Below are 105,885 nucleotides of genomic sequence, written 5' to 3' on the forward strand. Positions count from 1 at the left end.
ATTCGACTGACGCAACAACGTTGGGCGTTATCGACTTTCTCTGTATTGCAGTGAAATTTTGTTACTGATGATCCTGTCTTTAACCATAGCCTCTAGTTATTTCTGTTCATCAATATGGATCGAAAAATCATCTCGTAGAGGCCTTGAATGACGAGTGAATAGCAATGGGACAGAGAATATGAGTGAAGTGGCAACGTTAGAAGCTTGGCTGTATCAAGGCAATGTGCCTCTGTCGATGCTATTTCTCGGAGTCGTATTGTTGTCATACTTACTTGAAGATTTGGCTATCGTTACTGCCGCTACTTTAGCGGTAGAGCAAGTGATGCCAACACCTCTTGCGTTATTGGCGATTTTTACAGGTATCGCCACAGGAGACATAGGGCTTTATTGGCTGGGGAAATTGGCACAAAAGGTACGTTTTTTCCGCTATCGCTTGCTTCGATATCAACGTGCTAGGCGCGTGCGACGCACACTTCATCGTAAAGCTTTCATTACGTTATTCATCGTTCGGTTTATTCCCGGATTAAGAACCGTAGGGTTTACGCTTAGCGGATTTTTGGATGTGCCCAAAATGAAGTTTCTCATCGCCGTGTTAAGCGCGACGAGTTTATGGACTGCGTTGATTTTTGGCTCTTTCTTCCAACTAGGCAGCATGCAATGGCTTCAACAACATCAAATAAACACTTTGTTGATTCCGATTGGATTGGTCGTAATGTTGCTGCTCAACAAACTGATTTCAAAAACATTGTTAAGGAACACATATGGTGAAACTCGCCCACGTTGAAATGATCCCAAACGGAATGGTTAATGCCGGTATGCCCATTCTTCAAGAACCAAAGCGAGTAGTCTCTCCGTTTGAGTTTTTACCAGCTTGGTTTTTTTATACACCCGTGGTGATTCAAAGCGCGGTCCTCAGCGCTATCCACCGAGATTGGGCATTACCTTTGATCGCAAACCCTTCAATCAAGTTAAGCGGTATGGTGGGGGAGTCCAAGCATGACATTTTCGCTTCTTCGGGAGACAAAACTAAGCAGTGGATATTGCCTTTTATCACATTAACTAAGACGCATGAACAGCTTGAAACTGCTTTAGAAGACGCAACACAGCAGCTAAAACGATCGAGTTTAGAGTATCCATTGGTGGCGAAACCTGATCTTGGTTGCCGTGGTGCTGGCGTGAAGTTATTGCGTTCAGATGAACAGCTAAGAAGCTACATTAAAACGTTTCCCGTTGATGGACGTTTCCTGTTACAGAAGAAATCAGACTACAGCGCTGAAGCTGGGGTATTTTACGTCAGGCAGCCAGGCGAAACCCGAGGGAAAATCATCTCACTGACATTAAAATATTCCCCTCGAGTGATTGGTGATGGGCAGTCTACGCTTAAGCAGCTTATCGAGAAGTGTCCAAGGGCTGGTAAGTTACAGCACCTTTATTTACCAAGGCACAGTGAGCAATTAGAAGTGATCGTCGCGAAAGGTGAAGAATTTCAACTAGCCTTTGCAGGAAGCCATTCACGTGGTGCCATTTTTCGTGATGGTAACCGATTCATTACGCAAGAGCTGGAAAAGAAGCTCGATCAAGTGCTAGGGGATTTTAATGGATTCCACTACGGGCGATTGGATATCAAGTTTAAAGATATTCATGCTCTAATGAATGGTGAACATTTTGATATCTTAGAGATTAATGGTGCGAGCAGTGAAGCGGCACATATCTGGGATAGCGATACACCACTAACTCATATCTTCGCCACATTGCTAAAGCAGTACCGATTACTTTATCAAATCGGATCAAAGCAGAAGCTGCGAGGGCATCAAACGCCGACACTGGGTGCTCTCATTCAAGCATGGCGAGAAGAGAAAGTCCTGACGCAGCTGTACCCGATGACAGACTAAAAGCATTGATCTATACCCAAGTATCTTGAGGTTATTTGGGTATGGATACCCCAACAACGGGTGATGAATGGGGACATCTGTTATTCAACTTCACGCCGTAAAACAGTTATTCAGTACTTTTCTTATTTAATTTTCAATTCTTTGTAATTTTTATATCATTTGTCCTGTCTTTTTATTAGCACCAAATAAATCACGCAGTGAATATGCCTTCTTAGTGAGGGCAATACCTCGATAGAACGTATTTCCGAATAAGGAATTTAATGATGAGAAAATTATTCGCATTACTGATGGTATTAATCAGCTTCTCTTCTTTTGCGGAAGATGAAATTTATACCGGATTTTTTAGTAATAAGGCATTAAGCGGTTATGACACGGTCTCCTATTTTACAGAAGGTCAGCCTGTGAAAGGAAACAGTAACTGGAAAACTGAATACAAAGGGGCAGACTGGTATTTTTCTTCTCAAGATAATTTAAATAAATTTATAGAAAATCCAGAAGCTTATGCGCCACAGTATGGTGGCTATTGTGCATGGGCGGTATCCGCTAAAAATGATTTTGCCCCTGCGGATCCTAAACAATGGGCAATTGTTGATGGCAAGCTGTATCTAAATTACGACGCAGAAGTGAAGCAGTGGTGGGATGATGACCGCGCAGGACATATTGCTGCAGCCGATAAAAACTGGCCAACATTGATTCAGCAGTAATAAGACTCAGAAATAATAAGGTTCATCTCATGACATTTATTCCAAAGAAACATATACCTTCGATTTTTATTGCTTTCGTTTTTATTCAATCATTATTTTTTAAGTTTACTGGTTCATATGAAACCGATCATATTTTTGGCACGTTAGGAGAATGGTCAGGGATTCATTGGTTTGGCGTTTATGGCGGGTATTTAATTGGGATTGCTGAGTTAATTGCAGCCATTTTACTGTTTACTCGTTTCCATGGTGTTGGTTCAACAATGACCGTTGGGATTATGACCGGAGCCATTTTATTCCACTTGTTTACGCCGCTAGGTGTTGTAATGCCTGAATTTAGCGCTACGGGCGAAGTGATAGGTAATGATGGTGGATTGCTATTCGGTATGGCTTGCCTTGTTTGGCTATCCGCTATTTTCTTAACCATTCGCGATATTAGAGCTCAGGGCTCTTTTACAAACACCTTGCTAATGAAAGGAGCCTAATATGGTTGAAAGTCCTTTCCGGTTATCAAGAAAAACGCCATTTGGAATAGGTGAGTCTGTTGTCGAGTGGGCTACTGGGCTTTCCAAGTTAGATTCCTTGTACAAGCAAGAACCGTTACCTGAAGATAGTCATTCATTTATGCATGAAGCGCTTGCTCGAATTGGTACTCAATATCGAGTTCAACATGGCAGCTTAGAGAATATTCCCAGTGATGGCTCGGTTTTGGTTGTTGCTAACCATCCGTTTGGTGGAATTGAAGGGATCATTTTAGCTTCCTTGATTTCCCAAGTGCGCAAGGATGTCAAAGTGCTTGCTAACGAACTGTTAAAGCGAATTCCTGAGCTGGATGAATTGTTTATTGGTGTTGATGTGTTTGGTGGTGAAAAGGCAAAGCAAACCAATCGACGAGCAATTAAAGCGGCGAACCAACATCTCAAAGAAGGTGGGGTGTTGATTATCTTCCCTGCTGGAGAAGTCTCTTCTTGGCAAGCCAGTGAAAATAAAATCACTGATAAAACATGGAGCCACTCAGTAGCAAAATTTGTTAAGCATGCTCAAGCGACGACTGTGCCTTTGTTTATTAGTGGTATGAACAGCAAATTATTTTATCAAGCTGGGAGAATTCATCCGCTTCTTAGAACGGCACTGCTGGGACGAGAACTTCTCAATAAGTCGGGTGAGATCATTTCTGTTTCAATCGGCAATCCAATCCCTTATCGCGAGATACAAGGGTTTGAAAATGATGAAGATATTACCCAGTACTTCCGTTTGAACACCTATTTAATGGGAAGTATGGACAGTCGCAAGGAGCTCACTCAACAAACTCTTCATGCAGAACCAATAATTGCGCCTATTCTTACAGAGACTTTAGAAAATGAACTTCTGGATCTGTCTGAGTTTAAATTATTAGAGCAGGCTGATTTTGAAGTGTACTGTGCGCCTACACCAAAAATGCCGCAAATGATGCGTGAGATTGGGCGCGTACGAGAAGAAAGCTTTAGAGATGTTGGAGAAGGCAGCGGCTTGAGCTGTGATGTCGACCTCTTTGATCCCAACTACCATCAGCTCTTTGTTTGGCATAAAACCAACCGAGAACTTGTGGGTGCTTATCGTTTAGGTCTGGTTGATGAGCTGATTGAACAAGGCGGAATTCATGCCCTCTATTCAACCAGTTTGTTCAAATATGATAAAGCGTTTATCAAAACTCTAGGTTGCTCGATTGAGCTGGGGCGCTCGGTGGTTGCGAAGCAATACCAACGCAACATGCATTCATTGCTTTTATTGTGGAAGGGCATTGCGTCTTTTGTTCAGCGCAACCCAAAGTACACCCATCTCTTTGGTCCCGTAAGCATCAGCAACGATTATAGCCCAGTGGCAAGGCAGCTCATCGCCTCCGTTATGTCGGTTCATTATTACGATAATGAGAAAGCCAAATTGGTTTCGCCAACAACGCCTTTAGAGAGAAACGATCAAGAATTTTGGCGACCGGATATGTTGAGCTCACTCTCTCAGTTGCCTTTGTTATCCAAAGTGCTCAGTCGTCTTGAACGTGGTATGGGAATTCCGGTGCTTCTCAAACAGTACCTGAGCATGAATGGCAAGTTAGTCTGCTTTAATGTCGACCCAGCGTTTAACTATACGCTAGATGGTTTGATTGTCGTGGATCTGACTTCGGTGCCGGAGAAAAAGCTTGGTAAATACATGGGTTACGACAATGCCGTGAAGTATCAGTTAGCCCATAAGAAAACGGATTTAAGTGAATAGCTATCTATAGGAGTAAGAAATACGATGCCTTTTATCAAATTAGCCAATTATCGTGATGAGCTGACAGCTCAACTCGAAAATATCGCCCATCAGTTTCAACTGCATTCCTTATTGATTATGGAATCTAAGCCGGATCAAATGGTGGTGTTTGCGGCGAATGAGCAACCTATTTACCACGTTGGTGATGCTGGTCCTAAAAGTAATCAACAAGGTTGTCATGAGTTGTACTGCGAACGCGTCGTTGATACTGCACAGCCGTTGCTGGTGGCGGATGCAAGTATGGATGAAGAGTGGAAGGGCAATGAAGACTTAGTGAAATTTGGTCTCGGTGTGTATTACGGTGTGCCAATCACCTTTAAAGGTGAAGTTATTGGGACGGTGTGCGCACTGAATAATGAGCCTTTCGATTTCGCGAAAGGTACGCCTAGTGCGATTGATCAAATCCATCAACTTCAACTCAACGTAGAGCAGCATCTCCAAGCCACTCACTGATTACTGTGAACTAAAAAAACTCTGACAATTCTTGGTCAGAGTTTTTTTGTTTGTCTCCTTCCTTAGCATCTAACACTTCTACTCCGGCACTTTTTCTGGTTGTTGTTGATTCACTGCTTAGACCAAGAATGTGCACTTGTCGTGAAATGGCAATTCTATTTCTCAACCGCTCGATATGATGTACCTGTATTGAGACAACTGACTCGGAGATAGAAACCATGAGTATCGTAATTAAAAATGCAAACGTGTTTAACGGTGTGGATGAGCAACTTCTGAAGAACGTGGACCTTCTGATTGAAAACAACTTAATCACACAAATCGGGAAAGTGGATGACTCGAATGCTGAGCAAATCATCGATGCAGAAGGCAAAACGGTGATGCCAGGCTTGATTGATGCGCACGTACACATCACGCTTTCAGCAGGCTTTAATGAGCTAGATGGTATGACGAGAGAAGAGATTGCGATTCGTTCTGCGAGAATTTCTGAAGAGATGTTGATGCGTGGCTTTACGACCATTCGTGATGTTGCTGGCAACACACTGGGCTTGAAAAACAGCATCGATAAAGGTTACGCCAAAGGTCCTCGAATTTTGCCTTGTATGGCGGCGATTTCGCAAACTTGTGGTCACTCAGACTACCGCCAAAACCAAGCGCAAGAACGTCTAGCGAGCGGTCATGAAGACTCGCCACTGATGAAAACGGGCGCGTTTAAAGTCGCGGATGGTCGTGCAGAAGTATTGAAAGCTGTTCGTGAGCAACTGTTCATGGGTGCTTCCCAAATCAAGGTGATGGCAGGTGGCGGTGCATCCTCTACCTTCGACCCGCTGGATACGTTGCAATACACGTTAGATGAAATGAAAGCAGCGGTGGAAGCAGCAAGCGACTATGGTACCTATGTCGCGGCTCATATTCACACAGCACCAGCGATGAAACGTGCAGCAGAAGCAGGGGTAATGTCCTTTGAGCACGCTACTATTATGGACGATGAAATCGCTCAAATTGTAAAAGAGAAAGGCATTTGGCTTGTTCCGTCATACTTCACGTCATCACTGATTGCGGAGCGTAAGATCCCGCTGCCAAACGAAGAGACTTACCGCAAGACAGAACGCGTTGGTAAGGCAATGTTTAAGTCTGCTGAGCTTATCAAGAAATACGATATTCAAAACCTAGCGTTTGGTACTGACTGTGTCGGTAAAGCAAACGTTCATGAAAGTCAGATGCAAGAGCTTGGTGCGATTGAAAAAACGTTCGACACCATCACTGCACTGCGCATGGCAACTTCAAACTGTGGTCGTTTGTTTGAATTGTCGACTTACAAACACCCTTATCAAGAAGGCAAATTAGGTCAAATTGTGGAAGGTGCGTATGCAGATTTACTTATCGTCGACGGGAATCCACTTGAGGGTGTTGATTGTGTAATGAAAGACGAAACTAAGAAAGTCATCATGAAAGATGGTGTGGTTTATAAGAACACATTATAAACAAGTTATCCTGTTTTCAAAGGCGCTCATCGAGCGCCTTTTTTGCGTCTTGGGATTAGAGTGTATGTCACTTTTCAAAAACCTTCTCGGCTAATCTATTGTTGGCTTCATCCATTTGGTTCTTACTGCCAACATCTACTCGTGTTAAACCATCGTGCCCATTTTAAACTCATCCGTATTGGCTATCGAGAGCGCCTTTGTGTTCTTCTAGCATTGAGTTTAGTAATGTTCTACCACGGGAGTGTCGAAGGGAGAACACCATAAATTAAGCGGTATAGGAGAAGACAGAGGCAGAGATTTCATCTCTTAGAGCGACATCGTTACTGGCTGGTTATTAGCTGGCGTGCGTAAAGAAAAAAGATAGGGGAAGGAGATGTCCCAAGCATCTCAAGGCTACTTGGGTAAAGCATAAAAGGGTTGATGAAATACAAACAAGGCAAACAAAAAAACGCGCCTTAAATAAGGCGCGGTTCGGACTAAAAAGGTTTTGGTGAAAGGACTTGTAGGGCTTACTTCATCACATAACGATAGGTTTTGATTACCAACCAGCCAAAGGCTTTGCTTAGAATTTTTACGGCTTTAAAAGCAACTTTACCAATCGTTACCATCAATTCGCCAGCAACAGTAAGGCACGTGTGTAAATCAGTTTGTTTGAACTCTGCGTAAGTCATGTTGGTCTCTCATTTTTAAGTGGGGGACTCCTGTCGCTCAATGCATACCCTGTAGCGACATAGTAGGAATAAGTGAGATTAGGGACTTACCATTTGGCGCCACCTCGCACGTAAAGATAGAAAATGAGTATTGCTTGGAATGGTTATAAATAACCAAGGTGAATTTATGATGAGTGGATTACAGATACAAAAAAGCCACCACTAAACAGTGATGGCTTTGTCGGACACTTGATCGACTAATATTTTACGAACAACATTTTTCTTAAGCTGTTACAGCGAGATTTATCTAACGGGTCACCAAGGTATTCGCCATCTTCGGCGGCTTTCTTCATTACCAAAGCTCTGGCTCGGTCACCGCTGTCTAGGTCTTGATACTCTTCCAGTGTTTTCAGCTTCAACAAACGGTATTTCGATTTGTCTTTGCCAGAGGCGACGTGGTCGTAGCAATAACTCATTGCTCCTGCATTCGCACCGATCTTGCTGGCGTCTGTAATCGCGTAAGCGTTAAAGCCAATTGTGCTCGTCAATAAGATTAAAAGGGCATTGCGTGCTTTCATTTCTGTTTCCTAATTCAAATAAGTTGACGAATAAGGTAGGGAGAAATGGATAACAAAAATTGCCATTAAGCGACATTTGCGAACAATCAATCACTTTGTCTGTTTTGTCAGAGCGAGGTTAGCGATAAACCAGTGGCGCGAATTGGTAAATTTCTATTCTCCGAATTGAATAACCTCTGCTCATTGAATTATTCGGAGCATACGTCATGAATGCGAGACAATTTACTAACGACAACAAACGGAAGTTGCTGCCCATTGTTTATCTGTTGACGATAACCGGCTGGGGTATTTACACACTTACGTATGATTACAGTTGGCAGGCACTGATGCTTTTTGCCATCGGGTTATTGATGGTTATTCGTAATTATTATCTTGAGAGCGAACGAATTGATGAAAAGATTGCCAGTATTGCTGCTCACTCAGTCATTGGTGTGGTGATTCTTGATCAATATTTGCGAGTAGACTACGTCAACAAAAGTTTCTTGAGGCTGACGGGGTACACAAGTGAACAATTAAATGGTGAAAATCTAAAGCAGTTTGGCTTTCGTCCATTAAATGAAGCACTTACTAAGTTGGGCGCTAAAGCGAATTGGAAAGACGAGATCAAAGTGACCAATCGTTTTGGAGACCACTTAACGTTAGATGTGCACATCACACATTATAAAGTGGGGGTAGGTACGCGAGATCGTTATGTCGTGAGTTTTCGAGATGTTAGTCATCGTGCTCGACTAGAGAGCAAATTAAAGAGCTTAGCAGAAAAAGATCCTTTAACGGCATGCTGGAACCGTCGTCGTTTTGACGAAGAATTAGCTCGCTACGCAAACATCGCCGGTCGATATGGGTTTTCTAATGCCACCTTAGCCATCATAGATATTGACCATTTCAAACAAATCAACGACCAGCACGGTCATGATGTGGGCGATGTCGTACTCAAAGACCTCGCTAGATTGATGAAGTCGGAGTGTCGTGAAACTGATATTGTTGCACGTGTTGGGGGAGAAGAGTTTGCCATCATTATGCCTGAGACCAATACTCGAAACGCGTTTGAAGCGATTTACCGGCTGAAAGAAATCATTCAGTCGAAAAGTGTATTGGGCATCACGGTCAGTGGTGGCATTACGGCAATCAATCGTTCGGTTGAGCAAACCTATCGTCGAGCAGACAAGGCTTTGTATCAAGCCAAAACTTTAGGACGAAATCGTGTTTGTGGCGCGAAAGGTGAACCGCTAAGCAAGCACGTTTCTGAGATGGAAGCGCTGATTGCTACTAGTTCTCGATAGTCGACTTCCTAAAGCATACATTAGATTAAGAGCCGCACATCGCGGCTCCTTTTATTGCTGAAGCATTGTTAATTATCTAGGTTTACGAGTGGCTTGCTGATCAGTTCCACTTTTTGACCCTGTTGGATTTTAGCGACTTCAGTGAGTGCTTGTTTGACTTCATTTTGGTTTCTAAGTACTGAGTAGGTTAGATCAAAGTATTTGCTTTCACCTGCTCGTATGGTTGGAACTAAGCCTAATGGGCGTTGGTACTTCGTGTTGTAGGCGTAACTGGTTCCGGGCTCAATGCCGGTCACATAACCCTGTTTGTATGTATCAGTATTTTTCCATAGTGTCAGTACAGGCAGTTGCTCTACGTTATAACTGAGCGCCACACCTTTATCGCTTTTTTTGTTGTGAAGCACCGCTAAACTTTGTCCGGAATCGTCACCTATTGGCTTCAAGTTAAATACCATTTCATCGTAGCCTTTTGTTGGTCCTTGATAGGTTTGCCAACTATCTAAGCCCGCCTTTGCGTAGTTGTTGAATGGAGAGACTTCCTTGACTGCTGCGGAAAACTTCGCCCCTTTTTCAAGAATAGGTCTACCAAAGTTAGAGTGGTAAATAATCTGGTACTCGTCATCGTAGTCAGACATGTTGGTTAACTTATCGTGTAGAGAGAATGAGTTGCTACCTGGCAGTATTGATAACTCTGTATGAGTCACCAGTTCTGCTTTTTTGAAAGTGCGTTCTGAAACGGTACCTTGCACCCTAATTCTGTGTGGGGGATTATCATCAATGATCACTTTTACTGTAGAAGCGGGTGTATTTTGGACTCGACCATGCAGGCTTAGAAGCTGACCGTTATCATCAACGCCCGGGTGACCTGTCCATTCATACCCACAACGTACAAGCATTTCATTGAACCCATCGAGCCAGCCAAGACCATTGCGACTTTCCAGCTCGATGAATGCTGGGTTTACGATCTCTTTGACAGGTGAGTCCCAGCCAAGAATTCGCTCTCCATCCATTTTGACATCAAAGATGCCCATCCCACGAGTTGGGATAAGGGTAACTTCCAAAATGCCGTTGTCTATGACGAGAACATCAACACCAAATTGTTTTCCACCGTGCAAACGTTTTTTTTCAATGCTGAAGGGCAAGTCTGGATTAAAGCCGAGGGAGCGACTAGTCATTTTCCAATCTCCAACGTCTTGATTTAAAGCAGAATTAGTTAGAACAAATTCTGCTGAAGAAACAGGTAGGGTAGTGAGTCCGAGTAGCATAGCGGTACAAGCGATGTACGAATTTTTCATCCTTTATTCCTTATTTATTTTTCAAATCTAAGTATTGCTGAATCGATTCAGCATTATTATATAAATTGCGCTATTTCTGAGCAAAGTAGGCTGATATGAGTTGTGATCAATATGCTCATTAGAGGGTTTTTTAATGATCTTTTTGATTGCTGAATCAAATTCAGCAGAAATATTGAGTGCGAAAATGAAAGTCGTTTTGCTGAAGCTCGCTCTTAGTTAACTAAATAGGGGCGTCAAACGACTCGGAGACACCTAGCTATTCCGGTTCGTTGTTTTCCTTGCTGTACTGGGCGATTTTAATTGACACGAAACGTTTACATTTTGTTGCTGTAGATTCGCTGTGGCGAAGTGGTATGCCATTCCTTGGTCAATTAACAAACTTAAAAATAAAATGTGTAGAAAATATTTGAGCTCGTTGTATTTGTCTTTGCTTGTACTTTTGATAAGAACGGGGTTCTCATGAGTCTTTGTATCTATAATTTGCGTTATAAATGTTATAATTGTTGATTTTTAAAGGTTTTTGTTTTTCTGTTTTTACTTGTTAAATCTTCATAAATTCTATCTTTTCTCAAGTTTTAGTAATGATTGTGGTCGAAATGATTCGGCTGTATCTGTCATTTTTTCTAGATAATTAGTTTGAGTTCGAACTAAATTTAAGGCATTTTATATTTAACTAACCGTTCAATTAAAAACAACAAGGATGCAAAATGCCCAAGGTTGGGATGCCTGAAATCAGAAAACCGCAGCTAGTCAAAGCGACGATGTCGGTCATCGACAGAGTAGGTTTGCACTCCGCGAGTATCTCGTTGATCAGCAAAGAAGCAGGGGTATCAACAGGGATCATTAATCACTATTTCGGTGGAAAGCACGGCTTGTTAGAAGAGACCATGCGTGAAATCCTGCGCCAGCTTTCTGCCACCATCAAAGAGAACCTAAGCCAGCTGCCGGCTGATGCGCATCATCAACGTATTAATGCCATCATCGACGGCAACTTTGTGGGTTTCCAAGCCGAGAACCAAGTGGCAAAAACTTGGTTGGCATTCTGGTCGTACTCCATGCATGACGCCCAGCTCAAACGTCTGCAACGAGTGAATGAACGACGCCTCCTTTCTCACCTAAAAAAAGAATTAAAAGCTTTGCTGGATAATGACCAAGCAGAGCTAGTAGCGCATGGTATTGCGTCACTGATTGATGGCATTTGGCTGCGCGGAACGCTCAACCCGCAAGGCATCGATGCCGAGAAAGCACGCGTCATCATCAACGACTATCTCGATAAACAACTCACGTTCTACTCAAAACAAAAATAAAGAGTCAAACCTTCAAATGGATATGAAAGCACACTACATCGATGGTGCCATGCACCTAGGATGCTCGGAAGAACACTTCACCACATACAATCCAGCCAATGGTGAGCCGCTTGCGAATGTGAAGCAGGCTAACCAGCAAGATATGCAAGCGGCAATTGAATCTGCCAAGCGCGGCTTTGCGATTTGGTCTGCCATGACGGCGACAGAGCGCAGTCGTATCCTGCTTAAAGCGGTGGCGCTACTTCGTGAAAGAAACGACGAATTGGCAGCATTAGAAGTCGCGGATACGGGCAAACCGATTCAAGAAGCGAATTGCGTAGACATTGCAACGGGCGCAGATGTGATCGAGTACTACGCAGGTCTTGCGCCTAGCATGCATGGCGAACAGCAACCGCTGAATGAATCGCAGTTTTTCTATACTCGCCGCGAGCCTCTGGGCATTTGTGCAGGTATTGGTGCGTGGAACTACCCAATTCAAATCGCGATGTGGAAATCAGCTCCTGCGCTTGCTGCGGGTAATGCGATGATCTTTAAGCCATCAGAAGAAACCCCGTTAACCGCACTCAAGCTGGCAGAAATCTACAGCGAAGCTGGGTTGCCTGATGGCGTGTTCAACGTTATTCAAGGTGATTACCGAGTGGGGCAAATGCTCACCGCACATCCTGACATCGCTAAAGTCTCTTTCACGGGCGAATCCGGTACGGGCAAAGTCGTGATGGGTGACAGTGCCAATACGCTAAAGCAAGTCACTATGGAGCTTGGCGGCAAATCACCAATGATCGTTTTTGATGATGCCAAGCTAGACGACGCGGTTTCTGCTGCAATGGTCGCGAACTTCTACACCCAAGGTGAGGTTTGTACACACGGTACTCGCGTGTTCGTGCATGAAGGTATTTATGATGAGTTTGTCGCTCAACTTAAGAAACGTACCGAACTGCTGGTGGTTGGAGATCCGCTTGATGAGCAGACCCAAATTGGCGCGCTAATTTCCAAAGAGCACGAATCAAAAGTTCTTTCTGCAATTGAACAAGCGAAAGCAAGCAAAGCAACGCTGCTGACTGGAGGCTACAAAGTCACAGAAAACGGCTTGGCGAGCGGTAATTTTGTTGTGCCAACGGTTTTCATTGATTGCGAAGACGACATGCCGCACGTGCAGCAAGAGATCTTTGGTCCCGTAATGTCAGTGCTTAAGTTCAGTGGCGAAGACGAAGTGATTGCACGCGCTAACAACACCGATTACGGACTGGCAGCTGGCGTGTTCACGCAAAACCTCTCTCGTGCACACCGCGTCATTCATCAAATCCAAGCAGGAATCTGTTGGATTAACACTTGGGGCGATTCTCCAGCTGAAATGCCAGTTGGCGGCTACAAGCTTTCTGGCATTGGACGTGAAAACGGCGTTGAAACCCTTAAGCATTACACCCAAACCAAGAGCGTGTTAGTGCATTTGGGTGATTTCGATAGCCCTTACGCCTAATCAGTCTGGAGGATTTGTAATGCAACAACACTACGATTACATCATTGTCGGTGCTGGTTCGGCAGGCTGTGTTTTGGCGGATCGCCTGAGTGAAACCGGTCAGCACCAAGTCTTACTGCTGGAAGCGGGTGGCTCAGACAAGAGCATCTTCATCCAAATGCCAACAGCGTTGTCATACCCAATGAACACCGAAAAGTACGCATGGCAGTTCGAAACTGTTGCAGAAGAGGGGTTAGACGGACGCCAACTGCATTGTCCACGCGGCAAAGTGTTAGGCGGCAGCTCTTCGATTAACGGCATGGTTTATGTTCGTGGTCATGCTTGTGACTTTGACGAATGGGAAGCGGAAGGTGCAAAAGGCTGGAACTACCAAGCTTGTCTGCCGTACTTCCGTAAAGCGGAAACATGGACAGGCGGCGCAGACCAATACCGTGGCGACAGCGGTCCAGTAGGGACATGCAACGGCAACGACATGAAGTTGAACCCACTTTACCAAGCTTTTATTGAAGCGGGTAAAGATGCAGGCTACCCAGAAACGCAAGACTATAACGGTTACCAGCAAGAGGGCTTCGGTCCTATGCACATGACGGTAGACAAAGGTGTGCGAGCTTCTACATCTAACGCTTACTTAAGCCGTGCAAAAAGGCGTAGTAACTTCACTTTGATGAAAGGCGTAACGGCTCACCGTATTTTGCTGGAAGGCAAGAAAGCGGTCGGCATTGAGTTTGAACAATCTGGCAAAATCAAACAGTGTTTCGCCAACAAAGAGGTTGTGTCGAGCGCAGGTTCTATCGGTTCAGTACAACTGCTGCAACTCTCGGGTATTGGTCCTAAGACTGTGCTTGAAAAAGCGGGCATTGAAGTGAAACACGCGCTAGAAGGCGTGGGTAAAAATTTGCAAGACCACCTTGAAGTGTACTTCCAGTACCACTGCAAACAGCCGATCACGCTAAACAGCAAGTTAGGTTTGATCAGCAAAGGTTTGATTGGTACGGAGTGGATTCTGACACGCAAAGGTCTGGGCGCAACCAACCACTTTGAATCGTGTGCGTTCATCCGTTCTCGTGAAGGGTTGAAATCGCCAAACATTCAATATCACTTCCTACCAGCAGCAATGCGTTATGACGGGCGTGCTGCGTTTGATGGTCACGGCTTCCAAGTGCATGTTGGTCCAAACAAGCCAGAGAGTCGCGGCAGTGTCGAAGTGGTTTCTGCCAACCCAAATGACAAGCCAAAGATCGAGTTCAATTACATCTCGACGGAACAAGATAAGCAGGATTGGCGAGACTGTATTCGTTTAACTCGTGAAATCCTCAACCAACCAGCAATGGATGCGTTCCGTGGTGAAGAGATCCAGCCCGGTCTTAACATCACCAGCGATGACGCGATTGATGAATGGGTAAAGCAAAACGTGGAAAGTGCTTACCACCCATCGTGTAGCTGCAAAATGGGCGCAGACGATGACCCAATGGCAGTTCTGAATGAAGCTTGCCAAGTGCGTGGTATTGAAGGCTTGCGCGTGGTGGATTCATCTATCTTCCCAACGATTCCGAATGGCAACTTAAACGCACCAACCATCATGGTTGCAGAGCGTGCAGCGGACATGATCTTGGGGAACGTACTCGAAGAATCGAATAACACACCAGTTTGGATTGCTCCGAACTGGCAAGAGACGCAAAGAATGCGTCCGCCGAAAAGAGACTTAAGCTCAATCTCATAAAGTCAGTAATCATTACAAGGAATTTAAACATGTCTACGATGACAAAAATCTTTTCATCTATCGCGCTGACTGCAGTAGCGACAGGTGCTTACGCTAACCAATGTGAAACTGTTCGATTTGCCGATGTAGGCTGGACGGACATTACTGCAACTACTGCAGTTACTTCTGAGCTGCTAAAAGGCTTGGGCTACAAAACCAAGACCGATCTTCTGTCTGTACCTGTGACGTACTCTTCAATGGCAAACGGCGACATTGACGTATTCCTAGGTAACTGGATGCCAACCATGGAAGGCGATATCGCCAAATATCGTGAAGCTGGCACAGTGGAAACCGTTCGCGCAAACCTAGAGGGCGCAAAATACACCCTAGCCGTGCCAAAGTACGTGTACGACGCGGGTGTGAAAAGCTTTGCTGACTTGGCAAAACATGCCGACAAATTCAAAGACCGCATCTACGGTATTGAGCCGGGTAACGATGGCAACCGCCTTATCCAAGATATGATCGACAGCGATGCATTCGGCTTGAAAGACTTCAGCCTAGTGGAATCAAGCGAAGCGGGCATGGTGTCTCAGGTGTCTCGTGCAGTGCGTCGCAACCAATGGATCGTTTACCTAGGTTGGGCTCCACACCCAATGAACAGCAATGTTGAGATGGAGTACCTATCTGGCGGTGACGACTTCTTTGGTCCTAACTACGGTGGTGCCAATGTTTACACCAACGTGCGCCAAGACTACCTATCTGAGTGTCAAAACGTGGGTCAACTGCTTAAGAATCTAGAGTTCAGCCTAGAGATGGAAAACCAGTTGATGGAAGCGATTCTGAACCAAAAACAGAAGCCAGCGAAAGCAGCACAAGAGTGGTTGAATGCTAACCCACAACAATTTGAAGCATGGCTAGAAGGCGTGAAGACGCTAGACGGCAAAGATGCAAAACAAGCGATTACTTCTTACCTAAAAACAAACGCTTAATCATTCCTCTCTTTAGGGAAAGGTGGGCAGTGATGCCCGCCTATTAACACAAAGGTTTTATTGTGAATTTTATTACGGACAACAAACTTCCGTTGGGCGAATGGATGGAAACAGGCGTAGATTGGTTAACCATGAATGCGTCGGGTTTCTTTGATGCTATCTCTATTTTTCTCGAAACCATCATTCTGTTCGTGGTGGATATTTTCAAATGGATGCCACCGGCAGCACCAATCATCATGACCGCAGCGATCGCGTGGTTCCTACACCGCAGCATTCCTTTAGTTGTGTTTATCGTGCTGGCGCTGCTGACTATTCTTAACCTCGGCTACTGGCAAGAAATGCTGGAAACCTTTGTTCTCGTCTTCGCTGCGACAACGATTTCCGTATTAATTGGCGTGCCGCTCGGCATCATGGCGGCGCATCGCCCGTGGTTGTATACCTTATTGCGCCCGATACTCGATCTAATGCAGACCGTACCAACGTTTGTGTACCTGATCCCAACATTGGTTCTATTTGGTTTAGGTATCGTACCGGGGCTGATTTCTACCATTATCTTTGCCATCGCCGCGCCGATTCGTCTGACTTACCTTGGCATTACCAAAGTGCCAGAAGAGTTGATTGAAGCGGGTAAAGCCTTTGGTGCCAGCCGTATGAAATTGCTATTCAAAGTCGAACTCCCAGCAGCATTGCCAAGTATTATGGCGGGTGTGACTCAGTGCATCATGTTGTCGCTTTCTATGGTGGTGATTGCTGCGCTAGTCGGTGCTGATGGTCTGGGTAAACCAGTCGTACGAGCACTGAACACTGTGAACATTTCCCAAGGCTTTGAAGCCGGTTTAGCGATAGTTTTGGTCGCGATTATTCTCGATCGCCTGTGCAAAGCACCAAACCAGAAGGAGGCATAACATGGATGCAATTACGATTGAAAACCTCGACGTTGTGTTTGGGCAGCAGCAAGAGCAAGCATTAGCGTTACTCGACCAAGGCAAGTCTCGCCAAGAGATCATTGATGAAACTGGACAAGTGGTTGGTGTTGATAAGGTCTCAATGAGCGTCAAACAAGGTGAGATCTGTGTATTGATGGGGCTTTCCGGCTCGGGTAAATCAAGTTTGCTTCGTGCCGTTAATGGTTTGAATGAGATCTCTCGTGGCTCACTCAAAATCAAAGATGGCGACGATATGGTAGAGCTTGCCAATTGTGACGAGCAGACTCTACGTAACTTGCGTACTCACCGTGTGTCGATGGTGTTCCAAAAGTTTGCGCTTATGCCGTGGTTAACGGTATTGGATAACGTGGCGTTTGGTCTTGAGATGCAGGGCATTGGTAAAGCGGAACGTCGTAAAAAAGCGCGTGAACAACTTGAAATGGTTGGGCTAAGCGAGTGGGAGAGTAAATTCCCGCATGAGCTTTCTGGCGGTATGCAGCAGCGTGTTGGCTTGGCTCGTGCCTTTGCTATGGATACTGACATCCTACTAATGGATGAACCGTTTTCTGCACTCGATCCTTTGATTCGCGCTCAGCTTCAAGATGAATTGATTCAACTGCAAGAGAAGCTCAACAAGACGATTTTGTTTGTGAGCCACGACCTAGACGAAGCGCTGAAAATCGGCAACAACATTGCCATTATGGAATCGGGCAAACTGATTCAACACGGCAAGCCTGAGCAAATCATCCTTGCGCCAGAAAACGACTATGTGGCGGACTTTGTGGCTCACACGAATCCGCTCAACGTATTGAAAGGTCGTTCACTGATGCAAGCGCACACCGAGCTTAAGCATCAGAATGACCGCGTATTGGTGTGTGCAGATAAGCAGATTTGGGTCGAGCAAGAGCCGAAAGGTGTCACGCTGGTGGATTCTGACAAGTCATTGGTGAATTGGGAAAGCGATTCAACCACACTCGATGACATCGGCGAAAGCACCGTCGTTCAAGCCAATCCAGATATCAGCATGCGTGAGGCGATTGAACTAAAGCAACGCAGCAATCAACCTATCTTGCTGGTGGAAGATAACAAGCTAGTCGGGGTGCTGAGTGATAACGAATTGTACGACGCGCTGCTTGGGAACTTTAAGTCCAAGCAAGTGGCGTAGCTGTCTCTTATCTCAAAACGTTTGTTGATTCCCCCTCAGCAAAACAAAAAAAGAGCCGTACTCTTAGACTGAGACACTAAGAAGTACGGCTCTTTCAATTTGAACAATGATTTAGATAGCTAAGCTCTAGGCTAGGAACCCAGGAGCGAGGAGACGATACTCATTAAAGAGTAGTAATTACGTCATCCATGTTTAGACGTGCTTTTGGTAGACCGTGGTTGTAGTCTTCGCCGTCTTTGTGGTAGCCGATTGCTAGTGCAACTTCACATACGTGACCGTCTAGTTCTGCTTTGAACTCTTCGCCGATCAGTGTTGGGTCAACACCTTCCATTGGAGTAGAGTCGATACCTAGACGCGCTAGTGTGTGTAGTAGGTTACCAAGCGCGATGTAAACTTGCGCTTTCGTCCAGCCGCCGTTGTAGCCGCTCTCATCTGTGTTTGCTTCAGCAAATGCGAAAGCACCCATGAACATGTCGTACATGTCTGCTGGTAGGTGACCAGAAGTTACTTCAGCATCAACACGCTTCGCGAATTTCTCTTTAGTGAATTTTGGATCGTACGCTAGCAGAATAGTGTGAGATGCTGCTTTAGCATGCGGTTGGTTGAATTGGTGCATGTTAGCAAACGTGTCGTGGAAACGCTGTTTCGCTTCGTCGCTCTCAATTACGATGAATTTCCAAGGCTGAGAGTTGATAGAAGACGCAGATAGGCGGATTGCTTCTTTGATGATTGCCATATCTTCTTGAGAGATGCGCTTCTCTTCGTCGTATTTTTTAGCTGTGTAACGGTTGTTTAGGTCTGTAATGATTTGATGAGACACGTTTATATCCTCTTAATATTATTAGACAAATGAGGATGCGCTTAGCATCGACAACCATGCGTACCTCGAAAGTGAGTCCATAATATCGACTTTTATCGAATTGATAATACGTGTTTCGTTTAAATCACTTTCTATTTTTTATTGAAAATCGAATTTGAACGGCTGAAGGGCAGGTTGGCATTCTTCGTATGCCGACGTTCAGAAACCACAAAACCGTCCCAACGAGCTTGGTAGGATTATCAAATTACATTCATAATGAAAATAGATAAGTTGGTTGGAGGCTAGGGGATGAACGTAATCGAAGTTTTTAACAACAGCTATGAACGCTGTGTTACCCATGAGGACTTCTTTGATTTGTTCTATGAGAACTTTTGGTCGAAAGGTGAGAACTTCAGACAAAAGTTCGATGGCGTGGATATGAAGAAGCAAATCCGGATGCTTAAAGGGTCTATCGTGTTTGTGATGATGGCGGATACCTCTGTAGATGCTCGAGATATGATGCGGAAATACGGGCACAAGCACGGGCATAACAATATTGGCGTCGCCCCTGAAGACATCGATGTCTGGTTTGAAAGCCTGTTAGAAACCGTCGCCCAATGTGATCCTGACTTTGATGAAAGGGTCGAGTATGCGTGGCGTCACTGCTTTGAAACTGGATTGGCAATTATGAAGAAAGAGTGCACCGACGCATAAGTTCAATCAATGTTGAACTCGTAAAGGGAGTAGAACACAGCTACTCCCTTTTTCTACTTCCCTGTTCAGTGACCACCAGGTTTACTCTTTTTCTTGTTCCGACTCTCTCTGATTTTTCTTCACAGCCTTGGCGATATCGGAAACTGCTTCGACGAGATTAATCGGCATTGGGAAGATGATAGTCGATGTCTTGTCTGTGGTGATCTCAGTGAGTGTCTGCATGTATCGAAGCTGTAAGGCGTTAGGTGCTTCGTTGAGCATTTCTGCCGCTTCTTTTAGCTTGTTAGAAGCTTCCAACTCACCAGTTGCGTGGATGATCTTCGCACGGCGGTTACGCTCGGCTTCGGCTTGGCGGGCAAGGGCGCGCACCATGCTGTCGTTAAGATCAACGTGTTTCACCTCAACCGTTGCGATCTTGATACCCCAATCGTCAGTTTGCTGGTCGAGGATGGATTGCAGGTCTTTATTGAGGCGTTCACGTTCAGAAAGCAATTCATCCAGTTCATGTTGACCAAGTACAGAACGTAATGTTGTCTGTGCTAACTGGCTGGTGGCATCGCTGTAGCTTTCGATGTTATTGATCGCCATTTGTGGGTCGACCACTCGGAAGTAAACCACGGCGTTGACTCGGACCGATACGTTGTCACGGGTGATCAAATCTTGAGTCGGAACATCCAGTACGATGGTGCGTAAGTCGACACGAACCATTTGTTGAATGAAAGGGATCAAGATGATCAAGCCCGGTCCTTTTACTTCTTGGAAGCGACCGAGGAAGAACACCACGCCGCGCTCGTACTCACGCAGCACCTTGAACATTTGCGTTGCCAGTGCAACCAATAAAACAATGATAACGGCAACAGTGTAGAGCATCATAAGCGCCTCCTATTCCTTAGGGCGGTCACTGGGTTTCACGGTTAGGGTCAACCCTTTTATGGTTACCACGGTGACGTGGTCTCCTTGTTTGAGCTGTGCGTCAGCTTTGGCTTGCCACAAAGCACCATCCAGCTGGACAAGCCCTGTTCCATCAACAAAATCATCGCTCACAACAGCGAGTTTGCCCGGGTAGGTTTCTAGTCCGGTGGTGGCTTTTTTGCTGCGAATTTTAAGAAGCAAGCCAACGGTAATAACGATTAAGCCGGCAGAGAAAACAGCGATACCAATGATTAATGGCAGAGCGATTTGGAAGCCGGGGATGTCGCTATCCATTAGGAAGATCGAGCCGAGAACAAACGCAACGACGCCACCTAACCCGAGTATGCCAAAGCTCGGGTTAAAGGCTTCAGCAATCATCAGAGCAATACCGAGCAATAGTAACCCTAAACCAACGTAATTCACGGGCATCATTTGTAGGGCATACATGGCTAGCAATAGGCAAATCCCACCGAGCACACCTGGCAAGCCGATACCAGGGTTGTAGAACTCTAATAACAGTCCGTAAATACCAATCAGCATCAGGATGTAAGCTACGTTGGGATTGGTGATCACCGCCAACATTTCTGCACGCCAGTCGGGGACGCGTTCCACCCACATTGGGTTATCTAACGTCAGCTTGTACGGCTTGCCGTTCACTTTGACCTCTGTGCCATCGATGGTAGTGACCAAGTCTTCGGGCGAATTAGCAATGTAATCAATAACGTTTAATTCTAACGCTTCTGAAGCGTCTATGTTTGCAGCTTCGCTGACGGCTTTCTCTGCCCACTCTGCGTTTCTGCCATGCAAGCGAGCCAAGCCTTTGATATATGCTCTGGCGTCATTGATGACTTTCTTTTCCATTGCGGTTTTGGCAGGTACTTCGTCGGAGTTTTTGCCTGATGATTCATCATTCGATTCGTCATTGTCTTTGTCGTCAGCACTAGAAGGCTGTTGCGGTGCGCCGCCTAGTGAAACGGGCGTAGCTGAGCCTAGATTGGTGGCTTCTGCCATCGCAGCGACATGACTTGCCAGCAGAATGTAGGTGCCAGCGCTGGCTGCCCGAGAGCCTGACGGACCAACCCAAGTTGCAATGGGTACGGAAGAAGTAGTGATGGCGTGAATTATGTCTCTCATTGAGCTATCAAGTCCGCCGGGGGTGTCCATTTTTAGAATGATGAGGTCGACGCCGTTTTGCTGAGCCTCTTCAATCTCTCGCGACAGATAATCACTCAGAGCAGGACCAATCGCGCCTTTGACTGGCAATACCCAAACGGTGCTCGCTAGCGCTTGGCTGGCAAACAAGAGTAGAGGAAGAAGCCACAATCGTATCTGTTTCATACAGCCCTCCTTGTGTTACCACTGGGACTTATTGAAAACGCTATTTAAAGTATATACCCAAGTGACTTCAAGATGCAGGATTCAGAGCGTTGTCATTGATTCGAGAGCAAGGAAAACAACGCGGTGTAATAGCTAGCTCTTTCCAAGTTGTTTGACGCAGCAATCGGGTCAATGACACGCTCCCAAAGGGCGAGCTGCCTTGGCTTGTATACTTTGTTGTTGATTCTTGATTTAGACCCACTAAACCTTTAAATCGCCGCCGCGTCTACAAACCAAGTCAGTCTCGCTGAACCTAGCATCTCGAGGTTACTTGGGTATAGATACGAGTAGGCGGGAGAATGGATTTATCCGTCGCCTCCAAATGTATAAGCAAATGTACAAGGGTGAGGCTTAAGCTGTGATACACACTTTCTCACGTAATCTGGGTTTTCATGCGTTGTGGTTCGTAAGAAAACCAGTAAACTGCGAGGAATCAACGACACTCAAACAAGAAGATAAGTGGGAAGTTATGATGTTAATTGCGATTCGATTGGTGAAGCTTGCCGTTATCTGTGCGGTGTTCTTCACTATCTACGATTTGATTGCGTTCGGTCAGGTGACTTGGATTAATCGTTTCTTCAATCTGTAATCTGAAATGAAAGGGGCATCGTGCCCCTTTTTACTGTCTAGTTTGCCAGTTCTGGTTGCGTAGGTGGGGTGTTGACCACAGACATCTGTTGACATCGATCTTGAGCCAGAAAAAGAAACTTGTCGTAGCCGCTTTTCTCAAGTTCTTCACTAGAAACCAATCGCTTCACAATGTTGTCGCAGCGCTTGATCAGCAGTTCGACCTCTAATGACGATTTGTTGCTTGGAAAAGCTCGTGTTAGTACTTTGATGATGTTAATACACACGGTTCTTAGCAGTGGACAACGTGCTTGAAGCTCAATTAATGCGTCGATCAAAGCTTGGTAATCTTGCTCGGCTGCACGAATCTTTTTGTACTGTTCTTGCATCCAAGCTTGGCGCTCCGCGTTGTCGGTTTCTAAAGAGCGACCAAGGGCAATTTTACTCGATAGAATCGTATCGCTTGAGTCGGTTTGTAGATTTTCAAAACACCAAGTGATGGCTTGAGAGAACTCAGATTCGAAGTTCATCTCATGCAATAACCAAGCAAGGTGAAACTGCGCATAAAAGTGAGCGAAAGGCTTACGACGATACAAATCACTGAGCACTTTAAACGCTGCAACGTACTGGTTTTCCTCAATGGCAATGTGCGCAGCAATCAAATCCAATTCGTCCTTAATTGCCTTGTTTTCTGGGCCATTTGTGATGGATTTAAACAGACTTTTTGCCTGAGCCAGTAAATCCTCGCGACCTTCTAATTTTCGCACGCAATAAAGCAAAATTCGGATCAAATTCAGCTTAGAGAAGGTGTTGTTGCGATAGGTATCTTTGTTGATCTCCATGTAAGCGTGATAGTGCTGCAATGCTGAGTGATAATCGTGCTCTGCTAGGCACAAGTTAACGATTACAAGTTCACGTTCTGAATTGCCTTCAACCAAGCTGTTTGCTAGCTCTAAGTGTCTGATTGCACTCGGCACTTCACGGTTAAGCATGTTGAAGTTTGCGGCACATTCACGGACTTCAACATTGTTAGGAGACTCTTCTAGCAAGGTACGTACTAGGCGTTGTGCTTCGTCGTTTTCACCCAGAGAGACCAGCGTGTTCGCCAAGCCAATTTTGGCCCAGTTAACGTCTTTGCGTTCAATGACTTGTTCGTAGACGATTTTGGCTTCGTGATACAGCTTTAGGCGCGTTAAGAAATCGGCACGGAACTTCTCAATGATGAAAAAATACTCGGGATGAAAAGGCATCAGCTCTTCACATGCTTCTAAACCGGCGTGAGAGTCGTTGTTGAGTTCTGCTTGATAGATAGCCTGCAACACGTTCTTGCGTTTCACCGCTGCTGAGATGCGTTCTCGCAACGTAATGGAATTAAAAGGTTTGAGTAGGTACTCGTCTGGTTTTAGCTCGATAATAGCGCGTACGATGGTCGCAGAACTTTCACCGGTCACTAGAATAAACACCGTGTCATGGTTGAGTAATTTGAGATGTTTTAGTTCTTCAAACAGCTGCTTGCCATTCATACCTCGACCGAAGTTATAGTCACAAATGATCAGATCGATACGCTCTTGGTGAGCAATGGAAACCGCCCCCTTGGCTAAGCGAGCGGTGAAGATGCGTTTGTCAGAAAAGCCAAGCTTGGTCAGCATGTTACGTAATGTCAGTACCACGATAGGTGCATCGTCGACGATTAACACATTGTACTGTGAGAAAGATTTGGTATTCATTTCAAAGAGACTCATCATATGAACCATGTGACCGCGAATGAACAGTCACTGGCTAGAATTAGATCAAAGCTTCCAACTGCTCAAAGGGAATAGGGCGACAGCGAACAAATCCTTGGTACAGTTCCACACCAAGTTCGCGCAAATAACTTAACGTTTCAGTGTCTTCCACACCCTCTGCCACTGACTTAAGCCCCAAAGACTTAGCTAGATGTAGGCTCGATATGGTGATCTGCTGGCTTTTGAAGTTCGTCAACGCATCTTTGATGAACTGGCGGTCAATTTTCAACTCGGTGTATGGCAGTGTTGCCAGTTGGCTGAGTGATGAGTAACCCGTACCAAAATCGTCAATCGCTAAGCCAACGCCTGTTAAACGTAAGTTAGCGAGATTCGCCAAGGACGTGACGCTGCAGTCGTATACTTCATCCTCGGTGAGTTCAAGCGTGATGCGTTCAGGTGCGATTTGGTATTGATCGCACAACGCAAACAAGCGAGCACTCATAGGTTGCTTGAGTGTCTTTTGATTCATGTTTACCGATAAATTGATATTTACCTTCAGTTGAGACATGTCTTGCAGCGCGTTCTCTAATACAATCCAGAACAGCTTATCTAACTCGTTACGAGCCTGAATCTCAGTAATAAACTGTGCAGGTGCAATAATGCCGTGTTGTGGATGTCGACAACGCACTAATGCTTCGACGCCGATCAGGCGGTTATCTTTCGCGGAGTATTGAGGTTGGTAATAGTTGAGAAACCAACCTTGCTCAAAAGCAGTGCTAATTTCATCCCTACCTATCAAAATGGGCAAGGACACCACTTGTTCTTCCAATGTGTATTGTTTGAACTCATTAAAGATCTGATTCAACTGCTGATGAGAGATCGGCTTAGTTAACGCTCGAACAAAGCCATAACCCGCAGACAAACACATGTTGTAGGTGATTTCGACCACATCTTGGCTCATTGCACTTAAAATCACGACACCTTTAGGGCGAGCGCTTTCTGCTAGGTTGGACAACAGGTTCACCCCGTTAATGTCTGGCAAATCAATATCGCAGAACATCAGATCGACAGGGTGAGTCTCGCAAATGGTCGTGACTTCAGCACCTCGATGGACGATAGTAATCGTGCCCTCAAACAGACGATTGAGCAAAATCTTAAGATTAGTTGCTTGTAATCGATCGTCTTCAACAATCAAAATATTCAATTAATTGCTCTCACTCATTTCCAGCCACTGTTGTGTGGTACTGACTATGGTTTCTAATTCGTTGATAAGCGCGGTGCGAGCCTGAGTTTCTTGCTCACTGCCTACTGAAGACTCACATTGCATTGCCACATATCCAAGCTGGACTAAGTTGAGGGCGGCGGCAGATCCCTTGATGCGGTGCGCGATGGACTTGAGGCTTTCTTCTCCAGACTGAATCAACGCAATATCGTTGCTCAAAGCCTCACAAATCACCTGTGCCATTTCGAGCTTTTCTTCGTAGCTGTAGTCTTCAAGCCAGTCTTCTTGGCGTTCACTGTTAAACGCTCTCGATAAGTATTGCTCGCATAAGGCTTGTAGATCGCCCAAGTTATATGGCTTAAACAGTACTGTTTCCATGCCATTGTGTTCCGCTTTTTCAATCACATTACGTGAGTTTTCTGCGGTACACGCTACAACGGGAATAGAGGCAAACTTACTATCTGCTTTGAGTGCCTTAGTCAGTTGGTAGCCGTCCATATCAGGCATGTGGCAGTCAGTAATCACCAAACTAAAAGAGGTGATCGTATTGTCGCTTTGCGCTTGTTCTAACACCTCAATGGCTTCGATGCCACTGGCTGCAAGCTGGCAATTAACCCCCAGCTTTTCAAACTGACGCTTAAATAGCAGTCGATTGATAGCATCATCATCGACGACTAACACACGACCATCCCAATGATACGCTTCTGTTAGTTCCAAAGGGCTTTGCGTGGTCGTATTACGGTTCAATTTCTGCAAAATCAAATCGGGATACACATTAGAGTAATGCGGATCTACCTCGACAACATGATGCTTGCTCCCAAATTCATCTAGCGTGACTTGCCATGTATTCAGCCAACGCTGGACTTGGTTGCTTTCTGTATAAACCGGAACCAAAGCAGTCAAATCAAGCGGTTGACTGGTCATCGGAAGTTGCACCTTGATGGTTGTGCCTTGCTCTTTTTGGCTTTCAACCTTAATGCTGCCCTCCATGATGTCGACCAAGCTTTTGACGATAGACATACCAAGCCCAGTTCCCCCAAAGCGGCGACTGATACTTTTATCCCCTTGGACAAAAGGTTGGAAAAGAGCAGCCAATTGCGCCGTGCTCATGCCGCATCCAGTGTCTTTTACACTAAATTCAAGCTGATTTTGGCTGACATGGACGCTCACAATGACTTTACCGTATTCGGTGAACTTAACGGCATTGCTCAATAAGTTATTGATGATCTGGTTGACTCGCAACCAATCAAGAACCACCAGCGCATGTGGCGTCGGAGTCCAGTTCAACTCAAACGTTAACGATTTTTGCTCTATGGCTTTCTCAAAGCTTCTTAGTGTTGAACCAAGCTCTTGATAAACATTGCCTGCATGAACATCCAACTGAAGCTGGTTCGCATCAATCTTCGAAAAATCTAGAATGTCATTGACGTGCAGCTGTAATCGCTCTGCAGATTGCATTGCGCTTTTTAGCAGCTCTTTGCTTTCTGAACGTTCTAAATCTTGTTCTAACAACTCCATTAAGCCCAACATTGCAGCGATTGGGGTGCGGAGTTCGTGACTAACCACGGCTAGAAAATGCTCGCGAGCCTCGATCGCTTGCATTGCCTTTAAGTTGGATGCTTTCAGTGCGGTTTCTTTCTGTTTAAGTTCACTGATGTCATCAAACACCGTCATGCAATATTGAGCCCCTTCTTCCGGGTGGAGTAGGGTCTGCTTACGAACGCGGTAGTGTTTGTCTCCCAAAGAGCATAAAGACGTTTCTGAGCTTTCTGAATCTGTGTTTACGCACTCTCGGGTCAACTTGAGCACTTGCTCTCGTTCATCATCTGGAATGCTCTTATCGACATTGCAGCGCGAAAGCATGTTAATAAATGGCTTGTTTGCCAGAATCTGCTTGTTATTGTCGTCCGATATCAGAATTTTATTGGGCAGTTGATCCAGTACGGACGATAACCACTTGTTTTGCTTTTGGCGAATCTGAGTTTCGTATTCTTTGCGTTTGATGGTTCGAGTCAGATGTCCGGTTCTAACGATGTAAATCAGTACTGCAACCAACAAAAGGCAGACGCCACCCAACGCCCAAATGACGACGGTTTCTTTGTCGACACCGTATTGAACCGTTACTTTATTGTGGCGATCCATTAACTGTTTTAGTTCAGCGTCGGTCGTGATCTTAAGTACCGTGTTTAGTACTCTGCGCAGAAACTCCGAGTCTTTTCTTAACTCCATACCCAATTTGATTTTCAACTGCATATCGTTGGGTGGTGTCGCTGGCTTAAACTTCACCCCTTGACCACCGTAGTAATGATTGTCAATCAGGCTTTGGTTGACGAATGCGTGAGAAATGTCGCCGTCTTCAAACGCTTTCATCAAACAGTCAAACTCTCTATAGACCGCAGCAAACTCATATTCTGGATGCTCGAGAAAATGAGGGTAGAAGTTCCCTGAACGATCCAGAATCGCGACGGATTTCTTCGCTCGTTCGTTGAGTGACTCAATAAAACCATATTGAAGGAACCCAAGTGTGCGAGTGGTAATAAAGCGCTTTTTATCTGTTAGGTTGATGTTTCTTGCAGGCAGCAAATCGACCATCTTTTCTTGAAGCATCAAATCCACATCACGTCCATTCGTTGGCACGTATTCGAATTTGATCATGCTCTTTTGTTCCATAAGCTTTAATAAGTCATGGACATAGCCTTTTAGCTCACCTGTTTCTCGGTCGAGGTAAGACAGTGGGTATACGTTATCTTGAATCGTATAACGAACTGTTTTGTGCCCTTGTTGCTGCTTCAAAATATCCAACATCAACTCGTTGTGAAGAATGTTGATGTTGGCTTCAATGTGTAAACGACTATGTTTAGACTCTTTCGAGTGCTTAATGTACTTGTCGATGATGCTCATCAGCTTTGATGAGTTCTTGCCAGTAAACACCGTGACCTCTCCCGGTTTAAGAGATCGGTTGTAAACCACCTTACCAACAAGTTCGCCATTCGGATTTTTAAAGCCGTAAGAACTCAGTGTAGAGAGACCCACGACAGCTGCATCAGCAGCGCCACTGTTGAGTGATGCTGTCATCATTAAGTTGTTCTTAACAGAATGAACGTGTTTGAACCCCAGCGCGTGAACTTGGTCGCACGCGCTGGAATCTTTAACACAAACCCATTTCAGCTCATCAAGAGGTTTGTCTGCGAGGCTGTCATCTCGAAGCCATATCAGTCTTAGCGTATTGAAAATAGGTTGAGAATACAGAAAGCGTTGCGCACGTTTTTGAGTCGCAACAAAGCCGACGGTTAAGTCGATTTCGCCGCTTTCCAAGCCATCAAATAAAGTGTTGAGGCTTTTATATGGCACGTACTCAGCACCAACATGCAAGTCGTGCAGCATGGATTCCGCGTATTCGATGTTGATGCCTTCTTTTGATGCTAGGTCTCCCCAATAGGGTAGCCAGTCACCTTCGAGAACACCGACTTTTAGTGATTCTTTGTTATTTAGAAATTCTCTCTCTTCAAAACTCAGAAAGTCTTGAGCAAAGGCGTTGAATGAAAGAGTAGTAAGTAATGCGGTGATGAAAGCGAAAAGTTTCACTAGGTTCAAATTTCCAGCCAAGGACGGAATCCAAAAAAGGGGGCGGAATCGTATAGCTTTTCGCCACTTTCCGCCAATCAAGGATGTTTGTCCTGTCGACAAGTTCCGCTTGATATTAAAGAGGAGGATTTGTGCAAACTTGCGCACGATTAATCAATAAGTTATGGGAGGGTGCTCAATATCCATACGGGCAGTAATGGAAAAAAAGTCAAAAGCAACTAAGTTCATATTAAGAGGTTAGGTAAGGATACCCAGAACTATGAACAAAAGGCTTACCACAAAAGGGTTATGTGGATGTTTGATGATAGGTTTTTGCGCTTTCGCTATTGCTGGTACTACGCATGATGACGAAGTGAATTTTCAGTTGGTGCAACCAATTGATGGCAAACCTACGATCGACATGGATCTAGCTCGAGTTGGTTGGCACTTGTTCCGAGACCCAAAGCTTTCATCTAATGGCACGATCAGTTGTGAGACTTGCCATGATCTCTCGACGAATGGTGCAGAATTGACGCCTGTTTCTACTGGGGTGCATGGCGTTGGCACTCGCAATTCAATCTCCGTTTTTAATGCCGCCTTAAATTATCGATTTCTATGGGATGGTACAGCAAACTCGCTGATGGCTCAGATCGATGGTCCAGTTCAAAACCCATTGGAGATGGACTCTAATTGGGAAGAGATAGAAAAATATGTTCAGACCAACCCGTCATATCAGGCGCTTTTTAAGCAAGCGGATAACCGAAGTATTGATGTGAACAACATTAAGCGTGCAATTGTAGAGTTTGTTAAAGGGCTCCAGACGCCAAGTTCTCCATTTGATGCTTATTTGCTTGGTGAGACGGATGCCATGAATGAACAGGCAATACGAGGCTGGGAGACTTTTCAGCAAGTGGGTTGTGTTCAATGTCATCAAGGACGAAATATTGGCGGAGCGATGATTCAACGGTTTGGTTATTTTCAAGTACCTGATGACAACCTCGACACAGGACGGCATTTAAGAACCTCTGATGGAGAAGACAAGTTCTACTTTCGAGTGGCAAGCTTACGGAATGTAGGACAAACCAGCCCTTACTTTCACAATGGGCAAATTGATAAGTTATCGGATGCCATACAAATCATGTCGCAGACTCAATTGGGTGTAACGATGAGCGACGATAACGTGGCAGATATCGAAGCCTTCCTTAAGACCTTGAGCGCCCCAAGACCTGCAATTTTGGAGGTGTTTGAAAATGAATAAATTCCGTTTAGTGAATGCCGCCTTATTCGTCGTTATTGCCGTAATGGCGGTGTTAGCGTGCATGAGCCATGTGAATTCAAAAAATACTCAAGGGTTGCACGCATCGCTTTCTGAAATTGGTCACCATTTGATAGAAGCCCGAGACAGAGTCGTCAATCGCTATTCAATGGAAGAGAGAAAAACGTACGAAATTACCGAAAGTTTGGTTGAGCTTGAACTTGCCGCCGAGAATCTATGTACGGTTTTCAAACAGTCAATTTGGTTTGAATTTACGCCTACGAAAAATCGTGTAAAAAATATCGTAGCTCAATTTGATGGTAAGGTTCGCGATGCGACGCAAACCCTGGACATGTTAATTGGTGTTCAAGTTGCAAACCAGTATGAGTCACTCACTCTACACAATATTTATCAACGTCAGTTTGCGGCGCAAAATGATGACTCTTGGTTAGAGAAGCACTATTTTAACTTTCTAACCAATGCCGCATTACAAGGCGATAATCCTCAAAGTCAAAACATCTCATTGTTCTTGAATCGACTGCGCCAAAGTGAGCGAAAGATAGAGTTGCTTACTAACAAGATTTTAGAAAGCCATTATTTTGAGTTTGTTGAGTATTCTGAACATCAGTTACTTGAGATCGCACAGCGTGAAGCTCGACTCACATGGGTGTTTGTTCTTTTGTCCATCATCTTATTGGTAACCGTATTTGTGCTGCAAACTCAACATCGTGTGAATAAGCTCAAACATCTCAATGACGAATTAACTGAAGCGACAGAAAAGGCGGAACGTGCGGCAAAAGCCAAGTCACAATTCTTAGCAACCATGAGCCATGAGTTAAGAACGCCAATGAATGGTGTATTGGGCATTTCGCAAATCATCGCCAGCGAAACTCAAGAAAAGACAACCAAAGAGCATGTAAAAGTGATCTTGGACTCTGGTCAGCACCTCATGACGATTCTCAATGACATTTTGGACTTTTCTAAAGTTGAAGAGAACAAGTTGGAACTAGAAGCCGCACCATTCAATTTACCTCAAGTGCTAACCCCAGTTTGTAGTGCGATTCAGCCTTTAATCGAAGAGAAAAACATTCAGCTTTACGTCGAGAACGAAGTGCCAGAAAACATCGAGTTTAACGGTGACTGCGCGCGTATTCGACAGATCTTGTTCAATCTCGCAGGCAATGCCGTGAAGTTTACGGGTGATGGGCATGTATTGATCCGCGCTGAGCTTGATGAACAAAGAAAACGTCTTCTCCTCTCGGTGAACGACACTGGTATTGGTATTCCGGAAGATAAACAAGGTCGCATTTTTAACTCGTTCGAACAGGCTGATACCTCTACCACGCGTAAGTTTGGAGGTACAGGGCTTGGTCTCGCGATTGTCAAAAAGTTCACTGAATTGATGAGTGGAGAGATTAAGCTCAAGAGCGTTGAGAGCATTGGGACTCAGTTTTTAGTGGATCTTCCTATCCCTTGGGTAGAGAAAGAACAGCCGGCAATGCCAAACACCAAAGCTGAGCAACAGCAGGAGAATAAACGCAATCTGCACATTCTCCTTGCCGAAGACAACCGTGTGAATGCGATTGTGGCGAAAGGTTTCTGCGAAAAGTTAGGGCATACGGTCGAGATTGCTGAGAATGGTTTGATTGCGACTAAGAAAGCGCAAGAGAACCAATATGACTTGATACTGATGGACAATCACATGCCGGAGATGAATGGGGTTGAGGCGACGCGATTTATCCGAGAGAAGATTGGTGTGAAGACCTTATTGTTTGCTTACACCGCCGATGTGTTTAGAGAAGCGCACGATAACTTTATCGACGCGGGTGCTGACCATGTACTGACCAAACCATTACAGCGAGAGAGCTTTGCTGATGCGCTCAAGCAGTTTGCCTCTCGTTTACCAGTGCAAAATGACGTATCGGATCAAGCTGAAAACGTGGTTGAGTTACATCGTGAACCAATTGAGAGGCTGAGACTGACAGAAGAAGAGCTGACTCATTCTGAGACGGTAGAAATGCTCAAAGAGGAGCCTGATGCACTGTTAGATCTGCTTGAAAGCATAGTGAATGATTTCGAAAAATCGGTTGATGAGTTGATTGAGTATTTCATGGCAGAAGACTTATCGTCACTTTACAGCACCTTGCACACCACCAAAGGGATGGCGTTGAATCTTGGGTTAGACACACTGGCGAATCAGGCGCTAGAAATCGAAACTCAAGTTAAGAACAAGCAGATTCCTGATATTGAACAACTGCAAAAGTTGATCAACCGACTGCAAGTTAATATTCATCAAGGGCAGCGCTTGATTGATCGTTGCCGAAAGCAACAAACAGATTCAAACCAAGTGATTTGATCGCTCTATACCCGCATTTTCTGCCTTGTGAGTGGGAGTAAGCCTTAGGTTGTGGTCTACTTAGCTCTCTTTTGAAATCATCTCCTTTTGGAGTGCGCAACGACAGGGCAGGGAATTGCAATGAGTCAACATACCGCAGTGATTAAATGGCAACGTCAAACCGACGAAATTTTCAGTGATAATCAATACAGCCGAGCGCACGTTTGGCAGTTTGATGGTGGGCTTTGTGTTCCTGCTTCGCCATCTCCTCATGTTGTTCCATTGCCTTTATCTGTAGCTGAGAATGTGGACCCAGAAGAAGCGTTTATTGCGGCACTTTCAAGCTGTCATATGCTGGTCTTTCTCTCTATTGCTGCTAAACGCCGTTATGTGATCGACTCCTACGTAGATGAAGCGGTGGGCGAACTTACAACGGGAGAAAATGGTAAAGAGTGGGTTTCAAAAGTGACACTTAGACCAAACATTGTCTTTTCAGGAGGCAAACAGCCGACACGTGAACAGTTAGAAAAAATGCATCATATGGCACATGAAAACTGCTTTATCGCTAACTCTGTAAAGACCGACATCGTGACAGAGTTATTGGATTAGGAGAATGAGCCATTAAAAGCGTTAGTGAGGTGAAGCTTTCATAATCTTGCTTGTTGTGTAACCTAAGTTATACCCAAGTGACTTCAAGATGCAGGATTCAGAGTGTTGTCATTGATTCGAGAGCAAGGAAAACAACGCAGTGTAATAGCCAGCTCTTTCCAAGTTGTTTGACGCAGCAATCGGGTCAATGACACGCTCCCAAAGGGCGAGCTGCCTTGGCTTGTATACTTTGTTGCCGATTCTTGATTTAGACCCACTAAACCTTTAAATCGCCGCCGCGTCTACAAACCAAGTCAGTCTCGCTGAACCTAGCATCTCGAGGTTACTTGGGTATAAAGCTCTAATTAACCGTTTAATAGTTTGAATATGGGTGACTGGTTTCACATTTTGGTTCATTTTAAGTCGGTATGTGAATCAATGTTGTGCAGTGGCGCAAACTGTTTGTTGTTAAATTAATGTTAATATCGAATGGTGTGTCATTGATTAATAGCGAGCATGGATGTGCAAACGCCTTTGAATCCCTTTATTCAAGCGAATGGATTACCTCAATTTGGTCATTTAGCATCGATTCCCGAATCGCTTCAGTTGGATGCGTTTCAGTATCTTAATGAGATGGACCAGCCTGCATCGAGTTGGCGTAAGCGATTCGACTATAAGCAATTCCAGTTCATCTCGATCGTGACAGAGAAATACATCATTGGTGTCGCGATTGCTGATATTCGTTATTTGGCGTCTGGCTTTTGCTATGTGTTTGATATCGAAACTCATGAACTTGTTGAGCAGCAGTGGCTAAAGCCGCTCAATATGGGCTATCAAACACAACCTTCTAGTTGGAACAGCCAAGCCTATCTCGCCAGTGACACCATCCAGTTCAACATTGAAAATGGACTCTGGCATATACAGCTTTCAACAGACCTTATTCAAGCTGACTTAAGGTTAACGCCTGAGCTAGAAAGTTTGCCTTTGATGCTCTGCACGCCAACAGCATATTCGGGCTGGACCTACACTCAAAAACACAACGCGCTCGCTATACAAGGTCAAATGAGTGTGAAAGGGCAGCCACAAGATCTCACCAATGCAGTCGCTGGGTATGATTTCTCTGCTGGTTACATGCGCAGAGAGACCAGTTGGCGATGGGCGAGCATCAATCACCAAAGGGAAGGCAAACGGATAGGACTGAACCTTGCGGCTGGTGTGAATGAAACTGGGTATTGTGAAAACGTCATTTGGATTGATGGAGAACGCCACTTGATGCCGCCCGTACAGTTCGAGTTTTCTCGCATGCATCAAGAAGCGTCATGGCGAATTACCTCACAAGACAAGCGCATCGACTTGATCTTCAAGCCTAAAAATCAGCGTTCAGAGAAAAAGAACTTCTGGTTTTTGAAGAGTAACTTTCGTCAGTTTGTCGGTTACTTTTCTGGTTATTTGATTGATGACAATGGCATTAAACACGAACTCGATGAGGTGATGGGACTCACCGAAGATCATTACGCGAAATGGTAGGAACGGACTATGGAATGGTCACAGATTACAGAGCATCCTGATTTATTGTTGATGTTGCTCGCACCAATATTCTTTCTTTGTATTGCGGCAGAATATTGGTTTGGGCAACGTGGTGGTCGATTACCTGAGAGTGCGCGATATTACTTGCCAGAAGTCGTGTGTAACTTTGTATTGGCTGGGCTTCATCAAGCGACAGATATCTTAACAGGACTGCTGATCGCTAAACTGTATTTGTGGTGGTTTGGTTGGCGCTTGTTTGATATCGAGATGACGGTTTCTACCTTCCTGTTACTCATGGTCTTGCAAGATTTCTTCTATTATTGGTTCCACCGAGCAAGCCATCGTATCCGTTGGATGTGGGCAGCGCATGTGGTGCACCATAGTTCAGAGCGTATGAACTTCAGTACCGCATTTCGCCAAAGCCTGATGTACCCACTAGCGGGTATGTGGTTATTCTGGTTGCCACTGGTCATTATTGGATTTGATCCTAAATGGGTGGTGTTTGTTGTACTGCTCAATCTTGGTCTGCAATTCTTTGTTCATACTCAGTCGATTCGGTCCCTTGGTCCTTTGGAGTGGGTCTTCAATACACCATCCCACCACCGAGTTCATCATGGTGTTAATCGTCAATACATTGATAAAAATTACGCTGGTGTATTGATTATCTGGGATCGCATGTTCGGGACGTTCGAGCCTGAAGTAGAAACCGTCCGTTATGGCATCTCAAAACCCGTTAACAGCTTTAATCCTATTACCGTGACGTTTGCAGAATGGAAAGACATGTTCAAAGAAGTGACTCGTCCCAATTTGTCTTGGCGTCAGCGCTGGCGGTGCTTGTTTGCTCCACCGTCTGATACAATTGAGTAACGGTTCTGAATGATTAACTGAACGCCATGCCATTAATGCTTGACAGCATTCGGTGATGTTGTTTTAATGCGTACGGTGTTTTGTAAGTTTTAAGGGACGGACGATGACATTTAATCGAGTTTTCTCAATTGTAACGATGACCGCCGCTATGCTCAGCTCTGGGTACGCATACGCAGCACCTGCTTTTAGTGCAGATCAGTTGTGTAAAGCAGGGTTGGCACTGGCTATTGATAAGCAGCCTCGCGGGATTAAATCAGCGGGAACATCGGGTCAACGTATTTTGCTGGCTTTGAAAAATGGCAAAAACGATTGGGATTACCGCTGCACGGTGAATCGTCAGAATCGTACGTTAAAGATTGATGCTAGGGACTTGAAGCGAAATGATAAATATCTCGCTCAAGCCATACGTTATCGCATCAATGAAGGGAAGCGATCGGTTGAGGTCACCATGAAGAAACGCGCTGGTGGCGGGCTGAAAAACGACACGTTCACGACACTTCAGTTGGATTAACCCCAAAGATATGGGGAACACAATAACGAAGACGCGCCCCTGCACTCTGCAGGGGCTTTTTTATGCCTGCAGTTAGAGGTAGCAAATACAGAGATCGATTACAGCCACAGCATGATAGCAATGAAGTACGAGTTTAAAGGGTATTTTAGGGAACTGATAAAAAGTTAGCTTAGGGAAAGCTTGGAGCGGGCAGCGGGAATCGAACCCGCATCATCAGCTTGGAAGGCTGAGGTAATAGCCATTATACGATGCCCGCGCATCGATAGGACTCATTCAATATGCCAGATTGAGTGCAAAAGAAAAGTCTTTTTTGCTCAATAAGTTGCTTAGTGAGTAAATAAATACCGATTCGTTCAAAAAGCGCACAGTACTGTTGGCGATATGTCGCTCTGAATACGATTTCACTCTCTTTCTCAACCAGTGTTTTACTCTGTTCTTAGTCTCTATTACGTCTTGAATTTGAACACTTGGCATTCATGGTCAAGACTAAATGTTGAAATGATTCAATATTTTCTCAGGTTCGTAAGATTGAATACCACAACTTGCCGAGAGACCGGCGCGATAGAGAGAGGAGAAAGAGTATGTGGAAAGGTTTATTGGCAACATTGTTTGCTATCTCGGTGGTTGCTTGTACCACGGTAACCACTGATGTTGACAAGCAAGCGGATTTCTCATCCTACAAGACGTTTGATTTTGGTGAACAATCAGATACCCCAACCAGTTTGGATGCTCGTCGCATTGAGCAAGGGTTAGCAGCTCAACTGGAATCAAAAGGAATGTCGCGCGTGAAAAGCGGCGGTGATCTGTATGTGCACCACGACATTATCAAAGAATCGGAGATCGTATCTTCTGGTTCAAGTTTTAGTGTCGGTTACGGTTGGAACAGTTTTGGTGTGGTGACGTCCAGTCCTGAGCGTTACAAAGAGAAGAAGTACGGCAAATTGGTCGTTGAGCTTGTCGATACTAAAGCCAATCAAGTGGTGTGGAAGGGGGTTTCTAGCCGTAAGCTCACCGAGTCAATGAGTACTGAAAAGCGCGAAGAGCTGATCTCGGAAGAAGTCACGAAAATGTTTGAAAACTACCCTTATGGTAAAGAGTAAATTGAAGGTTAAATCATCGCCTAATCGCGCCAACAATCATTTGCAAAACGCTCTTTTTATTATCGATTAAGAATTTGAATTGCAAATTTGCACGCACGGAGTTACAACAGCGTATCGTTGTGGTTTAGGTGAATTCTGTGCGTGCTTACTTAGTCTCTGTATTAGGACTCTTTGTTGCGCTGATGGCTTTTGGGTTGAGTCAGGCTTCACCGTCACCAAAAATCTCCTACGCCGTCAGTTACACCTCTTCATTGATTGATGGTGAGGCGCATCTAGAGAAAGCACCGTTTTCTCCTTCACGTAAAGTCGCTGTGAGTTTATTCAGCCGCAATGCACTCCGCGTCAACCATTCCAATACGTCGCCAGATTCGGATGATTTCGATGTGCTGCCTGCCCGTTGGCTAAATGACGTGCAGGATTTCAACAAACGCGAGTTTACTGACGTAGCGTTGCCTGTCATTCAAATTTTTTATTCGCACTCCAAATATCGGCTGGGGGCAGGGCAAGAGTCCAACCTGATCTATCGCTTTATTCATGCACGGTAATTCCTATTCATTAATTTTCGAAGTTTGATTGTGATGTTTAGGAGTTTGTTATGTTTGATTCAATTACGCAGGTGCTGTTTGCTTTGTGGCACCAGGATTTTACTGCACTGATGGCACCCGGTAGTGCAGGACTTATCTACTTTGTTGTGGGTGCGCTTATTTTTCTTGAGAGTGGTTTTATTCCTGCGGCGCCTTTCCCTTGTGACAGTGTTGTTGTGCTTTCTGGCACTTTAGCGGCGGTGGGTGTATTGGACCCAGTGATGATCATGTTAGTGATCGTAGTGAGTGCGGCAATGGGAAGCTGGGCTGCTTACCTACAAGGCAAATGGTTAAACCGTTTACCAAAGGTGCAGGGTTGGGTAAATGCAGTTCCTGCAAAACGCTTGGAGCAAGTTGACATGCTACTTGGTAAGCATGGCTTGATTGCATTGTTTTGTGCGCGCTTTATTCCGGTTGTGCGTTCTTTGCTGCCTTTAATGATGGGTTTGCGCGTTAATCGCGTGAGTAAGTTCCATTACTTCGCATGGTTGAGTGCGATTCTATGGACGCTGCTGCTGTGTGGTTTAGGCTTATTATTGCCTCTACTGCCAGAGAAGCTTAACAAGATTGTGACCATGGGATTGATGGCAGCACCGGTGATTACCCTGACCATTGCCATTATGAGCTTTGTATTGGTGAAGGTGCGTAAGGCTTGGAGTAAATCGAAAACCACGCCGCAATTGCCATAGTCTTATAAACCTGAAGCTCGAAAAGCAAAAAAGGCGCGATGATCGCGCCTTTTGGGTTCTCTACGTAAATTGAAATGAGCTGGAATCAGTAACCATTGTTATAAAGGTATTCGCCTGCTTCTTTGCACTCAGTTTTGTAGAGCTGTTCCATTTTGGATTCATCCATGCCTTTTGCTTTGAATTCGGTCTCTGCCGAAGAAAGCTGGCTGAATGTGTACCCACGTTCTGCCATTAAGTAATGACGAAACATTGCACGGTGCTCAGGAACCGCTGTTCGGGCGTTAGAAGCATTGGCACACTCCATCAGAACGCTGTTGCTCATTTCTTCTGGTTTTGCTGCGTGCGTAGTTGTTGTGAATAAAGTAATAAGCGCCAAAGTGGCAATAGTCGCGATTTTTTTCATAATCAGGATCTCGAGTTAATTCGGTGTTCAGATGAGATCATCCATGGCTGGTACTGACGGTTTCCATATTGTGTCAGTACAGTCAATGTGCGAGCTAAGCGTCGCGACTGTGTGCAAACACGTACAGTAAATTGGCTTGCTTCCATCTGGCTAGATGATACGAGCGACGGTATGCATATACATCGGCAGTATCGGGTAATGGCGTTGCTTTGAGCGCCATGTCCAACAGTGATGGAGACAAAAACGCGACTAACAGGTGATAGTCGGGCGTTATATTTAGTGGTAAATCACCATCGTTACCGGATGTACGGCGACAAGGGAGTAAACCAAGCAAATCACGTTTTAGGTGACGAAAGTAACCGTCTGGACTCCAAGAGTCGCGAGTATTCCATGCACGATAAGGCGCTTTTATTGCGTGATAATCGTATTGAGTGAGCTTATAAAGCTTTTCTGAATGCGTGTAGTGGAATTCTGAGGATGGCTGATTTTGCGCTGCAAGCATTTGCCCTGAGAACAGGGAGAGTGACAACAAAAGCAAAAGGCGAAATACGTGAACCAAAACTAACCCTAAAACACTATGGAATCGATATTCGTTTGCTGCCTGAAGGTGGCGCTTGCGTATACTAACGACTTGCTGAAAGGATGAACAGTTTTTTGTCGCATTAAAAAAGGGAGCGTATCAGCTCCCTTTTAAACATTAGGTCAAGAAACCTCAAGCGCTAGCGTAGATAACACTGCCACCTTTAATGGTGTCGATGATTTCTCGTGATAGCTTCTGTGGCAGAGCGGGGCAACCCCAACTGCGACCAAGATAACCATTCTTCTTAATAAAAGAAGGATTCGCGTAGTCTGCACCATGAACCACGATGTAACGCTCTCGTGCTTTATCGTTAACGCCGGATGTCAGTCCATCCAAGCGAAGTGAATAACCGTTAGAACCATAGTATGTGGTATCGGTTAAGAATGTTCCTAGAGAAGTTTTACGAGAGTTCACAACATTAGAAAACTTCGTTGCGGTCTTCTTGCCGCTGTTTACGCCGTGAGAGACATAAGTATTAAAAATGAGCTTCTTCTTGTCCAAGTCGACCACATAAAAGCGTTTTTCAGTAGATGGTTTACTGTAATCGATGATAGTCAAAAGTGGCTTTTTGCGGTCTGAGGTTTTCTTATAAGCTAAGAACGCATCATTGAATAAACTGAAGTCAATGACGCCTTCCAACTTGGCTTCTTTATATGTCTTTTCAACAAGTTGTTTAGTGACTTTCGTTTCTGTCGCTTTGCCTGAATGATGAGCAAAGGCAAAAGGAGAAACTGCCAGCGATGTCCATATCAATAATAAAAATAGCTTTTTCATTTGTACTAAATAAAACTCTTGGTGCAACAAATTTAGCGATTGCTTCGTGCAGTCGTTAATACCGCATGTTCATCAATTTAACTCTATTCCCAATGTTGCTTATTATGCGTAGTGACGCCTATTACTCAAATATTTTTAGTATTTGGTAAAGACTATCCAACTAACTTACTGAATTTAATCAATATTGAGAGGTTAATTGATGACTTTAAAAATCTTCAGAACAAATACTAGCCGATTTGGCTAATTAATAAAACTGTGTTTACCAATATTTACTGAGATGGATACTCAATAAAACATCGTTTAATTATACTTTTAATAAAAATATTGTTTGAATTCAATGAACTTATTTCTAACTGGTCATTCGGCGAAAAGTTTTTAGACTGTGATCCTAGTCGTAACAAATCATGACTGAATAAAGGTGAATGTATTGATAGCTACTATGGGTTGCGGGGCATATTCAACCAAACGGCCAGCTAGATTGTTGTATATCGTTAAGTTATTCGTGTTCACCATTCACATCATCCAAACTTTTTATGTTAGCGTGCTATAAAACTGTTAGCAGAAGGCATTGAAGATGGAAGTTCATGAGTGTATCTCATTTATCCTAGTTAAGGATGATGAAGTGTTATTAGAAACAAGATCGAAGGACAAGGACTCTGACCCAGGTATGATCGCGATACCCGGTGGGCACATGGAACAAGGCGAAAGTCAGTCCATGACATTGCTGAGAGAATTAGACGAGGAACTAAACATCAGACCGCAAAGGTGCGGGTATTTGTGTTCTTTATATCACCCAACCACCGAACTTCAATTGCTTCATTATTATGTAGTTACTGATTGGGTGGGAGATATTCAGAGCCTAGAAGCAGAATCTGTCAATTGGTATCCAATAATAAATGCGCCTGTTGCTACAGAAGTGGATCGCATAGCTTTAAGTGAATATCAAAGATTAAAGCATGTATTAAAATCGGTATTTAATGATGACTTCTCAATAAATAATGTTTGTGGATAATCATAATATTTTTAATTAATGATTAAATGACGAGTACATTTGAAATAAGATTTTTCTGATAAATAGTTTAAATGAATTGTATACCCAAGTGATTTCAAGATGCAGGATTCTGAGCGTTGTCATTGATTCGAGTTCAAGGAAAACAACACCGTGTAATAGCCAGCTCTTTCCAAGTTGTTTGACGCAGCCATTGGTTTAATTAAAAAAGCGGGGCAATGACATGCTCCCGAAGGGCACTCTTTGCAAATAGTAAGGGTCTTGGCTTGTATACTTTGTTGCCGATTCTTGATTTAGAGTGACTAGATCTTTAAATCGTCGCCGCGTCTACAAACCAAGTCATTCTCGCTGAACCTAGCATCTCGAGGTTACTTGGGTATAAAACATTGATCAAAAATAAACTTTTCTCTCAGTAAGTTATGCTAGTTTCTGTAAAAGTTGAACAAAAGCTAAATATACAAGGAAGAAAATGAAAACGATAGGTCTGATTGGTGGCATGTCATGGGAGTCTACCGCAAACTATTACCAAATTATTAACCGAGAAGTGAAAGCGCGCTTAGGTGGTTTGCATTCAGGTAAAGTCTGCTTGTACAGCGTCGATTTCGCCGAAATTGAAACGCTGCAACACCAAGGCCGTTGGGATGATACTGCAATCATTCTCGCGCAGGCAGCAAAATCAGTGGAAGCGGGCGGTGCAGATTTTATTTTGATTTGTACAAACACGATGCACAAAGTCGCAGACCAAATTCAGCAGGCTGTTAATGTACCGCTTGTTCATATTGCCGATGCGACCGCAGAGCAGCTGGTGATGGATGGCATTAAGAAGGTTGGTTTACTTGGTACGCGTTTTACCATGGAACAAGACTTCTATAAGCAGCGACTTATCGATAAATTTGGTGTTGATGTCGTCGTACCCAGTTCAGATGACCAGACGATTGTTCATGACGTTATCTACAACGAATTGTGTAAAGGCGAAGTGCGTGATGATTCGCGCCAACACTACCTTACGATTATTGAGAAACTCGTGGAACAGGGGGCTGAAGCAGTCATTCTGGGTTGTACTGAAATCGCGATGTTAGTTGAACCTCAGCACACTGACGTCAAGCTTTATGACACAACTGAAATCCACGCAAAAGCAGCGGTAGAAAAAGCCCTCGACTCAAAGTGAGACTTCGCTTAACAGGCTTAATCAGATCAACGAACTCAAGGAAGAGTGATGAACTATCGATGCGGGCAATGCCGCCAGTTTACTCGTCAAAAAGGTAGCGCAGATATTTGCGGTGCATGGGGGAATCCAACTGATGCAAAACGTCCAGCGTGTGACTATTTTATGCCAACCGTTAGCGCAAAAGAACGTGTCGCTTCTTCAATGAAAACCAAAAATGGCTAAGTCTTTCTCATTAATTGAGAATTTCTTAGCCAATCAGTATGCATTGACCAATGCAAACGATTGCTCGGTTTGGGATGTGTTGTATAATCTGCGTCGCGTCACACTTTGGTGACACGTATTACATTTCAGGACTCCCATGTTGAAGAAATCTCTTGCTCTCATGCTTGCTGCGTACTCACTTCCTTCCGTTGCAGGTTCTACCATCGGTATCGTTGGTGCGATGGATGTTGAAGTTGAAGCGCTATTACCAAAAATCCAAAATCAACAAGTAAAGAAAATCGGTAGCCATCGCTTTTATATGGGTGAGTTAGAGGGAAAAACGGTCGTTGTGACTCAATCGGGTGTTGGTAAAGTCAATGCAGCGATGACGACAACCCTTCTGATTGAATCTTTCGGTGTTGACCAACTTATTTTTACAGGTATTGCGGGCGCAAGTGATCCGAAATTGGATCCGCTAGACGTGGTCGTCTCTACGCGTTTGGTGCAACACGACGTGGACCTAACCGCATTTAACATGCCGAAAGGCTTGCTGCCTGATTATGAAGAGCGTTACTTCTACGCCGATAAAACACTGCAAAAGTATGCATTCGATGCTGCCGTTGACACACTTGGGAAAGAGAGTGTTTATCGAGGCATTATCGCATCAGGTGACCAGTTCATTGCGAGCAAAGTGAAGGTAACCGGCATTTACCAAGAATACAACGCGATGGCGGTAGAAATGGAAGGCGCAGCGCTAGGTCAAGTCGCAGACGCTTTCAATGTACCTTACGTGGTGATTCGCACGATCTCTGATAAAGCGGATGGCTCAGCAGATGTTGTTTACTCAGACCTGAAGAAGGCAACTGCAGACAATTCTGCAAACATTACTCTGAATATGCTGAAACGCATGTAATTGAAAATAGGTTCGGCAAACTTTTGCAAGCCGTAATAAAACGAAAAAGCAGCACTTAGAATGCTGCTTTTTTCTTGAAGATTCGCTTCACCCACTAAGCGATGTGCGTGCTCTTGAACGGCTGATCGTTTGCAGATTTCCACCAATGATCGAGTTGCTCTTTGTTCATTGGCTTGCCAAACAAATAGCCCTGCATAAAGTCGCAGCGGTAAGAAGAAAGCCACTCGTGCATCACGTTATGCTCAATGCCCTCTGCCGTGACAGTCTTATTCTGTGCATGACACAGTTCTATAATTGGTTTGATGACATGCCCATTATCGGTGTTCATCAGGGTTAACAAAAACTCTCGGTCAAATTTGATTTTCTGTACCGGGTACTGCACTAACTGCGTCAAAGAAGTATAACCAGAACCAAAGTCGTCTATTGCCAGTTTGTAACCTAGTCTCGATAGCTCATCGAGTAGGGCTGTACCTTGTTTATCAGACGCAAAAGTTTCGGTAATTTCTAGCTCAATACAATGCGCAGGAACACCATTTTGTGATGCTTTATCATGGATGAATTCCGCCATAGACAGTGAGTTAAGTTCTGCAGACGATAAGTTGATGGACAAAATAATGTCTTTCCCAAAGATACTTTTGAGCTGGTGGTATTCCGCCATGGCATTCGCGAATACCCAGCGGTCAATCTTTTCGAACAAACCGGTTTGTTCAGCAATAGGAATGAACTCTTTTGGTGGTACTGAACCGATCCCTTCAGCTTCCCAACGTAATAGGACTTCCAAGCCTTCTATCTCGTTGGCATTACTGTTCATGTATGGTTGGAAAACAAGATGAAACTCTTCTTCAACGTTAGCTTTGCGCAATGCGCGTTCAATTTGGCTACGACGTTGAGCCTCGATATTGAGTGCTGCAGAATAGTAAGCGTATTGGTTTTTACCAGCACGCTTAGCTTGGTACATTGCTGCGTCTGCACTCGATAAGAGCTTGGCGATATCACCACCGTCTGTTGGGTATTGAGCGATACCCACACTGGCTGTTACTGGAAATGAGTTTTTCGCTGACTGAGTTAAGTTGTTAATTGGCTTTAGCAACTCCGCGGCAAACAGATCGGGTATGTCGCTATTCTCTTGATTAGAACTGAGTAAGATTGCGAACTCATCACCGGACAAACGCGCACCGAAACATGGGCTATTGTATTGTTGAGTGAACTTCTGACACGCATTTTTGATGTGTCTGGAGAAGACTTGCAGCAACTTATCGCCCAGTTCGTGACCGTATTTGTCGTTGACGTATTTGAAGTTATCTAGGTCAATATAAATTACCCAAAGCTGATCTGAAGGATCCGCTAGTTCACGGCTTGCAAGTTCATGGAAGCGATGACGATTAGCAAGTTGAGTTAAGTGGTCGGTTTCTGCCAAACGCTTGGTCTTGTGGTAGACGTTGTTCAGCTCTTCATACATATCAAAGAAGCGAGAAGAAAGGCGTCCAATCTCGTCATCAGTGTCTAGTTTTTCAATGTTAGCACGCTTGTTGGACTCAATTTCTCTAAGCTGTTTGTCTAAGTGGGATACCGGGCTAAGTACGTAACGATACAGCACCAAGACAATTAATGTGATGGTACAAAACGAGGCAATGCCAAACGACAATGCCAGTTCTAGCCAGACCTTATCGACCTTATTCCACATCAGATATTCTGCTGGCGATAAAATGGCATAGAAATGGGGTAGAAGTTCAATCGTCTGGGCGAGGGGAATATCTAAGATAATCGGCTTGTCAGAAAAGGTAATCACGCTGTGCGTATCAAATTCGATCTCATGTTTGATGTCATTGAACGCTTCGAGTGACACAGACACGATAACAAAGAAAACGTTTTGTGGGTCAAAGCTTAACGGGGGTTCTCCGGTACGTTTATCAAACAACTCATATTGCAATAGAATGCTTTGCCCGCTGCTGTTGTAAATAAAACCGGTATGGCTGACATCCCCATTGGCTTTATAGCTTTTGTCGACATACTCAAGGATCTTAGGGTCCACTCGACCATTTGATTCGTAATATTGATTTTCGGTGTAGTAGAGAAGGTCTTGTCTACCATCGAGGATCGCCATGTTGGCATCCCCTCGGTACCCGTGGCTGAGCACCTCTATGGTTTCATCTAAACGTTTGAACAGTTGCCTCTCACGATAGCGGTTATCATGATTTACAAAATAATCTTGCAGTACCTCGCTTTTACCCAAGGTATAGGCATAACTGTTGAGAAAAATGTTGGCTTGGCGAAACTGTCCAGCGAGCTTTTCCATTTGCAGCTGGATATAGCTGTCTTCCCTTTTGATTAGCGTGACTTTTTGAATGCTATAGATGATGTAACTCGACACCAGTGCGCTAATTAGAATGACAGGGGCGACAAGCAAAACGACTCTGTTGCTTAATTTCATGTATTTCTTACTTTCCGTTTGTGTCCCTACAAACGCTTCTAACCTGAGAGTATTACCTATTGGTGCCTACCTGAGGTATCGAACGGATGATGATACTTTCCTTGTATTCGAGGAAATTGTAAGTGTGTGTTTTTCGAAAGTCAGTCAGGTTTCCGATATTTGTGATGCTGTGTGAGGTTTTTTCATGTTCACAGGTGTCACCGTCTCATAAATTGAACAGATTTATTCCAGCGAAAAGGTCTTCAACTTATTCGTCCGACTTATGAATTCAGATTAATACCGATTGAATGGAAGTCTCTCTCTCGTTCAATAGATATCATCGAAACGTTTCGATGGCGAAGTGTGACCTCAATATCTTTTTCTTAATCAGTTAGCACTCAATTACGGATCATTCTCACACCTTATCGATCTACGACTGGTCAATTCTTCTTGGCGTTCTATTATTGCATCGAAACGTTTCGATGAGTGTTTTGTCAATATAGAAATTAGTCCAAGAGAGACACTCACAGTTGTATGAACGTGTAACCGAAAGGTCGATGAGATGAAAAAAAGTACCCTAATTAACTCAGAAATTTCTTACTTGGTGGCGACGCTGGGTCATACCGACGAAATCACCATTTGTGACGCGGGCTTGCCAATTCCTGATCATGTACAACGTATTGACTTAGCGTTGACTCATGGCGTACCTGGTTTCCTTGATACCGTTCGCGTGATTCTGTCTGAGTCCCAAATTGAAGGGGTCATCATTGCTGAAGAATTCGCAACAGTTAGCCCAGTTCACCACGATGCGCTGATCTCTGAACTAACCAAAGAGAGTGAGCAAACAGGTAAGCAAATCGCGATTAACTATGTATCGCATGAAGATTTTAAAGTTCGTACAGAACAAAGCCGCGCTGTTGTTAGAACAGGCGAGTGCACACCGTATGCGAACGTGATTTTCCAAGCTGGCGTGGTGTTTTAAGCCACAACTAATTGAGGACAAATTATGACTCAAGCCATTCTACAACTAAGCGACATTGAGAAAGCCTTCCCGGGTGTTAAAGCGTTGGATAAAGCCAGCCTTAATGTATACCCGGGTCGAGTGATGGCGCTGATGGGCGAGAACGGGGCAGGTAAGTCGACCTTGATGAAAGTGCTTACGGGCATCTACCACATGGATGCAGGAAGCATCAAATATCAAGGTCAGCCAGCGGCGTTTAAAGGTCCGCGTGATTCTCAAGAAGCGGGCATCAGTATCATTCACCAAGAATTGAACTTGATCCCTGAGCTGACGATTGCTGAAAACATCTATTTAGGTCGTGAATTTACCGGCACGATGGGACGTATTCAGTGGAGCAGAATGTACGAAGAAGCAGACAAGTTGCTTCAACGCCTTAACGTAAAGCACTCTTCAAAAACATTGCTTGGTGATTTAAGTCTTGGTGAGCAGCAAATGGTGGAGATTGCCAAAGCGCTGTCTTTCGAATCCAAAGTCATCATCATGGATGAACCAACGGATGCGTTGACCGACAAAGAGACGGAATCGCTGTTTAAAGTGATTAACGAACTTCGCGACCAAGGTTGCGGCATCGTTTACATCTCACACCGTCTGAAAGAAATCTTCGAAATCTGTGATGACATTACTGTGTTACGTGACGGCAAGTTCATTGGCGAATGCCAAGTTAAAGACACCAACGAAGATGGACTCATCGAAATGATGGTTGGTCGTAAGTTGGAAGAGCAATACCCGCGTATCGATGTGACGCATGGTGATGTTTGTCTTGAAGTGATTGGTTTGACGGGCTCGGGTGTTCATGACATTAGCTTCACGCTTCAACGTGGTGAAATCCTTGGTGTTTCAGGCTTGATGGGCGCGGGGCGTACAGAGTTGATGAAGGTGATTTACGGCGCGCTACCAAGTGAGCGTGGCGTCATCAACTTAGACAATAAGACCATTAACCCGGTTAGCCCACAAGATGGCTTGGCGAATGGTATTGCTTACATCTCTGAAGACCGTAAAGGCGATGGCTTGGTGCTTGGCTTATCCGTGAAGGAGAACATGTCTCTGTGTGCATTGGATAAACTTACCAAAGGCTTCCAAATCCAACATGGCGAAGAAGTCGTGGCGGTAGAAGACTTCATCAAACTGTTCAACATCAAAACGCCAACCCGAGACCAAATCATTGGCAACCTATCTGGTGGTAACCAGCAGAAAGTGGCAATCGCAAAAGGGCTGATGACCAAACCCAAAGTTCTGATTCTGGATGAGCCAACTCGCGGCGTCGACGTGGGTGCGAAGAAAGAAATCTACCAGCTAATCAACAAATTTAAAGCCGATGGCATGAGCATCATCTTGGTTTCTTCTGAGATGCCTGAAGTGCTAGGCATGAGTGACCGCATCATGGTGATGCACGAAGGTCGAATCACGGGCGAATTTGATGCGAAAGATGCCGACCAAGAAACACTACTCGCTTGTGCCGTAGGCAAGAAGATCAATGAGGAAGCAGCATGAGTACTAATACCATGAGCAAACCAAACGAAACGGGCAGCAAGAAGCTGTTCACTAAAGAGTGGCTGATTGAACAAAAGTCACTGATTGCACTGTTATTTTTGATTGTTGTCGTGTCATTTTTGAACCCGAATTTTTTTACGGTAGACAATATTCTTAATATCCTTCGTCAAACCTCAGTTAACGCAATCATCGCGGTAGGTATGACGTTGGTTATCTTGACTGCAGGCATCGACCTAAGTGTTGGTTCTGTACTTGCGTTATGTGGTGCGTTTGCGGCGAGCATGATTGCACTAGAAGTGCCAGTGCTTATTGCGGTTCCGACGGCATTGTTTGCTGGTGCGGTACTGGGTGCGATCAGCGGTATCATCATTGCGAAAGGTAAGGTTCAAGCCTTTATCGCAACACTGGTTACCATGACGTTATTGCGCGGTGTCACCATGGTTTACACAGACGGTCGTCCTATCTCTACGGGCTTTACTGATACCGCAGACGCATTTGCATGGTTCGGTACAGGCTACGCACTTGGTATCCCAGTTCCTGTTTGGTTGATGGTGATTGTCTTTGCTGCGGCTTGGTACCTATTGAACCATACTCGCTTCGGTCGCTACGTGTACGCACTTGGTGGCAACGAATCAGCAACACGCCTTTCTGGTATCAACGTTGACCGTGTGAAAATCGGTGTATACGCCATCTGCGGTATGTTGGCAGCGCTTGCTGGCATCATCGTGACGTCTCGTCTGTCTTCGGCGCAGCCAACAGCGGGTATGGGTTACGAGCTAGATGCTATCGCAGCAGTGGTTCTTGGCGGCACCAGCTTGATGGGCGGTAAAGGTCGCATCATGGGAACCTTGATTGGTGCTCTGATCATCGGCTTCCTAAACAACGCGCTTAACCTACTCGATGTTTCTTCTTACTACCAAATGATTGCGAAAGCAGTGGTTATCTTGCTAGCAGTACTGGTAGACAACAAAAACAAGTAATTGATATTTAAAATAAAGAGCTCCACTAAATCCTGAATACAAATCGAGCCAGAGGACGTGTGCTGGCTCACCCTACACAAAGGACTAGAACGATGAAAAAACTCGCAACTCTTATCTCTGCTGCACTTCTTTCTTCAACTGTATCGGTAGCGGCGCACGCTCAAGATACCATGGCGATTGTAGTTTCTACACTGAATAACCCGTTCTTCGTAACGATGAAAGACGGTGCAGAAGCGAAAGCGAAAGAACTGGGATATGACTTGATTGTACTGGACTCGCAAAATGACCCGAGTAAAGAACTGTCAAACATCGAAGACCTAACGATTCGTGGCGTAAAAGCTATTCTGATTAACCCAACAGATTCAGACGCTGTGTCAAACGCGATTCGTATGGCGAACCGTTCTAAGATCCCTGTGTTGACACTAGACCGTGGTGCAAGCCGTGGTGACGTAGTGAGCCACATCGCTTCTGACAACGTAGTTGGTGGCGAAATGGCTGGTCACTACATCATGGAAAAAGTAGGTGAGAAAGCGAAAGTTATCCAGCTAGAAGGTATTGCCGGTACGTCTGCGGCGCGTGAGCGTGGTGAAGGCTTCATGACAGCAGTGAAGGGCAGCAACATGGAGCTACTAGCAAGCCAACCTGCTGATTTTGACCGTACTAAAGGTCTGAACGTAATGGAAAACTTGCTTGCAGCGAACCCTGACGTTCAAGCAGTATTTGCTCAGAACGATGAGATGGCACTGGGTGCGCTTCGCGCAGTTCAAGCGTCTGGTAAAGATGTACTCATCGTTGGCTTCGACGGCACTGACGACGGCATTGCAGCAGTTAACCGTGGCAAGCTAGCAGCAACTATCGCGCAGCAGCCAGATCTTATTGGTGCTTTGGGTGTAGAAACGGCCGACAAAGTATTGAAAGGTGAGAAGGTTGAGGAGTACATTCCTGTTCCGCTTAAAGTCGTGACTAAGTAAGTTTAACTCCCAACTCAGTGATTCTTCTTTGTTGAAGATAATGGAATGACCCAATGAATGTGTTGGGTCATTCCAAACAACAAAATGGTACGTTAGAAAACTGAATCTATTTGAATCGTAATACGCTTACGTTTTTTCAAAGAGCGTAAACCTATTACTCCTGTTCAAATATAAAGGGTTCATTCAGAACCGAGGATAACCGTATGAATAAGTTAGTGGTGTTAGGTAGTGTAAACGCTGACCATGTTCTTCAAGTGCCTTCTTTCCCTCGTCCAGGCGAGACGCTGCATGGTCGCAACTATCAAGTTATCCCAGGTGGCAAGGGTGCCAACCAAGCTGTTGCGGCAGCTCGATTAAACGCAGATATCGGTTTTATTGCGTGTGTGGGTGATGATTCATTCGGCATCAACATTCGTGAGAACTTCAAAATGGATGGCATCGATATTGCTGGCGTGAAAATGCAGCCGAACTGCCCAACGGGCATTGCCATGATTCAAGTGGCGGACAGCGGCGAGAACAGCATTTGTATCTCCGCAGAAGCCAACGCCAAGCTGACTGCAGAGGCGATTGAGCCAGATCTAGAGCGCATTCGTCAGGCTGATTACTTGTTGATGCAACTAGAAACGCCAATGTGCGGCATCGAGAAAGCTGCGCGAATCGCGAAAGATGCCAAAACCAACGTCATTCTGAACCCAGCGCCAGCGCGTGAATTGTCTGATGAGTTACTGTCTTGCATTGATGTCATCACACCAAATGAAACGGAAGCGGAAGTACTAACAGGTGTGACGGTAACGGACGATGACAGCGCACAAGAAGCGGCAAACATCCTGCATTCGAAAGGCATTGAAATCGTCATGATCACGCTCGGTGCGAAAGGGGTGTGGTTGAGTCAAAACGGTCGCGGTGAAATCATTCCTGGTTTCCGCGTAGAAGCAACAGATACCACAGCGGCGGGCGATACGTTTAATGGGGCATTAGTCACTGGTTTATTGGAAGACTTACCTTTAGAATCAGCGATTAAGTTTGCCCACGCAGCAGCAGCGATCTCAGTAACTCGCTTTGGCGCGCAAACCTCCATTCCAACCCGAAAAGAGGTTGAGGAGTTTCTGGTTAAAAACTAATTAAGGAGTAATAACATGGCAACGATGAAAGACATCGCAAAACTGGCAGGGGTTTCCACCTCAACTGTGAGCCATGTTATTAACAAAACTCGCTTTGTCAGCGAAGAGATCTCGGAACGAGTCAACAACGCTGCCAAAGAGCTCAATTACTACGCGCCTTCAGCTTTGGCGCGTAGCCTCAAAGTCAATCGCACCAAAACCATTGGTATGCTGGTGACTACCTCAACCAACCCATTTTTCGGTGAAGTCGTAAAAGGTGTTGAGCGCAGTTGCTACCATAAAGGCTATAGCCTGATCCTGTGTAACACTGAAGGCGATAACGAACGCATGCGTGATTCCATCAATACGTTGCTACAAAAGCGAGTTGATGGTCTGATTCTAATGTGTTCATCGTTAGAAGGGGAGCGCATTGATGTATTTGAACGTTACCCTGATATTCCAGTTGTAGTGATGGATTGGGGACCAATGCTGTTCACAAGCGATAAGATCCAAGATAACTCACTTCGTGGTGGTTACTTGGCAGCCAAATACCTTATTGATTGTGGTCACAAAGAGATTGGTTGTATCACTGGACCATTAATTAAGCATCAAGCGCAAATGCGTTACGAAGGCTACAAACGCGCGATGATCGAAGCAGAGCTTGAGTTCAACGCCAACTGGATTGTTGAATCGGACTTTGAATGCGAAGGTGGTTATCAAGCCTTCAAAAAAATGGCGGAACGTGGTCCGTTACCAAGTTCTATTTTTGTTTCCAACGACATGATGGCCATGGGCGCAATTAACGCGGCAAATGAGTTGGGTATTCAAGTACCTGAGCAGCTTTCTATCATTGGTTATGACGATATCCACATCGCTAAGTTTATGTCGCCATCCCTCACCACTATTCATCAGCCTAAGTACCGTCTTGGACAAGCTGCTGTAGAGACATTGTTGCGTAAATTGGATGATAAGTCTGACGAAGCTCAGGTTGTGCAATTAGAGCCGACACTGATTGAACGTAAAAGTGTGAAGCGTCTCTCTTAGCTCAAAATTTATTCATTCTCAATAAGTTATAGACCTATACTTTTATTGAAGGTGCTTTTTATAAGGATTTAGGAAGCAACCCCACGCCTTTTGAACAATAAGCCCAACAAAATGTGATTTTTTGCGCGTAAAGTAAAAGATTTCGTGTAGAAATATTCCAAAAAGCTTATTATTAAAAGGGTCTATAAATAGATTTATAAATTATTGTAGCAAATGGAAAATTTTTATGTTCGTCAAGAGATACGCACTGCATTCAGTTAAGAGACCGTGGTTTCACCGTATCAATATTCTCTTAGTCTTATTCGTGTTTTCTTTGAGTGTTTATGAGTTGCTTGCCAATGAAGAATTCATTTACTTATTGGGTATCGCATTTACGTTCATAGCTACAGCACTATTTGCTGCGGCATCATCTTTCAAGAAGCGTTACTTGGGACATGAATCCTAAATAGTGGCGAAGGAATAAGTGTGCTTCAGGCACTTTAAAGCAAGTATTGATCTGATTTATGATCGGGTACATCGAAGGGAGGACAAATGTCCTCCTTTTTGTTTGCTGCGAGGCAATAAGATGAGCACATCCCAAGCACAATAATAAAGGACATCTTCATGGACCTATTTGCCCTGTTAGACATCAATAACACCCTTGTTAATATTCCTATTGGTGGTGGCTATGCGATGAGTTGGATCGAAGCTTTTGGTACGGTTTTCGGTCTGCTTTGTATTTGGTTTGCGAGCCAAGAAAAAACCATTAACTACTTGTTCGGTTTGCTGAACGTAACACTTTTCGCCGTTATCTTTTTCCAGATTCAGCTTTACGGATTGCTTCTGCTTCAATTGTTCTTCTTCTGCGCCAACATTTATGGTTGGTATGCGTGGACAAGACCAAATGCACAAGGTGAGACACTAGAGGTGCGCTGGTTAAGCAAGCAGAAGCTCATCGCGACAGGTTCAGTAAGCATTGTTGCGATTGCGCTGTTAACCATCTATATCGACCCATTCTTTTTCGCGTTGGCTAACATTGCCGTTGATACGTTAAATGTGTTCGGTGCAGGTTTGTCTGAACCTGTGTTGGAGCCAGATGCTTTCCCATTCTGGGATGCAACTATGACCGTTCTGTCTATCGTGGCGCAAATCTTAATGACACGTAAGTACGTTGAGAACTGGATTCTTTGGGTCGTAATCAACATCATCAGCGTTGGTATTTACGCAACACAAGGCGTGTATGCAATGTCGGTTCAATACGCGATTCTAATGTTCATCGCAGCAAACGGCACAAGAGAATGGGCACGTAGTGCGAAACGCAATGGTGATAAGACCCTAACTCAAGCGACAGCGCAAGGTTAAGCCAATGATGAAACAACCTCATATTGGCGTAGACAACACCCAGATAGCATCGCGAGTGATCGTCTGTGGTGAGCCAGATCGAGCAAACCGTATTGCCGCGTTGTTTGATAACGCAGAGTTGGTCTCTGAAAACCGTGAATATAGAGTGTTCACTGGCACATACCAAGGTAAGCAAATCTCAGTATGCAGTACAGGCATAGGCGCCCCTTCGATGATCATTGCGGTGGAAGAGCTAAAACAGTGTGGTGTGACAGACGTGATTCGTGTGGGATCGGCTGGTGCGATGCAATCAGGCATTCAACTCGGTGAGTTGATAGTGGCTGAAGGCGCAGTAAGAGACGAAGGTGGTTCGAAAGCATACGTTCGCTCTTCGTATCCGGCTTACGCAAGCTTTTCGTTACTGAAAGCGCTGGATAGCTATTTAGCCGAAAAAGAGGCGCACTATCATTTAGGTGTGGTTCGCTCCCATGACAGCTTCTACACCGACGACGAAGAAGCGATTTGTGAATACTGGAACAAGAAAGGTATTCTCGGCGCGGATATGGAAACCTCGGCTCTGTTTACCGTCGGTCGCCTGCGTGGTCTAAACGTTGCTTCTATCTTGAACAATGTGGTTTTGTATCAGCAGGATGTGAAAGAAGGTGTAGGACAGTACGTAGACGAAGCGCAAGTGATGATGGAAGGAGAGCGTTTAGCGTCTTACGCTGCTCTTGAAGCCTTAATTGCGCAGAGTTAACTGGATCACAGCTTAGTTAATTTTTAAAGCGGCACTTTGGTGTCGCTTTTTTATTGGCTGTCATCAAACGATTCTAGCGAGTACAATCTATTTGAGATTGTTGTCATTAAAGAGAAACTCACGTGAAAATCAGCCCTTACTCAACCGGACGTTTCAAAAGCTTTCTAGAACAGAAAAGTGCCGAGTTTCGTGACTTAATCTATCAATGCCAAATCGGCAGTCGATACTTTGACTCTGGTGAAGAGATCCTTCGCCAAGGTGAGCAGCTTCAATATCTGTATGTTGTGCCAGTCGGTCGAGTTTCAATGAGTATTATTGCTGTCAACGGTCGTCGTTTTCAATTAGGTGAAGCCAATTGCGATTATCATATCTATGGTGAAATGGAGTACTTCACGCAAACGCCTTGTCAGTGGAACGTCGTCGCCGATGAACATATGCAAGTGGATATTATCTGCATCCAAAAACTGACTGAGGCATTGCATCAGCAACCTGACATGATGTTTTTCTTTGCTTCTGCTTTGGCGGAGGATTATCAAGATTCAATGGACATCTATACCAATCGCTTGTTGCACCCAATTACTTACAACATTGCTTATGATTTGCTAGTACAAAAGCAGACCAACACCTTGTTGGGTGGGTTTGACAAAGTAAACCAAGAAGCCGAAAGATTTGGCACGTCAGGACGCGTTTATCGTCGAGCGGTAAAAGATCTGATGGACAAAGGTTTGATCAGAAAAGGCGAGCAGGGGCTTGAGATTGTTGATGAAGCGGCACTAAAAACATTTCTTGATGCTTACGAATAACCCACAACGTTAGAATTCCGAAATACAATGTTGTGGGTCATCATGAGCACTTTTTACTAAGAGCGATAAGCGCTTATTTCTGAATTAGAAAACACAGTGCTTAGCAAAATCAGAAGCTTCGTTAGCAGTCCAATCGCCTTTTGGTTTCTCTTTCATATCGTTACACCACGCTTCACTGCCAACTTCCGTACATGCCATTAGCTGTGCTGCTACAAATAAAACCAATGCTAACTTCTTCATTATCTAGTCCTTTTTAGTGAGTCATTTAAAAGAAGTATAAACATTCATTAAAGTGATAAATATTAATTTGATAACTTTGCGCTTACCGTCTCAAATTCGATATTGGTGAGGTGTAATTCGTTGATTTAGACCCACTAAACCTTTAAATCGCCGCCGCGTCTACAAACCAAGTCATTCTCGCTGAACCTAGCATCTCGAGGTTACTTGGGTATAAAGTTATTAAAGAATCGGTTGAATGCCTGATTGAGTAACGATATATTGCGAATGCGCATGATAATGGATCTCATTTAAGGCTTAGAATAATGGAAAAACTCGTCAGTGCGGCTCTTGTTTCGCTGCTAACAATCTCACCTGCTTTTGCTGCAACCGTCAAAATCGATCACTACATGGGAACGACAGAAGTCGAACAATCGCCAAAACGTGTGGTTGTGATTGGCTTTGGTCCACTCGATACACTCGACAGTTTTGGTATTGACCCTGTAGCGGTATCGAACGCCTCCCATCTTCCAAAGTACTTATCTAAGTACAGTAAAGCTCATTACAAATCGGCAGGTAGTCTGTTCGAACCAGACTTCGAAACCATCTACATGCAAAAACCAGATTTGATTTTGGTTGGTCCTCGCGGTTCGTCAAAATACGATGAGTTAAGTGAAATTGCCCCAACGGTAGTATTTGCTTCAGGCGAGAATGAAGATTACTGGCAAGGGACCAAAGCACAATGGCGAAATATTGGCAAAATCTTCAATATCGAGGATAAGGTCGAGCAAAAAATTACGAAGTTAGACGCTCAATTCAAAGCAATTCATGACTATAACCAAGCTCATAATAATGATGCGCTTACGATTCTAAGTATTGGTGACAACATCAGCGCATTTGGTGCGAAATCTCGTTTTGGGGCGATTTACACAGATTTTGGTTTTACAGAAACAGTGAAGAACCTCAAAACAGGCACGCACGGTGACGTAATCTCTTATGAGTTTATTCGCGAAGCTAATCCGAAAAATATTCTAGTTATTGATAGAAATTCACTTCACGCAAAGTCTGATCATGACCTCGCTAAAGCGCTGGATAACGATTTGGTTAAAGCGACTTCGGCTTACAAGAACAAGAAAATTACTTTTCTAGATGTTGACGCATGGTATTTAGCAATGTCCGGCGTTACCGCAACGGAAAAGATGGTGAGTGAAATTAAACACACGATCGATCTGTAAGCGAAGCTAGCTGAGGTTAACTTTGAAAAAGTTATTGCTTGTTCTTGTTGTTCTAAGCGTTGCATCGTTGTTTGTTGGGGTGGCAAATATGACACCCCAACAGTTGTTTTCGGGCAATGCAAAAGCACTAGAACTTTTCTTTACTAGCCGGGTTCCGCGTTTATTTGCCATCCTTCTTGCGGGAGCAGGGCTAAGCATCGCTGGATTAGTGATGCAGCAAATTAGCCAAAACCGATTCGCCGCGCCTTCAACAACAGGTACGATTGAGTGTGCCATGCTTGGTTACGTAATGAGTGTGGTGTTTTTTGGTAATGGCGAACAGCTTTGGCTTGTCTTTGCTGTCTCTATCCTGGGTACCTTGATGTTCGTCCAGTTCATTCAACGTATTCAATTCAAAAGCGTCGTGTTTGTGCCACTCGTGGGCATCATCTTTGGTAACGTTGTTGACGCTGTTACTACTTTCATTGCCTACAAATACGATGCACTACAAAGCCTGTCAGCATGGAGCGTGGCAAACTTTGCAAACATTTTGCGTGGTGATTTTGAGCTGCTTTATATTGCTGTTCCCGTTGCTCTTTTAAGTTACCTATTTGCGGCACGCATTTCTGCGGTTGGCATTGGTAGAGACTTTGCAGTAAACCTTGGGCTGAACTATCAGCAAGTGGTGACGTTAGGCGTACTTTTGGTGTCGGTAATGTCAGCCAGTGTGGTGATGATCGTAGGTCAACTGCCATTTCTTGGGCTTATCGTGCCAAACTTAGTCAGTTACTTCTACGGTGATAATCTCAAACGCAATATCCCGCTTACCGCTATATACGGGGCAATACTTGTTTTAGCTTGTGACTTGGTTAGCCGATTGATCATCTTCCCTCATGAAATGCCGATTTCAATCGTGATCAGCATCTTGGGCGGAGTGGTGTTTATCGCGATGTTGTTGCGAGGTAAGCAAAGTGCGTGATTCCAAGAAACTGTTCTTATTGGCAGCCGTCGCGCTGCTTTTTGCTTTTTTGTTTATTGGTATTGGCTTAACAGCAGATAACTACCAGTACTTTTTGTCGCGACGTGTGCCTAAAGTGTTAGCTATGGTATTGGCGGGTATTGCGATTGCTCAATCTTCGTTGGTGTTCCAAACCATTACCCACAACCGGATTCTTACTCCAAGCATCATGGGGTTTGATGCGTTGTATGTGTTAACGCAAGTGCTGATTGTTTTGTTGTTTGGTGGTTTAAGCGCTCTCGTTCTGAATGTCTACATCAACTTCTCGATTGCTGTGCTGGTCATGGTGGGATTTTCGCTATTGCTGTTTGGGTTTTATTTTTCAAAAGGCGGGCGCAATCTCATCACTTTGCTATTGGTTGGGCTGATCTTTGGGCAGTTGTTTAACAACATTGCGGTGTTCTTTTCCCTTCTTATGGACCCAAATACTTTTGCGTTTGTGCAATCTAAACTGTACGCGAGTTTCAATAATGTGAAGGTGAACTTGGTGTATCTCAGTTCACCAATATTGCTCATCGTTTGCTGGTTGTTGTATCGCATGCATCGTACTTTAGATGTTTTTTGGCTAGACCAAGACAATGCTAAGAGTCTTGGGGTTGATGTCCCTAATGTGACGCGCAACGTCTTTATTCTCTCTGCGGTTCTCATTGCCATTTCGACGGCTTTAGTCGGACCAATCATGTTCTTTGGTTTATTGGTGACAAACTTGAGCCGTGAAATGTTCCGCTCTTACCAGCATCGTACCTTGTTAATAGGTTGTTCTTTGATGGCAATTTGTGCCTTATTGTCGGGGCAATGGATTATAGAAAACGTCTTTTCATTTGAAACGACGCTGAGCGTAGTGATTAACTTTATTGGTGGTATCTACTTCTTGTATCTACTGCTGAAAAACAAAGTCGTATAAACATGATAGTTATAGATAAATTAACCAAAGCATTTGGTTCCAACAAAGTGGTTGATGGCGCGGATACCCAATTTGAGAAAGGGAAGGTGACATCGATTATTGGTCCAAACGGAGCAGGAAAGAGTACCTTGCTGTCCATGGCGTCACGATTGACCGAGCGAGATGGTGGTAGTGTCATGATCGACTGCAAAGAGATTGCAGATTGGGACACCAAAGAACTTGCGAAAAAGTTGGCGGTATTGCGTCAAGCTAACACGATTACGATGCGTTTTACCGTAAAAGAATTGGTATCGTTTGGGCGATTCCCTTATTCAAAAGGCAACTTGTCCAAAGATGACCATGCGATTATCGACCAAGCAATTGACTACTTAGATCTGAAAGAAATTCAAGATAAGTTCTTAGATGAATTGAGTGGTGGTCAACGACAGTTGGCGTTTATTGCGATGGTGATAGCCCAAGATACGGATTATGTTTTCCTCGATGAACCATTGAATAACCTTGATATCAAGCATTCGCTACAAATCATGAGAATCGTTCAACGTCTTGCGCACGATATGAATAAAGCTATGGTTGTGGTGATCCACGATATTAATTTTGCAGCTTGTTATTCCGATGAGATCCTTGCTCTGAAGAAGGGTAAAGTGGTTGCCAGTGGCAAGGTAGATGAGGTAATTCAGGCGTCCACGTTAGAAGATATCTACGAGACACCTTTTAATATCATTGAGCTTAATGGCAAGCGTATGTGTACTTACCATTAAAGCGATATTTACTAAAACAGAATTACGTTAAAACAGTACCTTACTAGAACAATAGCCCTGTAAACCGAAATAGAAATGTTGATGAGCTTACTTGGTGAGCTCATCAATGATTGGACATCGGCTCTCGGCATCGCCCGGACAAGATGAAACCCAACCTTCTAATTGCTTTTTAATTTCCAACAAGTGAGCGATTTTTTGCTCCACTTCATGAAGCTTATCCATCGTACGCGCTTTCACTTCGCTACTTTTGCGATTTGGATTATGCGCCAGTTGCACAAATTCTTTGCATTCTTGCAGTGAGAATCCCGCGTTTTTTGCCCGGGAAACAAGGTTGAGCTCTTGGATGTGTTTGTCAGAATATTCGCGATAACCTGAATCGCTACGAGCTGGTGACGAAATGATGCCTTTGTCTTCATACATACGAATCGATTTAGAAGACAACCCCGTTAGTTTCGCAACTGCACCAATATTCATGATGACCTCTGTATTTCAGATAACCTTTCTCGCGAGTATAACGCCAAGTGTTTGTCTTCCCAAATAGCTTTGAGAGCAAATTTATATGGATATATACCCAAGTGACTTCAAGATGCAGGATTCAGAGCGTTGTCATTGATTCGAGAGTAAGGAAAACAACGCAGTGTAATAGCCAGCTCTTTCCAAGTTGTTTGACGCAGCAATCGGGTCAATGACACGCTCCCAAAGGGCGAGCTGCCTTGGCTTGTATACTTTGTTGTCGATTCTTGATTTAGAATGACTAGATCTTTAAATCGCCGCCGCGTCTACAAACCAAGTCATTCTCGCTGAACCTAGCATCTCGAGGTTACTTGGGTATACTCAATGGCTGTTGACGACTTCATGTGGGGGAACACCAAATACTTTCTTGAAGGCGTTGGTAAAGTTTGATGGATGATGATAGCCCGCTTCGTATGCCGCTTCTGTGATAGTCACTAATCCCCGTTCCAAATGCTGGCGAGCGATCTCTAAGCGGCGATGGCGGATGTAACCATTAATGGTCATGTTAAAAGCTTGTTTGAAACGTCGTTGGAGGTTTGAAACGCTCATTGCAAACTCTTCTGCTAGACGCTCTAAGGTTAAATCTTCATCGAGATGTGTTTCTATGTAACTGACTACATTTTCTACGCGAGTGTCAGCGGAGCGATGCTGTTTTTCACATACCGCGCAGTAATCGTCAGGCATTTGCCCGATTGAGTGGGAAAGCACTTGGTAAATCAAGCTTTCGACCTCTATACGATCTTTCATATTTGTCGGAGATTCACGTTGAGTGAGAGAGCGTGCAAGCTCAATTAACGTCTCATTAAGCTCCAGTGTGTAAAAAGCTTGGTGAGTTTCAATGAAGCGCTTGTGTCCACAATTTCCCGCCATTCTCGATTCTAACCAAGGTGGTTTAATAAGAATGTTGATCTTATTCATTCTGTTATTTTGAATCAGTGAGCGGCGGAAGTTAGCGGGTTTTGCTAGGTTAACAACCACACCTTGTGGTGCTTTGTTAGCGTCAAAGTCGAATTGAAGATCGTCATAGCCAAAAGATAGCTTTCCCTCAAGAAGGATAGTAATCAGTAGGGCTGAATGGGCAGTAGAGACTATATTGGAATCGACTAATTCGATGCATCGTCCGCCATGGACAAAGATCTGGTCGTTGTATTGGTAGGAGAGAAATTTCCCTTCAGCAAGCTGAGTTTGGCTGCTTTGACCTTGCGTAACAATTATTTGTTTTTCCGTCTGCTCAAGCTTTTTGGTGAGAGCTACTTTGGCAATTTTAGTTCTTTTTTTGGTCTCTGCCGCCATTTGACGTTTCCTCATAACACCTATGCGATTTTGCATAAGTGATTCGTCTTTGTATTTATGAATTGAGATCCTATCATGCGTGAGAATTATTATCATTTATATTTAGGAAGACGTTTATGGAAAGCCCTGTTCGCTCACCAATTAAGCTCTCAAGCCTATGCCTAGCAGTGGGGATGGCGCTTGCCCATCCAGCTTTAGCTCAAGATCAAGACTCTCACTTCGAAGAGGTAGTTGTGTGGGGGACGAAAGTATCCAGCAACACCGAATCAATGTTTGCTGACGATATGTCGCTCAAGCAAGCCGATCACATGTCGGATTTACTTCGTGATATTCCGGGCGTTGATGTGGGTGGTACGCACTCTGTCAACCAACGCATTACGATTCGCGGTCTTGGTGAAACCGACCTTGATATCCGTTTGGACGGAGCCTCTCAGCACGCCAACATGTTCCACCATATTGGTAACCTTACGCTTAACCCGGACATTTTGAAGTCAGCGGATATCCAAGTGGGTAATAACTCGGTAACTCAAAGTGGTCTTGGTGGGGCGGTGTACTTTGAAACCAAAGATGCACGTGATCTGCTGCGTTACGATGAAAACTTTGGTGCGCGTGTTTACGGTGGTTATGCGTCTAATGATAACCAACAGGGCTCTTTAACGCTTTATGGGCTGTTGTCTGAAAGCGTGGACGCTATGGTCTACGGTCACTATGTGACGCGTGATGACTTTAAAGATGGTGATGGTAATAAAACCTTTGGCTCGGAAGGTGACGTTTACAATATCCTAGGGAAATTGGGGTACGAATTTGGTGATATCCATCGCATTGAAATCTCTTACGACATGTACCGTGACAGTGGTGATTATAACCCACGACCTGATATGTCTGGTGGCGCGAACAATGGTCTATCCAACAACTTATTGATTCCGACTGATTATGATCGTGACACGGTCACTCTTAGTTATGAATTGCGCGGCGATCAACACCAAGGTGACGTAACACTTTACAACACCGAGACTGAAATTGTTCGTGATGAATCCGTAATGGCACCGCGTTGGCCGGCAAATCGTTTGTCGAAAAACACGGCGAAAAACCAGAACTTTGGTTTGAGTGCAAAATTCCAATCACTGCTGACATTGGGTGATTTTGATCATCGTGCGACGTACGGTCTTGATTACATGGATAAGACTTCGGAGAGTTACTACGGTAGCAGTAAGTTCATGGATGAATCCGCGGTCTCTACAGCGTTATTCGTTGAAGACCAATTCTTCATTTCTGATGCTCTCTCCATCACAGCGGGTCTGCGTTTTGACGATTACCAGCGCAAAGCAGAAACAGGTAACAACGATTACGATGAAGTGACATGGGCACTGGCAGCAGAGTGGGCAATAACACAAGACTGGACGCTATTTGCAAGCTCTCGTTCACTCTTTAAAGGTCCAGAATTAATGGAAACCTTTATCGCTTACCAAGATGTGGCTTACCTACAAGATGGTTTGAAACCAGAAACGGGGCAAAACACACAAGGTGGCGTGCGCTTTGACAAAACCATGGATGCGCATTCATTTGGTGCAAATTTAACCTTCTTCCAAACTGATATTGATAACTACATTGCTGAAGAGTACCAACGTACTACGAAAACTTATCTTATTTACAATTTGGGTGATGTGGAAATCAAGGGCTTCGAAGCAAGTGCCTTCTATGGTTATGAAAGCTTCGGTAGCAAACTGTCATACTCTAAATCAGATACAGAGAACAAAGATACTGGTGGTCCTGTCGCGGGCGGCAATGGTCGCAGTATTGATATGGGTGACAGCATCTCGCTGACGTTGGATTACCAATCTGATTCGCTAGAAACCATCTTCGGTTGGAACTCAATGTTTGTTCTTGAAGAAGACAATGTGTTTGATGGTCAACCTAAGAAAGACAGCTACGATGTACATAACTTGTACGCACAATGGGTGCCTTCTGACATCGATGGTCTATCGGTAACGTTTGGTATCGATAACGTCTTTGACGAGCTATATACGTCTCATGCATCTCGTTCGGGGACGGCCCGAGGTATTACTTTGGATGATTACGAGCCAGGACGTAACTATAAGTTATCGGCGGCTTATCAATTCTAATATACCCAAGTAACCTCGAGATGCTAGGTTCAGCGAGAATGACTTGGTTTGTAGACGCGGCGGCGATTTAAAGATCTAGTCATTCTAAATCAAGAATCGGCAACAAAGTATACAAGCCAAGGCAGCTCGCCCTTTGGGAGCGTGTCATTGACCCGATTGCTGCGTCAAACAACTTGGAAAGAGCTAGCTATTACACTGCGTTGTTTTCCTTACTCTCGAATCAATGACAGCGCTCTGAATCCTGCATCTTGAAGTCACTTGGGTATAACAACCTTAGCTATTTGGCTCTCATCAGAGAGCCATTTTTTATTCTGGAGAGCTCGAAAGGTACAGCCTAGCGAGAGAGATTTGTTTATGAAGGGAAGTGTAAACCAATGATCAAAGAAACGACGAAAATCGAAAGCGAGCATGCGAGTAAATACCTCGTCACTTTATGCCGCCATTTTGCTCGCAAGGTACCTGCGACTTGGAATGACGAAAAGGGCTTAGTGACGTTTCCTGTCGGAAGCACGGAATTTAGGTTGGAAGGGGAGTGCCTCTTGGTTATCTGTGAAGCGGAATCTGAAGAATTGTTGGTAAAAGTGAAGGCTGTTGTGGCTTCTCATATCGAGATGTTCTCACGAAGAGAAACAATCGAGCTCACTTGGGTTCGCTAATTAGCCGTTATCTTTTCGTTGATGCCAGAAAAAAGCCCCGCTTAGTCCAAGGCTGTCAAGCGGACTAAACGAGGCAAACAGAGCAACTAGGAACACTGCTCTGCGATGGTGTCCGGAAACGAACATTAGAATCGCTTCCGAGATAAATTCTAGGAGTTTCTTTCGCAGTTTTGTCAGCGAAATGTCACGAGTTAAGTCGTTGGTGGCAAGCTTATTTTTTATTTTTGAACAATAGCTTAGAAACCAAACAGGGCTTGTAGGAATTACCTTAAATCTCTGACAATAGACATAAAAAAGCTCGCTGTTTGAGCGAGCTTTACTGTTTTAGAACCCTCTAAGATTAGAGGTAAAAACATTCGATTAGTGTTTGCGCTGTGGACCGTTACGAACGATGTCTTTACCGTTATCGTAAACGTGCTGAGAAACCCAACGACCTAGGATCAATTGGTGTTTGTCACCCAATACTGCCACAAATGGACGACCATCTGTGTTCGTTGTCGCAAGTGCCACACCGGTTACGCCCTCAAGACCCAGTGCGCCACTTTCAATAAGGTGTAAGAAGGCTTCAAGCTCTTCTAGTGTTTCGATAACTTGATTATCAATGTTCATCGTATTCAATCTCTTCGAATTGTAGATACTCAATGGTCGCGTACTCTACCTAAGTTACGGACAGAAACCAAGAAAGGATTTGTACTAACCAAATGGCTCAAGAGACGAGGAGCAGGGGCATGCGCGTGGTTTGAATTCAAGCAAGCAATGTGAAATCAGGGTGGATCTCAGATTTTCAATCCGAAGCGCAGCGTAATCTTTGGTGGGTGGGAAAAGCGATGTAATAATGCTTCACGTTCTAAAGCTAAGCTGTTGTAAATTCATCATCAACAATTCGTTAAGACCACTACTATGAGACCCGCCACTATGAAGAAAGTTTTGATTACTGGTTTTGAACCCTTTGGTGGGGAATCTATCAACCCTGCCTTAGAGGCCGTAAAGCGCTTAAACGGTAGAAAACTCGATGGGGGTGAAGTGGTAATGTGCCAAGTGCCTGTTACTCGATATGAATCCATTGAAGCAGTGATTGAATCAATAGAACTGCATCAGCCCGATATTGTTATCACAGTTGGTCAAGCGGCAGGACGTACTGCGATTACTCCTGAGCGCGTTGCAATTAATGTGGATGACTTTCGTATTCCGGATAATGGTGGTCATCAACCGATAGATGAACCAGTGATCCCTGATGGTCCGGATGCTTATTTTACGACGTTACCGATTAAGGCGATAACAAGAGCACTGCAACAAGAAAACATTCCATGCCAAGTCTCAAACACGGCAGGGACCTTCGTATGTAATCATCTCTTTTATGGTGTTCAACATTATTTACGCGATAAATCGGTACGTCATGGTTTTGTGCATATCCCACTTTTGCCAGAACAAGATAGCTCGGGCAACCAGCCTACGATGTCACTGGACGTCATTGTTGAAGGGTTGGCGCGATTGGCTCAGGTAGCCATAGATAATGAATCAGATATCGCCGTGACCGCAGGGCAGATTTGCTGATGAGATATCATCGAGCATCTGCCATTAGGCGCATCACTCGGTGTTCTTGTATCTGTTAAGTTGCTCAAATTTTGTGGGCTATGAAAGGAGTAGCATTGAGGTGACAGATGAAAGAGTTTAACTCATTCATTTTACTCTCTCGTTTCAATAAAAAAGGCGAACTATCATGAAAAGCAATAGAAGTAAGATCATTGCGCTTTCCTCTGCGGTTGTTTTCGCTTTGGCTATTGCGGCCCTAAAATTCGAAAACACTCTCGGACTGCTTCCTATACTCGTTGCCATTGTGGCGTTCTTTACTTGTGTCATTCATACCAGTATGCATCTATCTGGCGTAGGCAATGCAGATGCGTTTGGTTATTACGAACGATCACAGCAAACTAAAGCAAAAGCGCTTCATCAGGGCTTAAACTCCCGAGATAAAAAGCGTTGAAGCATGTCACATTCTCCGTATACTTTGGCTAAGCATTAAAGCACAAGCTTGTCGGAGAAAAGCATGTCAAATCGAGTACCTACCAACATACTGACGGGATTTCTTGGCGTCGGTAAAACCACGACTATTCTGAACTTATTGAAAAACAAACCAGAAAACGAAAACTGGGCAGTGTTAGTGAATGAGTTCGGCGAGATTGGTATCGATGGCGCGATGATGACTGACCAGGGTGCAATGATCAAAGAAGTTCCTGGTGGCTGTATGTGTTGTACGGCTGGTGTGCCGATGTCTGTTGGTATTACAGCATTGTTACGCCAAAAACCTGATCGTCTTCTTATTGAACCAACGGGCTTGGGGCATCCAAAGCAAGTCATTGCAACGCTGACTTCTGATCAGTACCTGCCGTATGTTGATTTAAAAGCAACCATCGCGCTGGTGGACCCTCGTAACCTCAGCGTTGAGAAGTACCTATCAAATAAGAACTTCGTCGATCAGCTAGATAGCGCGGATGTGGTTATTGGCAGCAAAGTTGATCTGTGTACCAGCCATGACATTGATGTTTTCAACGATTGGGTGACGGACCAATCGCCTTCAAAAGTGTTCAGCAAACTGATTCATGATGGTGATCTTCCTATTGAAGTGTTGGATATTGAACGCGTGCACGGTAGTGCTTCTTCTCATATCGAAGCTCATCATCATGATCACGCGCATCAAGAGCCACAATTTCAGTTGCCTCCTGGCGAAGCGTTCATCCGTAAAGAAAACAAAGGACAGGGCTATTACAGCTGTGGCTGGTTGTTTGGTGCCGAATACCACTTTAATTTTGATCAATTGTTCTCCATGTTATCGGATCTGACAGCAGAACGTGTTAAAGCGGTTGTTAACACAGACCAAGGTTGTTTCGCGTTTAACGTGGCAAATGGCGTGGTGTCGGTAAACCAAATGAGCCTAGAAGGTTTCGAATCTCGTCTTGAGGTGATCGACTCACAACTAATGCCATGGGACCAGCTCGAAGCGATTCTACTTAAGCTTTGTGGCATCGATAACTGAGCGTTAAGTGCTCAAAATTAAGACCTGAGTATCGACTTGGGTCTTTTTCGATAGAATCTTGTTATTGAGACGATAGAAATTTATTATCGCCGTTGCTCTATATATATGCGACGCGTATCACTATAATCGCCGGTTTTCTCGCGCTATAAGAAACCGGAGATCTCTTGAATCCTACCTTTACCCTCTCGGAACTGAAGTTCTTTTGTTTACGCTTTGTCGCGATTTTCTTTTTGTTAGTTGCCGTATTTGGCGCCATCATTCATTACGACAAATCAGCATCGGAAGAAGCGGCAAAAAGCAATATTCGTGTGCAGCAACAAGCGCTATTAAAAGGCAAGAAACAGTACATTGAGTGGGTGATGGGGTCGGTAGTGAGAGAGACGGCTCTGTTGGCGGATATCATGGCAGCGAGACGAGTTTATGAAACCCTTGAGCTTCCTTCTGAACAAGCGCAACGTGCTGAATTGTCTCGCTTGAATTCGATTCTAGAGGCTGTGAGTCAACGTAAAGAAGTGTATGACCAGCTCCGCTATCTTGATATGCAGGGTAATGAAGTTATCCGAATCAACTTTAATGGTGGTCATTCTGAAGTCGTACCTAAGAAAGAATTACAGAATAAAGCGAAACGCTACTACTTTTCAAAAGCCCTTAAACTTGGATGCCGTAAAATCTATGTATCTCCTCTGGACCTAAATATAGAACACGGACAGATCGAAGTTCCTCTCAAACCAATGATTCGCTTGGCGACGCCAGTATTTGATAAGCAGGGAAACAAGCGAGGGATCGTGGTGGTTAACTACTTAGCCAAGTACTTGATGGAAGGTATGGCGTTGTTCAATCTCGACATGGGTACTAACTACATGCTTTTGAATAAAGACGGCTATTTCCTTTTTAACAAGCAAAACCGAGACGCAGAATTTGCGTTTATGTATTCCGATAGGCAACAAGAGACCGTCTACAATGCTTACCCTGAATTAGCTGCTCAAATCAAGCAAACGCAATCCGGTCAGATTGAGACTGAACATGGCATCATGACCATAGAGTCTGTTGGCGCTGTGGACAGAATTAACCCCTATTGTTTCCAGAATTACCATGTGAGCGAAAACAGCTCAACAGCATGGAAGTTGGTGTCTTATGTTGATTTTGCGAAACGCAAAGAGATCAGTAGTGGCATTTACGAACGTCAATGGTTAATGCAAGTGGGTATGGTTTTGGCTGTCGCTCTGGCGTATTTTATCGCTCGATTCCAGCTACGTGCTTTCTCCGATAATCAACGCATTCATTACCTTGCACACCACGATAGCTTAACAGGATTAGTGAACCGCGCTGCGTTTCAAGAACAAGCGACGCTAACCCTAGCGCGTTGTTTTAAAGAGGGCAAAAAGGCGTGTTTGATCTATCTCGATTTGGATGGCTTTAAGTTCATTAATGATGAATATGGGCATGCTGCAGGGGACAAAACACTGGTTCACATTGCATCGGTAATGCGTCGCGTATTCGGTTCTAGAGCGTTGCTCGCTCGCTTAGGTGGCGATGAGTTCGCCATCCTTTTGAGCAATACCGAACATATGGAAAACCCTGAGCATTACGCGGCGTCTCTTATTCATTTAATTCAAGACCCAATCGAAGTGGTAGAAGGCAAGTTCCATCAAGTGACCAGTTCAATAGGTGGCTGCTATTCCTGCGAGCCGGAATGCACGTTTGATGACCTCATGCACCAAGCCGATATGGCGATGTATGAAGCGAAGAAATCGGGGAAAAATCGTTATTTCTTCATTCAGTAAACGAAAGTTGGGCATAAAATAAAGAGTACCGAATCGAAACTCGCGTGATTCCATGAGTTTTTACGTGAACGCATGAGAAAAGTGAGATAAATCACTCGAATTCGGGTATAGTGCACCGCTAAAATTTTTAAAGCTATTTAGTGATTTGTTTAAGGAATACGCTCAATGTCATTTTCATCTCAAGGTTTTGCGCCAGAAGTGGTAAAAGCACTGGCAGAATGCGGTTATGAGAAGTTAACGCCAATTCAACAGAAGGCGATTCCAATGGCTCGTAAAGGTCATGATATTTTTGCCACTGCACAGACGGGTACGGGCAAAACGGCCGCGTTCTCGCTACCTATGATTCAACAGTTGTTGGAATCTGGTCGTAGTGCATCTCGTAAAACGGCACGTGCGCTTATCATGGCTCCAACTCGCGAGCTAGCAGAGCAAATCGCAGATAACATCAAAGCGTACACTAAGTATACTGAGCTATCGGTTGCTGCAATCTTTGGTGGTCGCAAGATGTCTTCTCAAATTTCTGTATTAGAGCGCGGTGTTGACATTCTAGTGGCGACGCCAGGTCGTCTTGAAGAGCACATTGAACAAGGTAATGTGTCAGTGGCGAACATCGAGTTTCTTGTGTTTGATGAAGCAGACCGTATCTTGGACATGGGCTTTATCCATGCGGTACGTAAGATCATGCTGGATGTGGATACTGACCCACAAATCATGATGTTCTCAGCAACGACGTCTAGCCAGCTAAACCTATTGGCGAGAGACATTCTGCGCAAGCCAAAACGTATCGAAGTAGAGCGTGCGAACACGACTGCACAGACGGTTGCGCACGTCCTTTACCCAGTGGATCAAGAACGTAAAACAGAACTGCTTTCTGAGTTAATTGGTCGTAAAAACTGGAAGCAAGTATTGGTGTTCGTGAACTACAAAGAAACAGCGAACGATGTAGTAAAAGAGCTTAAGCTTGATGGCATTAAAGCGGTTGTTTGTCATGGTGACCGTGCGCAAAGTGCTCGTCGTCGTGCGCTAGAAGAATTCAAAACGGGCAAAGCTCGTGTAATGGTCGCAACGGATGTTGCAGCGCGTGGTTTGGATATTGAAGATCTACCACACGTTGTGAACTACGATATGCCATTCCTAGCGGAAGATTACGTTCATCGCATCGGTCGTACAGGTCGTGCTGGTAAGCAAGGTCACGCCGTTTCGTTTGTTAACCGCGAAGAAGAGCTAACGGTAGTACAGGTTGAAAACCTTATTCAACAGCGTATTCGCCGTATCGAACTTGCAGGTTACGAACCAAAACAACGTGAAACGTACATTGAGAAGCTAAACTCAAAACCAGCTTTCAAGAACCGCCAAGGTCGTCGTAACAACCCGAACCAATCGGCAACAGACCAAGGTTCAGCTGAACGTCGCCTAGCAATGGTAAAACGTTTGAAAGCACGTCGCTCTTCTAACTAACTTCAGAATATAAAAAACGCCCCTCATGACGAGGGGCGTTTTTGTTTGTGTTTATACTTACGATACCTAACCATCACCTCGGTGATCTGGGGAAATACAAACGGTTTAATTCATACCAATGAAGTTCGGTTCTCCGCGGTAGATAATGCGGTCATTCCCTCTATGAATCCCGAAGGTGACCACAGTGGGTGGGTTGTCTTCGGCTTTGCTCTTCTTATCCCAATTGTATTTAAGCCAAGGTAAGTTGTTTCCCTTGTCGCTTAAGTCTAAGTGGAATCGAACTTGCTCTCGTGCGGAATCGACTTGGCTGGCTACGATATCGTAGGTTCTGCCAGCCAGCATGGTGCCTTCACCAGATAACTTAGTGTTGTCAGGAGCAGAGTTGGACCAAATTGGCGTGCGTGAATGATGCTGTCCATTTGCCGTGGTCGCGCTGTCGTCAAAATGGGTAACAAAGCGTCCGTTGTGCCAAACTTCGACATCCAGTGGGACTTTTATGGTCATGCCTTGGTTGCCCCCGACATCTTTAAAGTTGAGTCTACCAAAGCGAATATCTGGCTGCTCTTTCAGAATATGAGTGCCGTCAATGAAGTGAATTTCGTCGACTGGCTTGATGAAAGCCAAACCTATTTTTGTCTTGGTTGTTGTATTGTCTTTTACTTTGTTGAATGGTCCGTCTGGATAGCGTCCATCGGTTTCATCTTTCTTCCAGCAAGGACTGTTCTCGCAAGTCGCATGGTTTGCTGGTTTAACAATAGTGAAAGTTCCAACGCTTGCTCCTGCCTCTAGGTTCCATACCGCGCTGTTTGCTGCTGGTGGAATAAATCGGTTCGCATAGTCACTGAGTTCCCCAAGGTAAAAACTCTCGCGCAAAGCAGGATTAAAATGCACGTAGTTTTCGATGTTTTTCTCCTTGGCGTTAAGGGCCACAACATCATAGGTAACTTGCTCAAATGGCTGGTTCATATAGATGAAGTCTTGCTTCTCAGGGTATTGCCATTCTGCATCTTTTGCCTCGAAGTATTTGGCATAGAAGCGACCGATATTTCGGTAGCCTGTGTTCACTGTCATTCCCAGATAGGTAGTATCGAGCTGCGCTTTAATTTTTAAGCTGCCGACTTCGTCCCAAACTAGCTGAGAGAAGTAATAGCGTGAGTTTTTACTCTCGGTATGGCTCAGTTTTAGGGTATTTGAACTGCGCAGTAAGGTATGAGTCTGTTCGGCAGTTGCCTTTGGTGTTTGCTGTGAACTGGTAAGGACGATGCTGGCCGCAGGAGCATCCTCCATCATAAAGTTACTCGTTACTCTGGCGTTACAGTAATTCGAGGTATTTACTTCATCCGTATGCTGCGCCTTGTTTTGCCAAACGATGGGTTTTACTGAAAGAGAAAAGTAGTCTCCCGCCGCGATGAAACCCTCTCCACTTTCTGATGTGCCTGAGGCAAGTGGGGTAGAGCCGTCACAGATAGCCAAAGTCCAAGGACGAGAACTAACGTTGAAATGCCCTGTGACTAGGACTGAGCCACTACTTGGACAGTCTTTATAATCAGCGCATTGAAAACTATCCGATAATTCGACTCTAAATTGCCCTGATTCATAGGTTTTCAACTTCGACTCTTCTGATTCACCATTCTTAAAGTCGTTTAAAAGCTTAAAATCACCGAACTTGCCACTTTTAGGTTGTGTAATTGTTGGATTAACTGTGGGTGACCCATTGTAATTGGAAGCGATAACGGGTTGATCTCCAGAGGTACACGCGAGCAATCTCATGTGTACATCTTTCTCCTTACCTGCAATGACTTTGATATCATCCAGAGACTCCCCAGACATGACTGAGTAAGCTTCAAACATGAAAGGCGTAAACATGAACTTTACGTCTTGAGTTTTGTTAGTGTCGTCGAGCAGAGAGAAGGTTAGGCTATAGCTTGCATCCAGTGCGATTGAGTCTATGTCTTTCGGGATGACCTTAATGATCAGTGTTCCTTCATCGTTTGAAATAAAGGTGTTTTCGTCAACTTCGGTTTTGCCTTCGACCATTTGCAGCGAAAACAATTTTGGATCAGATAGCGCAGCGACAACTTTTGCACTCGCAGCTTCCCCTTTGTTTGTTGTTTTTACGGTAAAAACCGGTAAATCGTCACCGCACATTAATGCCATATCATCTGTCGGTGAGACGATAAGGTCATAATCGTCATCAGTTGGTGGTGTAATATCGCAGATTGGTATCTCTTCTGGTATCGGACACAACTTTGATACTTGGTTGCTGTATGTACAATCTGCATCGTCAAAGCCGCAGTAGTTTGCAGGAACCGTATCAATCGCAACTGCAGAGTAAACAAAGCCACATATTGAGGTATCTTGCAGCGTGGCTTTTTGAAATGAGTTTATTGCTAATTTAGGTGCGTAAACGTTACTTATGGCATCGATGGTGACTTTGTTACCTTTAACGCTATTGGTTAGGTTGTTGGTACCAAAGATATCGATATTCTTAAAGTCGACTGTTGCAAATGCACTCGTATTGCCAACAATTTGGCTCCGACCGCCTTCTGAAAAGATGTGTTGACCTTCTGAGTTTAAATCTCCGCAGACTTTTGCTTGAACTAGCTTGATATTGCCGGCGCTCTTCAGGTTGCCATTGACCACGCTGTCTTTCGCCAATAGAGATGTGTCTAACATGTTCGAGCTCGAAGAATCGGCATAGACGTCACCATCTACCTGAGTTTGTTCAAGTTCTACTTTTCGAAGAGCATGAATGTCGCCAAACACAAAGTTGGATCGTCCTTTGATTAAAATACTGCCACCTGCACTTTTGACATGACCAAAAACAATCGTGTCTTTGATAGAAAGCAGACCATGCGAGGTTAAATTACCGACTATCTTGCTTGGTTCTCCAGTATTTTCGACGATGATCTCAAAGTCCCCACCTTCGGTCTTGATATTAATGGGCGTTGCTTCAGAGCCAATATTGTTTTTCCCTTTGAGCTCAACATTGCCGTAAGCAACGATCGTTGCAGTTTGAGGGGTAGGATTTGAGTTGGTGATGTGAGCACCTTCAGGGATGCTAATGGAACTAGAGCAGGTGTAGAGGTTTCCTTGCACTGTGAATCCATCACCCGCACAAATTTCGTTCAACGTGGGAATATCGGCAAGATCATAAACTTTTGCCTCAGCCATCGCGGGTAAGAGTAATGCTGTACTTAAAATGCTAATAAAGCGCATCATCAAGTGTCCTAAATTTAGTGGAACTTAATGGCACCAAGCGAGAGTGAGCAATGGACTCACAGAGAATGATTCAACGACTTGTACTATTTTTTATTTAACGCTTACTTATTGAACTGTGGTTATTTTTTATTTCGTATGTTGTTCCAAGTTCATATGATGAGTATTAAAACTTGAATGTGATCTTAGTTCAAGATGTGGAGCTGAACTGTGTCGCACTTTTGACGTAATAAATTGTTAAAAAATAATAAGAAAGGGTGATTTTTGTACGAAGTGCAGCAGAGCCAACGAATGGTCATTGGCTCTCAGTTTCAGTAGGCAAAGATATTAGGCTGCGTGATCAATTAAAGGTGCCATTTGGTACAGCTCTTCAAGGATCGCTTTGGTTTGTTTTGAGTATACAAGTCTATCTCGATCGCCGACTAACTGAATGGCTTTTACTTTGCCAGATACCAAGCACAAACGAATGGTGCGTAACACCATTTGAATATCGAGAGCTGGTGTTCCATCAAGGCTGTTTTTGGTTAATAGTGATGCCAAATCAATCGAGACAATCACTTGATTGCAGTGATCTAAGTAGTTACCCATTTGTTGTTTTAGATGGTTGCGGTGACGAAAGCAGAACTCTCGGTCGGTTACCCAGTCACAGCCTTGGTCTTCTGCATATTCCCATACTTCTTGTTTGGTATCTTGCTCACTAGAGCCTGCAAAGAACAATCGCACGTTTTGGTAACGGGATAACGCAAAATGGAACGCAGACCCAACACGAGGCTCAAGTGTTGGGTTTAAATTCATTTTATGACCAATGTGAATAATGCCCACTTCGTCATCATCACAAACGACAACGGGCAGCATAGATAGCACGGCTTCTGTGCAATTGGACAACACAACGGGAACGGAATGACGAGAAAGAGATAAGCTCAGTGCTTCTTGAAAATCACCAGTCTCGATTTGATGATGGGAAAAGTGCCCAAGGTTGGCTGCTGAGCCTTGATCATGTTGCTGATATAGCCAATCGCTGGCATTTTCTAAGCTTTGATCAGCTAATTCAAACGTTCCGCGGCTCATCGGGGCTAAATGCTCACATACCGTCATAAATGAAAAAGGGTAGTGATGAATTGGCTTGTCAGCTCGATGAAATTTGTAACGTTTGAAAAAGCTCAACATGATGAATTACCTTTCTGGCGGCAACGCCCTCGCTGCCTGCAACACATGCAAAATGATACGCTGCTTATCCTTTTCGACTCGGTGAGCCGGAGCCATGACCGAGACGGCGCCAATCAATTTACTTCCTTTCATGACTGGTGCACTGATGCCAGAGACACCAGGATCGATTTCTGATGTACTGACAGCGTATCCGTTCTTACGAATGGTGCTGAGTTCCTGTTCCCACTCGTTGAGACGATGATCTTGACCAAAGTGGCGTAAGATCTTTTCACAACGACTTTGAGGCATGAAAGCCAGCATCACCTTAGATGAGGCGCCACGAAGCAATGGTTGACTTTGACCCTGGACGTAGCTGCATCGAAGCGCCTGCATACTCTCTTTTTGTCTGACACAAAGCGCACGATAACCAGATGGCACCATATAAGCTGCCATTTCGCCGGTTTGCTGAACCAAACGAGCAAGGATGGTTTCTACCATGTCCAAACCGTGTTGAGCGGTCTCATAGCTGTGCATTAACAGCAAGGCGGCAGGACCAACCACAAATGTTTTGTCGTGCACGCTTTCCTCTATCAAGTTCCACTCTTTGAGGAGCTTTAAGTGTCTATAAAGACTGCTTAAAGGCACATTCAGTTGTTCACTGAGTGTTTTCGCAGAGACTGGGAATGGACTAACTGCGACTTGCATTAGCAATTGCAGCGCCTTTTCGTTGACTTGGTTAGCGTTGGCTTTGTTTGTCGTCATGAGTGTGTTGTAACGTGATAATGAGTATGCAACAACTATAATTCTTAGTTGCTGAGAAAAGGAAAATAATTAGAAGTGGATATTCTCATACAGTGAGAAAATGGCATATTAATATTTTAGAGGTAAATTGGCAGCCCTTGTTTGATGGTTACTGTTCTTTAGAGATAGCGAAAGCCAACCAGATTTTGAGTGACCAACCAAACGCAAATTTTATGTGAATTCCTCTTCACGCATCGTACCTGAGTAAAGAAACCTGATAACCTCTGTCTCGCAAATGAGCCACATATCAATAAGTTATTGTTATATTTGCCACTTTGAGTCTTGTTAACCATACTCAATCAGTGGAAGTGCTTTCAGTGGAGTGAATGAAACGTTGTTTCTAACTTGCTGATAAATGAAGAGTAATCGTTTGATATTACTAATTCTGATTGAAAAAAGGCATCTTTTTGATGATAAATAAAGAGCTTTTGAAAAAAGCCGTTATCTACATGCTCCCGCTGCCATTGATTGTTGCGGAGGTGTTTTATTTAGCAAACCAAAGCATTCAGAGAAACCTCGATCATATATTGGATAAAAATGTCCAAGTGGCGGACGAGATCCTCTCTCAGATCAAGACCGAAAATAGGACGGCACTGATTAACCCTGAGCGTTGTGAAGCCCTGCAACAGAACCTGATGTTCGAACGTGACATTGATGAAATGCTCATTGTGAAGGGGGATCAAATAGTGTGCTCGTCAAAACAAGGTGCGATGTCTCGACCTTTGACCGATTACACGCATATTTATAGCAACGGGCAATTGTCTTTCGGTCATCTTAAAGGTTACGAAGAACAGGTTCTTTTTCTGATCACCAAAAGTGAAAAGCGTCCTGAATATAAAGCGATTACTGTCGTTGATCGCGATTATTTTGGCGTCACTGTTGGTTATCGTAACGATGTACGTCTGAAGCGGTCTGCGATGTTTGTTGGCGGAGCGTCGGCATCTAAAAACGCTTCAAAGCACGGACAGAATGCGGTGTCATTAGCCCATTCAAACGAGTTTAATTACGACGCACTGATAGAGGCGAGTGATATCTATGTCGATCAAAAACTGCTTTCCTACGCAATCTCTGCGGTACCTATTTTGTTGGTGTTCTACTTACTCATTGTCGTTATTCATCGTTTTGTTGACCCACAACGTAGTCTGGTTTCCGAACTAAGAAAGGCATTAAAACGCCAAGATCTTTTGCTTTATTACCAACCACAATATGACGCGACAACAGGGCATGCATTTGGTTATGAAGCGTTGATTCGTTGGCCTCACAAATTAAGAGGCTTTATATCACCCGATGAGTTCATTCCTGCGGCAGAAAGCAATGGGTTAGTCGAATCGCTGACCGATTACGTTCTCGAAAAAGTGTCGAACGATTTCTCTAAAGCTAAGTTTGAAACGCCAATTCATTTGGGAGTGAATGTGCCTCCTGGATACCTCGTTGGTTCCCAGGTAATAAGAAAGATCGAGAATATTCATCGCAAGCTCAAAACAAACAATGTCGAATTGAGTATAGAAATCACTGAAAGGCAGTTGATTGATGACAGTGCGAGAAAACACATTGCTGCGCTGCGAGTGCATGGTATACCAGTCCTGATAGATGATTTTGGTACTGGTCAGACAGCCTTAGCAGTCCTTCAGCATATGAAGGTAGACTATTTAAAAATAGATAAGTGTTTTATTGATACTATTGGCATCGATAGCGTGAACTCGACAGTGCTCAACGCTATCGTAAGGCTTGCGGGTGATCTGAACGTAGATCTTATTGCTGAAGGGGTAGAAACAGAGGAACAAGCTGCCCACTTAAGATCGCTGGGCGTAACCCTTCATCAAGGGTACTTGTATGCCAAACCACTCCCTTACGCAGAAGTGGTCAGCAATGCGAAGTAGGCGTCTTATTCGATGTGCCCTTTGTAACATTGAGCCCTTTGATCAAACTTAAACTCGAGATAATTCTGAATGCTGTCTAAGCCATCTTCTTGATAATGGGAAACGTAGAGAAGCTGGCTTAGGTGCTCTTTGGCGATCAGCTCTAAGGTGTTCTTTACTAGCACTCGTCCTAAGTAGTCCAGACCTTGGTAGGGTTCGTCCAAAATCAGCAGGGTAGGCTGTTTTACAATCGCTCTAGCAATCAAAAGTAAGCGTTGTTGTCCGTATTCCAATTGTTTAAACGACGTTTTCTCATACTGCGTCATGTGGAGAATCGTTAGCCATTCTTTGGCTATGCTGATTTCTTTTTTACTTGGTTGTGAATAAAGACCTATTGAGTCATAGAAGCCGGACAGAATCACCTCCAAGGCACTGCAGTTGACTCGGTACTGAAGATGTAACGCCGAAGAAACCATGCCAATGTGTTGTTTGATTTCCCAAATAGTTTCTCCGGTGCCACGCTTCTTACCAAAGATATGGATATCGTTGCTATAGCATTGTGGATGGTCGCCAAATATCAGCCCTAACAACGTGCTTTTACCGCAGCCATTTGGTCCCTTTACTTGCCAATGCTGACCTTTATCTATACGCCAGTTTAAATCAGTAAAAATGGTCTTTTCGGTGTATTCCACCTTACCGTTTTTTAGCTCGAAGATTGGGTTATCGAAGTGCGTTGAATGCTGGTGTTGGCGAATCAACGTCATCATATCTTCGCTTTGCTTCTCGGACTGGGATTTTATTTGCGCGATGATAGGGTGCAGATCCCAACTTTGTTTGTCCATGGTGCTGTCAAGTTTGCCTCCGTTGAACAGCGCAATGCGTTCTATCCAGTCAGGCATGTCAGATTCACGGGAGAAGGTAATCAGCATTTGTACTGATTGAGACAATGTTTGAAGATAAGCCGCTAGTGAAGCACGGTGCGCGACGTCTAAACCAGTGAATGGGTTATCTAACAACACCAAGTCAGGCTTTGCTGCAAGCGCTCTAGCAAGCATTACTCGTCGTGTTTCACCCGTTGAAAGCACTCGAAATCCGCTTTCGGTTAAATGAGATAGGTCGAGGTCTTCAATGAGTGCTCGAGTTAAGTTGTCATCTTGGCTGATCTCAAAAATCAATCGATAAACTGAACTACCTTGGTCAATACGATCAAGAAAGTCTGTATCGTCTTTTTCGATCTCTAACTCCAACAACCTTTGCTGTTCAGAAAGAGATACCTGTGCGATATGATAACCTTCGAGCTTCAATTCGCCTGTTTCTGGCTTGATTTCTCCGCACAGTAGGTCGCCAAGCATTGAGCCAATATCGCCTTCAGAGCTAAAAATTCCCCAAGATTGTCCGGCGTCAATCTGCCAATCGTCGATAGAGAGAGTAGAAGTGTTTTCCTTTGCAGTAAGCTGATGAAATTGAATCGGCATTGTGTATTTCTTCCATGATTTATTGTCGTTTTGTTTGTTATACCAAGCTTACTCTTTCTAATGCCAATGTTTTGCTACGAGAAAAGCCCGTTTATTGGGGGAAATGTGACCTCAAAAGTAGATGCGTATTATTAGTCTTGTTGAGTATTGAGGCTGACAATTCCTTACCCGCACTTACACACCCCGGATTGAATGTTAAAAATGTTATCACTATGGTGACCCTCATTCGGAACTTGGGAGCCAACGTGGACGCTAATGTGCTCCTTAAACCTGACAGTTCTGATAAACGTTACCTAAGTTCTCCTAGATAAGCGGCGATATTTAGTGACGAAAATTTCTTTTCAAGTTTATATAACGAGTTTCAAGATGTTCAAAAACAAATTAACAATATTATTGTTTTTTTCGGTTTGCATAATTTGGGGTACGACCTGGTTTGCTATGGAAGTAGCCGTATCGACGATTCCTCCTTTATTTGCGACGGGAATGCGCTTTCTTATTGCTTGCCCCATTCTAATTTTCTTGGCTAGGCTATTAAACCAACCATTGTTATTTCCAAGAGGTAAAGAACACTGGGTTATTGTGGTCTCTGTTTTTTATTTTGCTATCCCATTTACCTTAATGATTGCGGGCGAGATGTTTATCTCATCTGGATTAGCTTCTATTATCTTTGCCAACATGCCTATTGCGGTCATGATGACATCAATGATATTTCTTGGGCTTCGCTTAGCAGCGCATCAGATATTTGGTGTATTTGCAGCAGTTGTGAGTTTGTGTGTGATTTTGTCGAATGAACTTGCTATCGGAGGAGAGACAATCATTCTTGGTTCCGTTGCGCTGATCACTGCGGTACTGATTCATGCAGTGATGTATGTGGTGGTGCAAAAGTATTGTGCTGATATCCAAGTCATTACCTACAACGCCACACCAAGTTTTATTGCTGCGCTGCTGCTTTTAATCAGCTCATTCCTGTTTGAAAAGCCAAATACCTTGGTGTTTTCTACCCAATCTATGTTGGCTGTTGGCTACCTTGGCGTGTTTGCAAGTGTCGGTGGTATTGTGGCTTACTTTAAACTAGGTAAAGTATCTTCTCCTTTCGTCGCTTCACTGTGTTTTCTAATATTTCCTTTAGTAGCCCTTTCTATCAACGCTCATATGACCGGTAAAGTAATATCGGACCATTCTTTATTCATGTTAATTCCATTGCTCATTGGTGTTCTATTAACCAAGTTGGAATTAAAGGGTCGTGCCCTAAACCCACAGATTCAATCTAATAGTTAGTCTATCACTTACATTTGCTTAGTTTGATTTGTTTTGAACGAGAGTATTATTTCTCCGCGATAAAAATATCGCTCACATAATTACAATTATTAAATACGTAAAGAGGAAATCATGTCGGTAACTTTTCAAGGAAATCCAGTTCGTATCACAGGCTCTTTCCCGCAAGTCGGTCAGAAAGCGCCTAGCTTTACTTTATGCTCAGCAGAACTTAACGATTTTCCGTTAGAAAGCTTAAGCGGTAAAAAAGTTGTACTCAATATTTTCCCGAGTATTGATACACCAGTATGTGCGACTAGTGTTCGTACTTTTAACCAGAAGTTAGCGAAAAAGGAAATTGAGATTCTTAACATCTCAGCGGATTTACCTTTTGCAACAGGGCGTTTTTGTGGTGCGGAAGGCATCGATATTGCGCAAACTGCTTCTTTCTTCCGCTCCCCTTCGTTCACTCAGAGCTACGGCGTGAACATTAGCGAAGGTGCCCTTAAAGGTTTGGCATCTCGTGCGGTTGTCGTCATTGATGAGTCGGGAGCCGTACTTTATAGCGAGTTGGTTAAAGAAATCACTGAGGAACCAAACTACGACGCAGTGATGAAGGCTTTGGGGTACTAGGATGAAATTGGCTACATTATTACTTACCGCTTTAGCTTCTGGTTCCGCGTTGGCTCAATTTATGACAAGCACTGACCACGCAAAGTTGGGGGCAGGTGAGATTGTCACACTTGAGAAAGAGAACACATTCAACCTGATTGGTGAGTCAGTAAAAGTTGGGCAATATATGCCTTCCGCTACTTTACTGACGTCAGAACTGAATTCATACGATACCAGTGCTAAATCTGACAAAGTTAAGATTTATAGCGTGCTTGCTTCTGTCGATACACCAGTTTGCGTTCAACAAGCACTAGAGTTGTCAAAATACATCTCTGCGCACCAAAGTGAGCTTCAGGGTATTGAGTTTTATGCAGTGAGTGCTGATACGCCTTTTGCTCAGCAACGCTTTATAAAAGCCCATTCTCTTAAGAATGCCACTTACCTTTCAGACGCGGCTGAGCATGAGTTTGGTTTAAAAACGGGCTCTCAAATTAAAGAGCTAGGTTTGCTAACCCGAAGCATTGTAGTCACGGATAAAGACAATAAAATATTATTCGTACAACGCGTTCCTGAACTAACGACCATTCCAGATCTAGAAGCAGCGATCAACATCGCGAAACAACACATCTAGTTTTTACTCTTCTGTTGGTTACTTGGCAAAGGAATGCCAAGTTTCTTTAAAACTCTCAAATTAATTTTTCTGTTAATTCAGCATCTTCTCTTAATATCGAGCGCTTTTTCGTCGTGTGCTTACATTCGCTTAAAGAAAGTGAAACCTCACCTCTATACACTGCGCGGCAACCGCTGTTAGTCAATACAAGTAACAAATATGGCTTATACCCAAGCCACCTTGAGATGCTAGGTTCAGCGAGAATGACTTGGTTTGTAGACGCGGCAATGATTCAAAGGTTTAGTGAGCCTAAATCAAGAATCGGCAACAAAGTATCCAAGCCAATACTCTGAATCCTCATCTTGAAGTCACGTAGGTATATATACTTTAAGTCATGACTTTTGAGTTTTAACCGAACGATAAATTTGGAGAACCATTCCATGCCAAACGTCATTATCGTAGAAGATGATCAGCAGTTGAGAGACATGCTGTGTTACTTTCTTTCTACTGTAGAGGGCTATGAGGTCAGTTGCCTTACGTCTGGTGAGAATGCCGTAGAACACATTGTGGAATTAAATCCTGAGTTAGTGTTACTCGATATTCAACTCCCTCATACGTCGGGGCTTTGCGTACTCAAGTCGTTGAGAGAGCAGGGGCATCACTACCCAGTGATTATGATGACTGCCAATGACAATGAAATCACAGAAACCAATGCTTTAGCACTAGGGGCAAATGATTACATTACCAAACCCATACGCACTAATGCTTTGCGAGAGCGAATCAAAAGACAAATCACACTAGCGAGGCACTATTCTCACGAGGTGCTAAGTATCGATGAACGCCCTTTTATACTTGAAAGAAAGGCGACATGTTTGCTCTACGAGCAGGTAAAGATTCCTTTAACGCCTTCAGAGTTTGAGCTGTTAGAAATTCTGTCTAAAGAGAGCCGACCGATTCCAGTACATGAATTATTTGAACAAATTCATGGCTTTTCTTATCACTGTGAAGATCGTTCGGTCTACATGCGAATTTCTTCTATCCGCAAAAAGCTAGCGTCGTTTCTTCCAGATATAGACTTGGTTAAAAACCGCCGCACGAAAGGTTTCTATTTGAACTATCCGGTTGTTGTAAGATGAAAACTTTTATCCTACAAATCTTTGCATCACTGCTGTTGGGGTATGCAATCAGTGCCAGTCTATCTAAACTGTTTATTCAAGATTACAAAAATGCATTAGAAGAGGCGTTTAACTTTCATCGTGTGGAGTTGGTTCTGAATGGTTTTGAGTCTCGTCTTCCCTTGGAAGAACAGAAAGATGCGATTTGGTTGTTTCAATGTGATGTCGCGACTGGTGAGCTACAACGCGTAGATGAAGATGAATACTCGCTGACGAGAAAATATCAAGATCGCCATATTCGAGCGACCTTTAATAGTACCGCTTATCAGAATGATCCCATCATCAAAAAGCTGATGTGGGTTGAGTTGGCTGAAGACTTAATTCAGATTCTATGCACTTTACTGGTACTGGTTGTTTCACTGAGAACGTGGACGAATGGCATTCAGTCTCTCCAGTACCTATCGAGTCGTTATGCCAAAGGTGATTTTAAGGCAAGAACCGATGTCGTTGGTCCGGAGGCGATCAAAACACTTATCAATAATCAACATCAGATGGCACAAGCTATCGACTCTTTGATGACAAGGCAAAAAATGATCTTTGCTGCTCTGCCTCATGATATACGAACTCCACTTTCTGCTATTCAACTTACGAGCGACATGATGGAAGAGGGAGGTGTGGACAATACCTTCTTGGTGAATCGTTTAGGGGCTCAGGTAAACAGCCTAAATACTCTGTGTGAATCGAGCTTACATCTACTTAAAATCTTGAACAAAGAAGTCCCTTTACAACGAGAGTTCATCAGTTTTCAAGCTATTTTAGATCTTGCGTTAGAGGCTCAGGGATGTGAGCGACAAATCAAACGTGTGAACACACAGCAACTTGTATTTACCGACAAGAGGGTACTTAAAGTATTGTTACTCAACATTCTCTCGAACGCGAGTCGTTACAGTCATTCTGAAATCGAAGTTGTATTTATGGCTTATCCAAACGTTGACGTTGTAAAGATCAGTGATGATGGCGATGGTTTTGAACCAGCCACGATTGAGGCTTTCAATAGTGGCAAGGTTAACGACGTTTCACCCAAAGATGGCTTTGGTATTGGTATGTTACTTATTTACGAGCTAGCGAATTACCTGAATGGGCGAGTTCTACTCTCTAACATCAACGCAGGTGGGCAAGTCATATTGATCATGAATCGCTGAATCGCAGGGAGTCTCGACTCTCTTCCCTAGCAGTCACACGGCAAATATGCCGGAGTTCGGGGACGCCTAGTTTGGGTTTGCATTCAAGGAGGGATTTAGTTTAATCCCTTTAAATCACTGAAATACGAAAAAGCCCGCTAATCTCTTAGCGGGCTTTTTACTGGAATGTGGCGGAGTGCTGGGGGCGCACACGACTAGGGATATAGAAATCCCGTAATTTTCCAAATGCTAAAACGACGAAAGCTCGTTGATTTCTCAACGAGCTTTCTTAATATGGCGGAGAGATAGGGATTTGAACCCTAGATACGCTATTAACGTATGCCGGTTTTCAAGACCGGTGCTTTCAACCACTCAGCCATCTCTCCGTTGCGGGACGTATAATAGGGGGAGGCATAAACGTTGTAAAGCATTGTTTTAATGAAAAAGAACTGTTTGCTTGTTTTGTGGTCACACCTATAGACGGATGAAGTCTGATGGAATGCTCAAAAGGGCGCTTGTTACAGTATTTTGTAGAGTATTTACTTTATGTTGTAGTTACTTAATAAAATAGTGTTTTATTGATATCTTTATGAAAAGTAAGAATAAAATGACTTTGAGTAAACATGTGTTCGCCCGAAAGTGTTTGCAACATATTGTGAACTAATTCAAAATTAACTGGTATAGCCAGTTGTGCTGAATTTATCTAAGGGTTTTTATGAAAGTCACGAATCTATTTAAAGACAAAGTTGGTGCGATTTCTGCTCACCAATCAGAGTTTATGAATTGGATGTCTCCAACGCTACGCGATTACTGGAGTGACTTCTTAGGTCGAGCACAAAGCAGCTTCCTATTTTCTAAAGTTCGCGATCACCAGCAACCAGCGGTGAACGAAGAGGTGATCCCTCAACCTGAGCCAATCGTGCTAAAGCCTGAAGCGCAAGTTCTATTTAATGAGCTAAGCGAGAAGGTGGGTGAAGTGATCCATGTAGGTGATTGGGTTCACGTATCTCAAGAGCGCATTAATCAATTTGGTTCTGTAACCGAAGATATGCAATGGATTCATACAGATCCAGAGCGTGCGGCTTCTGAATCTCCATTCAAAACAACGATTGCACATGGCTTCCTAACGCTAGCGCTGTTGCCTAAGTTGACAGATTCTGTGGATCCAGAAAAACCAATGTTCCCAACAGCAAAACTAGTGGTGAACCTAGGTTTGAACCAAGTACGTTTCCCTTACCCAGTAAAAGCGGGCAACAACGTACGTGCATCAAGTACGCTAACTAAAATTACGCCAATTAAGAAAGGTCTTGAGATTGAGCGTGAAATCAAAGTAGAAATTGAAGGCGTACGTCGACCTGGTGCTGTAGTTGTTTCAGTGATTCAATTGCACTTCTAATCGAATTCAAAGATTCAAACGAAAAAGAGAGCCGAAATTGGCTCTCTTTTTTTGTGTCTGCGTTTTATTGATTAAAGCTTTTTACTGGGGTGTAGCCGTAATCTGCAATCGCTTTTTGACCTTGCTCCGATTTCAGGAACTTCACGAAGTCTTTACCCGCTTTATCTAAACCATCCACTTTGTACAAAACTAAGAATGGACGAGCGAGTTTGTAGCTGTGGTTAGCGATGTTAGTTGCGGTTGGGTCTGTACCTTCAAACTGAATGGCTTTTACAGAGCGATCAACCGAGCCTACCGAGATAAAACCAATAGCGTGTGGGTTATGGTTCACAATGGTTTTTACCATACTGTTGCTGTTTACCACCAAGTTGTTCGGATTGATGTCTGATACCAAACGGTCGTTGATGATCTTAGTGAGACCTAGCAAGCTTTCAAAGCTGTAACGAGAGCCAGAAGAGGCTTCACGCGTTACAACGGCGATAGGTTGGTCTGATCCACCCACCTGTTTCCAGTTGTCGATTTTACCTTTGTAGATATTAAACAGTTGTTGTTCCGAAAGGTTAGTTACAGAGTTAGTGCGGTTAACGACAACAGCAAGACCATCATAAGCGATAGGGAATACGTTGAGATCTTCGCCTTTCTCGCTTTCTGTTAGATAACGTGAGCTCATTCCAATTTCAACCACGCCCTTGTTCACCATAGTGATACCAGCGCTTGATCCAATGCCCTGTACTGCAATGTAATCGTCAGGGTGCGTTTTATTATATTCTTCAGCCAGTACATCCATTACGCGTGCCACAGAGGTAGAACCTGAAATGTTGACTTCTTTTGCCATAGCAGAAGGAAGAGACAAAGCCATGGCTAGTAAGGTCGCCACAGAAAGACGTAACATATTTAACTCCAAATACGGTATAAAGCAGCGCTCATCATATTTCGTTCAGGTTACACTTTTGTGAATGGTCGTTGATATCCATAGCGAAAGATCGATTGCACTCACTTTAAGTTGATAACTATCAGTAATGTAGGATGAGTGGATTTTACTGATTTGAAACGAAAGAGGTGACACAGTTAGCTTTTCGGCATCAGATGGGGTGTTATTCTAGGTTTGAGCGGGCGCATGCCCCGATGGTGATTTCTGCCTCTCTCAGGCACTTGGGTATATACTAAGAACAACATATCAGGAGTACGCTCATGTCCGTGTCTCAAATGGCGACCAGTCGCTTGCACAAGTTGGTTCAAACGCTCTGCGCTAGGCGTAATGTCAATTTGCCAGTAGAAGCGATAGGGAAGTGTTTATACGAGCCCATAGAGAACGGTGTAGAGCTTTATCACGCACACTTCTTACTTGATTCACAACACAGTGAATACACGTCTCCCATCGCTAAAATTCTATTTGATGCCAACACTCAACTTTGGTGTTTCTATGTGCCTACATATCGTGGAGAGGAGTTGATGTGGGTGCCTTATGAAAAGCTACCAAGTAGTGAGACGCTTGAGGTGCTTCTCGCCGAATTAGAAAGCGATCCTCAAGCGTGTTTCTGGGATTAACAGATTTCTCTATCTGCTAATGCGTAACATATCAAGCGTTACTTTGCGATTTGGCTACGAAATTCTTTTGGTGTAATGCTATAAATCGATTTAAACGCAGTACTAAAGTGTGCGGCGCTCTTAAAGCCGGATTCAAATGCAATTTGAGTAATCGACTTTTGTGACACTCGCAGTTGTGTTGCTGCGTGATTGATGCGTTTCACCTTCAAAATGTGCGAGAACGAAAGGTTTTCTGCTGCCAGTCTGCGTTTCAATGTCGCGATAGACATGCTCATGTGTGTTGCTAGCGCTTCCAACGTGATGTCTTTCTCGATGTTCTTTTCAATGTACTTAATCGCCTTCTGAGAGGCAGTGAGACTGCTTGCGTCATCAATGATCGATAAGATGTCCGGCTGTACTTCAACCATCAGTGATAACAAGGAAAGCGCAATATGACCCTGGGCGTATTGCGGCGCTTTATTGTCTGCTAACTGAATTAACGTGTCTTTAAGCTTTACAATTGATGATTGGCTTTCTGAAGAGAAAGGGTAGAAGCGACGCTCTTCTGTCTCTGACTGTACGCCTGGATGCGCAGATTTAAACTCGCTAAACAAGCCAATATCAAACACAAGCGCGAGTGCTTTAAACACTCCGGGCTTAGCTTCAGCACTGCGTAGGTCTGCAGAATTATATAGAGTGAAGTCTCCTGCATTTAATTCAATTTGCTCACCACTTGGTTGGTTAATGATGAGTGAGCCTTCTTCAACAACATATAAGCCATTGTGAGTGGCGGTGTAGCGTTCACTTTTGCGGGCAGTGAAGTGATTAAAGCGAATGATCTCAATGTTCGGCATATTCGTTCTTATCTTTTTGCATGACATATAAAAAAGGCGCTCCATTGAGCGCCTTTAAACTTCAATCGGTATTATTCACTCACAGTTTCTTCTGTTTGTGGCGCTGGTTTATCAGCGAATACCTGGGTCGGCTTTGCAACGATGCTACGGTTCTCTTGGTTCACGTCTGCTAGAACGATTTCCAATGTATCACCTAACTTGTATACCACTTCTTTATCGATAGAAATGGTACCGTTGTCGCCGTTACACTCAATTCTTTCTTTATTATCAAGAATCAAGCTACCAGGAATAAAGGCTGCTGCGCCATTTTCGAGAAGTCGAACACGTGCTCCGGCACGATTAATATCGAAAATCTCACCTGTGAAACACGTTTGCTTGTTCGGCTCGTCTGCAAGAGTGCGTGCGTATAGCCAATCAGACACGTTTCGCTCGGCAATTTTGTGGTGTTTACGGTGTAGAGCTAGCTCTTCGCCCACTTCATCGTCTGGCTTTTGAACCGGTTCTTTGTTCAAAATCACAGCTTTCAGCATGCGGTGGTTGATCATGTCACCGTATTTACGAATTGGTGAAGTCCAAGTTGCGTAGATATCAAGACCCATTGCGTAGTGAGGAAGAGGTTGATTGCCCACTTCGCTGTACGTTTGGAACTTACGGATACGGTTATCTAGGTAAGAAGTCTCTTGCTTACCCAACCAACGGCGAAGCGCAGCGAAGCCTTCTAGTGTCGCGATAGATTCAGCAGTGAACTCTAGTGCGCCTTCTGGGTTTACCAGTTCAACTACTTCTTCAATCTTCTCCGCTTTGAAGCCTGCATGCGTATTGAATACACCCGTTTCGAACTTTTCACGTAGCGTACGACCCGCACAGATGTTTGCCGTGATCATAGATTCTTCAACTAGGCGGTTTGCGCTGCGACGCATGTCAGCATGGATTGCAACAACGTCGTTGTCTTCGCTTAGCTCGAAGCGGTAGTCAGGGCGATCTGGGAATACCACGGCATTCTTTTCACGCCATTCAGCACGAGCGCGAGAGAAGTCGAATAGGTCGCGTACGATAGTCGCGATCTCTTCCGACGGTTGCCATACGTCTGAACTGCCGTTTTCTAACCAGTCTGATACGTGATCGTAAGCTAGGCGAGCGTGTGATTTAATGTTCGCTGCAAAGAAGTTGATGTCATCACCAATCACGCCTTCTTTATTTACTGTCACTGTGCAGCAGATAGCAGGGCGGATTTCCCCTTCAATTAGAGAACATAGGTTGTCCGCTAGATCACGAGGTAGCATTGGGATGTTACGACCTGGTAAGTAGATAGTGTAGCCACGTTCACGCGCCACTTTATCCATATCATCTTCAGGTGTGATGTACGCTGTTGGGTCTGCGATTGCGATAGTCAGTTCGAAATCACCAGATTCTGTTTTCTTCGCGTAAAGTGCATCGTCCATATCTTTGGTTGATTCACCATCGATAGTTACGAAAGGAACGTGTGTCATGTCTACGCGTTCTAGATCGGCGTCGTCTTTCAGTTCCCAGTTCTCGATGCCTGCTGGCTCAGAGTTTGGTAGATCATTCTGAGCAAGCGTTACCCACCAAGGCGCGATCTTGTCGTTTGAATCGGTAATCTTCTCCGAAATTTCTACGAAGAAAGTGTTATCACCTTTAAGTGGGTGACGAATAAGATGCGCGACAACCCAGTCACCTTCAGCAAATTCGTCAGGTTTTAGACCTTTCTTTAGTTTTGCTTTAAGAGAAAGCTTTTTAAGCTGCGGGTGATCAGGAGCTACGTTTAGCTTGCCTTTGAACATTTTTACTCGACCAATAAAGCGAGTTACGGCTTGTTCTAGCAGTTCTTGTGGTTCTGCGACTTCACGTTCGTTTTCAGTGCGGATGATGGCAACGACTTTGTCGCCGTGCATGCACTTTTTCATGTACGCAGGTGGGATGAAGAAGCTGGTTTTACTGTCCACTTCCAGGAAGCCAAAGCCTTTATCGGTTGCTTTGATTGAGCCTTCTTTTTTAGGCAGGTTTTCTTGGATTTGCTGCTTAAGCTGAGCTAATAGCGGGTTATCTTGAAACATCTTTTCTTAACTTACCGTTGGAATTGGGCACACTATAATCATTGCGCACTATTATTACTACCTAAAGCACAGAAATTCGCTGTGAATTATTGATGAATTGAACAGCTTGTTGGTGCTTTTCTCTCCGGAGAATGGGGGGAGAGGTGGAAATTTATGCGAATAATACCATTAGTGAGAATAAATTGTGATGTAATTCAATTTTTTCTAGCTTTTTTTATGCATTTAAGGAATAATCCGCCTCCCTTAGTCGTCCCTAATGGCTTATCGCGGTTGTGTACTGTACTAGCTCCTGTCTGAACGGATTTAGTAATTGGATGGATCAGTATCGAATTGGAAGAGCATATGGGACTGTTTTTTTGTTTAATTAAGTAGGATCCCAATGCAAGATTCTGTTATTCAATTCAGCGATTTATCTCTGAATGATTCTATCCTTTCTGCTCTAGACGGAATGGGTTTCGTGTCACCAACTCCAATTCAGGCTGCGGCAATCCCACACCTGTTGGAAGGTGCTGACGCGCTGGGTAAAGCACAGACGGGTACAGGTAAAACGGCAGCATTCTCTCTGCCTCTTCTAAACAAGCTTGATCTTGACCAACGTAAACCACAAGCAATCGTACTTGCTCCAACACGTGAGCTAGCGATTCAGGTTGCGGCTGAGATGAAGAACCTTGGTAAAAACATCAAGGGTCTTAAAGTTTTAGAAATCTACGGTGGTGCATCTATCGTAGATCAAATGCGTGCACTTAAAAACGGTGCACACGTAGTAGTTGGTACTCCTGGTCGTGTACAAGACCTTATCAACCGTGAACGTCTGCATCTAGACGAAGTTAGCACTTTCGTACTTGATGAAGCGGACGAAATGCTAAACATGGGTTTCGTGGACGACGTAACTGCAATCATGGAGCACGCTCCGGAATCTGCACAGCGCGTTCTTTTCTCAGCAACTATGCCTCCAATGCTTAAAAACATTGTTGAGCGTTTCCTACGTGATCCTGTAACTATCGACGTTGCTGGTAAAAACCACACTGTAGACAAAGTTCAACAACAGTTCTGGGTAGTGAAGGGTGTAGAGAAAGATGAAGCTATGTCTCGTCTTCTTGAAACTGAAGAAACTGACGCGTCAATCGTATTCGTACGTACTCGTCAAGACACTGAGCGTCTAGCTGATTGGCTATCTGCACGTGGCTTTAAAGCTGCTGCACTACACGGTGATATTCCTCAGTCTCTACGTGAACGTACTGTTGATCACATCAAACAAGGTGTTATCGATATCCTAGTTGCAACTGACGTTGTTGCACGTGGTCTTGATGTTCCACGTATTACTCACGTATTTAACTACGACATCCCATTCGATGTTGAGTCTTACATCCACCGCATCGGTCGTACTGGTCGTGCTGGACGTAAAGGTAAAGCGATCCTTCTAGTTCGCACTAACCAAATCCGTATGCTTCGCACTATCGAGCGCGTAACTAAGTCATCTATGGAAGAAATCCAACTTCCTCTACGTGACCAAGTTGCAGAAGCTCGTCTAAACAAGCTAGCGGCTGAACTGGAAGCAGAGAAAGAGCACAAAGCTCTAGACAAGTTCGCAGAGCTTGTTGAGAAGCTACAAACTTCTCTAGAAATCGACCCAACAATGCTTGCTGCAATGCTTCTTAAGCGTCAGCAAGGTAAACGCCCGCTATTCTACATTGGCGAAGACCCAATGATTGAAGCGATTGAGCGTGACAAGCAACGTCGTAAAGAGCGCCGTGAAGGTGGTCGTGACGGTGGTCGCAACTTCAACAACCAAGACTGGGATACTTACCAGCTTCAAGTTGGTCGCGAGCAAGGCGTTCAAGTTAAAGACATCGTTGGTGCTCTTGCAAACGAACTAGGTCTAGGTAAAGGCTCTATCGGTGCAATCAAGCTAGCACAAGGTCACACATTCGTTCAGCTACCTAAAGCAATGACTTCAGATGCTGCGAACAAGCTAAGCAAGCTACGTATCCGTCAACAAGATGTTGGTGCTGTAGTATGTGACTTCGATGACTTCCGTGAGTCTCGTGGTGGTCGCCGTGACGGTGGTCGTCGCGATGGCGGTCGTCGTGATGGCGGCGGTTACCGTGGCAACCGTGATGGCAACCGCGAAGGTGGTCGTCGTGAAGGCGGTCGTCGCGAAGGTGGCTTCCGTGGTAACCGTGACGGCAACCGCGATGGTAACCGTGAAGGTGGCGAACGTCGTTTCGATCGTAACCGTGGTGGTGACCACCGTGGTGCACACCGTGGTGAACGTGGTCACGGCCGTGGTCGTCGCTCACAAGAAGCATAATACCTGCACACTATTGCATTAAAAAATAGTTGAATTTGAAAGCCGAGCAGTTAGCTCGGCTTTTTTGTCCCTGCTCATCCATACCCAATTCATTCAAAAAAATTCGTAATATTTTTGCTTTATTCTTCATTTATTGACGTTTTTAAGTGTCTGGTTCCACTTTAGTTGAATGAGTCGATATATTTCATGGTTCAAATAAATTTTAAACTTGCGGTAGATCAATAAAATTTACGCAAACGAACAACTAACTCTAAAAGATAGTTGAAAGATTAAAAAATTATTGAATAATAGAAGGCACAAACAAGAAGTACGCAGCGCGGAAGCGCAATTACAACCTCTGCTCCACAACAGGAAACTATTTCATGTCTAATTCGTTTGTACTGGTGATCAACTCTGGTAGCTCATCACTAAAATTTGCAGTAATCGACTCTCAATCTGGCGATGCTGTGCTAAGTGGTCTGGGCGAATGCTTTGGTCTATCAGACGCTCGTATGAGCTGGAAATTCAACGGTGAGAAATTTGAGTACGCTATTCAAGGCGATGAGAATCACCATCAACTTGCAGTAGCAAAACTAGTTGAGTTAGTAAAAGAGTACAAATTAATTGAAGATGTTGTTGCTGTTGGTCACCGAGTGGTTCACGGCGGTGAGAAGTTTACCAAAACAGTCCGTTTAGATGAGTCTGTTATTGCAGACGTAGAAGCGCTAAGTGATTTGGCTCCTCTACATAACCTTGCTCATGCGATTGGTATGCGTGCTTCAATGGCGGCATTCCCTGAGCTACCTCAGTTTGCTGTGTTTGATACTGCTTTCCACCAAACAATGCCTGCAAAAGCTTACACTGGTGCAATTGCGAAAGAGCTTTACTCAGACTTCGGCATCCGTCGTTACGGCTTCCACGGCACTAGCCACTACTTTGTAAGTCGCGAAGCTGCGAAGATGATTAACAAGCCGGTTGAAGAATCGAGCTTCATCTCTGTTCACCTTGGTAACGGTGCTTCTGTTTGTGCAATCAACAACGGCGAATCTGTAGATACGTCTATGGGCTTCACGCCACTGTCTGGTCTAATGATGGGTACACGTTGTGGTGACCTTGACCCAGGCATCATTGAGTACCTACTGAAGAAAGGTTGGTCTCAAGAGAAAGTGTTCAACTCATTGAACAAAGCTTCTGGCTTCTTAGGTGTTTCTGGTCTAACAAGCGATGCACGCGGTATTTTGGAAGCGATGGAAGAAGGTCACGAAGGCGCTGCTCTAGCATTCCAAGTATTCACATACCGTGTGTCTAAATACATCGCGTCTTACCTTGCTGCTCTTGATTCATTCGACGGCATCATCTTCACTGGCGGTATTGGCGAAAACTCTATGCCAATTCGTCGCGAAATCCTAAACAACCTAAAACTTCTAGGTTTTGTTGAAGATGTGAAAGGTAATGAAGATGCACGATTTGGTAACGCAGGTGTTGTTGCTACATCTGAGTTACTTGGTGCGAAAGCGCTAGTTATTCCTACCAATGAAGAGTGGGTTATCGCTCAACAGTCGGTGGAACTGCTGTAAAACGGCAAAAATTTTGGGAACTAAGTCAAAGCCCTTTCCGGTTGGAAAGGGCTTTTTTTCGTCTTGGAGAGAGGCGAGTAACGATTTTATCGATACTGTTACTCCTCATTCCCTTGGTAGTTTAAGTATTGAATGCACAGCTCATGGAAAGCTTTAGCTTGAGGCGATATTGTTCGGTCCGTTAAGGTAAAGATTCCCACCTGCCTTTTCAAAGGTGGATCAATAAGCGGAATCCAAACTAATCGAGTTTCATTGGTTGGGAACGCTAACTTTGGCAAGGTGGTGACACCAATACCGAGCTCAAGGACTGAGAACAAAGACGTAATGTTCTCCACGGAATACAAAGCTTGCTCACTTAGCGCGCGTGCAGGAGTGGGATCGAGTAGGGTACAAGTCCCGTTTCGAATAAAAGGTTGTTCCAACAGCGTTTGCCACTCGATTCCTTCTGGATGCTGAGCAATAGGGTTATCCTTCAAACACACCACGCCAATGGGGTCAGAGATTAACGGAGTAAACTCGATACCGCCTTCGTCCAAGTGCGATGGGTTACCCAACGCTAAATCCACTTCGCCTGATAACAAACGCGCTTCGACGCCAGCGGCGTTATCATCAATTAGGCTGACTTCTACATTCGGGTATCGTTCACAGAATGCGCCGAGCACACTGGGAATCAGCTTGGCAGCAACAGAAGGAACGCTGGCGATGCGTACCCGCCCTTGCTGCCCTGCGGCGGCGGCTTTCAAGTCATTATCCAGTGCGTTATAGATGTTGAGAAACTGAATGATCTTAGGCAGGCAGATCTCGCCGAAAGGTGTGAGTTTGGATTTATTTCCAGATTCAAATAGGCTCTGACCAAGTATCTTTTCTAGTTCTTTTATGGATGTCGACAGTGCTGCTTGAGAGCGATTTGCTCTATGTGAAGCGGCTCGAAAGCCACCTTCCTCGACCACCATCACAAAATGCTTTAATTGTTGAAGCTTGATACTCACGGCGAAACCTCTGCAATCCCTTTATTTACCTTAGTTTTAATAAGGTGATAGATTTTTCTTATCAAATGTAAAAAATTTACCGTTCGATTTATCGCCTGTCAATGTGCAGTATTTAACTATCTTGAAACAAGGTTGTTACAAAGGTTGAAAGGCACGTGAATACTTCTACGAAAAAATACCCAGTCAAAACTGCATTGTTTGCCTCTAAAGCGCCGCTTGAATGGGCAATTGTTAACAATGGTACTTTATACACCGCGCAAATCCCGATTGATGATACTGGTGCTGTCGTGGAAGGCGGTATCGAAGCGCAAACTCGTCAAACCTTTAATAATCTCGTTCACACGCTGGAGTGTGCAGGGGAGTCTTTAGATTCTGTTCTGCAAGTGCTGATTTATGTGACGGATCGTGAGTACTTAAAAACGGTTAACCAAGTCTACGCTGAGTATTTTGACGCGCCTTACCCTAATCGTGCCGCTATGGTTGTGGCAGGACTAGCGCGTGAAGAGATGCTGGTGGAGTTTGTGGTGTACGCATCAGCGAGTCAACCAGAGTAAAGAATAATAATCAAAGCCTCATCACCGGGCTTTGTCAGTGAGCTGGTGGCGATCACCAGACGTCAGGAAGAATAAGGACAGAGCAATGACTTTTATCAATAATGTTCAAGCAGAGAAATCTCTCTACATTGCAGGCGAATGGCAATCTGGTATTAATACGGTTGCGAACATTAACCCTTCAGACATCAGTGAGAGTTTAGGCGATTTTGCTCAGGCGAGTGAAGGTCAAGTAGAACAAGCCATTCAAGCCGCGAAAGTTGCGCAGCCAGAGTGGGAAAAAACGCCGATTGAGCGCAAACAAGCGGTTTTGCAGGCGATTGGTGATGAACTAATTGCTCGTTGTGATGAGCTTGGTAAGCTGCTTTCACGTGAAGAAGGCAAACCTTTTGCTGAAGGTCGCGGTGAAATCTACCGTGCTGGTCAATTCTTCCAATATTTCGCGGCGGAAGTGCTGCGTCAAATTGGCGATAACGCAGCTTCTGTCCGTCCAGGCGTTTCCGTAGAGGTCACTCGTGAAGCCGTCGGCGTTATCGCCATTATCTCTCCTTGGAATTTCCCAACCGCAACGGCTGCATGGAAAATCGCACCAGCGCTTGCTTTCGGCAACAGCGTTGTGTGGAAGCCCGCTAACCTAACGCCTGCTAGTGCAGTTGCACTGACAGAGATTATCCATCGTCAAGGCTTACCAGCAGGCACGTTCAACCTTGTGTTGGGCAGCGGCTCGCAAGTGGGTAACTCGCTTATCAACTCGAAAGATGTAAATGGTGTGAGCTTTACTGGCTCTGTGGATACCGGACGTAAAGTAGCGGCAGCAACGGCACCGAATTTTGTGCGCTGTCAGTTAGAGATGGGCAGTAAGAACGCACTTGTGGTTGCTGATGATGCAGACATTCAAATCGCCGTTGAAGCGACCATTGCAGGCTCTTTCTCTGGCGCAGGCCAGAAGTGTACCGCGTCTTCTCGCTTAGTCGTCATGGATGGCATTCACGATGCCTACGTGGAAGCACTGATCAAACGAATGAGCGAGCTTAAAGTCGGTCACGCTTTAGAAGAAGGCGTTTTCATGGGACCTGTTGTGGATGGAAACCAATTGAATGCGAACTTCGAATGGATTGAGAAAGCACGTCAAAGTGGTGCGGAATTAGCATTCGGAGGCGAGCGCTTGAGCTTAGAGCATGACGGTTTCTACATGTCGCCAACTCTTTTCCTCAATACGCAAAACAGTTGGGAAGTGAACCAAGAAGAAGTGTTTGCGCCAATGGCAAGCGTGATTCGAGTTTCTGACTTGGACGAAGCCATTGCTGTAGCAAACGATACTCGCTTTGGCTTGACGGGCGGCATCATCACGCAAAGCCTCCGTAATAGCGCCATCTTCAAACAACAAGCTCAAACTGGTTGTGTCATGGTCAACCTACCAACCGCAGGAACGGATTATCACGTGCCGTTTGGTGGTCGTAAAGAGTCGAGCTTTGGTCCACGCGAGCAAGGTCAATACGCAAAAGAATTCTACACCGTGGTGAAAACCGCTTATCAACGTCCTTATTAAGTGAAATAGGGCAGCCGAGCATTCCGCTGCCCAACCTTAAAGGCTTATTAACGTTTAAGGAGTGGTTATGTACCAACAACGGATTGTGATTGATGGATTGCAGTACTGCAATTGGGATCGAGAATACTTCCAAACGCTGAAGGCGAGCGGTATTACGGCTGTGCATGCGACGATTGTTTATCATGAGAATGCACGCGAGACCTTAACTCGCTTTGCCGAATGGAACCTGAGATTCGAACAAAATGCAGACCTGATTATGCCTATTTACTCGATGGCTGACGTCGAGAAAGCAAAGGCAGAGGGTAAGGTTGGCGTCTTTTTTGGTGCGCAGAATTGCTCTCCAATTGACGATGAAATCGGCTTAATAGAAGTCATGCGCCGTCAAGGTTTGCTGATTATGCAGTTGACCTATAACAACCAAAGCTTGCTGGCGACAGGATGCTATGAGCAGAACGACTCTGGTGTCACGCGTTTTGGTAAACAAGCCATCGAAGAGATGAATCGTGTCGGGATGATCATCGATATGTCCCACAGTGCTGAGCGCTCAACGCTGGAAGCGATTGACCTTTCTTCACGTCCCATTTGTATTAGTCACGCGAACCCAACGTTTGCTCATGATGCTCTGCGCAACAAATCGAACAACGTCATTAAAGCGCTCACCGAACGTGGCGGCTTGATTGGCTTTAGTCTTTACCCATTCCATCTTCCCAACGGAAGCCAATGCACGCTAGAAGATTTCTGCCAAATGGTCGCGAAAACTGCCGATCAGTTCGGTGTGGATCACTTAGGCATCGGCAGTGATCTTTGTTTAAACCAACCACAGCAAGTGCTTGAGTGGATGCGCAACGGTCGTTGGTCCAAAGCAATGGACTATGGTGAAGGCTCCGCCAGTAATGCGGGGTGGCCTGACGCTTTGCCTTGGTTTAGTGGCAGTAAAGGGATGGAGAACATTTACAACGGCTTAATGTGTCATGGATTCAGTGAATCCGAGGTAGGAAAAATCCTGGGTGAGAACTGGTTTAACTTCCTTAAAGAAGGGCTGGAGGCGAGCTAGGTCGTAACCCGAATAAACATGGAATAGCTCGCTCAAAAAATAATAACAAGGCGAGTGTTAAAGTCACTTTTTGTAGCCGTTATGGCAGCTGCAATAAACCTCTGGAGTCAGAGTATGTCTGATCTAACCAATAGCATGAAAGCTTCAACGATGAGCGTGTCATCAAAGAAGCAACAAGCAAAACACAACGACACTTCAGCAACGGAAAATTCACCGGATAAGTTAGGGTTAAGTAACCCGGCACTTTGGTATAGCGGTGGCTTTATTGCCTTGTTCGTAGCTATCGCGCTTTACGATGGAGAGTTGCTATCAACGTTAGTTAATACGGGATTTGCGTGGTCAGTAAAAGTCTTCGGTCCGTACTGGCAGATACTGCTTCTTCTCACTTTTCTTATTGGTCTTGGCTTGGCTGCAGGGCGAACAGGCAAGGTGATTTTAGGCGGAACAACGAAGCCTGAAATGGATGGTTTTCGTTGGATGGCAATCATCTTCTGTACGCTTTTAGCTGGCGGCGGCGTATTTTGGGCGGCGGCAGAGCCTATCGCGCACTACGTGAGTCCTCCACCTTTGTATGGTCCGCAAGACAATCCTCAGCAAGGTGCCATTAATGCGTTGTCACAGTCGTTTATGCACTGGGGTTTTCTCGCGTGGGCTATTGTTGGCAGCTTAACGTCTATCGTGGTCATGCATTTACACTACGATAAAGGACTGCCGTTAAAACCTCGTATCTTGCTTTATCCAGTGCTGGGTGAGCGAGCGCTAAAAGGTCAAACGGGTGCGCTGATTGACGCATGTTGCATCATCGCCGTAGCGGCTGGAACCATTGGACCGATTGGGTTCCTAGGTTTACAGGTTAGCTACGCGTTAAATGCACTGTTTGATATCCCTGATGGCTTTACCACACAGTTGATCATCATCTTATTTGCGATTGTGTTGTACACCGTATCAGCTTTAAGTGGCTTAAACCGCGGCATGCAAATGCTGAGCCGATACAACGTGATTCTCGCGTTGGTGTTGATGGTTTATATCCTTCTATTTGGTCCAACAGATTTTATCTTCAATGGTTATATTCAAGGCGTGGGTACCATGCTGGATAACTTTATCCCAATGGCAACTTACCGTGGTGATGAAGGTTGGTTGAGCTGGTGGACAGTATTCTTCTGGGGCTGGTTCTTGGGCTACGGACCGATGATGGCAATCTTCATTGCACGTATCTCTCGTGGTCGCAGTATTCGTCAAATTATCTCGACGATCAGCATTGTTGCTCCGCTTACTACATGTTTTTGGTTCACCATTGTTGGTGGTTCTGGCTTAGCGTTTGAAATTGCGAACCCGGGCAGTGTGAGTGCAGCATTTGAAGGCTTCAATTTACCGGGCGCGTTACTCGCAGTTACTCAACAACTGCCAATGCCGCTACTTGTTTCAATCTTGTTCTTGATTTTGACCACGATCTTCATCGTCACTACCGGTGACTCAATGACGTACACCATCAGTGTTGTGATCAGTGGTGAGACAGAACCAAATGCGATTATTCGTACTTTCTGGGGAGTGGCTATGGGTATCACGGCGTTGATTCTCATCTCACTTGGCTCTGGTGGTATATCAGCCCTGCAATCCTTCATCGTGATTACAGCCGTTCCAGTGTCATTAATTCTGTTACCGTCACTTTGGAATGCACCGCAGATCGCTATGAAGATGGCAAAAGAGCAAGGGCTATAACAACGGTTATAACAAAAAGATCAAACCCAATAACGTGGCGCTTGTGTGGGTGAATCCTCCCCACACCCGCACAAGCCCTTATTCTTACAATAAAAAATAAGTGGTGAGCAAAATGGATGCACATCGTTCTACTTACACTGAAACAACACTTCGCAACGCTGCAATTGTGATGGCACCAGACAGGCTAGGGGCTATGCACCAAAATCGAATCAGCTTTGTGCGAAGTTTGATCCGAAAAATGGCGAGTCAGGAATGGCAAGTGAGCAAACATGAGTGGCAACTGTGTCCACGCGGTTTTGGTCATGTGATTTACAAATTAGCGACGCCGGAACATATTTATCACTTGGTTGTTTTTTGCGATGAAATTGCTGATAAAGAGCGTAACGACCGAGTCATTGCTGAAAAATGGGACGTAACCTTTGCGCTGGTCAAAGGTGAAGTTAATGTTGAGTTGTTAGAGCAACTTCGAGCCAATGTGCCTTTGCAAGAAGCGGGGCGCAATCCAAACAACGTGCTTGTTCTTGCTCGTGCGAATAAGAGTGTTCGTGTGTTTGAACACATTGTGAATGCGCTTTCTAAAGGTGAGCAGCCAGAGCCTTCGGAACTGGCAGAAGTGGGTTACATCCTAAGAACCACCGCCGTTTATGGTAACGGTAAATTTGGTATTGCCGATTTTAAACTGCTGGAGAATAACCCTGATTTCAACCAGTCGTTCAGTGCACAGATGTGTGCCGTTTATATGCTGCGTGAATTCAGTTTAGATTGGGTTCATTACCTTGCTGCGAAAAAAGGCGGAGATAATGCAGTTGCACTTCACAAAGGTCTGCAGCGCTATCTCGGTGTAGGGAACGCAACTGGCTTGGGTATGGCGCCATATTTAATCAACCATCCATGTATTGTCGACCAATGGATGACATCACGTGAGCGTGCTATTGCCAATGTGCTTGCCATGCCATGTGAATCTACCGAGTTAGAGCTGCCGTTAAAAGCCCTGCTTAAAAAAGCACAGCGACACTTAGAGCAAGTGATAACAATCAATGAACATCAAGATCAGCTTAATCATCAAGCGATTGCGGATCTCCAAGCGCTACAAATTAACTTAAATGCTTTGATGACAGAGCACTCAAATTGGGCAAGCTTGATCAAACAAACCACAACCATGAGTTTGGAAGCCCAAGAAATCCTAACTTCATGTTTGATCGAGCTTTACCCATCTTTGGTTGATGAATTTGAAAACCAAATGAACACCGATGAGTCACTCTCTATTCCTGGTGGAAAAAGCGTTCAAGATGTTTCGCAAATACTAGAGAGCAAATACCGTTGGTCAATCGATGCCGACTACACGTTACCAGAGAACAACTATTGGTTCTGGTATCGCTCACAAGACAAAGAAGAACCGAGACTAGGCATTCGTGGGGAAGAAATCGGTGAAGAACGTGAGTTGCCACTCGATATAGGGCGACAAGTAAACCGCCTCTACCATGCGCTGCAAACGTGCCACCCAGAAACATCGTTGGCGGAGTTCTTACTGCAGCATCCGCAGTATCGTGCAATCACTCGTCGTGTATGGACGCTCGGCAATCGAGAAATGGGCGATATCCAGATGAATGTACTACGTGAAGACGCACTGCCGATGCATCTACTACGCTGTAAGTTAGCAATCTTTGGTGCGACTAAGTTTGATCCGCGTTCAGACCGATGGGTGCGCGTGACCTTTTTCCAAGGCGCACCATTGCTTGATGAGATTCAGGACCCGCGTTTCAGCGATACGTGGATTTTCCCAACCATGCCAGAGCATGAAGAAATCGCGCAAAGCGACAATCAAAAAATCAGTGGAGGTTTTGCATTATGATCGTCTCGCATAACGAGCTGGTAGCAGCAGTAAACAAAGCTTTTCTTGGTATGCGCCGTCATTGCGGTGAAGCCGATGTGATTGCCAATATGGTTGCGGATCTGCAAATGGTGGGTTTGCACGGCGTGCGTCACTTCAACAACGCCAGCCTGTTTCTCAACTTAGATTCAGATTGCGCGGTCACTATTGCGAGTAACACCGACTCTCATATCGAAGTCGAGTTACACAATGGCAGTATCGCCTGTCATTTACCGGCGGTGTTGGATTTTGCGCTTGAGAAAATGGTCAACAGCAAGAGCGTCACCATCACACTCAAACAATGCCACAATCGTTGGTTAGCGTTTAGTGAGCTAGTTAGGCTATCTGCCAAAGGCATTGCGTGCCGTGCTCAGTGGGTTAATGGCACTAGCCCAAAGCGAACCTTGTATGTGTTAAACCGTGGGCGGATTGCACCAGAGGTATTCTTTTCTGATCAGATTGAAGACAACAGTACCGATTATCACAGTATGACGATAGAGCTTGCCGTAACGGATTTTGATATCGAAGCAAGTTCACAAGGTTACGCAATTCATATTGATGGAGATGAACTGAATCGTGCACAGAAAACGTCGTGGGAAGAGGGTATCTTTGTTGAAGACGCAGAATGGGAAGCTCTTAAACAAACTGCCACAGTCTTCCTTGTTGAGAACAGTGAACGCTCGGTACAAGGCGCGGGCGAGTTAGTGTAGCGCAACCAAAACGGCATCATTGGGAATAGACAGAGAGGTAGCTGAATGCTGCCTCTTTTCGTTTAAGAATAAAGCAGGATTATGATTCTCAACTACGCTAATGACAGGTTGTTTGCATGACGAAGGAGAATCAAATGAGCACCATGCAAATCGATATAGAAGAGAATAAGCGCAATGCCATAGCTTTCTATGAGATGGCGTATCGAGGAGAACCGAGAAAAGCGGTCGAGCTGTACGTGGGGGATGAATACATTCAGCACAATCCGTTAGTGGGTAACGGTACCGAGCCATTTATCGCATATTTCGAAAGAATGCAGGAAGAGTATCCCAACAAAGATATTACGTTTGTTCGCGCAGTTGCAGAGGGGAATTTGGTGGCACTGCATACTCATCAGACGTGGCCTGATGATGTGGAATACGTGACGATGGATTTCTTCCGCTTTGATCTAAACGGTAAGATTGTCGAGCATTGGGATGCGTTGCAGGAAATACCGAAAGAGACAGCAAACGGGAATACCATGTACTAGCGCACCGAGCCTTGCCATACGCGTTAAGCACGGCAAGGCACTGAGATTGTAATTAAGTCTATTGCGCTTGGTTATCCAACCACTCACGTGTCACCGTGTCTAAATCTCGTCCTTCACGACAGATTTTGTAATCCAATTCCGCAATGATATCGTTTGAGAAACGGAGCGTGTCCAATCTATTCAACTCATCTTGAGTAAATTTATCTGATTTTTCTTGGCGCAATAGCAATACCGCTTTATCGACAATACCCAGCAAACCTTTTGGTTCTGCGATTTCTCGAATTGCGTACTTATAGTGAAGAAATTGAGGCTTCCAAAGCGGCACGATAACCCATTGTTTGTTCTCTACCGCCTTCTCAAATGCGGTAAAGCAATCTTCTTCCGTCCCTGTGTGGAAATGGTAGCCTGCTTGGGTTAGTGCGTATTCGTCCATCATCTTGATCGAAAAGCGCGTAATGCCTGCGCCAGGGTTGATGCCTTGAATATCGGATTTCATTTTCGCTACAACTTCAGGTTTAGTCAGGTCGCTCACTTCTGATACGAGTGCTTCTGGAACGTAATCTGGCACACCCCAAAGTGCGTAAGGTTCGTAGTGTAAGCCGAGCTCCAGTAGGGGTTGTACTTCTTCTACCGATGCTTTGTAAATGCCGTGACTTGATGGTAACCAAGCCGAAGAAAGCATGTCGATTTCACCAGATTTGAGCTTTGAGAAGTTCTCTTCATGGGGTGAATAAATACGCTCGACCTTAAAACCCATATCATTGAGTATATGGCTGACAAGAGAAGCAGTGACACGATGAAATGAGAGGTTAGTGACACCGAGTTTTATAGCTTTTGACGTGTTAGTTTGAGTCATACTGAATTCCTTATTTTTATTCGTGCGAAGTTGAGTCGTGCACTGTGTTTTCGAAGTGATAGTAGGCTCAAGATAGGAAGGGATAAATAGCGAACGCTTTGAGTCACTGTCAAAAATGATTTGATAATCAAGTGCGATAATTACATGAAGGATGTTGAGCAAGGTTGCGGGAAAGGGGGCTTAAGTCGCGGATCAATACAGTAAGAACAGTCCTTCGTATCCACCAATATGAATGTCGGAAACATAGTCTCCAACATTGCCATCCTTGTCGACAGGTCGCATTGGTTTGTCTAGCGTGATGGTGATTTTGGGCGCAGTAAAATAGTCCGCGCTTTTGCCAAAAAAATCTGTGCGATATAACACGCGCCCTTTGCTAAATTCTCTTGCTAACACCATCTCAATGGGACCATCAGAAACTACGGACTCCTCTGAGCGAAAGGCAAAATAGGTATATGTCGGTAGGACGTGAGCAAGACCATCGGGCAGATCTGCGTGCACCACTTCATTCATGGAAGAGTCACCAACTACGGTGTAATCAGCGGCTGAAGGAGTGCTGGTGGACATCATCAAAGGTATTGCTGTAAAGCCTTCTGGGATTTGATTTACTGGTTCGCCCAGATCAACGTCAAGTAATGCACTTGGTTGATAAGCGATGTTTTTGGGTACTCCGGCTTTCCAGAAGTTGTCGACAGTGGTGTTGTTGCTGCCGTACAGATAACCGCTGTTCCATTGATTAAAATAGCTGTATCCCGAGTGGTGATTTAAGTAGAACGCTGCTAGTGCAGAGTATTGATCCTGCTTCCAATTGTCTTCAGTGTTACCGAAGTACTGAACTCGACCATAACGTGTTGTTGCTTGGTAAATCACTTTCTGACCTACTTTGGCGAGAGCGGCGTTATCCCAGAATTTAGCCAAACCTGCATAGCCACTAAAGCCAGTAGAAGGGAATAGATAGTGCTCCCGTAAGTACAGGGAACCTGCTTTAACTAAATGACTCTGTCCATTGCGACCATATAAGTTTGCCGTGCCTATGTTGAGACCAATTAGCGCATCCGGGTCCAGCGTTGCCAGTTTGTTTAAGAATGCCGAAAACTGAGCTTTGTACGCATCATCAGCGGCTTGGCTTCCTGCAACCAAACCAAGTTCATCTACCATACCACCGGAATAGATGTAGAACTGATTTGCACCAAGCAGTTTGTTTGTATCGTCATTGTATGCACCGTTTAAGCCTTGTTTCGTCCATTCTGCTTGGTAATAGTGGTGAACTGCGTTGGCAAAGTTGGGATTGCCGAGATTGGTTAATGCCCACGAGGAGGTTTGGTTCCACATTCGCCCAAATGGAATGACTCGAGACTCCCAACGGAAACGAGCGGTCGCATTTTTGTTTGAGCGGCTTTTATATTCATTCCAAGAGAGATAATTGTCTTGGTTAAGATCCGCAGATTTATCAAAGCCACGAATTTTGCGCCAACGTTGAATCGTTTTTCCGTCAGGTGTTGCTGTTGGTTCATTCGTCAACTTAACGGTTGGAAAACTGTTCTTGAGCTTCACTTCTTTTAGGTGAGGGCGATTCTCAATATTGTCACCATGCCAAGTCACTCTCGCAACATACAAGCGACCACCATCTCGCAAGAAGGTCGAACCAAAGTACTGACCGCCGCCATAGGTTTGTCCACTGCCATCGTGCGTTGTGGCACGAACCCAATCTGATGGAACAGACCAGTTTACAGTCTGGTTTTTGGTCATGCTCTCGGTTTTGTCTCTCTTAATATCGAAGCTTGTCCATTCCGTTACCTGACCGAACGAATCGACAGAAGAAGGGTATTCAATGGTGAAGCTGCCACCTTGAGCAAATTGGGTGAACTTAAAAGCTAAGCGGTCGAACTTCTCTGAGTGATAAACATAGAGCGCCCCGCCATTATGAGCTTGACCGAATACGTCAGCGTTCCATGGCGGTGATTGATATAGCCAAAAACCGGCGTGGTCGGCGCTAGCGGTATAGCCAACGATCATCGGTTTTCGATTAAGCAGGGTATTTTCGCCATGAGTTTTGTCAACCTCGGCGATGATGGTGTCTTCGGCAAAATGGAGAAAGTAATCCTCGTAATCAATCCCATTCAGCTCTGCCTCGTTGCGAATATCGTTTTCTACCCAACCTGTATTGAGTTCAAGTTTTTGGCTGTACATGTAGCCAATGGCTTTGACGCGCTCGTTATCGGCTTTGTTTGGATACGTTCCAAAAACAACATCGGCATTCTCTAGCTCCCATTCAATAGCAGCAGCGGCTGAGATTGGGGTATCTTGCATATCAACGCCTTGTTCATGTAACCCTGGTAGAATGATCGCTGTCGCTGCCCATGTCATAGGCGCAGAAAGTAAGCTCAGAGCGCCCAAAGCTGAGAGCATAAAATGCATTGGCTTCATCATTGAGTTGTCCCAATCAAAAATGTTGATTACTCAAATTGCGAATCAAATTAAGAAGAAGTATTAGCGATAGGTATGACCAATTCAAGGAAGGGTGAGTGTGTCTTTTGGTTTATCACTTTTATATCGAATCAATAGTTGTCGCTATTCAGTAATTTATAAAATTAATATTTACTGTCTCAAAAATGAAACTTGAAGAATAAAAGTTTCGA

General features: G+C 44.5%; 93 protein-coding genes and 2 tRNA genes. 66 read left to right on the top strand and 29 right to left on the bottom strand.

Features of this window, described 5'->3' with window-relative positions; translation table 11 throughout:
* Positions 1–178: 178 nt before the first annotated feature.
* From OH459_RS20065 to OH459_RS20095, 7 genes are all read left to right on the top strand, one after another.
* Positions 179–784 (top strand): DedA family protein, encoded by a 606-nt coding sequence (locus OH459_RS20065; protein WP_005452310.1) that lies wholly within the window; start codon positions 179–181, stop codon positions 782–784.
* Complete coding sequence (locus OH459_RS20070; protein WP_074051359.1) at positions 762–1,892, top strand: D-alanine--D-alanine ligase; 1,131 nt, start codon at positions 762–764, stop codon at positions 1,890–1,892. Before OH459_RS20065 ends, OH459_RS20070 begins: the two co-directional genes overlap by 23 nt.
* A gap of 263 nt (positions 1,893–2,155) precedes the next feature.
* Complete coding sequence (locus tag OH459_RS20075) at positions 2,156–2,596, top strand: YHS domain-containing (seleno)protein (protein WP_005452306.1); 441 nt, start codon at positions 2,156–2,158, stop codon at positions 2,594–2,596.
* Between the two features lie 29 nt (positions 2,597–2,625).
* Complete coding sequence (locus OH459_RS20080; RefSeq protein ID WP_061066559.1) at positions 2,626–3,078, top strand: hypothetical protein; 453 nt, start codon at positions 2,626–2,628, stop codon at positions 3,076–3,078.
* A gap of 1 nt (position 3,079) precedes the next feature.
* A complete protein-coding gene (locus OH459_RS20085; RefSeq protein ID WP_269988338.1) occupies positions 3,080–4,843 on the top strand; it encodes a lysophospholipid acyltransferase family protein in 1,764 nt (587 codons plus the stop codon).
* Positions 4,844–4,867: 24 nt separating this feature from the next.
* Positions 4,868–5,335, top strand: coding sequence for a GAF domain-containing protein (locus OH459_RS20090; RefSeq protein ID WP_005452302.1), 468 nt, complete (start codon positions 4,868–4,870; stop codon positions 5,333–5,335).
* Positions 5,336–5,553: 218 nt separating this feature from the next.
* Positions 5,554–6,816 carry a metal-dependent hydrolase family protein gene (locus tag OH459_RS20095; protein WP_005452300.1) on the top strand — a complete coding sequence of 421 codons (1,263 nt, stop codon included), beginning with the start codon at positions 5,554–5,556 and terminating at the stop codon, positions 6,814–6,816.
* A 509-nt stretch (positions 6,817–7,325) separates the two neighbouring features.
* Here the strand turns inward: OH459_RS20095 and OH459_RS20100 are convergent.
* The gene (locus OH459_RS20100) at positions 7,326–7,487 is read right to left on the bottom strand and encodes a hypothetical protein (protein ID WP_009697120.1); all 162 of its coding nucleotides are present in this window, start codon (positions 7,485–7,487) and stop codon (positions 7,326–7,328) included.
* Between the two features lie 236 nt (positions 7,488–7,723).
* Positions 7,724–8,044, bottom strand: coding sequence for a hypothetical protein (locus OH459_RS20105; protein ID WP_005452298.1), 321 nt, complete (start codon positions 8,042–8,044; stop codon positions 7,724–7,726).
* Positions 8,045–8,250: 206 nt separating this feature from the next.
* Between OH459_RS20105 and OH459_RS20110 the strand changes: the two genes are divergently transcribed.
* Positions 8,251–9,324 (top strand): sensor domain-containing diguanylate cyclase, encoded by a 1,074-nt coding sequence (locus OH459_RS20110; protein ID WP_085319153.1) that lies wholly within the window; start codon positions 8,251–8,253, stop codon positions 9,322–9,324.
* Positions 9,325–9,392: 68 nt separating this feature from the next.
* Here the strand turns inward: OH459_RS20110 and OH459_RS20115 are convergent, their stop codons facing one another.
* Positions 9,393–10,619, bottom strand: coding sequence for an aldose 1-epimerase family protein (locus OH459_RS20115; protein ID WP_102949543.1), 1,227 nt, complete (start codon positions 10,617–10,619; stop codon positions 9,393–9,395).
* A 707-nt stretch (positions 10,620–11,326) separates the two neighbouring features.
* Here OH459_RS20115 and betI point away from each other — a divergent pair.
* From betI to choV, 6 genes are all read left to right on the top strand, one after another.
* On the top strand, positions 11,327–11,926 hold the full coding sequence (gene betI / locus OH459_RS20120; protein WP_269988341.1) for a transcriptional regulator BetI: 600 nt from the start codon (positions 11,327–11,329) through the stop codon (positions 11,924–11,926).
* 16 nt (positions 11,927–11,942) lie between these two features.
* On the top strand, positions 11,943–13,403 hold the full coding sequence (gene betB, locus OH459_RS20125; protein WP_269988343.1) for a betaine-aldehyde dehydrogenase: 1,461 nt from the start codon (positions 11,943–11,945) through the stop codon (positions 13,401–13,403).
* Between the two features lie 19 nt (positions 13,404–13,422).
* Entirely contained in the window at positions 13,423–15,123 is a 1,701-nt protein-coding gene (gene betA / locus OH459_RS20130; RefSeq protein ID WP_269988345.1) for a choline dehydrogenase, read from the top strand.
* A 29-nt stretch (positions 15,124–15,152) separates the two neighbouring features.
* The gene (locus OH459_RS20135) at positions 15,153–16,091 is read left to right on the top strand and encodes a choline ABC transporter substrate-binding protein (protein ID WP_180827094.1); all 939 of its coding nucleotides are present in this window, start codon (positions 15,153–15,155) and stop codon (positions 16,089–16,091) included.
* 62 nt (positions 16,092–16,153) lie between these two features.
* Complete coding sequence (gene choW, locus OH459_RS20140; RefSeq protein WP_005425967.1) at positions 16,154–16,996, top strand: choline ABC transporter permease subunit; 843 nt, start codon at positions 16,154–16,156, stop codon at positions 16,994–16,996.
* A 1-nt stretch (position 16,997) separates the two neighbouring features.
* Positions 16,998–18,182, top strand: coding sequence for a choline ABC transporter ATP-binding protein (gene choV / locus OH459_RS20145; RefSeq protein WP_269988350.1), 1,185 nt, complete (start codon positions 16,998–17,000; stop codon positions 18,180–18,182).
* 163 nt (positions 18,183–18,345) lie between these two features.
* On the opposite strand, the gene OH459_RS20150 is transcribed toward choV, so the two are convergent.
* Positions 18,346–19,002 (bottom strand): NAD(P)H-dependent oxidoreductase, encoded by a 657-nt coding sequence (locus OH459_RS20150; protein WP_269988351.1) that lies wholly within the window; start codon positions 19,000–19,002, stop codon positions 18,346–18,348.
* 288 nt (positions 19,003–19,290) lie between these two features.
* Here OH459_RS20150 and OH459_RS20155 point away from each other — a divergent pair, with 288 nt between their 5' ends.
* Positions 19,291–19,695, top strand: coding sequence for a globin (locus OH459_RS20155; RefSeq protein ID WP_269988353.1), 405 nt, complete (start codon positions 19,291–19,293; stop codon positions 19,693–19,695).
* An 81-nt stretch (positions 19,696–19,776) separates the two neighbouring features.
* Here OH459_RS20155 and OH459_RS20160 read toward each other — a convergent pair whose 3' ends face one another.
* From OH459_RS20160 to OH459_RS20180, 5 genes are all read right to left on the bottom strand, one after another.
* Positions 19,777–20,568: a slipin family protein gene (locus OH459_RS20160; protein WP_009700456.1), complete on the bottom strand. Its 792-nt coding sequence runs from the start codon at positions 20,566–20,568 to the stop codon at positions 19,777–19,779.
* Between the two features lie 9 nt (positions 20,569–20,577).
* A complete protein-coding gene (locus OH459_RS20165) occupies positions 20,578–21,945 on the bottom strand; it encodes an NfeD family protein (RefSeq protein WP_269988355.1) in 1,368 nt (455 codons plus the stop codon).
* A 665-nt stretch (positions 21,946–22,610) separates the two neighbouring features.
* Positions 22,611–24,278 carry a tetratricopeptide repeat-containing response regulator gene (locus OH459_RS20170; protein WP_269988357.1) on the bottom strand — a complete coding sequence of 556 codons (1,668 nt, stop codon included), beginning with the start codon at positions 24,276–24,278 and terminating at the stop codon, positions 22,611–22,613.
* Positions 24,279–24,336: 58 nt separating this feature from the next.
* A complete protein-coding gene (locus tag OH459_RS20175; protein ID WP_061066551.1) occupies positions 24,337–25,479 on the bottom strand; it encodes an EAL domain-containing response regulator in 1,143 nt (380 codons plus the stop codon).
* Positions 25,480–29,082: an ATP-binding protein gene (locus tag OH459_RS20180; protein ID WP_333482893.1), complete on the bottom strand. Its 3,603-nt coding sequence runs from the start codon at positions 29,080–29,082 to the stop codon at positions 25,480–25,482.
* Between the two features lie 259 nt (positions 29,083–29,341).
* Between OH459_RS20180 and OH459_RS20185 the strand changes: the two genes are divergently transcribed.
* The 6 genes from OH459_RS20185 to OH459_RS20210 all read left to right on the top strand — a co-directional run bounded on the left by OH459_RS20185 (position 29,342) and on the right by OH459_RS20210 (position 36,144).
* A complete protein-coding gene (locus OH459_RS20185) occupies positions 29,342–30,319 on the top strand; it encodes a cytochrome-c peroxidase (protein ID WP_074051370.1) in 978 nt (325 codons plus the stop codon).
* A complete protein-coding gene (locus tag OH459_RS20190; RefSeq protein ID WP_269988363.1) occupies positions 30,312–32,672 on the top strand; it encodes an ATP-binding protein in 2,361 nt (786 codons plus the stop codon). Before OH459_RS20185 ends, OH459_RS20190 begins: the two co-directional genes overlap by 8 nt.
* A 120-nt stretch (positions 32,673–32,792) precedes the next feature.
* The gene (locus tag OH459_RS20195) at positions 32,793–33,260 is read left to right on the top strand and encodes an OsmC family protein (protein WP_269988365.1); all 468 of its coding nucleotides are present in this window, start codon (positions 32,793–32,795) and stop codon (positions 33,258–33,260) included.
* Between the two features lie 495 nt (positions 33,261–33,755).
* Positions 33,756–34,766, top strand: a complete 1,011-nt coding sequence (locus OH459_RS20200; protein ID WP_005452273.1) for a DUF2804 domain-containing protein — start codon at positions 33,756–33,758, stop codon at positions 34,764–34,766.
* A 9-nt stretch (positions 34,767–34,775) separates the two neighbouring features.
* On the top strand, positions 34,776–35,633 hold the full coding sequence (locus OH459_RS20205; protein ID WP_005452272.1) for a sterol desaturase family protein: 858 nt from the start codon (positions 34,776–34,778) through the stop codon (positions 35,631–35,633).
* A gap of 103 nt (positions 35,634–35,736) precedes the next feature.
* Positions 35,737–36,144 carry a hypothetical protein gene (locus OH459_RS20210; RefSeq protein WP_005452271.1) on the top strand — a complete coding sequence of 136 codons (408 nt, stop codon included), beginning with the start codon at positions 35,737–35,739 and terminating at the stop codon, positions 36,142–36,144.
* A gap of 181 nt (positions 36,145–36,325) precedes the next feature.
* Here OH459_RS20210 and OH459_RS20215 read toward each other — a convergent pair.
* A tRNA-Gly gene (locus OH459_RS20215) sits at positions 36,326–36,400 on the bottom strand.
* A gap of 325 nt (positions 36,401–36,725) precedes the next feature.
* On the opposite strand from OH459_RS20215, the gene OH459_RS20220 reads away from it, so the two are divergent.
* From OH459_RS20220 to OH459_RS20230, 3 genes are all read left to right on the top strand, one after another.
* Positions 36,726–37,244 carry a DUF4136 domain-containing protein gene (locus OH459_RS20220; RefSeq protein WP_005452270.1) on the top strand — a complete coding sequence of 173 codons (519 nt, stop codon included), beginning with the start codon at positions 36,726–36,728 and terminating at the stop codon, positions 37,242–37,244.
* A 137-nt stretch (positions 37,245–37,381) separates the two neighbouring features.
* Complete coding sequence (locus tag OH459_RS20225) at positions 37,382–37,789, top strand: hypothetical protein (RefSeq protein ID WP_005452269.1); 408 nt, start codon at positions 37,382–37,384, stop codon at positions 37,787–37,789.
* A 50-nt stretch (positions 37,790–37,839) separates the two neighbouring features.
* Positions 37,840–38,517, top strand: coding sequence for a DedA family protein (locus tag OH459_RS20230; RefSeq protein WP_005435728.1), 678 nt, complete (start codon positions 37,840–37,842; stop codon positions 38,515–38,517).
* 85 nt (positions 38,518–38,602) lie between these two features.
* Here the strand turns inward: OH459_RS20230 and OH459_RS20235 are convergent, their stop codons facing one another.
* The 3 genes from OH459_RS20235 to OH459_RS20245 all read right to left on the bottom strand — a co-directional run bounded on the left by OH459_RS20235 (position 38,603) and on the right by OH459_RS20245 (position 40,274).
* Positions 38,603–38,920 carry a hypothetical protein gene (locus tag OH459_RS20235; protein WP_269988369.1) on the bottom strand — a complete coding sequence of 106 codons (318 nt, stop codon included), beginning with the start codon at positions 38,918–38,920 and terminating at the stop codon, positions 38,603–38,605.
* Between the two features lie 94 nt (positions 38,921–39,014).
* Positions 39,015–39,422, bottom strand: a complete 408-nt coding sequence (locus OH459_RS20240; RefSeq protein ID WP_101905225.1) for a hypothetical protein — start codon at positions 39,420–39,422, stop codon at positions 39,015–39,017.
* A 210-nt stretch (positions 39,423–39,632) separates the two neighbouring features.
* Positions 39,633–40,274, bottom strand: coding sequence for a murein L,D-transpeptidase catalytic domain family protein (locus OH459_RS20245; protein ID WP_017190709.1), 642 nt, complete (start codon positions 40,272–40,274; stop codon positions 39,633–39,635).
* Between the two features lie 574 nt (positions 40,275–40,848).
* Here OH459_RS20245 and OH459_RS20250 point away from each other — a divergent pair.
* The 4 genes from OH459_RS20250 to OH459_RS20265 all read left to right on the top strand — a co-directional run bounded on the left by OH459_RS20250 (position 40,849) and on the right by OH459_RS20265 (position 43,565).
* Positions 40,849–41,286 (top strand): NUDIX hydrolase, encoded by a 438-nt coding sequence (locus OH459_RS20250; RefSeq protein WP_269988371.1) that lies wholly within the window; start codon positions 40,849–40,851, stop codon positions 41,284–41,286.
* 466 nt (positions 41,287–41,752) lie between these two features.
* A complete protein-coding gene (locus OH459_RS20255) occupies positions 41,753–42,451 on the top strand; it encodes an aspartate/glutamate racemase family protein (protein WP_269988373.1) in 699 nt (232 codons plus the stop codon).
* A 48-nt stretch (positions 42,452–42,499) separates the two neighbouring features.
* Positions 42,500–42,673: a hypothetical protein gene (locus OH459_RS20260; RefSeq protein WP_162860695.1), complete on the top strand. Its 174-nt coding sequence runs from the start codon at positions 42,500–42,502 to the stop codon at positions 42,671–42,673.
* 136 nt (positions 42,674–42,809) lie between these two features.
* Positions 42,810–43,565: a 5'-methylthioadenosine/adenosylhomocysteine nucleosidase gene (locus OH459_RS20265; protein WP_005452257.1), complete on the top strand. Its 756-nt coding sequence runs from the start codon at positions 42,810–42,812 to the stop codon at positions 43,563–43,565.
* A 94-nt stretch (positions 43,566–43,659) separates the two neighbouring features.
* Here the strand turns inward: OH459_RS20265 and OH459_RS20270 are convergent, their stop codons facing one another.
* Positions 43,660–45,996 carry a putative bifunctional diguanylate cyclase/phosphodiesterase gene (locus tag OH459_RS20270; RefSeq protein ID WP_256901485.1) on the bottom strand — a complete coding sequence of 779 codons (2,337 nt, stop codon included), beginning with the start codon at positions 45,994–45,996 and terminating at the stop codon, positions 43,660–43,662.
* Positions 45,997–46,537: 541 nt separating this feature from the next.
* Here OH459_RS20270 and rbsD point away from each other — a divergent pair.
* From rbsD to OH459_RS20320, 10 genes are all read left to right on the top strand, one after another.
* A complete protein-coding gene (rbsD, locus tag OH459_RS20275; RefSeq protein ID WP_009696124.1) occupies positions 46,538–46,957 on the top strand; it encodes a D-ribose pyranase in 420 nt (139 codons plus the stop codon).
* A 24-nt stretch (positions 46,958–46,981) separates the two neighbouring features.
* On the top strand, positions 46,982–48,487 hold the full coding sequence (gene rbsA, locus OH459_RS20280) for a ribose ABC transporter ATP-binding protein RbsA (protein WP_005452250.1): 1,506 nt from the start codon (positions 46,982–46,984) through the stop codon (positions 48,485–48,487).
* The gene (rbsC, locus tag OH459_RS20285) at positions 48,484–49,467 is read left to right on the top strand and encodes a ribose ABC transporter permease (RefSeq protein ID WP_269988377.1); all 984 of its coding nucleotides are present in this window, start codon (positions 48,484–48,486) and stop codon (positions 49,465–49,467) included. Before rbsA ends, rbsC begins: the two co-directional genes overlap by 4 nt.
* Positions 49,468–49,559: 92 nt before the next feature.
* On the top strand, positions 49,560–50,438 hold the full coding sequence (rbsB, locus tag OH459_RS20290; RefSeq protein WP_005452246.1) for a ribose ABC transporter substrate-binding protein RbsB: 879 nt from the start codon (positions 49,560–49,562) through the stop codon (positions 50,436–50,438).
* Between the two features lie 203 nt (positions 50,439–50,641).
* Positions 50,642–51,559, top strand: coding sequence for a ribokinase (rbsK, locus tag OH459_RS20295; protein ID WP_005452244.1), 918 nt, complete (start codon positions 50,642–50,644; stop codon positions 51,557–51,559).
* A 15-nt stretch (positions 51,560–51,574) separates the two neighbouring features.
* Entirely contained in the window at positions 51,575–52,582 is a 1,008-nt protein-coding gene (locus OH459_RS20300; protein WP_005452243.1) for a substrate-binding domain-containing protein, read from the top strand.
* Positions 52,583–52,808: 226 nt separating this feature from the next.
* Positions 52,809–53,027, top strand: a complete 219-nt coding sequence (locus tag OH459_RS20305; protein WP_005452242.1) for a hypothetical protein — start codon at positions 52,809–52,811, stop codon at positions 53,025–53,027.
* A gap of 158 nt (positions 53,028–53,185) precedes the next feature.
* Entirely contained in the window at positions 53,186–53,923 is a 738-nt protein-coding gene (gene pnuC / locus OH459_RS20310; protein WP_005452241.1) for a nicotinamide riboside transporter PnuC, read from the top strand.
* 4 nt (positions 53,924–53,927) lie between these two features.
* Positions 53,928–54,659 carry a nucleoside phosphorylase gene (locus tag OH459_RS20315; protein ID WP_053053869.1) on the top strand — a complete coding sequence of 244 codons (732 nt, stop codon included), beginning with the start codon at positions 53,928–53,930 and terminating at the stop codon, positions 54,657–54,659.
* A 122-nt stretch (positions 54,660–54,781) separates the two neighbouring features.
* Entirely contained in the window at positions 54,782–55,462 is a 681-nt protein-coding gene (locus tag OH459_RS20320) for a Crp/Fnr family transcriptional regulator (protein ID WP_005452238.1), read from the top strand.
* A gap of 84 nt (positions 55,463–55,546) precedes the next feature.
* Here the strand turns inward: OH459_RS20320 and OH459_RS20325 are convergent, their stop codons facing one another.
* Positions 55,547–55,702, bottom strand: coding sequence for a DUF3012 domain-containing protein (locus tag OH459_RS20325; protein ID WP_005452237.1), 156 nt, complete (start codon positions 55,700–55,702; stop codon positions 55,547–55,549).
* Positions 55,703–56,004: 302 nt separating this feature from the next.
* Between OH459_RS20325 and OH459_RS20330 the strand changes: the two genes are divergently transcribed.
* From OH459_RS20330 to vctC, 4 genes are read left to right on the top strand one after another with little or no spacing between them, the layout of a single operon-like run.
* Positions 56,005–56,913 (top strand): siderophore ABC transporter substrate-binding protein, encoded by a 909-nt coding sequence (locus tag OH459_RS20330; protein WP_009703143.1) that lies wholly within the window; start codon positions 56,005–56,007, stop codon positions 56,911–56,913.
* A 22-nt stretch (positions 56,914–56,935) separates the two neighbouring features.
* Positions 56,936–57,871, top strand: a complete 936-nt coding sequence (gene vctD / locus OH459_RS20335) for an iron chelate uptake ABC transporter permease subunit VctD (protein ID WP_269988383.1) — start codon at positions 56,936–56,938, stop codon at positions 57,869–57,871.
* Entirely contained in the window at positions 57,864–58,814 is a 951-nt protein-coding gene (gene vctG / locus OH459_RS20340) for an iron chelate uptake ABC transporter permease subunit VctG (RefSeq protein ID WP_269988384.1), read from the top strand. The genes vctD and vctG overlap by 8 nt, the downstream gene beginning before the upstream one ends.
* 2 nt (positions 58,815–58,816) lie before the next feature.
* The gene (gene vctC / locus OH459_RS20345) at positions 58,817–59,572 is read left to right on the top strand and encodes an iron chelate ABC transporter ATP-binding protein VctC (protein ID WP_047516118.1); all 756 of its coding nucleotides are present in this window, start codon (positions 58,817–58,819) and stop codon (positions 59,570–59,572) included.
* 87 nt (positions 59,573–59,659) lie between these two features.
* On the opposite strand, the gene cueR is transcribed toward vctC, so the two are convergent.
* Both cueR and OH459_RS20355 read right to left on the bottom strand, forming a co-directional pair.
* A complete protein-coding gene (gene cueR, locus OH459_RS20350; protein WP_005437780.1) occupies positions 59,660–60,046 on the bottom strand; it encodes a Cu(I)-responsive transcriptional regulator in 387 nt (128 codons plus the stop codon).
* A 360-nt stretch (positions 60,047–60,406) separates the two neighbouring features.
* Entirely contained in the window at positions 60,407–61,378 is a 972-nt protein-coding gene (locus OH459_RS20355; RefSeq protein ID WP_049537694.1) for a helix-turn-helix domain-containing protein, read from the bottom strand.
* A gap of 116 nt (positions 61,379–61,494) precedes the next feature.
* Between OH459_RS20355 and OH459_RS20360 the strand changes: the two genes are divergently transcribed.
* Both OH459_RS20360 and OH459_RS20365 read left to right on the top strand, forming a co-directional pair.
* Positions 61,495–63,501, top strand: a complete 2,007-nt coding sequence (locus tag OH459_RS20360; protein WP_045487382.1) for a TonB-dependent siderophore receptor — start codon at positions 61,495–61,497, stop codon at positions 63,499–63,501.
* Positions 63,502–63,875: 374 nt separating this feature from the next.
* A complete protein-coding gene (locus tag OH459_RS20365; protein ID WP_017818692.1) occupies positions 63,876–64,157 on the top strand; it encodes a DUF2218 domain-containing protein in 282 nt (93 codons plus the stop codon).
* Between the two features lie 360 nt (positions 64,158–64,517).
* Here the strand turns inward: OH459_RS20365 and OH459_RS20370 are convergent, their stop codons facing one another.
* Positions 64,518–64,766: a hypothetical protein gene (locus tag OH459_RS20370; RefSeq protein ID WP_005452227.1), complete on the bottom strand. Its 249-nt coding sequence runs from the start codon at positions 64,764–64,766 to the stop codon at positions 64,518–64,520.
* 306 nt (positions 64,767–65,072) lie between these two features.
* Between OH459_RS20370 and pcp the strand changes: the two genes are divergently transcribed.
* The 5 genes from pcp to OH459_RS20395 all read left to right on the top strand — a co-directional run bounded on the left by pcp (position 65,073) and on the right by OH459_RS20395 (position 70,433).
* A complete protein-coding gene (pcp, locus tag OH459_RS20375; protein WP_038899545.1) occupies positions 65,073–65,711 on the top strand; it encodes a pyroglutamyl-peptidase I in 639 nt (212 codons plus the stop codon).
* 166 nt (positions 65,712–65,877) lie between these two features.
* Complete coding sequence (locus OH459_RS20380) at positions 65,878–66,141, top strand: hypothetical protein (protein WP_005452225.1); 264 nt, start codon at positions 65,878–65,880, stop codon at positions 66,139–66,141.
* Positions 66,142–66,204: 63 nt separating this feature from the next.
* On the top strand, positions 66,205–67,191 hold the full coding sequence (locus OH459_RS20385; RefSeq protein ID WP_009696015.1) for a CobW family GTP-binding protein: 987 nt from the start codon (positions 66,205–66,207) through the stop codon (positions 67,189–67,191).
* A gap of 164 nt (positions 67,192–67,355) precedes the next feature.
* Complete coding sequence (locus OH459_RS20390; protein WP_009696016.1) at positions 67,356–68,975, top strand: sensor domain-containing diguanylate cyclase; 1,620 nt, start codon at positions 67,356–67,358, stop codon at positions 68,973–68,975.
* Positions 68,976–69,140: 165 nt separating this feature from the next.
* On the top strand, positions 69,141–70,433 hold the full coding sequence (locus OH459_RS20395; protein ID WP_269988391.1) for a DEAD/DEAH box helicase: 1,293 nt from the start codon (positions 69,141–69,143) through the stop codon (positions 70,431–70,433).
* Between the two features lie 105 nt (positions 70,434–70,538).
* Here the strand turns inward: OH459_RS20395 and OH459_RS20400 are convergent, their stop codons facing one another.
* From OH459_RS20400 to OH459_RS20410, 3 genes are all read right to left on the bottom strand, one after another.
* Positions 70,539–73,655, bottom strand: coding sequence for a polymer-forming cytoskeletal protein (locus OH459_RS20400; protein ID WP_269988392.1), 3,117 nt, complete (start codon positions 73,653–73,655; stop codon positions 70,539–70,541).
* A gap of 324 nt (positions 73,656–73,979) precedes the next feature.
* Entirely contained in the window at positions 73,980–74,819 is an 840-nt protein-coding gene (locus OH459_RS20405; protein ID WP_009696019.1) for an arginase, read from the bottom strand.
* A gap of 6 nt (positions 74,820–74,825) precedes the next feature.
* Positions 74,826–75,560, bottom strand: coding sequence for an IclR family transcriptional regulator (locus OH459_RS20410; RefSeq protein ID WP_005452217.1), 735 nt, complete (start codon positions 75,558–75,560; stop codon positions 74,826–74,828).
* Between the two features lie 449 nt (positions 75,561–76,009).
* Here OH459_RS20410 and OH459_RS20415 point away from each other — a divergent pair, with 449 nt between their 5' ends.
* Positions 76,010–77,479 carry an EAL domain-containing protein gene (locus tag OH459_RS20415; RefSeq protein WP_269988395.1) on the top strand — a complete coding sequence of 490 codons (1,470 nt, stop codon included), beginning with the start codon at positions 76,010–76,012 and terminating at the stop codon, positions 77,477–77,479.
* Between the two features lie 5 nt (positions 77,480–77,484).
* Here OH459_RS20415 and modF read toward each other — a convergent pair whose 3' ends face one another.
* The gene (gene modF, locus OH459_RS20420) at positions 77,485–78,933 is read right to left on the bottom strand and encodes a molybdate ABC transporter ATP-binding protein ModF (protein WP_269988396.1); all 1,449 of its coding nucleotides are present in this window, start codon (positions 78,931–78,933) and stop codon (positions 77,485–77,487) included.
* A gap of 366 nt (positions 78,934–79,299) precedes the next feature.
* Here modF and OH459_RS20425 point away from each other — a divergent pair, with 366 nt between their 5' ends.
* The 5 genes from OH459_RS20425 (at position 79,300) to OH459_RS20445 (ending at position 83,726) form a co-directional block, all read left to right on the top strand.
* The gene (locus tag OH459_RS20425) at positions 79,300–80,211 is read left to right on the top strand and encodes a DMT family transporter (protein WP_053053380.1); all 912 of its coding nucleotides are present in this window, start codon (positions 79,300–79,302) and stop codon (positions 80,209–80,211) included.
* A 111-nt stretch (positions 80,212–80,322) separates the two neighbouring features.
* The gene (gene tpx / locus OH459_RS20430) at positions 80,323–80,820 is read left to right on the top strand and encodes a thiol peroxidase (protein ID WP_269988399.1); all 498 of its coding nucleotides are present in this window, start codon (positions 80,323–80,325) and stop codon (positions 80,818–80,820) included.
* A gap of 1 nt (position 80,821) precedes the next feature.
* Entirely contained in the window at positions 80,822–81,430 is a 609-nt protein-coding gene (locus OH459_RS20435; RefSeq protein ID WP_053053381.1) for a thiol peroxidase, read from the top strand.
* 419 nt (positions 81,431–81,849) lie between these two features.
* Positions 81,850–82,545 carry a response regulator transcription factor gene (locus tag OH459_RS20440; RefSeq protein ID WP_269988402.1) on the top strand — a complete coding sequence of 232 codons (696 nt, stop codon included), beginning with the start codon at positions 81,850–81,852 and terminating at the stop codon, positions 82,543–82,545.
* On the top strand, positions 82,542–83,726 hold the full coding sequence (locus OH459_RS20445) for a sensor histidine kinase (protein WP_269988404.1): 1,185 nt from the start codon (positions 82,542–82,544) through the stop codon (positions 83,724–83,726). The genes OH459_RS20440 and OH459_RS20445 overlap by 4 nt, the downstream gene beginning before the upstream one ends.
* 274 nt (positions 83,727–84,000) lie before the next feature.
* On the opposite strand, the gene OH459_RS20450 is transcribed toward OH459_RS20445, so the two are convergent.
* Positions 84,001–84,091, bottom strand: a tRNA-Ser gene (locus OH459_RS20450).
* 329 nt (positions 84,092–84,420) lie between these two features.
* Here OH459_RS20450 and OH459_RS20455 point away from each other — a divergent pair.
* Positions 84,421–85,101 carry a MaoC family dehydratase gene (locus OH459_RS20455; RefSeq protein WP_005452183.1) on the top strand — a complete coding sequence of 227 codons (681 nt, stop codon included), beginning with the start codon at positions 84,421–84,423 and terminating at the stop codon, positions 85,099–85,101.
* A 64-nt stretch (positions 85,102–85,165) separates the two neighbouring features.
* Here OH459_RS20455 and OH459_RS20460 read toward each other — a convergent pair whose 3' ends face one another.
* Entirely contained in the window at positions 85,166–85,993 is an 828-nt protein-coding gene (locus tag OH459_RS20460) for a phosphate ABC transporter substrate-binding protein (RefSeq protein WP_038897478.1), read from the bottom strand.
* Between the two features lie 299 nt (positions 85,994–86,292).
* On the opposite strand from OH459_RS20460, the gene OH459_RS20465 reads away from it, so the two are divergent.
* Entirely contained in the window at positions 86,293–86,649 is a 357-nt protein-coding gene (locus OH459_RS20465) for a DUF3024 domain-containing protein (RefSeq protein ID WP_005452180.1), read from the top strand.
* 38 nt (positions 86,650–86,687) lie between these two features.
* Here the strand turns inward: OH459_RS20465 and OH459_RS20470 are convergent, their stop codons facing one another.
* Both OH459_RS20470 and rnb read right to left on the bottom strand, forming a co-directional pair.
* Positions 86,688–87,482 carry an AraC family transcriptional regulator gene (locus OH459_RS20470; protein ID WP_050903573.1) on the bottom strand — a complete coding sequence of 265 codons (795 nt, stop codon included), beginning with the start codon at positions 87,480–87,482 and terminating at the stop codon, positions 86,688–86,690.
* Positions 87,483–87,553: 71 nt separating this feature from the next.
* The gene (gene rnb, locus OH459_RS20475; protein ID WP_269988409.1) at positions 87,554–89,557 is read right to left on the bottom strand and encodes an exoribonuclease II; all 2,004 of its coding nucleotides are present in this window, start codon (positions 89,555–89,557) and stop codon (positions 87,554–87,556) included.
* Between the two features lie 379 nt (positions 89,558–89,936).
* Between rnb and OH459_RS20480 the strand changes: the two genes are divergently transcribed.
* Both OH459_RS20480 and OH459_RS20485 read left to right on the top strand, forming a co-directional pair.
* The gene (locus OH459_RS20480) at positions 89,937–91,868 is read left to right on the top strand and encodes a DEAD/DEAH box helicase (RefSeq protein ID WP_009696353.1); all 1,932 of its coding nucleotides are present in this window, start codon (positions 89,937–89,939) and stop codon (positions 91,866–91,868) included.
* 362 nt (positions 91,869–92,230) lie between these two features.
* The gene (locus OH459_RS20485; RefSeq protein WP_009696351.1) at positions 92,231–93,424 is read left to right on the top strand and encodes an acetate/propionate family kinase; all 1,194 of its coding nucleotides are present in this window, start codon (positions 92,231–92,233) and stop codon (positions 93,422–93,424) included.
* A gap of 98 nt (positions 93,425–93,522) precedes the next feature.
* Here OH459_RS20485 and OH459_RS20490 read toward each other — a convergent pair whose 3' ends face one another.
* Positions 93,523–94,413 carry a LysR family transcriptional regulator gene (locus OH459_RS20490; protein WP_005450182.1) on the bottom strand — a complete coding sequence of 297 codons (891 nt, stop codon included), beginning with the start codon at positions 94,411–94,413 and terminating at the stop codon, positions 93,523–93,525.
* 155 nt (positions 94,414–94,568) lie between these two features.
* On the opposite strand from OH459_RS20490, the gene OH459_RS20495 reads away from it, so the two are divergent.
* The 7 genes from OH459_RS20495 (at position 94,569) to OH459_RS20525 (ending at position 102,393) form a co-directional block, all read left to right on the top strand.
* Positions 94,569–94,967 carry a RidA family protein gene (locus OH459_RS20495; protein WP_009696349.1) on the top strand — a complete coding sequence of 133 codons (399 nt, stop codon included), beginning with the start codon at positions 94,569–94,571 and terminating at the stop codon, positions 94,965–94,967.
* Positions 94,968–95,052: 85 nt separating this feature from the next.
* Positions 95,053–96,513, top strand: coding sequence for an aldehyde dehydrogenase family protein (locus tag OH459_RS20500; protein ID WP_269988412.1), 1,461 nt, complete (start codon positions 95,053–95,055; stop codon positions 96,511–96,513).
* 67 nt (positions 96,514–96,580) lie between these two features.
* Positions 96,581–97,567, top strand: coding sequence for a membrane dipeptidase (locus OH459_RS20505; protein ID WP_269988414.1), 987 nt, complete (start codon positions 96,581–96,583; stop codon positions 97,565–97,567).
* A 150-nt stretch (positions 97,568–97,717) separates the two neighbouring features.
* A complete protein-coding gene (locus OH459_RS20510) occupies positions 97,718–99,286 on the top strand; it encodes a BCCT family transporter (protein ID WP_370445504.1) in 1,569 nt (522 codons plus the stop codon).
* Positions 99,287–99,398: 112 nt separating this feature from the next.
* Positions 99,399–101,138, top strand: coding sequence for a hypothetical protein (locus OH459_RS20515; protein WP_269988418.1), 1,740 nt, complete (start codon positions 99,399–99,401; stop codon positions 101,136–101,138).
* Complete coding sequence (locus tag OH459_RS20520; RefSeq protein WP_269988420.1) at positions 101,135–101,866, top strand: DUF3726 domain-containing protein; 732 nt, start codon at positions 101,135–101,137, stop codon at positions 101,864–101,866. The genes OH459_RS20515 and OH459_RS20520 overlap by 4 nt, the downstream gene beginning before the upstream one ends.
* A 134-nt stretch (positions 101,867–102,000) precedes the next feature.
* Entirely contained in the window at positions 102,001–102,393 is a 393-nt protein-coding gene (locus OH459_RS20525; RefSeq protein ID WP_017190898.1) for a nuclear transport factor 2 family protein, read from the top strand.
* Positions 102,394–102,451: 58 nt separating this feature from the next.
* On the opposite strand, the gene OH459_RS20530 is transcribed toward OH459_RS20525, so the two are convergent.
* Both OH459_RS20530 and OH459_RS20535 read right to left on the bottom strand, forming a co-directional pair.
* Entirely contained in the window at positions 102,452–103,249 is a 798-nt protein-coding gene (locus OH459_RS20530) for a glycine betaine ABC transporter substrate-binding protein (RefSeq protein WP_269988423.1), read from the bottom strand.
* A gap of 192 nt (positions 103,250–103,441) precedes the next feature.
* The gene (locus OH459_RS20535; protein WP_269988425.1) at positions 103,442–105,676 is read right to left on the bottom strand and encodes a hypothetical protein; all 2,235 of its coding nucleotides are present in this window, start codon (positions 105,674–105,676) and stop codon (positions 103,442–103,444) included.
* Between the last annotated feature and the right edge of the window lie 209 nt (positions 105,677–105,885).

This window comes from Vibrio sp. MM46 (assembly GCF_027587135.1).
GTDB lineage: Bacteria > Pseudomonadota > Gammaproteobacteria > Enterobacterales > Vibrionaceae > Vibrio > Vibrio harveyi.

Bases quoted from the DNA above. Each gene is read 5' to 3' on its own strand.
- OH459_RS20065 (WP_005452310.1), top strand. From the start codon at position 179: ATGAGTGAAGTGGCAACGTTAGAAGCTTGGCTGTATCAAGGCAATGTG.
- OH459_RS20070 (WP_074051359.1), top strand. From the start codon at position 762: ATGGTGAAACTCGCCCACGTTGAAATGATCCCAAACGGAATGGTTAAT.
- OH459_RS20075 (WP_005452306.1), top strand. From the start codon at position 2,156: ATGAGAAAATTATTCGCATTACTGATGGTATTAATCAGCTTCTCTTCT.
- OH459_RS20080 (WP_061066559.1), top strand. From the start codon at position 2,626: ATGACATTTATTCCAAAGAAACATATACCTTCGATTTTTATTGCTTTC.
- OH459_RS20085 (WP_269988338.1), top strand. From the start codon at position 3,080: ATGGTTGAAAGTCCTTTCCGGTTATCAAGAAAAACGCCATTTGGAATA.
- OH459_RS20090 (WP_005452302.1), top strand. From the start codon at position 4,868: ATGCCTTTTATCAAATTAGCCAATTATCGTGATGAGCTGACAGCTCAA.
- OH459_RS20095 (WP_005452300.1), top strand. From the start codon at position 5,554: ATGAGTATCGTAATTAAAAATGCAAACGTGTTTAACGGTGTGGATGAG.
- OH459_RS20100 (WP_009697120.1), bottom strand. From the start codon at position 7,487: ATGACTTACGCAGAGTTCAAACAAACTGATTTACACACGTGCCTTACT.
- OH459_RS20105 (WP_005452298.1), bottom strand. From the start codon at position 8,044: ATGAAAGCACGCAATGCCCTTTTAATCTTATTGACGAGCACAATTGGC.
- OH459_RS20110 (WP_085319153.1), top strand. From the start codon at position 8,251: ATGAATGCGAGACAATTTACTAACGACAACAAACGGAAGTTGCTGCCC.
- OH459_RS20115 (WP_102949543.1), bottom strand. From the start codon at position 10,619: ATGAAAAATTCGTACATCGCTTGTACCGCTATGCTACTCGGACTCACT.
- betI (WP_269988341.1), top strand. From the start codon at position 11,327: ATGCCCAAGGTTGGGATGCCTGAAATCAGAAAACCGCAGCTAGTCAAA.
- betB (WP_269988343.1), top strand. From the start codon at position 11,943: ATGGATATGAAAGCACACTACATCGATGGTGCCATGCACCTAGGATGC.
- betA (WP_269988345.1), top strand. From the start codon at position 13,423: ATGCAACAACACTACGATTACATCATTGTCGGTGCTGGTTCGGCAGGC.
- OH459_RS20135 (WP_180827094.1), top strand. From the start codon at position 15,153: ATGTCTACGATGACAAAAATCTTTTCATCTATCGCGCTGACTGCAGTA.
- choV (WP_269988350.1), top strand. From the start codon at position 16,998: ATGGATGCAATTACGATTGAAAACCTCGACGTTGTGTTTGGGCAGCAG.
- OH459_RS20155 (WP_269988353.1), top strand. From the start codon at position 19,291: ATGAACGTAATCGAAGTTTTTAACAACAGCTATGAACGCTGTGTTACC.
- OH459_RS20160 (WP_009700456.1), bottom strand. From the start codon at position 20,568: ATGATGCTCTACACTGTTGCCGTTATCATTGTTTTATTGGTTGCACTG.
- OH459_RS20165 (WP_269988355.1), bottom strand. From the start codon at position 21,945: ATGAAACAGATACGATTGTGGCTTCTTCCTCTACTCTTGTTTGCCAGC.
- OH459_RS20170 (WP_269988357.1), bottom strand. From the start codon at position 24,278: ATGAATACCAAATCTTTCTCACAGTACAATGTGTTAATCGTCGACGAT.
- OH459_RS20185 (WP_074051370.1), top strand. From the start codon at position 29,342: ATGAACAAAAGGCTTACCACAAAAGGGTTATGTGGATGTTTGATGATA.
- OH459_RS20190 (WP_269988363.1), top strand. From the start codon at position 30,312: ATGAATAAATTCCGTTTAGTGAATGCCGCCTTATTCGTCGTTATTGCC.
- OH459_RS20195 (WP_269988365.1), top strand. From the start codon at position 32,793: ATGAGTCAACATACCGCAGTGATTAAATGGCAACGTCAAACCGACGAA.
- OH459_RS20200 (WP_005452273.1), top strand. From the start codon at position 33,756: ATGGATGTGCAAACGCCTTTGAATCCCTTTATTCAAGCGAATGGATTA.
- OH459_RS20205 (WP_005452272.1), top strand. From the start codon at position 34,776: ATGGAATGGTCACAGATTACAGAGCATCCTGATTTATTGTTGATGTTG.
- OH459_RS20210 (WP_005452271.1), top strand. From the start codon at position 35,737: ATGACATTTAATCGAGTTTTCTCAATTGTAACGATGACCGCCGCTATG.
- OH459_RS20220 (WP_005452270.1), top strand. From the start codon at position 36,726: ATGTGGAAAGGTTTATTGGCAACATTGTTTGCTATCTCGGTGGTTGCT.
- OH459_RS20230 (WP_005435728.1), top strand. From the start codon at position 37,840: ATGTTTGATTCAATTACGCAGGTGCTGTTTGCTTTGTGGCACCAGGAT.
- OH459_RS20235 (WP_269988369.1), bottom strand. From the start codon at position 38,920: ATGAAAAAAATCGCGACTATTGCCACTTTGGCGCTTATTACTTTATTC.
- OH459_RS20240 (WP_101905225.1), bottom strand. From the start codon at position 39,422: ATGCTTGCAGCGCAAAATCAGCCATCCTCAGAATTCCACTACACGCAT.
- OH459_RS20245 (WP_017190709.1), bottom strand. From the start codon at position 40,274: ATGAAAAAGCTATTTTTATTATTGATATGGACATCGCTGGCAGTTTCT.
- OH459_RS20250 (WP_269988371.1), top strand. From the start codon at position 40,849: ATGGAAGTTCATGAGTGTATCTCATTTATCCTAGTTAAGGATGATGAA.
- OH459_RS20255 (WP_269988373.1), top strand. From the start codon at position 41,753: ATGAAAACGATAGGTCTGATTGGTGGCATGTCATGGGAGTCTACCGCA.
- OH459_RS20260 (WP_162860695.1), top strand. From the start codon at position 42,500: ATGAACTATCGATGCGGGCAATGCCGCCAGTTTACTCGTCAAAAAGGT.
- OH459_RS20265 (WP_005452257.1), top strand. From the start codon at position 42,810: ATGTTGAAGAAATCTCTTGCTCTCATGCTTGCTGCGTACTCACTTCCT.
- OH459_RS20270 (WP_256901485.1), bottom strand. From the start codon at position 45,996: ATGAAATTAAGCAACAGAGTCGTTTTGCTTGTCGCCCCTGTCATTCTA.
- rbsD (WP_009696124.1), top strand. From the start codon at position 46,538: ATGAAAAAAAGTACCCTAATTAACTCAGAAATTTCTTACTTGGTGGCG.
- rbsA (WP_005452250.1), top strand. From the start codon at position 46,982: ATGACTCAAGCCATTCTACAACTAAGCGACATTGAGAAAGCCTTCCCG.
- rbsC (WP_269988377.1), top strand. From the start codon at position 48,484: ATGAGTACTAATACCATGAGCAAACCAAACGAAACGGGCAGCAAGAAG.
- rbsB (WP_005452246.1), top strand. From the start codon at position 49,560: ATGAAAAAACTCGCAACTCTTATCTCTGCTGCACTTCTTTCTTCAACT.
- rbsK (WP_005452244.1), top strand. From the start codon at position 50,642: ATGAATAAGTTAGTGGTGTTAGGTAGTGTAAACGCTGACCATGTTCTT.
- OH459_RS20300 (WP_005452243.1), top strand. From the start codon at position 51,575: ATGGCAACGATGAAAGACATCGCAAAACTGGCAGGGGTTTCCACCTCA.
- OH459_RS20305 (WP_005452242.1), top strand. From the start codon at position 52,809: ATGTTCGTCAAGAGATACGCACTGCATTCAGTTAAGAGACCGTGGTTT.
- pnuC (WP_005452241.1), top strand. From the start codon at position 53,186: ATGGACCTATTTGCCCTGTTAGACATCAATAACACCCTTGTTAATATT.
- OH459_RS20315 (WP_053053869.1), top strand. From the start codon at position 53,928: ATGATGAAACAACCTCATATTGGCGTAGACAACACCCAGATAGCATCG.
- OH459_RS20325 (WP_005452237.1), bottom strand. From the start codon at position 55,702: ATGAAGAAGTTAGCATTGGTTTTATTTGTAGCAGCACAGCTAATGGCA.
- OH459_RS20330 (WP_009703143.1), top strand. From the start codon at position 56,005: ATGGAAAAACTCGTCAGTGCGGCTCTTGTTTCGCTGCTAACAATCTCA.
- vctC (WP_047516118.1), top strand. From the start codon at position 58,817: ATGATAGTTATAGATAAATTAACCAAAGCATTTGGTTCCAACAAAGTG.
- cueR (WP_005437780.1), bottom strand. From the start codon at position 60,046: ATGAATATTGGTGCAGTTGCGAAACTAACGGGGTTGTCTTCTAAATCG.
- OH459_RS20355 (WP_049537694.1), bottom strand. From the start codon at position 61,378: ATGGCGGCAGAGACCAAAAAAAGAACTAAAATTGCCAAAGTAGCTCTC.
- OH459_RS20360 (WP_045487382.1), top strand. From the start codon at position 61,495: ATGGAAAGCCCTGTTCGCTCACCAATTAAGCTCTCAAGCCTATGCCTA.
- OH459_RS20365 (WP_017818692.1), top strand. From the start codon at position 63,876: ATGATCAAAGAAACGACGAAAATCGAAAGCGAGCATGCGAGTAAATAC.
- OH459_RS20370 (WP_005452227.1), bottom strand. From the start codon at position 64,766: ATGAACATTGATAATCAAGTTATCGAAACACTAGAAGAGCTTGAAGCC.
- pcp (WP_038899545.1), top strand. From the start codon at position 65,073: ATGAAGAAAGTTTTGATTACTGGTTTTGAACCCTTTGGTGGGGAATCT.
- OH459_RS20380 (WP_005452225.1), top strand. From the start codon at position 65,878: ATGAAAAGCAATAGAAGTAAGATCATTGCGCTTTCCTCTGCGGTTGTT.
- OH459_RS20385 (WP_009696015.1), top strand. From the start codon at position 66,205: ATGTCAAATCGAGTACCTACCAACATACTGACGGGATTTCTTGGCGTC.
- OH459_RS20395 (WP_269988391.1), top strand. From the start codon at position 69,141: ATGTCATTTTCATCTCAAGGTTTTGCGCCAGAAGTGGTAAAAGCACTG.
- OH459_RS20400 (WP_269988392.1), bottom strand. From the start codon at position 73,655: ATGATGCGCTTTATTAGCATTTTAAGTACAGCATTACTCTTACCCGCG.
- OH459_RS20405 (WP_009696019.1), bottom strand. From the start codon at position 74,819: ATGTTGAGCTTTTTCAAACGTTACAAATTTCATCGAGCTGACAAGCCA.
- OH459_RS20410 (WP_005452217.1), bottom strand. From the start codon at position 75,560: ATGACGACAAACAAAGCCAACGCTAACCAAGTCAACGAAAAGGCGCTG.
- OH459_RS20415 (WP_269988395.1), top strand. From the start codon at position 76,010: ATGATAAATAAAGAGCTTTTGAAAAAAGCCGTTATCTACATGCTCCCG.
- modF (WP_269988396.1), bottom strand. From the start codon at position 78,933: ATGCCGATTCAATTTCATCAGCTTACTGCAAAGGAAAACACTTCTACT.
- OH459_RS20425 (WP_053053380.1), top strand. From the start codon at position 79,300: ATGTTCAAAAACAAATTAACAATATTATTGTTTTTTTCGGTTTGCATA.
- tpx (WP_269988399.1), top strand. From the start codon at position 80,323: ATGTCGGTAACTTTTCAAGGAAATCCAGTTCGTATCACAGGCTCTTTC.
- OH459_RS20435 (WP_053053381.1), top strand. From the start codon at position 80,822: ATGAAATTGGCTACATTATTACTTACCGCTTTAGCTTCTGGTTCCGCG.
- OH459_RS20440 (WP_269988402.1), top strand. From the start codon at position 81,850: ATGCCAAACGTCATTATCGTAGAAGATGATCAGCAGTTGAGAGACATG.
- OH459_RS20445 (WP_269988404.1), top strand. From the start codon at position 82,542: ATGAAAACTTTTATCCTACAAATCTTTGCATCACTGCTGTTGGGGTAT.
- OH459_RS20455 (WP_005452183.1), top strand. From the start codon at position 84,421: ATGAAAGTCACGAATCTATTTAAAGACAAAGTTGGTGCGATTTCTGCT.
- OH459_RS20460 (WP_038897478.1), bottom strand. From the start codon at position 85,993: ATGTTACGTCTTTCTGTGGCGACCTTACTAGCCATGGCTTTGTCTCTT.
- OH459_RS20465 (WP_005452180.1), top strand. From the start codon at position 86,293: ATGTCCGTGTCTCAAATGGCGACCAGTCGCTTGCACAAGTTGGTTCAA.
- OH459_RS20470 (WP_050903573.1), bottom strand. From the start codon at position 87,482: ATGCCGAACATTGAGATCATTCGCTTTAATCACTTCACTGCCCGCAAA.
- rnb (WP_269988409.1), bottom strand. From the start codon at position 89,557: ATGTTTCAAGATAACCCGCTATTAGCTCAGCTTAAGCAGCAAATCCAA.
- OH459_RS20480 (WP_009696353.1), top strand. From the start codon at position 89,937: ATGCAAGATTCTGTTATTCAATTCAGCGATTTATCTCTGAATGATTCT.
- OH459_RS20485 (WP_009696351.1), top strand. From the start codon at position 92,231: ATGTCTAATTCGTTTGTACTGGTGATCAACTCTGGTAGCTCATCACTA.
- OH459_RS20500 (WP_269988412.1), top strand. From the start codon at position 95,053: ATGACTTTTATCAATAATGTTCAAGCAGAGAAATCTCTCTACATTGCA.
- OH459_RS20505 (WP_269988414.1), top strand. From the start codon at position 96,581: ATGTACCAACAACGGATTGTGATTGATGGATTGCAGTACTGCAATTGG.
- OH459_RS20510 (WP_370445504.1), top strand. From the start codon at position 97,718: ATGAGCGTGTCATCAAAGAAGCAACAAGCAAAACACAACGACACTTCA.
- OH459_RS20515 (WP_269988418.1), top strand. From the start codon at position 99,399: ATGGATGCACATCGTTCTACTTACACTGAAACAACACTTCGCAACGCT.
- OH459_RS20520 (WP_269988420.1), top strand. From the start codon at position 101,135: ATGATCGTCTCGCATAACGAGCTGGTAGCAGCAGTAAACAAAGCTTTT.
- OH459_RS20525 (WP_017190898.1), top strand. From the start codon at position 102,001: ATGAGCACCATGCAAATCGATATAGAAGAGAATAAGCGCAATGCCATA.
- OH459_RS20530 (WP_269988423.1), bottom strand. From the start codon at position 103,249: ATGACTCAAACTAACACGTCAAAAGCTATAAAACTCGGTGTCACTAAC.
- OH459_RS20535 (WP_269988425.1), bottom strand. From the start codon at position 105,676: ATGATGAAGCCAATGCATTTTATGCTCTCAGCTTTGGGCGCTCTGAGC.